This window comes from Acidovorax soli, assembly GCF_014207955.1.
Lineage (GTDB): Bacteria > Pseudomonadota > Gammaproteobacteria > Burkholderiales > Burkholderiaceae_C > Acidovorax > Acidovorax soli_A.
On record NZ_JACHLK010000004.1, the window covers coordinates 1 to 111,480 of the forward strand.

Here is a 111,480-nt window from a genome sequence, read left to right on the forward strand (position 1 = left end):
CCTTCCCATCCCGAACAGGACAGTGAAACGACTTTGCGCCGATGATAGTGCGGGTTCCCGTGTGAAAGTAGGTCATCGTCAGGCTCTTACAGCCCCAACCGCCCCCAGTACCATTTGGTATTGGGGGCGTTTGCTTTGGGCGCACGGAAAATGCAACGGCCAGAAAAAATCCCATGGCGCATGTCGAAATGGCAGGCCATGATCCGTCGTGTTGACAGAGCCACGTTGAGCTCTGACCACCACACGAGGAGATCCCGATGCGATTCATGGTACTGATCAAGGCCGATGCGAACAGCGAAGCCGGCGTGATGCCCAGTGAGCAATTGCTGGCCGAGATGGGCCGTTTCAACGAGGAGCTGGTGAATGCGGGCGTGATGCAGGCGGGCGAGGGCCTGCACCCCAGTTCCAAAGGCGCCCGCGTGCGCTTTTCGGGCAAGGAACGCCAGGTGATCGATGGCCCCTTTGCCGAGACCAAGGAGCTGATCGCCGGCTTCTGGATCTGGAAATGCGCGTCGCTCGATGAGGCCATCGCCTGGCTCAAGCGCTGCCCGAACCCCATGCTTGGCGAGTCCGAGGTCGAGATCCGCCAGGTGTTTGAAGCCGAGGACTTTGGCGCCGAGCTGACCCCGGAACTGCGAGCCCAGGAGGACCAGCTGCGCACCCGCGTCGAAGAGCAGCTGCGCCAGCAGGACGCCTGAAACGGCACCGCCTCAGCGAGGCGGGCGCCACAGGCCGTCAGCCGTCAGCCGTCAGCCGTCAGCCGTGTGCAGTGGCGGCTGCGGGAGGCCCGAAGCGGTAGACACCCTCGCCGTCGATGCTGCGCTCGAAGCCGCCATCGAGCCACAGCAGGTGCAGGTGGGCGAGGGCCTCGCCCAGGGCAAAAGTCATCTGGTGCGGGTCCAGTGGGCGTTTGAACATCACGGGCAGCACATCCATGGCCGACAGGGGCCGGGCCGTGCTGGCGGCATCGACGATCTCCTGCAGGCGCTCCTGGTGATGGCTTTGCAGCTGCGCGATGCGCACATGCAGGCCGGTGAAGGGCTTGCCATGCGAAGGCAGGGTCAGCGTATCGGCCGGCAGCGCCAGGTAGCGCTTGATCGAGGTGAGGAACAGGCGCAGCGGGTCGGCCTCAGGCTCGGCCGCATGCACGCTCACATTGGTGGAGATGCGCGGCAGCACCATGTCGCCGCTGACCAGCACCGACAGCTCGGGGCAGTGCAGCGCGATGTGCTCGGGCGCGTGGCCGTAGCCGCTGATGCAATTCCAGGTGCGCCCGCCGATCTCGATGGCATCGCCCTCCATCATGCGCCGGTAGGTGCCAGGCAGCTCCGGCACCATGGAGCGGTAATACGAGCCCCGGCCCTGCACGTGGCCGAGGAACTCTTCATTGCGCGCGCCATGGGCCATGTAGAAATCGGCACTGGCCTCACCGCTGAACCCGTCGCTGTGGAGCGCTGCGCGCGCGGCATAGTAGTCGGTGGCGCTGATCCACAGGCGCGCGTTCCAGCGCGCGCACAGCCAGTGCGCCAGGCCGATGTGGTCGGGGTGCATGTGGGTCACGATCACGCGCAGGATGGGCAGTCCCTCCAGGCTGGAGGCAAACACCTCCTCCCACTGCGCCCTCGTGAGCGGGTTGTCGATGCAGCAGTCCACCACCGTCCAGCCGTCGACCAGCTGGTTGCCCACCGGCTGGCGGTCGCGCAGCAGCCACAGGTTGATGTGGTCCAGCGCAAACGGCAGGCCCATGCGGATCCAGCGCACCCCGGGGGCCACGTCCATGGCCGTGCCGGGTGCGGGCAGCACATCGCCCAGAGGGTAGGTGATTTGGTGTTCGAGGGGATTCATGGAGGGCCCTGCTTGGGTTAGCATTGACGTTAACGTAAACGTCAGATTGATTGCATTGTAGGGACGCTTTGCGCATCGGCTGTCGCCCGTGCGAAACCCACCCCTGCGCACCCCGCCCATGGCCACCTCCTACACCATCAGCGACCTCGCCAAAGAGTTCGATCTCACGACGCGCGCCATGCGCTTCTATGAAGACATGGGCCTGTTGCAGCCCGAACGCACCGGCCCCGCGGGCCGCAACCGCATCTACAGCGCGCGCGACCGCACGCGGCTGCGCCTGACCCTGCGCGCCAAGCGCCTGGGCCTGTCGCTGACCGAGGCCAAGGAGATCATCGACCTCTACGACAGCCCGCGCGATACGGGCGCGCAGTTGCGCAAGTTCCTGGAGGTCCTGGGGGCGCACCGCAAACAGCTGGAGGAGCAACTGGCCGATCTGCAGGCCAACCTGGAAGAGGTGGAAGAGCACGAACAGGAAGCCCGTGCGCTGCTCGACAAGGTGGAATCGCAAAAATGAGCCATAATTGACGTTTACGTAAACGTCAATTCGTCCATCTTTCAGGAGCCTGCCGTGACCAGCCCTGCCTTCGAGGTGAAAAGTCCGCGCTATGTGGAGCGTGTGCAGGACAGCTTTGCCCTGCAGGGTGCCATGCAGACGCTGGGCGCCCGGCTGGCCCGTGTCGAGCCCGGTGCGGTGGACATCGCACTCGACTGGGCCCCGGGCCTCACGCAGCAGCACGGTTTCCTGCATGCCGGCATGGTCGCCACGGCGCTCGATTCCGCCTGCGGCTACGCCGGCTTCACCTTGATGGCCGAAGACGCCGCCGTGCTCACCATCGAATTCAAGATCAACCTGCTGGCCCCCGCCCAGGGCGAGCGCTTTCGCATGGAAGGCCGGGTGCTCAAGCCCGGCCGCACCATCACCGTGGCCGAAGGGCGTGCCTACGCCATCGGCCCGCAAGGCGAAAAGCTGGTGGCCACCATGGGCTGCACGTTGATGGCAGTGACCGGCCGTGAAAACATCCGCAACTGAGACGTTCGTACCCCGAATCCGCACCACTTACTTCCTACCAGGAGACAAACCATGAGCATCCCCGCCAACCTGCCCGGCCTGAACTTCCAGTTGGGCGAAGACATCGACGCCCTGCGTGACGCCGTGCGCGACTTCGCCCAGGCCGAAATCGCGCCGCGCGCCGCCGAGATCGACCGCAGCGACCAGTTCCCCATGGACCTGTGGCGCAAGATGGGCGAGCTGGGCGTGCTGGGCATCACCGTGCCCGAGCAGTACGGCGGCGCTGCCATGGGCTACCTGGCGCACATGGTGGCCATGGAAGAGATCTCGCGCGCCAGCGCCTCGGTGGGCCTGTCCTACGGCGCGCACAGCAACCTGTGCGTGAACCAGATCAACCGCAACGGCAACGAAGCGCAGAAGGCCAAGTACCTGCCCAAGCTGATCAGCGGCGAGCACGTGGGCGCGCTGGCCATGAGCGAGCCCGGTGCCGGCTCGGACGTGATCAGCATGAAGCTCAAGGCCGAGGACAAGGGCGGCTACTACCTGCTCAACGGCAGCAAGATGTGGATCACCAACGGCCCTGACGCCGATACCCTGGTGGTCTATGCCAAGACCGAGCCCGAGATGGGCGCGCGCGGTGTCACGGCCTTTCTGATCGAAAAGGGCATGCCCGGCTTCAGCATCGCGCAAAAGCTCGACAAGCTGGGCATGCGCGGCAGCCACACGGGCGAGTTGGTGTTCAACAACGTCGAAGTGCCCGCCTCGCAGGTGCTGGGCGGCCTGAACCAGGGCGCCAAGGTGCTCATGAGCGGCCTGGACTACGAGCGCGCCGTATTGACCGGAGGACCTCTGGGGATCATGCAATCGGTGATGGACAACGTCATCCCTTACATTCACGACCGCAAGCAGTTCGGCCAGAGCATTGGCGAATTCCAGCTCATCCAGGGCAAGGTGGCCGACATGTACACCGTGCTCCAGGCGGGGCGCTCGTTTGCCTACACCGTGGCCAAGAACCTCGACATGCTGGGAACCGACCATGTGCGCCAGGTCCGCAAGGACTGCGCCAGCGTCATCCTCTGGTGTGCCGAGAAGGCCACCTGGATGGCGGGCGAGGGCGTGCAGATCTTCGGCGGCAACGGCTATATCAACGAGTACCCCCTGGGTCGTCTGTGGCGCGATGCCAAGCTGTACGAGATCGGCGCTGGCACGAGCGAGATCCGCCGCATGCTGATTGGCCGGGAACTGTTTGCCGAGACCTGCTGACCCCCGGCAGGCCGATCCACCTTTTTGAGAGCCGAGACCCCATGAGCACCTCCATCGAAGACCTGTTTGTCCACAACCGCGCCTGGGCGGCCCAGATGGAGCGTGAGCGCCCCGGCTTCTTCACCGGCCTGCTGGCCCAGCAAAAGCCCAAGTACATGTGGATCGGCTGCTCCGACAGCCGCGTGCCCGCCAACCAGATCACCGGCCTGGAACCCGGCGAGGTCTTCGTGCACCGCAACGTGGCCAACGTGGTGGTGCCCACCGACCTGAACTGCCTGTCGACCATCCAGTACGCGGTGGACCAGCTGCGCATCGAGCACCTCATGGTCGTGGGCCACTATGGCTGCGGCGGTGTGCTGGCCGCGCTCGAAGGCATCCGTGTGGGCCTGGCCGACAACTGGATCCGCCACGTGGCGGACGTGCGCGACCGCCACCGCGATCTGATCGCCTCCATCGCACCCGAATGGCGCCACGACGTGCTGTGCGAGCTCAACGCCATTGAGCAGGTGGTCAACATCGCCCAGACCACGGTGATGCTCGACGCCTGGGGCCGCGGCCAGAAGGTCACGCTGCACGGCTGGTGCTACGGCCTCAAGGACGGCCTGATCAACAACCTGCACATGACGGTGGACAGCACCGAGGGCCTGGAGTCGCTGTACAAAGCAGCGATTGCGGGCGTGGCGGAAACCCGGCGGGGCTGAGCCGGCAGGTCCTGCAGGAGCGTCCGCCCATGTTCCCGCAACGGCTCGATGCGCCCCAGGCGTATGACATCGCCAAGGCGATGATGGACGGTTTCAACCGCCACTACCGCCTGTTCCGCACCGAGTCCGCGCGCGCCAAGCACCGTTTCGAGACGGCCGACTGGCATGGCCAGCAGCGCGCCCAGCGCGAGCGCATCGAGTTCTACGACCTGCGCGTCAAGGAATGCGTGCGCCGGCTCGAAAAGGAGTACGACGCGGGCCGCCAGCCCATGGACGTGTGGCACCAGGTCAAGCTCCACTACATCGGCCTGCTGGTCAACCACCACCAGCCCGAGCTGGCCGAGACCTTCTTCAACTCGGTGACCTGCAAGATCCTGCACCGCACGCATTTCCACAACGACTTCATCTTCGTGCGGCCCGCGGTCAGCACCGAGTACATCGAGAACGAAGAGCCCGCCGCCCGGCCCACCTACCGCGCCTACTACCCGGCACGCGAGAGCCTGCAGGGCACGCTCACGCGCATCATCGACAACTTCCAGCTGCAGGGCGAGTTCGCCGACCTGCAGCGCGACACCGGCCATGTGCTGCGCGCCATGCAGGGCCGGCTCGACAAGGTGCGCCTGCGCGCCAACTTCCAGATCCAGGTGCTGGCCAGCCTGTTCTTCCGCAACAAGGGCGCCTACGTGGTGGGCAAGATCATCAACGGCTTCAACGAAGTGCCGTTCGCCCTGCCCATCCTGCACGACGCCGAGGGCAAGCTCTGCATCGATGCGGCGCTGTTCGGCGAGGACGACCTGCAGATGCTGTTCAGCTTTGCGCGCGCCTACTTCATGGTGGACATGGAGATCCCGAGCGCCTACGTGCAGTTCCTGCGCAGCCTCATGCCGCGCAAGCCGCGCGCCGAGATCTACAACGCCCTGGGCCTGGCCAAGCAGGGCAAGACGCTGTTCTACCGCGACTTCCTGTACCACCTCAAGCATTCGAGCGACCGCTTCCGCATCGCGCCCGGCATCAAGGGCATGGTCATGCTGGTGTTCGACCTGCCGTCCTTCCCCTTCGTGTTCAAGCTCATCAAGGACTACTTCCCGCACCAGAAGGAGACCACGCGCGAGCAGATCAAGGCCAAGTACCTCTTGGTCAAGCAGCATGACCGTGTGGGGCGCATGGCCGACACGCTGGAATACAGCGAGGTGGCCTTTCCGCGCGAGCGCTTCGATGACGAGCTGATCGCCGAGATCCAGAAGTTTGCGCCCAGCCAACTGGAGATCAGCGACCGCGACGGCGATGGCCAGACCGAGGTCATCATCAAGCACCTGTACATCGAGCGGCGCATGATCCCGCTCAACATCTACCTGCAGGAAGCCTTCGACACCGGCCTTGCGGACCCGCGGGCACGCCAGCAGATGGAGCGCAGCGTGATCGAGTACGGCAATGCCATCAAGGACCTGGTGGCCGCCAACATCTTCCCGGGCGACATGCTGTGGAAGAACTTCGGCGTCACGCGCAACGGCAAGGTCGTGTTCTACGACTACGACGAGATCGAATACCTGACCGACTGCCACTTCCGCCGCGTGCCCGCGCCGCGCAATGAAGAGGAAGAAATGAGCGGCGAAGTCTGGTACCCCGTGGGCCCACGCGACGTGTTCCCCGAGACCTTCGGCCCCTTCCTGCTGGGCAACGACGCCGTGCGCGCCGTGTTCATGCAGCACCACGCCGACCTGCTGGACGCCGCCTTCTGGCAATCGCACAAGGAGCGCATCCAGGCCGGCCATGTGTACGACGTGTTCCCTTACGACACCGACCGGCGTTTCCTCGACCGGCCGCGTGACTGATTTTTTGATTTGCCCCCATCCAACCCACTGCAGGAGACATTGCCATGAGCAACCACCCCCAAGACCCCATCGTCATCGTCGGCGCCGCACGCACCCCCATGGGCTCGCTGCAGGGCGACTTTTCCAGCCTGGCCGCCCATGACCTGGGGGGCGCCGCCATCAAGGCCGCGCTGGAACGCGCCGGCGTGTCGCCCGATGCCGTGGGCGAGGTGCTCTTCGGCAACTGCCTGATGGCCGGCCAGGGCCAGGCGCCTGCACGCCAGGCGGCCTTCAAGGGCGGCCTGCCCAAGGGCGCAGGCGCGGTCACGCTGTCCAAGATGTGCGGCTCGGGCATGAAGGCCGCGATGATGGCGCACGACATGCTGCTTGCCGGCACGCACGACGTGATGGTGGCCGGTGGCATGGAGAGCATGACCAACGCCCCCTACCTGCTGCAGAAGGGCCGCGGCGGCTACCGCCTGGGCCATGACCGCATCTTCGACCACATGATGCTCGACGGCCTGGAAGACGCCTACGAGCCCGGCCGCTCCATGGGCACCTTCGGCGAGGACTGCGCGGCCAAGTACCAGTTCACGCGCGAGCAGCAGGATGCCTTTGCCACGGCCAGCGTGCAGCGCGCCAAGGCGGCCACCGAGTCGGGCGCCTTTGCGGCCGAGATCGTGCCCGTCACCGTCAAGTCCCGAACAGGCGAGGCCGTGGTCTCGGTGGACGAAGGCCCGGGCAAGGTCAAGCTCGAGAAGATCGCCACCCTGAAGCCTGCCTTCAAGAAAGACGGCACCATCACCGCCGCATCGAGCTCCAGCATCAACGACGGCGCCGCCGCGCTGGTGATGATGCGTGAATCCACCGCCAAGAAGCTCGGCGCCAAGCCCCTGGCCCGCGTGGTGAGCCATGCCACGCACGCGCAGGAGCCCGAGTGGTTCGCCACCGCCCCGCTGGGCGCCACGCAAAAGGCCCTGGCCAAGGCCGGCTGGGAGGTGGGCGACGTGCAGCTGTGGGAGATCAACGAGGCCTTCGCCGTGGTGCCCATGGCGCTCATGAAGGAACTGAACCTGCCGCACGACAAGGTCAACGTGAATGGTGGCGCCTGCGCCCTGGGCCACCCCATCGGTGCCAGCGGTGCGCGCATCCTGGTCACGCTGATCCATGCGCTGCAGGCCCGCGGACTGACCAAGGGCCTGGCCACGCTGTGCATCGGTGGCGGCGAAGCGACAGCCATGGCGGTTGAACTGGTCTGAAAAAATACCGGCACCCCCTGAGTCGCTTCGCGCCTCGGTGTGTCCGCCAAAGGCGGCCACTCTTCGAGCACGTCCAAGCCTGCGCAGGCAGGCTTGGAGCCGCGGCCCTCAGCCCCTCTCTCGACTCGCTGCGCGAGTCGAGAGAGGGGGACGCCCCCGGTGCGGCGGGGCGGCCCTTGCACGAGGGCGCTGGCTCTCGCTGTGCGTGCTCTGTGGACTGCTGGAAATAAACAGCCTCAGAAAGATTGATACTTCACAACCGTTCAACCATTCGCTATGAGCGCCGCCATGGAATCTGACGTCCCCACCCCCATCGACCCTGCCACCATCGCCGCGTTCTGGCAGGCGTTCTCGGACGCGGAAGCCTCCCTGCATGCCTTGCCGCTGCGCGAGCGGGTGGAGCAGGGCAATGAGCTGCTCGAGCAGCACCTGAGCGGGCTGGCGCTGGAGCTCTCGGGTGGCGCGGAGGACGAGGTGGTGGACCTGATCGTCACTGCACACGGCAGCAGCGACCGCTTTCCGCTGCTCATGCAGGTGGTGGCCGCGGCGCCCCGGCTGCGCCACCACCGCGTGCGCGCGTTCCGCGAGCGCACGCGCCAGCCGGACTTTCCCATCGGCATGGACGGCTTCGAGCTGTCCACCGCCGAGGTGCTGATCGCGCTGGGCCAGGACGACGGGCAGGCGGCGCTGGAGATCCGCTTCGGCCGCGAGATCCCGCAGGACTTCCAGGACCACGCGCGCAACATGGCCTTCATCATGATCGACCATGTGCTCGGGGAGTACGACTTTGCCGTCAAGGTCGGTGCCGTGGATTTCGTCGAAGAGTCCCTGGACCCCGATGCCGAATGGACACCGCTGTCGCTGCTGCCGCCCGTGTTCGACCGCTACTGGGTCGAGGCCCTGGGCCGCACCGGCGAGTTTCCCACTGGCGAGCACGAATGGGACGGCATGACCCTGGTCTTCGGTGGTGCCGATGGCGATGGGGCCGAGCCCAGGGACGAAGCCATCGTGATGATCAACCGCAGTGCCAACCCGGTCGCCATGCGGGCCGATCTGGCCTACGCGCTCACCCTGGATCTGGCGGTGGCGGATGGCGACGAACTGGAGGCCGTGCGCGATCTGCAGGACCAAGCCGCCACCCTGCTGGAGCTGCCGCAACTGGGCATTCTGGCCTACACCATGACCCGGGCCGGGCGCCGCAAGGCGGTGTACTACGTGGGCGACGAGCAGATGGCCAAGCAGGCCCTGGCGCCGCTGCTGCTGCGCGACGAGGCCGCATCCCTGGAGCTGTCCGTCACCTTCGACCCCGCCTGGTCCGGCTATTTCGAATTCGCCGTGCATTGACGGCTTGTTTTGCTTTTACTTGAACGGAATCCGGCATGGCCACCATCCTCATCATCGGCGCGTCGCGCGGTATCGGCCTGGAGCTGGCGCGCCAGTACACGGAGGCAGGCGAGCGCGTGATCGCCACCGCGCGCGACGACGCAGGGCGCGAACGCCTGCAGGCGCTGGGCGCCCAGGTGCTCACCGTCGATGTGGCCAACCCCGCCAGCGTGAGCGGCCTGGCCTGGTTGCTCGATGGTGAAAAAATCGATCTGGCACTGTACGTGGCCGGTGTGATCCGCCGGCCCAACGCGCTCACGCCCCCCACGCAGCAGGACTTCGACGCGGTGATGCACACCAATGTGCTGGGCGCCATGCAGGCCCTGCCCCAGGTGGCGCCGATGGTGGCCGACGCGCAGGGTGTGTTCGCCTTCGTGTCTTCGTCCATGTCGCAGATCGGCAGTGTGGACGACAGCGAGTCCTGGCTGTACCGCACCAGCAAGGCCGCCCTCAACATGGCGGTGGCCGCGGCCCAGCACGACTACCCCGGCGCCATCCTCCTGACCATCGACCCCGGCTGGGTGCAGACCGAGATGGGCGGTGGCGAGGCGCCCCTCACGGTGCAGGACAGCGTGCAGGGCATGCGCAGCACCCTGGCGGGCGTGACTGCAGCCGACAAGGGGCGCCTGCTGCACCAGGACGGCCGGCGCGCCGCGCACTGGTAAGACCCCCTTCTTCATTGATTCCAAAGACGAGATTCCGGAGACGACACCCATGCTGCTGACCCAAGACCAGGAAATGATCCGCGACGCCGTGCGCGATTTCGCGCAGGCCGAGCTGTGGCCCCATGCGGCGCGCTGGGACAAGGAGCACCATTTCCCCAAAGAGGCGCACCAGGGCCTGGCCGCGCTCGGCGCCTACGGCATCTGCGTGCCCGAAGAGTTCGGCGGCGCCAACCTCGACTACCTCACGCTGGCCCTGGTGCTTGAAGAGATCGCCGCCGGCGATGGCGGCACCAGCACCGCCATCAGCGTGACCAACTGCCCGGTCAACGCCATCCTCATGCGCTACGGCAACGCGCAGCAAAAGAAGGACTGGCTCACGCCCCTGGCACAGGGCCGCATGCTGGGCGCTTTCTGCCTGACCGAGCCGCATGTGGGCTCGGACGCATCGGCCTTGCGCACCACAGCCGTGCGCGAGGGCGACGGCTACGTGATCAACGGCGTCAAGCAGTTCATCACCAGCGGCAAGAACGGCCATGTGGCCATCGTCATTGCCGTCACCGACAAGGGCGCGGGCAAGAAGGGCATGAGCGCCTTCCTCGTGCCCACCGACAACCCGGGCTACGTGGTGGCGCGGCTCGAAGACAAACTGGGCCAGCACAGCAGCGACACGGCGCAGATCAACTTCGACAATTGCCGCATCCCGGCCGAGAACCTGATCGGCGCCGAGGGCGAGGGCTACAAGATCGCGCTCGGTGCGCTCGAAGGCGGGCGCATCGGCATCGCCGCGCAGAGCGTGGGCATGGCGCGCAGCGCCTTCGAGGCGGCGCTGGCCTACTCCAAGGAGCGCGAGAGCTTCGGTACCGCCATTTTCAACCACCAGGCCGTGGGTTTCCGCCTGGCCGATTGCGCCACCCAGATCGAGGCCGCGCGCCAGCTCATCTGGCACGCCGCCGCGTTGCGCGACGCCGGGCGCCCCTGCCTGAAAGAGGCAGCCATGGCCAAGCTGTTCGCCAGCGAGATGGCCGAGCGCGTGTGCAGCGCTGCCATCCAGACCCTGGGCGGCTACGGCGTGGTGAACGACTTCCCGGTGGAGCGCATCTACCGCGACGTGCGTGTGTGCCAGATCTATGAAGGCACGAGCGATGTGCAGAAGATCATCATCCAGCGTGCGCTGGCCTGAGCCGGGCGCTCAGGCGCCCGGCTGCCGCAGCCACTGCGCGAGCAAGGCGTGCAGCGTGTCGGCGTCGACCGGCTTGCGCAGCACCAGGTAGCCCTGGGCGTCGGCCTCCAGCAGCTCGGGGGCGTCGAACTCGCCGCTGACCATGGCACCATGCGCGTCGGGGCAGCGCTCCAGCAGGGCCAGCAGCACCTCGAAGCCGCTTTCGCCCGAGCGCAGGCGCTGGTCGCAGAGCATGGCCTGGGGCGTGAAGCCGGCATCGATGTGGGCGAAGGCCTCGCGCGCGTCCGAGGCCAGCCGCACCTCCACGCCCCAGGTGCCGAGCAGGGCCGCCCAGGCGCCACGCACATGCGGGTCATCGTCGAGCACCAGGCAGCGCCCGGCCAGCAGGGCGTGGCGCCCTGTGGCACCCTGGGGGGCCAGAGGGGAGTCTGGCGGCGGCGCGTCGGTGGCGGGCAGCTCGATCCAGAAGCATGAGCCCTTGCCGAGCCGCGAGCGCAGGCCCTGCCGGGCCCCCATCAGCGCGACGCAGCGCGCCACCACGGCCAGCCCCAGGCCGTGGCCGCTGCGGTGCAGCTGCCATGCATGCTGGGGTCGGTAGAAGGCCTGGTAGATCTGGCCCTGCTCTTCCAGCGCCACCCCGACGCCGGTGTCCCATACCTCGATGCGCCAGTGGCCGCCGCGGCGCCGCGCACCCACCAGCACGCCGCCATGCGGCGTGTAGCGCAGCGCGTTGTGCACCAGGTTGGCGAGCGATTGGCGTGCCAGTGCCGGGTCGGCCAGCACGCTGGCCTGGGCCGGCGGGCGGCGCAGGCGCAAGGCCAGCCCGCGCGCGCCGGCCTCGGCCGCGAACTGGGTGTGAAGGTCATCGAACAGGTTGTGCAGCAGCAGCGGCACGGGCCGCAGCTCCACCGCGCCCGACTCGATGCGCGACAGGTCCAGCAGGGCATCGAACAGGTGGCTCACCGAGCGCATGCTCAGCCGCCACTGCGTGAGCAGGTCTTGCAGCCGCGGGATGTCTTTGCCGTGCAGGGCGATGGCCTCGGCCAGCAGGCCCATGGCGTGCACGGGCTGGCGCAGGTCGTGCGCGGCGGTGCTCAAGAATCGGTTCTTCTCGGCCAGGGCCGTTTCGGCCGCGCTGCTGGCCTGGCGGTAGCGCTCGGCCAGGTCCCGGCTGTGCTCTTCGAGCGCCACCTGGCGCACGAAGAAGCGGTGCGATTGGATGGCGCTGCGGTAGATCACCGCCATCATCACCAGGGCGATGGGCAGGGTGAAGTACCAGTGGCTTGCGAAGGTCCAGGGCATCAGCACCAGGCTGCCCGCCATGCCGAAGAAGAAGGCGCGGTAGATCTGCCAGGAGGCCGACATCTGGGCGGCGAGGACGGCCACCGTGCCTATCAGGCCTGCATACACCAGCAGCATGAAGTCGTAGCTGGCACTGCCCATGGGCAGTGCCACGGCAGAGGCCAGCGCCAGGCCATGGGCCAGTGCCAGCCGCTGCACCCTGGGCTGCCAGCTGGCGAGCAGATCGGCGGGGGGGCGTTCGAGCTGCTCGCGCCGGTAGCGGCGCAGCAGGTGCCATGCGTACCACAGGGCCGGCAGGTACAGTGCGCCCCCCACGAAAAAGCCCCACGGGTTGCCGCCGAGCCAGGCCAGCAGCCCGCCGAACAGAAAGCCCATGGCCGGCATGGCTGCCATGCTCAGGCGCAGGCGTGCAAAGGCGGCACTCAGCAGCCGCAGGCGGCCTTCATCGCTGGGCTGGGAAGCGTCTGGCGGGCGTTCTTTCATGTCCACGTGCGATGGCTCCATCAGTGGCCGGGCCGGGGGTGGAGCCACTGGGCCAGCACGGCATGCAGGCGGACCACATCGAGCGGCTTGGGCAGCACCAGGTAGCCTTCGCTTTCGGCCTCCTGCAGCTCGGGCGAGTGCAGTTCGCCGCTGACCATGGCGCCATGGGCATCGGGGCAGTGCGCCATCAGCGCGCGCAGGATGTCGAAGCCGCTCTCGCCCGAGCGCAGGCGCTGGTCACACAGGATAGCCTGCGGCGTGAAGCCCCGGTCCACCAACTCCCAGGCTTCGCCGGCGCAGCTGGCGAAGCGGGCCGTGACGCCCCAGGCCTGCAGCAGGGCTGCCCACGCGGCCGCCACCTGCGGGTCATCGTCGATGACCAGGCAGTGGCCTGCCAGCGGGGCCAGGCCGAGGCGGTCACGGCCTTCTTCCGCCGTGCTCCATGCCGCGCTGTCCAGGCGGGCGGCAACGGGCGCTTGGGCAATGGGGCGGGCTTCGGGCAGGTGCAGCCAGAAGCGCGAGCCCCGGCCCAGGCGCGATGCGAGCCCGTAGTCGGCGCCCATCAGCTTGGCACAGCGCGCCACCACGGCCAGGCCCAGGCCGTGGCCGTTGTTGTCGATGCCCCAGGCGTGCTGCGGGCGGTAGAAGGGCGAGTAGATGCGCAGCTGGTCCTCCAGGGCCACGCCCACGCCGGTGTCCCAGACCTCGATCTGCCAGCCCGCGCGGCGCCGGCGCGCGGTAAGCAGCACCCCGCCCTGCAGGGTGTAGCGCAGTGCGTTGTGCACCAGGTTCACGACCGCCTGGCGCAGCAGGTCCGCATCGGCCAGCACGCCGGCCTCGGGGCCCGGCAGGCGCACCCGCAGCTGCAGGCCGCGCGTGCGCGCCTCTTCGCGGAACAGCGTGAGCACGTCGCCGAATAGGCCATCCAGGGCCACCGGAGTGGCGTGCACGGCCACATGGCCGCCTTCGATGCGCGAGAGGTCGAGCAGCGCGTTGAACATCTGGTTGACCGAGTGCACGCTGCGCTGCAGGTCGGCCAGCGGCGCATCCAGGCCGTGGTCGCGGTTGCGCCGCGCGATGGCCGCGGCCAGCAGGCCCATGGCATGCACGGGCTGGCGCAGGTCGTGCGCAGCGGTGCGCAGAAAGCGGTTCTTTTCTTCCAGGGCCGCCTGGGCCTCGTCACGTGCCGCCAGGTAGCGTGCGGCCATCTGGGCGCCGCGCTCCTCCAGCCGGATCTGCTGCACGAAGAAGCGGTGCGTCCTTTGGGCGTGGCGGTAGATGGCCAGGCTGAGCAGCAGCGCCAGCGGCAGAATGGCATGCCAGTGCTCTGGAAACACCCAGACCAACAGGGGCAACGAGGCATTCCAGCCCGCCATGTACAAGCGCATGAACACGCCGAGCACGGGCGTCTGCAGGGTGGCGTTGCCGACCACGATGGCGGCATTGGTCACCAGCAGCAGCAGGGCGAAGTCGTAGCCCGCATGGCCGGCCACGATGGCCAGGGGCGCGCTGATGCCCAGCCCGTGCAGCAATGCGCATGTTTCGAGCCGCGGTTGCCACTTGCGCACCAGCGCCTGTGCATCCAGGCGCTCGCGGTCGCGCAGGTGGATGCGGCGCTGCACAGACATCGCCAGGGCAAACAGGGCGTAGAAGCCGCACCACAGCCACATCCCGCGCGCGTCGTTCTCCCGCGCGTAGAACAGCGTGAGCGCCAGCGACACCAGCGGCAGCACGAAGATGCTGGTGAGCAGAAAGCCGAAGGTCATCTCCAGCAGGCGCGCCTGCCCCTCGCTGCTGATGGGGGCGTCGTCGGACCAATCGGCCGGTGGCACGGCCGCGGGCGAGGCCATCAGCCCGCAGGCCCTGTGGCCAGCACCAGCCTGCGCCCGCGCAGCTGGGTGATGGCCTCGATGCGGTTGCGCGCGCCCAGGCGCTGCAGGATGGCGGTGACATGCTCCTTGACCGTGCTTTCCGACAGGGCCAGGTCCAGCGCAATGCGCTTGTTGGGCTGGCCCATCAGCACCAGGGCGAGGATTTCGCCCTGGCGGGTGGACAGGCCCAGCTCGGCCGGCGTCACCGGCAGCTCACGGCTGCGCAGCCCGCCGGCCTGCAGGCGGCTGGGCGGCACGAACCAGGTCAGCCCGCCCAGCAGCGCATGCACGGCCTGGGCAAAGGTGCCAGGGCTCTCCTGCTTGTGCAGGAAACCGTGCGCGCCCCCCGCACGGGCGCGCTCGCCCAGCAAGGGGTCGTCGTCGCCGCTCATCACCACGATGGGCGTCTCGGGGCAGCGTGCCCGCAGTTGCGCGATGAGGCCCAGCGCCGCCCCTTCGGCCAGCCAGAAATCGATCAGGGCCAGCGCGGGGGCGCCGTGCAGCACCACCTGCTGCAGGCAGTCGGCGGCGTCGGTGGCCAGCCGCACTTCCAGGTCGGGGCGCAGCGAGCGCAGGAACTCCGCCACGCCGCGCGCAACCAGGGGGTGGTCATCGAGGATGAGGGCGTAGGGGAGCGTGGCGGGCATTCGGGTGGCGTGTCGCGGCAGGCGCAGGCAAATTCTGCCAAGTGTGGCGCAAGCAGGCTGCCGCGCAAACCCTACCGCAGTAGGGGTTCCACAGGGGAAGGGCTGCGATGTGCGCGCACGGCGGCCTGCAACATCCGGATACCTTGTGAGCCGGGTCGCGGCATGCGGGTGGTGATCTGCATCACCAGCCCCCGCGGGCTGCCAGCCGGACACTGGTGGCACACCAACCAGGTGGACACCAGAGGACGCAGTTCCGCGTTCGGAGTGCCCACCACTTCGAGAGGAGTTTCCATGCCCATGACCCGAACCCCGGGCGCAATGCGCCCTGAATGGCCTGCCGCGCGCACGCTCGTCCCTGCTGCCAAGGCCTTGCTGGCTGGGGCTGCCCTGGGCGTGCTCTGCGCCTGTGGCGGAGGCGGGGGCAGCGACAGCCCTGCGACGGGCGGCGAACCCGGCACGCCCACCACGCCGACCACGCCCCCGACCGAGGTGCGCTGGACGGTCGGCGGAACGGTATCCGGCCTGGCCGCAGGCCAGACGCTGGTGCTGCAGAACCAGGGTACGGACGACTTCACGCTCGGTGCCAACGGCGCGTTTGTGATGGCCGCCAGCTGGCCGGCGGGCAGTCGCTACGACGTGGCCGTCAAGACCCAGCCGACCGGGCAGCTGTGCACGGTGGCGCGGGGCACGGGCAGCTTGACCGCCGCGGTGACCGATGTCGCCATCGCTTGCGAAACCCTGCCCGTCGCCATGTACACGCTGGGGGGCACGGTGAGTGGCTTGGCCTCGGGCTCCACGCTGGTGCTGCGCACCAGTGCGGGAGAGCAACTCCCCATCTCCGCCGACGGCCGCTTCACCTTCACGACCCCTTTGCCCGGCGGGGCCGACTACACGGTGACCGTGCAGAATGGGCCGGCTGTTCAGCAGTGCGCCGTGCGCAATGGTGTGGGCACCATGCCGCACACCCTTGTGGACACGCTGAGCGTGCGCTGCACCGTGCCTGGCGCCTTGCCGCAGGGGCTGTGGGCGCAGGAGACCTGCCAGCCGCCCGGCGCGCTGGGGCCCTCCAGCCGCGTGGTCCTGCAGTTCGGTGAGGCCACCGCAGGTTCCCTCAGCTACAACAGCGGCTGGGTCTACTACCCCAGCGAGGCATGCCCGGGCGAGGGCCGGTACAACGCCGGGCCCAAGGTCGGTGTCCGAACCTTCAAGGTCGAGCGGACCGAGGGTTCGGCGCAATTCGCGGCGCACTGGGGCGCCTCGGACCTGCTGCTGCCCGTCTCGGAACGCAAGGACGTGTGGGTGCGCAAGGAGGCACGCTTGTGCATCCTGGAGGGGGCCACGCAGGCGACCTATCCCACGCTGGCCAGCCTGGAGCCGGCGGTCACCGCTGCGATCGCTGGCGGCAAGTGCTACACGCCCTACTGAAGAACAACGGGCGATTCAACCGGCGCTGTCGCGCCTGCGCAGCACCACGGTGATCTGGCCGTTGGTCTCGATGGTGGCGCGCTCCACCTCGTGCAGGTGCAGGCAGCCGCCGGCGCGCAGCGCGGCCTCCAGGTCGTCTGTGGACAGCAGCTCCTTGCGCATCAGGTCGGCGCGCACCTGGCCGTGCTCTACCAGCACGCGCGGGGTGCCGTCGATCAGGCGCTCCAGCCAGGGGGTGCGGAAGGTCAGGTGGGCCAGCACCACGTGGCAGGCGATCAGCGTGGTGGCCGAGATCAGGCCGCCGACGAGCGAGTTGTCACCCGCATTCATCGAGTTCTGCACCGCGTTTGACAGGATCAGCAGCAGCACCAGGTCAAAGGGCGCGTACTGCCCCGTCTGGCGTTTGCCCGTGAGGCGCAGGAACACCAGCAGGAAGACATAGACCACCACCCCGCGCAGCACGAATTCCCACCACGGCACGCTCATTTCCCACATGGTTCAACTCCTTGGACAGGGATGTCCATGCGCGCCAGTCTACGGTGCGCGCGCGTCGGCGAAAATCAGGCCCTGCGCTTCCTTGTGTTTGACCAGAGAAAGACCTACCACGCCATGCTGCGTCGCGAATTCCACCACCATGCCAGCGCAGGCGCGCTGGGTGCCCTGCTGCTGGCCGTTGCCCACCGGGCGCATGCCCTGTCGCTGGCCGACCTGTCGGCCGCCGACACCTCGGGCGGGCTCAAGGCCGCCCTGTCCCAGGGCGTGCAGGCTGCCGTCGCATCGCTCGGCCGGCCCGACGGCTTTCTGGGCAACCCCCGGGTGCGCATCGGCCTGCCGGGGCAGCTCGACGAGGCCGCCAAGCTATTGAAGTCGCTGGGCCAGGGCCGGCGCATCGATGAGCTCGTCACCTCCATCAACCGCGCGGCCGAGGCCGCCGTGCCGCTGGGCAAAGACCTGCTGGTGCAGGCCGTGCAGGGCATGACGGTGACCGACGCCCGCAATATCCTGACCGGCGGCGACACCTCGGTGACGGCCTTCTTCGCCGACAAGACGCGGGCCCCGCTGGGCGAACGCTTCTTGCCCGTGGTACACCAGGCCACCGAGAAGGTCGGCGTCACGCAGAAGTACAACGCGTTTGCCGGCAAGGCGGCCAGCTTTGGCCTGCTCAAGGCCGAGGACGCCAACCTGGCGCAGTACGTCACTGCTCGCACGCTCGACGGCCTGTACCTCATGATCGGCGAGGAAGAGCGTGCCATCCGCCAGAACCCGGCTGCTGCAGGAAGTGCATTGGCCAAAAAAGTCTTCGGCGCAATCCGCTGAAGAGGATTTCCCCGTGGCCTCTTCCGACACCACTGCCTGCCCCTGCGGCCAGCTCAACGCGCGCCAGAAACCCCTGGCCTATGTCGACTGCTGCGGCCGCTACGTGGAGCATTTCGACACCACGCCCGCGCCCGATGCGCAGCACCTCATGCGCTCGCGCTACAGCGCCTTTGTGCGCGAGCGGGCCGACTACCTGCAGGCCACGTGGCATCCGCGCACGCGGCCTGCCGATCTCGACTTCGACCCCGCCACCCGCTGGCTGGGCCTTTCGGTGCGCAGCCACCGGAGCACGGGCGCGGACACGGCCGAGGTCGAGTTCGTCGCGCGCTACCGCGTGGGTGGCAAGGCCGTGCGCCTGCACGAGACCAGCCGCTTCGTGCGCGAGGACGGCCGCTGGTTCTATGTCGACGGCGACCAGCAGTGAGCTGCATTTCCCCATTCCCTTTTGCGAAGCTTGACCCATGACCTTTGACGCCATTTTGTTCGACTGCGACGGCGTGCTCGTCGACAGCGAGCACATCACCAACGGCGTGCTGCGCACCATGCTCAACGAGGCGGGCTGGGCCATCACGCACGACGAATGCATGGCCTACTTCATCGGCCGCACGGTGCGCAGCGCCACGGCCCGCATCGAGGCCGAGACCGGCAAGCCCCTGACCGACGAGTGGATGGCCAGCTTCTACGCCCGGCGCAATGCCGAGCTGGACCAGCGCCTGGTCGCCATCGAGCACATCCACCCCGCCATCGAGCGCGTGCACGCCCACCATGGCGGGCGCATCGCCTGTGCCTCGGGGGCCGACCGCTTCAAGGTGGAGATGCAATTGGTCAAGGTGGGGCTCATGCCCTACTTCGAGGGCCGCATCTTCAGCGGCCACGAGATGCCCCACACCAAGCCCGCGCCCGATGTGTACCTGGCTGCGGCCGCCGCGCTGCAGGCCGACCCCACGCGCTGCGCGGTGGTGGAGGACACGACCATCGGGGTGACCGCCGGCGCGGCCGCTGGCGCCACGGTGTTCGCCTATGACCCCCTGGGGGTGGGCGAGCAGGCCCTGCGCGCGGCCGGCGCCTCGCAGGTGTTCCGCAGCATGTCCGAGCTGCCGGCCCTGCTGGGCTGCTGAAGCCGGCGCCATGACCCGCCGCGTCGATGCCTACAGCCTGCGCCTGTTCGCCGCGGTGGCGCAGGAGGGCTCCATCGTGCGCGCTGCCACGCGCGAGCACATCGCGCCCTCGGCCCTGAGCCGCCGCCTGGCCGACCTGGAGCATGCCTTCGGCACGCCGCTGCTGGTGCGTTCGCCGCGCGGCGTCCAGCTGACCGAGGCGGGCCACCTGGTGTTCGAGCGCGGGTTGCAGATCGACCAGGGGCTGCAGCAACTGGCGCGCGAGGTGCAGTCGCTCGACGGCCGGGTGGCCGGCACGGTGCGCGTGGCGGCCAATACCTCGGCCGTGGTGGGCTTTCTGCCCGAGCGGCTCAAGGCCCTGCTGGCCGCGCACCCGGCGCTGCATGTCTCGCTGCAGGAGCTGGACACGCCCGACGTGGTGCGCAGCTGCCTGGACGACAGGGCCGATGTGGGCGTGGGGGTGCGCATGGACGTGCCCGCCGGCATGGAGCGCTGGCACTTCGCCAGTGACCCGCTGCTGGTGGTGCTGCCGCGCGGCCATGCGCTCGCCAGGCGCAGTGGGCTCGGTTTCGACCAGGTGCTGCAGTGGCCGCTGATCGGCGTGCGCGCGGGCGGCTCGCTCGACCGCTTCGTGCATGCCCAGGCCCTGGCTGCCGGGCGCAGCCTGCAGATGGCCGTCTCGGTGGGCAGCTTCGACGCCGTGTGCCGCATGGTCGAGGCGGGCCTCGGGATCGCCATCGTGCCGCAGAGCGCGGCGGCCGCCTATGCGGGCAGCCGGCACTTTGTGCGCCGCCCGCTGCAGGAGGACTGGGCCGCGCGCGAGTTGTGCCTGTATGCGCTGCGCAAGACCCCGCGTCTGCGTTCGGTGCAGGCCGTCATCGACGCCTGGTCCGAGCCTGCGGGATAACCCGGATCGCTAGTTTTGCGAGACCCCCTGTGCTGTATGGGCGCTTGGCCTGCGCGGGGCAGCGGCCGATCATACAGGCATGCAAGCCGATGCCAGCACAGTCCGCTTCGACGGACGGATCCTCTTTCTCAGCCAGAGCGCCGATCGGGTGCGCAGGCAGCTTGGTGGCGAGGCGCTCACACCGGCACAGGCCGGCGCGCTGCGCGACGATGTCTCCACCGATGAGATCACGCCGCTGCCCATCCTGACCCATTTCGACGCACAACTGGGCCGCTACCCTTACACCGGCTTTCGGGTGGACGACTGCCTGCCCATCGCGGTCGATGCGGTGCGCCAGGGCGGCTTCGAGGTCACGGTGGCCGGCAAGCGCTACGGCAAGGGCTCCTCGCGCGAGCACAGCCCTGCGGCGGAGAAGTTCGCCGGCGTGCGCCTGGTGGTGGCAGAGAGTTTCGAGCGCATCTACCGCCAGAATGCCGACAACATCGGCCTGTTCACGTCCACCGATTTCGGCTTGGTCGAGCGCATCCAGCGCGGCGAGGCCATTGCCATCGAGGAACTGGTGGCGGGCCGCGATGCGCTGGCTGCGGCCATTCTGCGCAGCGGCGGGCTGCTGCGCTTTGGCCAGCGCTTCATGCGGGATGTGGCGCCAGCGGCCGAGGTGGGGCAGGGCGCCGGCACGCCGCGCACCCTGTTCGAGAAGATCGTCGCGCGCCATGCCCTGGCCACGGAGCTGACCGCAGCCCATGCGGCGCCGGGCGAAGGGGCCTTTGTGCGCGCTGACTGGCGCTTCATCCACGAGTACTACACCGGCATGGCGGCGCACATGCTCGATGCCGAGTTCGGTGCCGGGTTGGCGCTGCAGGGGCCCGAGTCCATCGTGGTGTTCGAGGACCACACCTCCTACGTGCACGAGAGCGCCACCCATGTGCGTGCCGGCCTGGTGCCCAACGTGCTCGCCATGTGTGCGGCGCAGCGCGCCTTCGCCAAGCGCTTCGGCCTGCGCATGCACCGCACGCTGACCGAGGAGGAGGCCCTGCTCGACGATGGCCGCAACGTCGCCGGCATCTCGCACGCCATGGTGGCCGAGCACTATGCGCTGCCCGGCCAGGTGGTGGTGGGCACCGACTCGCACACCCCGCACAGCGGCGCGCTGGGCTGCGTGGCCTTTGGTGTGGGCACGACGGACATGGCCAATGCCTTTGTGACCGGGGCGGTGCGGCTTACGGTGCCCGAGTCGCTGCGCATCGTGCTCGACGGTGCAGTGCCCGCGGGCGTGACCGCCAAGGACATCGTGCTGCACCTGCTGGCGCTGCCCGCCATCCGCGCGGGCGCAGGCCTGGGCAAGGTGTTCGAATTTGGCGGCCCGGCCGTGGCCGGCCTGTCCACCGACGAGCGTGCCACCCTGACCAACATGACGGCCGAGCTCGGCGGCTTCACCGGTATCGTGGCGCCAGATGCCGAGACCGTGCGCTTTCTGCGCGAGCGGCGCGGTGTGGACTTCCGCATCGAGCCCTGGATGCACAGCGACCCCGGTGCGCGGTATGCGCAAACCCTCACCGTGGTCTGCGCGGCCCTCACGCCCATGCTGGCGCGCCCGGGCGATCCGGGCAATGGCCTGCCGCTGGCCGAACTGGACGGGCCCGTGAAGGTACAAATTGCCTACGGGGGCTCGTGCACCGCGGGCAAGCGCGAGGATTTCGACCTCTACCACGGCGTGCTGCAGTGGGCCGTGCAGCGCGGCCTGCGTGTGGCGCCACACGTGCAGCTGTTCCTGCAGTTCGGCACCTCGGCCGTGCGCGACTACTGCGTGGCCCGCGGTTACATGCCGGTGTTCGAGCAGGTGGGCGCGCGCATGCTGCAGCCCTCGTGCGGGGCCTGCGGCAACTGCGGGCCGGGCTCGTCCACCTCGGCGGACCAAGTCACGGTGAGCGCCATCAACCGCAACTTTCCAGGCCGGGGCGGCCCGGGCCAGGTCTGGCTGGCCAGCCCCCCCACGGTGGTGGCCAGCGCGATCGCAGGGGAGCTGCTGTCCTTTGCCGACCTGAAAGCACGGCATCCCTGAGAAAACATAACGACAGGAGACAAACGATGCATTCCTTGAACTTGGCATCCCGGGGCCGGCGGGCCTTGCTGCTGGCTACCTTGGCCGCGGGTAGCCTGGCCCACGCACAGGGCGACAAGCCCGTGCGCGTGATCGTGCCGCTGACCACGGGCTCGACCGTGGACACGCTGGCCCGCGCACTCTCGCCGCCGCTGGCGCGTGCGCTGGGCCAGCCGGTGGTGGTGGAGAACATCGCGGGCGCGGGCGGTGTTTCGGGCACGGCGCAGCTGGTGCGCGCGCCCAAGGACGGGCAGACCCTGGCGCTGGTCTCGTCCAACCACGTGATCAACCCGGCCATCTACAAGAGCATGCCTTTCGACACGCTCAAGGACATCACGCCCATCACCGTGGTCGGCACGGTGCCGCTGGTGCTGGTGGCCACCAATGCGCTGCCGGTCAAGACCCTCAAGGAGCTGGTGGCCTATGCCAAGGCGAATCCCGCCAAGGTGGACTATGGCTCGGCCGGCAACGGCAGCGTGCTGCACCTGGCGGCCGAGCTGCTCAAGAGCGAAGGTGGCATCTTTCTCACGCACATCCCTTACAAGGGCACGGGGCCGCTGACCACGGACCTGATCGGCGGGCAGATCCACCTGGCCTTTCTGTCCGTCACGGCGGCGGCGCCGCATGTAAAGGCTGGGCGCCTGAAGGCGCTGGGCGTTTCCACCACGCAGCGCTCGCAGGTGCTGCCCGAGGTGCCCACCCTGGCCGAGGCGGGGCTGCCGGGCTACAGCTTCGATGCCTGGATCGCCCTGATCGGCCCGGCCGGCCTGCCCAAGCCCCTGGTGCAGAAGTTCTACCAGGACGTGAAGGCCACGCTGGCGCAAAAGGAAGTGCAGGACATCATGGCGGCACAAGGCATCGCCCCCGTGGGTTCCACCCCCGAGAGCGCCGAGCCCTTCTTCAAGGCCGAGCTGGCCAAGCATGCCGAGCTGGTGCGCCAGTCGGGTGCGGTGAAGGACTGATGCCCTGCATCGCGTTTCTGCCCGGTGAGGGCATCGGCCCCGAGGTGCTGGCCCAGGCGCGCGCGGTGCTCGAAGACCTGCGCGGGCCGGGCTTCGGCTTCGACGCAGTGGAGGTACCCGTAGGTGCGGTGGCCTGCGACGCCCATGGCCATCCCTTGCCACAGGCCACACTGGCGGCGGCCTGCGCGGCCGATGCCGTGCTCTTTGGCGCCGTGGGCGATCCGCGCCACGACCACCTGCCGCGCGCGCTGCGGCCCGAGCAGGCCATCCTGGGCCTGCGCCGGGGCCTGGGGCTGTATGCCAGCCTGCGCCATATCCGCATCGACGCGGCCACGGCCGTGCTGTCGCCGCTCAAGGCGTCGGTGGTGCAGGGCGTGGACCTGCTCGTCGTGCGCGAGCTCGATGGCGATGTGTACACCGCCACGCCCAAGGGGCAGCGCATCGCTGCAGAGGAGCCGTTTGCTGGCGACGCCGAGGGCTTCGACAGCATGCGCTACGCCGCGGGCGAGGTGCAGCGCGTGGCGCATGTGGCTTTCCGCGCGGCGCGCGCCCGGCGCGGCCAGCTGGCCAGTGTGGACAAGGCCAATGTGCTCGAAACCTCGCGCCTGTGGCGCCAGGTAGTGTCCGAAGTGGGGCGTGACCACTACCCCGACGTGCAACTGCGCCACTGGTACGCCGACAACGCGGCCATGGCCCTGGTGGCCAGCCCGCGCGATTTCGACGTGGTGCTGGCGGGCAACCTGTTCGGCGACATCCTCAGCGATGTGGCTTCGGTGCTCACGGGCTCCATCGGCCTGCCCGCAGCCGCGCTGCTGGGCGATGGCGAGCCGGGCCGCACGCGCGGCCTGTTCGAGGCCGGCCACGGCACGGCGCTCGACATCGCGGGCCAGGACCGCGCCAACCCCGTGGGCTGCATCCGTGCGGCAGCCTTGCTGCTGCGCCACGCCCTGGCACGGCCCGACCTGGCCGACCGGGTGGAGGCCGCAGTGCTGGCGGCCCTGGCCCAAGGCTGGCGTACGGCCGACATCGCCATCCCGGACACGCCGGCGCACCTGCGCGTGGGTACGCAGGCCATGGGGGACGCCATACGGCAGGCCTTGGCCCCGGCAGGAAACTGAGGCGTGTGCCACGCAGGAGGCTTCTCTTAAACTTCCGCGCAGGGAGGAAGAAGCTGTGACAACACTGCAGTTCGTCGTGCGTTGGGTGGGACTGGCCTTGGCGGTCGCGCTGGCCGGGTGTTCGTCCGTGCGGCCGTGGACCAACGAGCCCATGCCGCTTTCTGAGCAGGCGGTCACGCAGCGGCCTTCGCAGCGCGACCCGAGCATCCTGGTGGCGGTCACGCTTTCGGGCGGCGGGGCGCGGGCCGCCGCGTTCGGCTTCGGCGTGCTCACCGAGATGCAGAACACGGTGTTCGAATGGAACGGCCAGCGCACCACCTTGCTCGATGCCACCGACGTGGTCAGCGGGGTGTCGGGCGGCAGCATCGTGGCGGCCTACTATGCGGCGCATGGCATCGAGGGGCTGCCGCGCTTCGAGCATGAATTCCTTCGGCAGAACTTCCAGAACAGCCTGATCACCCAGGCCCTGCGCCCGGGCAACCTGGTGGACCTGACCTCGCCCTGGTTCGGCCGCACCCACCTGCTGGCGCGCCGGCTCGACGAGCTGTATGCCGGCAAGACCTTCGGCGATGTGGAAAAGCGCCCGCGCCACCCGCAGCTGTTCATCACCGCGACCGACATGTCGCTGGGCACGGGATTCGAGTTCACCTGGGAGCAGTTCGCGCTGATCTGCTCGGACCTGCGCTCGGTGCCGCTGTCCTTCGCGGTGGCGGCTTCGTCGGCCGTGCCCCTGCTGCTCAGCCCCATGACGCTCAAGAACCATGCGGACCAGTGCGCCACCCGTCCCGCCGCCACCCACCTGGCGCGCGCCACCGCCAGCGACTACCGCTCGCGCCTGTACCGTGTCAACGAGCAAAGCTACCTCGATGCCCGGCGCAAGCCCTATATCCACCTGGTCGATGGCGGATTGTCTGACAATCTGGGCCTGCAGCGCCTGCTGGACCGGGCGCTGGCCGGCGGCGGGCTGCGTGAGAGCTTCAGCGAGGTGGGCATCCCGCCGGGCAGCATCCGCAAGCTCGTGCTGATCACGGTGAATGCCGAGCGCGACCCCTCGTTCAACATCGACACCAGCGACAAGGTGCCCGACATGCTGCAGGTGGTCGATGCCCTGCTGTTCGGCACCGGCGCACGCGCCACGCGCGAGACGCAGGAGTACCTGCGCGACATCACCGCACAGTGGCGCAAGACCCTGGCGGAGCACCCGCACAGCGGTGGCGACGTGTTCGCGCCCAACGCCGAGATCCATGTGGTGCCGGTGAACCTGCGCGATTCGCCCGACGACGTGGCGCGACCGCGCCTGTTGCAGATCCCCACGGCCTTCTCCATCGAGCAGCACGAGGTCACGGACCTGATCGAGGCCGGCGGCAGTGTGCTGCGGCACTCGCCCGAGTTCCGTGCGCTGGTGCAATCGCTGCCGGTGTACCAGGCGCCGCAATAAACCGGTTCAGGGTCGGGTGTCTGGAGCGGGCGTGGTCGGTACGTCCTGCTCTTCGGCCGCCTCGATCTGCGCGGCCATGGCGCGCTGGTAGCCCGGGCGCTGCTGCAGGCGGTGCCAGTACAGCAGCGTGCGCTCGCCGAACTCGGGCGACAGGCCCAGGTGTTCGGCCAGCAGCAGGGCATAGCCCACGGAGACATCGGCCGCGGTGAAGCGCTCCGCACACAGGTACTCGCTGCGCGCCAGCGCCGATTCCACGGCGCGCAGGCGGGCCAGGAACCAGCGGCGGTAGTCCTCCACCACCTGGGGCTGCTGGCGCTCCCGGGGCTCGAAGCGGCCATAGCGCAGCACCAGGGTCTGCGGAAAGGTCAGCGTGGCCTCGCCCAGGTGCAGCCAATTCAGGTAGGCGCCGTAGGCCGGGTCCACGGGGCGCACGTCCAGCCCGGCGTCGGGGTGGGCGGCCGCCAGGTACTGGCAGATGGCAGCCGATTCGGTCATGCGCACATCGCCCTGCACGAGCAGGGGCACGGTGCCCAGCGGGTTCAGTTCGAGGAAGCTGCGCGCTTTCAGCCGGGGCGGAAAGGGCAGCATGTGCAGCGAGTACGGCAGCTGCAGTTCTTCCAGCATCCACAGGGGGCGGAACGAGCGCGCGCTGACGCAGTGGTACAGGTGGATCATCGGCATCGGGTTCAGTGTAGTCCCCGGCCGCGGCGGCCCGGGTTCACCACGCTGCCAGTGCGGTTGCAGATTACGCCGCCGTGCGGGCCAGGCGCCGGTATTCGGCAGGCGAGTGCCCCGTCCAGCCCTTGAAGGCGCGGATGAAGCTCTTTTCATTGACGAAGCCTGCGGCCTCGGCCACCTGCTTGATGGGGCGGTCGCTGCGGTGCAGCAGCTCCATGGCGCGGCCCTGGCGCACATCGTCCTTGAGGCCCTGCAAGGTGGCGCCTTCTTCTTTGAGCTGGCGGTGCAGGGTGCGCGGCGACACATGCAGCAGGTGGGCCAGCGACTCGGCACTGTGCGCGGCCAGCGCCTGGCCGGGGTGGCCCTGCACCGGGGCGCCCAGCAGCTGGCGCACGCGGGCCACCAGCAAGCGGTCGCGCCGGTACTGGAGCACGGTGAGCGGCAGCGCGTGCTGCAGCATCTGGCGCAGTGCAGCCTCGTCGCGCCGCAGGGGCAGGGCGAGGTAGCGTGCGTCGAAATGGATGGCCGTCTGCGGCGCGTGGAAGCGCACGGGCCCGCCCGGGAACAGCACGCCATAGGCCTCGGCATGCCGCGGCGGTGCAAAGGCGAATTCGGCTGCCAGCAGCGGCACGCGCGAATCCACCATCCAGCAGCCCAGGCCCAGGGCGTTGCGCAGCACCGAGACCAGGCAGAATTCGCGCAGCGAGCCCAGGTCGCGGTTCTCCACGATGGCCAGCGTGGCCGTGCTGTCGGCCTGGGTGAGGTGCAGCGTGATGTCGTCGGCCAGCAGGCCATGGTGGCGGCACCAGCGCTTGAGCGCCACGCCCAGGTCGGGCGAGCTGATGGAAGCGCGCGCCAGCATGCCGTAGCTGCCCCAGGGCAGGCGCCGGCCGAACCAGCCCAGGGCCTCGTCGTCGAGCTCGCGCATGGCGGCGCCCGAGACCTCCTCCATCTGCCAGGCGGTGATGCGGGCGCTCTCGTCGAACAGCAGGCCGGGCGCAATCTGTGCCTGGGCCAGCGCCCAGGCGGGGCTCATGCCGCGGCGCCTGTAAGCGAGTGCAATCGCCTGCACGAAGGCAATGGGGGTGGCGGCTGGCGCGGTCTTGGGGGCGGGCAGGCCCTCGGAGGGCACAGAGGCGGGGGATTTCACGGGTGCCAGTGTGCCCGAGGTGTGGCACGATTTGCAACCTTTGTGTCAAGCGGGGGCCGTGGCAGGCTCCTATGCTTGCATATCGCTCGCCATGCATTCCCTGTGCGGGAGCGCGACACGCAAGGAGACAAGAACATGGGTGCAGCCCTGCCTTCCACCGCCCCGCTGAGCACCAGCCTGGCCCTTGGCGCGACCGACGTGCCCTTGATCGAGCAGACCCTGGGCGATTTCTTCGATGCCATGGTGGCGCGCCAGCCCGAGCGCGAGGCCCTGGTCAGCGTGCACCAGGGGCGCCGCTACACCTACCGTAGCCTGCAGGCCGAGTCTCGGCGCCTGGCCAGTGCGCTGCTGGGACTGGGCCTGGTGCCCGGCGACCGCGTGGGCATCTGGTCGCACAACAATGCCGAATGGGTGCTGATGCAACTGGCCACGGCGCAGGTGGGCCTGGTGCTGGTCAACATCAACCCGGCCTACCGCACCTCCGAGGTGGAGTACGCGCTCAACAAGGTCGGCTGCCGGCTGCTGGTGAGCATGGCGCGCTTCAAGACCAGCGACTACCTGGGCATGCTGCGCGAGCTGGCGCCCGAATGGCAGCGCCAGCAGCCTGGCCGCCTGGGCGCGCTCAAGCTGCCGCACCTGCAGACCGTGGTGTGGATCGACGAGCCCGGCCAGGGCGCCGACGAGCCGGGCCTGCTGCGTTTTTCGGAATTGCTGGCACGTGGCGATGCGGCCGATGCGCGCGTGGCCGAGGTGGCGGCGGGCCTGAAGGCCACCGACCCCATCAACATCCAGTTCACGAGCGGCACCACGGGCTTTCCCAAGGGGGCCACGCTCACGCACCGCAACATCCTGAACAACGGCTTCTTCATCGGCGAGTGCATGCGCCTCACGCCCGAGGACCGGCTGTGCATCCCCGTGCCGCTGTACCACTGCTTCGGCATGGTGCTGGGCAACCTGGCCTGCTTCACGCACGGCGCCACCATCGTCTACCCCAACGACGGCTTTGACCCGCTCACCGTGCTGCAGACCGTGCAGGACGAGCGCTGCACCGGCCTGCATGGCGTGCCCACCATGTTCATCGCCGAGCTGGACCACCCGCGCTTTGCCGAGTTCGACCTGTCCACGCTGCGCACCGGCATCATGGCCGGCTCGCCCTGCCCGACCGAGGTGATGAAGCGCGTGGTGGAGCAGATGCACCTGTCCGAGATCACCATCGCCTACGGCATGACCGAGACCAGCCCCGTGAGCTGCCAGAGCAGCACCGGCACGCCGTTGGCCAAGCGCGTCTCCACCGTGGGCCAGGTGCAGCCGCACCTCGCGGTGAAGATCGTGAACCCCGAAACCGGCGAGACCGTGCCCGTGGGCGAGCGCGGCGAGTTCTGCACGCGCGGCTATTCGGTGATGCATGGCTACTGGGGCGACGAAGCCAAGACCCGCGAGGCCATCGACGCCGAGGGCTGGATGCACACCGGCGACCTGGCCACCATGGACGCCGAGGGCTACGTCAACATCGTGGGCCGCATCAAGGACATGGTGATCCGCGGCGGCGAGAACATCTACCCGCGCGAGATCGAGGAATTCCTCTACCGCCACCCGCAGGTGCAGGACGTGCAAGTGGTCGGTGTGCCCGACGCCAAATACGGCGAGGAGCTGTGCGCCTGGATCGTGGTCAAGCCCGGCCAGGAGCTGACCGAGGAGGCCGTGCGCGCCTTCTGCAAGGGCCAGATCGCCCACTACAAGGTGCCGCGCTACATCCGCTTCGTCACGGGCTTCCCGATGACGGTGACTGGCAAGATCCAGAAGTTCAGGATCCGCGACGAGATGAAGGACCAACTGGGCCTGGCCGAAGAAAAGACTGCTTGAAAGAGATCCGCTGCATGACCATCCTAGACACCCAACTGAACCCCCGCTCGGCCGACTTCCTGGCCAATGCGGCCGCCATGCGCACCCTGGTCGATGACCTGCGCAGCCACCTGGACAAGGTGGCCCAGGGCGGTGGTGAGGCCGCGCGCGCCAAGCACACGGCGCGCGGCAAGCTGCTGCCGCGCGAGCGCGTGCAGATGCTGCTGGACCCGGGCACGCCCTTTCTGGAGCTGGCGCCCCTGGCCGCGCTCAACATGTACAACAACGATGCGCCCAGCGCCGGCCTGATCGCCGGCATCGGCCGCGTGAGCGGCGTGGACTGCATGGTCGTGTGCAACGACGCCACGGTGAAGGGCGGCACCTACTACCCGCTCACGGTGAAGAAGCACCTGCGCGCGCAGGAAGTCGCGCAGCAGAACCACCTGACCTGCATCTACCTGGTGGACTCGGGCGGCGCCAACCTGCCCAACCAGGACGAGGTCTTCCCCGACCGCGAGCACTTCGGCCGCATCTTCTTCAACCAGGCCAACATGAGTGCCCTGGGCATCTCGCAGATCGCCGTGGTCATGGGCAGTTGCACGGCCGGCGGCGCCTACGTGCCGGCCATGAGCGACGAGTCCATCATCGTCAAGAACCAGGGCACCATCTTCCTGGGTGGCCCGCCGCTGGTGAAGGCCGCCACGGGCGAGGTGGTCACGGCCGAGGACCTGGGCGGTGGCGATGTGCACACCCGCCTGTCGGGCGTGGCCGACCACCTGGCGCAGAACGACCTGCATGCACTGCAGCTGGCACGCAATGCCGTGCGCAACCTCAACAAGGCCAAAGCGGCATCGCCGGCTGACAGCGCACCGCTGCCGCCGAAGTTCGCCAGTGACGAACTCTACGGCGTGATCCCCGTGGACACGCGCAAGCCCTTCGATGTGCGCGAGATCATCGCGCGCATCGTCGACGGCAGCGAGTTCGACGAGTTCAAGGCGCGCTACGGCACCACGCTGGTCACGGGCTTTGCGCGCATCGAGGGCATGGCCGTGGGCATCATCGCCAACAACGGCATTTTGTTCAGCGAGTCGGCCCTGAAGGGCGCGCACTTCATCGAGCTGTGCTGCCAGCGCAAGATCCCGCTGGTCTTCCTGCAGAACATCACCGGCTTCATGGTGGGCCGCAAGTACGAGAACGAGGGCATTGCGCGCAACGGCGCCAAGATGGTCACGGCCGTTGCCACGGCCAGCGTGCCCAAGTTCACCATCATCATCGGCGGCAGCTTTGGTGCCGGCAACTACGGCATGTGCGGCCGCGCCTACAGCCCGCGCTTTCTGTGGATGTGGCCCAACGCGCGCATCAGCGTCATGGGCGGCGAGCAGGCGGCCGGCGTGCTCGCCACCGTCAAGCGCGACGGCATCGAGGCCAAGGGCGGCCAGTGGAGCGCCGACGAAGAGGAGGCCTTCAAGGCCCCCATCCGCCGCCAGTACGAAGACCAGGGCCACCCCTACTACGCCACCGCACGCCTGTGGGACGACGGTGTGATCGACCCGGCCGACACGCGCCGCGTGCTGGCCCTGGGCCTGTCCGCCACGCGCAATGCGCCCATCGAAGACACCAAGTTCGGCCTCTTCCGCATGTAAGGACCGATTGCCATGGGAACGAACAACCTCACCGTCACCCGTGACGGCGTCGTGGCGCGCATCACGCTCACGCAGCCCGAGATCCGCAACGCCTTCAGCGATGAAGTCATCGCCGACATCACGGCCGCCTTCACCGAGGTGGGGGCGCGCGCCGAGGTGCGCGCCGTGGTGCTGGCGGCCGAGGGCCCGGCCTTCTGTGCCGGGGCCAACCTCAACTGGATGCGCCGCATGGCCGATTACACGCGCGACGAGAACGTGGCCGATGCCGGCAAGCTCGCCGAGATGCTGCGCGTGATCTACGAGTGCCCCAAACCCACCATTGCCCGTGTGCAGGGCGACGTGTACGCGGGCGGCGTGGGCCTGGTGGCCGCCTGCGACATGGCGGTGGCGGTGGACACGGCGGGCTTTTGCCTGAGCGAGGTGAAGCTGGGCCTGATTCCCGCGACCATCAGCCCCTATGTGATCCGCGCCATGGGCGCGCGCGCGGCGCACCGCTATTTCCTCACCGCCGAGCGCTTCTCGGCCGCCGAGGCGCTGCGCATCGGCTTCGTGCACGAGGTGGTGGCGGCCGACCCGGCCTTCGAGGCGCTCGATGCCAAGGTGGCCGAACTGCTCAAGGCGCTGACCAGCGCCAGCCCCGCGGCCGTGCGCGCCTGCAAGAAGCTGGTGATCGACGTGGCCGAGCGCGAGATCAACGCCGGCCTGATCGATGCCACGGTGCAGGGCATCGCCGACATCCGTGCCAGCGAGGAAGGCCGCGAAGGCGTGCAGTCCTTCCTGCAAAAGCGCAAGCCGGCCTGGCTGGCGGGCTGACCCCCACTACCCACAGGACTCCCCATGGACGCACTCTGGCTCAGCATCGTTCAGTGGCTGCACACCATCGGCCTGCATGTCGATGCCGGCACGGCGCGCGACGTGGCCGGTGGCGTGGCGCGCGCCACCCAGCAGCTCGACATGCCCGGTTTGCTGGCCCTGGCGGCCGCCCTGGGCTGGGCCAGCGGCGTGCGCCTGTATGCCGTGGTGTTCATGGTCGGCGCCATGGGCTGGGCCGGCTGGATGGCGCTGCCCCCAGGCCTGGCCGTGCTGCAAAGCCCCATGGTGCTGGCGGTCAGCGGCTGCATGCTGATGGTGGAGTTCTTCGCCGACAAGGTGCCCTGGTTCGACAGCCTGTGGGATGCCGTGCACGCCTTCATCCGCGTGCCTGCGGGCGCGCTGCTGGCTGCCGGCGTGTTCGGCGCCGACAGCGCCACCATGGGCGTGGTCGGTGGCCTCCTGGGCGGCTCGCTCGCCGCCACCTCGCTGGCCACCAAGATGACGGCGCGCGCCGCGGCCAACACCTCGCCCGAGCCGTTCTCCAACTGGGGCCTGTCCTTCCTGGAGGACGGCCTGGTGGTGGGCATGGTCTGGCTGGCCACCCAGTACCCGGTGGCCTTCGGCATCACCCTGGCGGTGGTGCTGCTGGTCTCGGTGCTGCTGCTGGTGGTGCTCTTCAAATTTCTGCGCGCCGTGCTGCGGCGCTTGTCCTCTCTTTTCTCTGGCCCTGCGAAGGCGGTTTGACTCCTATGTTTACAAAAATCCTGATTGCCAACCGCGGCGAGATCGCTTGCCGTGTCGCTGCCACTGCACGCCGCATGGGGGTGAAAACCGTGGCCGTTTACTCGGACGCCGATGCGGGCGCCAAGCATGTGGCGGTGTGCGACGAGGCCGTGCACATCGGCGGCAGCGCGCCCAAGGAAAGCTACCTGCAGTGGCAGCGCATCATCGACGCGGCCAAGGCCACCGGTGCGCAGGCCGTGCACCCGGGCTATGGCTTTCTGAGCGAGAACGAAGAGTTCGCCCAGGCTTGCGCCGATGCGGGGCTGGTCTTCATCGGCCCGCCACCCTCGGCCATCCAGGCCATGGGGCTCAAGGCCGAGTCCAAGCAGCTCATGGAAAAGGCCGGCGTGCCCCTGGTGCCCGGCTACCACGGTGCCGACCAGGACCCGGCCCTGCTGCAGCGCGAGGCCGACCGCATCGGCTACCCGGTGCTCATCAAGGCCAGCGCGGGCGGCGGTGGCAAGGGCATGCGCGCCGTGGAGTCGGCGGCCGAGTTCGCCGATGCCCTGGCCTCGTGCCAGCGCGAGGCCATCAACAGCTTTGGCGACGATGCGGTGCTGATCGAAAAGTACGTGCAGCGCCCGCGCCACATCGAGATCCAGGTGTTTGGCGACACGCAAGGCAACTATGTCTACCTGTTCGAGCGCGACTGCTCGGTGCAGCGCCGCCACCAGAAGGTGCTGGAGGAAGCGCCGGCCCCCGGCATGACCGAGGCCATGCGCCAGCAGATGGGCAACGCCGCCGTGGCCGCCGCGCGCGCCGTGAACTACGTGGGCGCGGGCACGGTGGAATTCATCGTTGAGCAGCGGGCCGACGGCAGCATGAACTTCTTCTTCATGGAGATGAACACCCGCCTGCAGGTGGAACACCCCGTGACCGAGGCCATCACCGGCCAAGACCTGGTGGAGTGGCAGCTGCGCGTGGCCTCGGGCGAACCCCTGCCGCTGGCACAGGACCAGTTGCGCATCAGCGGCCATGCGATTGAGGCGCGCATCTGCGCCGAGAACCCCGACAACAACTTCCTGCCCGCCACCGGCGCGCTGCATGTCTACGGCCTGCCGGCCCACGTGGCCTTTGAGCGTGGCACCGTGCGAGTGGACTCGGGCGTGCGCCAGGGCGACGCCATCAGCCCGTTCTACGACTCCATGGTGGCCAAGCTCATCGTGCACGGCGACACGCGCGAGCAGGCACTGGCCCGCCTGGACGAGGCCCTGGCCCAGACCCATATCGTGGGTCTGTCCACGAATGTGCAGTTCTTGCGCCGCGTTGCGCGCACCGATTCGTTCGCCAAAGCCCAGCTCGACACCGCACTGATCCCGCGCGAGCAGGCCGTGCTGTTCAAGCGCGAGGACGTGGGCCTGCCGCTGGCGGCGGCCAGTGCCGTGGCGCAGACCCTGCTGCGCGAGCGCGCAGAAGAAGGCGTCGATCCGTTCAGCCGCCGCGATGGCTTCCATTCGCATGGCCTGGTGCAGCGCCGCTTCGAGTTCGAGTTTGGCGGCGAGCATGCCAAGGCCTGGCTGACCTATGAGCGCGGCGGCAGCCTCACGCTGGCGGTGGGCGAGGGCGATGCCCAGGTAGCCGGCCCCCTGGTGTTCACCGCCGTGGGCGATGCCATCGACCTGCAGTTCGCCGGCCAGCGCACGCGCGCCTCTGTCTACGCCCAGGGCGAGATGGACCATGTGTTCACGCCCGCAGGCGCCACGCAGATCGTGGCCATCGACCTGCTGGCCCACTCCGGCGAGGCAGCGTCCGAAGGCGGGCGCCTCACGGCCCCCATGCCGGGCAAGGTCGTGTCGTTCGCCGTCAAGGCCGGTGACAAGGTCGCCAAGGGCCAGGCCCTGGCCGTGATGGAGGCCATGAAGATGGAGCACACCATTGCCGCCCCGGTGGACGGCGTGGTGCAGGAGCTGCTGTACGCGCCGGGCGACCAGGTGACCGAGGGCGCCGAACTGCTCAAGCTCGCCGCCGCCGCGTGACAGCGCAGGGCCGGCAGTCGCGGTAACCTTGCAGCATGAACATCACCTTTTGCTGTACCGATACCAAGGCCGAGCCCTGGCTCCAGGGCCTGCAGGCGGCCCTGCCCGATGCCACCATTTCCGTCTGGCAACCGGGCGCGCCCCAGGCCGACTACGCCGTCGTCTGGGCCCCGCCCCAGCAGTTCGTGGACGAACAAGCAGCGCTCCAGGCGCTGTTCAACATCGGCGCGGGCGTGGATGCATTGCTCAAGCTGCGCCTGCCTGCGGGCATGCGCGTGGTGCGTCTGGACGATGCCGGCATGGCCGTGCAGATGGCCGAGTACGTGTGCCACGCCGTGATCCGCCACTTCCGTGAGTTTGACGCCTACGAGGCCGACATGCAGGCTGGCCGCTGGGGCTACCGCAAGCCGCGCCTGCGCAGCGAGTTCCGGGTCGGTGTGATGGGGCTCGGCGTGCTGGGCGAACGCGTGGCGCGCGCGCTCACGCAGTTCGACTTCCCGGTCAATGGCTGGAGCCGCTCGCCCAAGGCCATCGAGGGCGTGCGCGGGTACAGTGGTACCGACGGGTTCCACGACTTCCTGGCTGCCAGCCGCGTGCTGGTGAACCTGCTGCCACTCACGCCCGATACCCAGGACATCATGAACCGCGAGACCCTCTCGCGCCTGCAGCCGGGTGCCTATGTGGTCAACGTGGCGCGCGGAGCACACCTGGTGGAAGAAGACCTGCTGGCCCTCATCGACAGCGGCCATGTGGCCGGCGCCACGCTCGACGTGTTCCGCCAGGAGCCCTTGCCCGCCGGCCATCCCTTCTGGAACCACCCGCGCATCGTGGCCACGCCGCACACCTCCGCGCGCACGTTGCGCGAGGAGAGCATTGCGCAGATTGCGCGCAAGATGCTTGCGCTGCAGCGCGGCGAGCCGGTCGCCGGCGTGGTGGACCCCGGGCGTGGATATTGAAATGAAACACCCCCTGAGTTGCTTCGCGCCTTCCCCCTCTCTCATATTGCTTCGCAATCTGGGAGGGGGACGCCCCCGGTGCGGCGGGGCGGCCCTTGCACGGGGGCACTGGCCTTGGTCGTGCCAGTTGCATGCGATGCGGGTGGCGCGCAGCGCTATGGGCAACTGAAATGGCCTCTACTTTCTCGCTTCGCCATTTCCTCGGCCTGCTGGGCTGGGTCTTGCTCGTCCCTGGGGCCCTGACAGCCCTGGGCGCAGCCTGGCTGCTGGCCTCCAGCCTGAACCTGGTGGGCGACATGCGTTCGGCCCCGGGGCGTGTCGTGGCCTTGGTGCCGGGCACGTCGGGCACGATGGGCCGCACGGCCCATGGCAGCCAGAGCATGGTGGAGTTCACCACCCATGAAGGCCAGACCCTGCGCGTCACCGATCCCGTGCTGCGGCGCCTGCAGGCCCAGCATTCTGTCGGTGAATCCGTCACGGTCCGCTATCCGTCCCGGGACCCCTCGCAGGCCGAGATCGGCAGCTCCCGCTGGATCAAAGGCCTGATCGGTGTCGGCCTGTTGCTGGCCGGACTGGTCGGCATGGCCGTGGGCGGACTGCTGCTGCGCTTTCGGCCCAGGCCGGCGATGGCCGCCCCCGGGGCCTGAACACCTCTTCCCATTGGAGACATCCCCATGAGCATCCCTTCCCGAGTCAAACTCGTCGACGTGGGCCCGCGCGACGGACTGCAGAACGAGAAATCCCCCGTGCCCGCCGAAATCAAGATCGGCCTGGTGCACCGCCTGCAGGACGCGGGGTTGAAGAACATAGAGGTCACGAGCTATGTCTCGCCCAAGTGGGTGCCGCAGATGGCCGACAACCACGAGGTCATGTCCGGCATTGCGCGCCAGGCGGGCATCGTCTACTCGGTGCTCACGCCCAACCTCAAGGGCTACGAGGCGGCGGTGCTCGACAAGCCCGATGAGATCGTGGTGTTCGGCTCGGCCAGCGAGGCCTTCAGCCAGAAGAACATCAACTGCTCCATTGCCGAGAGCATCGAGCGCTTCGCACCCGTGGTGGAGGCCGCGCGCGCGGCCGGCATCCATGTGCGCGGCGCCATGAGCTGCACCGTGGGCTGCCCTTATGAGGGCGAGATCGCACCCGAGCGCGTGGCCTACCTGGCCGGGCTGATGAAGGGCATCGGCGTGCAGCACGTGGGCGTGGCCGACACCATCGGCGTGGGCACGCCGCGCAAGGTGCAGCGCGCCATGGAGGCCACGCTGCAGCACTACGGCATCGACGATGTCTCGGGCCACTTCCACGACACCTACGGCCAGGCCCTGGCCAACACCCTGGCCACGCTGGAGATGGGCGTGTGGCAGTACGACACATCGGTCGCGGGCCTGGGCGGCTGCCCCTATGCCAAGGGCGCCACGGGCAATGTGGCCACCGAGGACGTGGTCTACATGCTGCAGGGCATGGGCATCGACACCGGCATCGACCTCGACAAGCTCATCGATGCGGGCGCCTACATCAGCGATTTCCTGGTGCGCAAGCCCAACTCGCGCGCGGCCAATGCGCTGATCACCAAGCGCGCGGGCTGACCCCCCGGGGCGAAAGCCCGACAATGGCGCACCTGGGGCTGCAAGGTGCGGCCCCACCATGACCAGTGCGGGATTTTGGATATGTGCGGAGCGGAACTGAAGAACTTGCCGGAAGGCGTGCAACGGGTGGCAGCGGCGCTGCAGGCGCAGGGCCATCCCCACATGCCGCAGATGCTCGACGATGCGGCGCGCACGGCGCAGCAGGCGGCCGATGCGCTGGGCATTCTCGTCGGCCAGGTGGCCAAGAGCATCATCTTCCGGCGCAAGAGCGACGATGTGGCCGTGTTGGTCGTGACCTCGGGCGACCGGCGTGTGGACGAGAAGAAGGTCGAGGCCCATGTGGGCAAGGTCGGCCGCGCCGATGCCGAGTTCGTCAAGGCGCGCACCGGCTTTTCCATCGGCGGCGTGTCGCCGCTGGCGCATGCCACGCCGCCCGTCACCCTGATCGACCGCGACCTGCTGCGCTTCGATGTGGTGTGGGCTGCGGCCGGGCATCCGCACAGCGTGTTCCCGCTGCACCCGAACGACCTCACGCGCCTGACAGGCGCGCCCGTGGTGGACGTGGTGCAGGAGCCTGCTCCACCGGCTGCCGCATGAACCCTGTCGAGTTGCTGGCCGAACGCGCCCGCCAGATTGGTGCGGCCGGGCACTTCGATGCCGGCAGCGCGGATCCCGTGCCCTCGCCCTGCATCTCGGTGTGCCGCATGTCCCCCGACCGCAGCCACTGCGAAGGCTGCTTTCGCACGCTCGATGACATCCGCATCTGGAGCACTGCCGACAGCACCGTGCGCCGCGCCATCTGGGCGCAGCTGCTGGACCGTGCAGGCATCGTCGTCCACCCCGAGGCATCGCCATGAAACGCATCACCTTCTACCTGGACTTCATCTCACCCTATGCCTGGCTGGCCTTCGAGCGCCTGCCCGAGGTGCTCGAAGGGCTGAGCTACAGCGTGGCCTACAAGCCCGTGCTGCTGGGTGCCCTGCTGGCCCAGCATGCCAACCCGGGCCCGGCCGGCATCGCCCCCAAGCGCGACTGGACCTACCGCCATGTGACCTGGCTCGGCCATGCCCACGGCATTGCCCTGCAGATGCCGGCGCGTCACCCGTTCAACCCGCTGCCGCTGCTGCGCCAGGCGCTGGCCTGCAGCGACGATGGCCACATCAACCGCTACGTGGCCGGCACCGTGCTGCGCCATGTGTGGCAGGGCGGGCAGGACGCTCTGGACCCCGCACGCATGGCCGATCTGGCCGCCGCCCTGGCGGAGCAATTGCGGCCCGGCCAGGACATCGCCAGCGAGGGCCCCAAGGCCCTGCTGCGCGCCAACACCGAGGCCGCGCAGGCGGCGGGCGTGTTCGGTGTGCCGGCCTTCGAGGTGGACGGCAAGCTGTTCTGGGGGCTCGACGGCCTGCCCATGCTGCGCGCTTACCTTGATGGTGATGCGTGGTTCGACGGGCCCGGCTGGGACGGGGTGAGCGCTGTGCCGTCGGGCCTGGCAGCCAAGGGCTGACATCCCCTTTTTGCGCGGGTCTGTGCGCCAAAAATCTGCCGCTTTCGCCTGGGCGCCGGAGGGGGCTTCCTGACGGCGCACCCACCGACCTGTTGGGGTAAACACCAGCAGGTGCGCGTGCCTTCTCGCATCCTGAAAGCGGCCCCAAGGGTTTCACCCTAAGTTGTCAGAGCGCGGTCAGTTTGGTGCAAGGCCGTGTTGGTTTCGCGTCAGAGCGTGGTCAGTGCCATCTCCAAGAATGTGGGCAGCCGTACCAGAGGTGCGGTCTGAATACATCACACAGGAGACAAACCATGGCAACCCATCCCGCACCGCGGCCGATGACCGCCGAAGAGAAGAAGGTGATCTTCGCTTCGTCGCTCGGTACCGTTTTCGAGTGGTACGACTTTTACCTCTACGGCTCGCTGGCAGCCATCATCGCCAAGCAGTTCTTCAGCGGTCTGGATGCGGGCGCGGCCTTCATCTTCGCGCTGCTGGCGTTTGCGGCGGGCTTCCTGGTGCGGCCCTTCGGTGCCATCGTGTTCGGCCGCCTGGGCGACATGATCGGGCGCAAGTACACCTTCCTGGTCACCATTTTGATCATGGGCCTGGCGACCTTCATCGTCGGCCTGCTGCCCAGCTACGCCACCATCGGCGTGGCGGCGCCCATCATCCTGATCGCGCTGCGCATGCTGCAGGGCCTGGCGCTGGGCGGTGAGTACGGCGGTGCCGCCACCTACGTGGCCGAGCATGCCCCGCACGGCAAGCGCGGTGCCTACACCTCCTGGATCCAGACCACGGCCACGCTGGGCCTGTTCCTGAGCCTGCTGGTGATCCTGGGCGTGCGCCTGAGCCTGGGCGAAGCCGTGTTCCAGGACTGGGGCTGGCGCATTCCGTTCCTGGTGTCCATCCTGCTGCTGGGCATCTCGGTCTGGATCCGCCTGTCGCTGTCGGAATCGCCTGCCTTCCAGAAGATGAAGGCCGAGGGCAAGACCTCCAAGGCCCCCCTGTCCGAGTCCTTCGGCCAGTGGAAGAACCTGAAGATCGTGATCCTGGCGCTGGTGGGCCTGACCGCCGGCCAGGCCGTGGTCTGGTACTCGGGCCAGTTCTACGCGCTGTTCTTCCTGACGCAGCAGCTCAAGGTGGACAACACCACCGCCAACCTGCTGATCGCCGCCTCCCTGCTGATCGGTACGCCCTTCTTCGTGGTGTTCGGTGCGCTCTCCGACAAGATCGGCCGCAAGCCCATCATCATGGCCGGCTGCCTGCTGGCCGTGGTGACCTACTTCCCCGTCTTCAAGGCACTGACCGAAGCCGCCAACCCCGACCTGGCCAAGGCCCAGGCCACGGCCGGCGTGGTGGTGACTGCCGACCCTGCCTCGTGCTCCTTCCAGGGCAACCCGGTGGCACGTGAGATCGACTTCCGCAGCTCCTGCGATATCGCCAAGCGTTACCTGGTGCAGAACTCGGTGAGCTACGACAACGTGGCCGGCCCTGCAGGCTCCAAGGCCGTGGTCAAGATCGGCAGCAAGACGATCGAGGCCCCCACCGGCAATGTGGTGAACCTGAAGTTCGACGAAGCATCGGCCAAGTCCATCGCTGCCTTCAAGAAGGAAGTGACAGAAGAGCTGAAGCTCGCTGGCTACCCTGCCAAGGCCGACCCCGCCAAGACCAACAAGGTGCTCGTGGTGGTGCTGCTGGTCTGGCTGGTGCTGCTGGTGACCATGGTCTATGGCCCCATCGCCGCCATGCTGGTGGAAATGTTCCCGACCCGCATCCGCTACACCTCGATGAGCCTGCCCTACCACATCGGCAACGGCTGGTTCGGTGGCTTGCTGCCCACCACGGCCTTCGCCATCGTGGCCCAGACCGGCAACATGTACAACGGCCTGTGGTACCCCATCATCATCGCGGGCATGACCCTGGTGATCGGCACGCTGTTCATCCGCGAGACCAAGGACGTGGACATCTACGCCAACGACTGACGGCGTCAGACGGCTGCGACCAGTGCCTGCCCCCGCAGGCACTGTGTTCCAGAAAAAGGCCTCGCAGCTGCCATGCGGAGCTGCGAGGCCTTTTTGTTGAACAAGCAGACCCCCTATCCCCATCCAATATTCAGGAGACTTGAGCCATGTGGAAGATCGTTGTCGGATTCGTACTGTTTGCGGCCCTGTCGCTGTTTGTCATCATGAAGGCCGGTGACAAGGTGGACATGGGTGGCGAACAGCATGGCGGCGACTCCCTGCACGTGCCCGCCGCCCCTGCATCCGGAGCCAGCGCAGCGCATTGAAAAAAGCACCCCCTGAGTCGCTTCGCGCCTTCCCCCTCTCTCGACTCGCTGTGCGAGTCGGGAGGGGGACGCTCCCGGCGCAAGCGCTGGATACGCCGCCTTCGCGGCGGGGCGGCCCTTGCGCGGGAGCACTGGCCTTGGCCGCGCCAGTCCTTCGGGCTGTGGGCCTCAATTGCGGCACCATGCCAACGGCAGCTACCGCTTGAAACGCCCGTCGGTACCGATGATGGAGAGGTCGGAGAAATCCAGGCCCGAGTGGTCGGTGGCGCTGAAGGAGAGCGTCAAACCCCCCATGTCCCAGTTGCGTATGCCTTCGAGGCCTGCGTGCAGCTTGGCACGGTCGGGCTTGGGGCCGGCGCGCTTGAGGCCTTCGACCAGCACCTTGGCGCTCACGAAGCCCTCGACCATGGCGGGGGTCAGTTCGCTCACGCCACCGGCCTTGGCCAGGTCCATGGCTTCCTTGATCAGTGGGTAGTTCAGCGAACGCTCGGAGGGGAAGACCTGCGTCACCACCACGCCGCGCGCGCTCTCGCCCAGGGCCTTCACAAAGCCGCCCGAGGCGTTGTTCGACAGGGTCACGATCTGCCCGGTGACGCCCGCGGTGCGCAGCGCCTTGATGCCGTCCACCACGGCCGCGCCGGTGCCGATGAAGATCACCGCCTGCGGCTGCTTTTGCGCCACGCGCGGGGCGATGGCGGAGTAGTCGGGCTTGGCGCGGTCGAATTTCTCGATGAACAGGGCATCGATGCGGTTGGCCTTGAAGCCCGCCTGGGCCCCTGCCAGCCCGTCGGCGCCGAAGGTGTCGTCCACGTGCACCACGCCGATCTGCTTGATGCCCAGGGTGTTGAGGTGGGTGATGGCCTTTTCCACCTCGCGCTGGTAGGTGGCGCGCACATTGAACACGTACTTGAGCACGGGCTGGTGCAGCACCATGGCGCCGGTGGAGGGGCCGATGAGTGGCACACCGTGCTGCTCCAGCACCGGCACGATGCCCTGGGTGTGCGGCGTGCCCCGGGTCATGAAGAGGCCGATCACGCCCTTCTGCTCGATCAGCGTGCGCGTGTTCTCCAGCGTGAGCTTGGGGTCGAACTTGTCGTCGAGCGTGATGACCTCGACCTTCTGCCCGGCCACGCCGCCGCGTGCATTCACATGGTCGAGGTAGAGCGAGGCGCCCTTCATCGACTCCTGCACCGTGGCGGCCGCCGAGCCGGTCACGCCGACCGTCTGGCCGATGAGGATCTGGGCCCGGGCCGGGCCTGCCAGGGCCAGCAGGGCCAGCAGGGCGCAGGCCGTGGGGGTGGGGAAGGCGGCAAGGTACTTCATACAGACCCCGGTGGTAGGTGGCTGGCGACAGTGTAGGCCGAAGGTGTGACAAAAGGTAGCCGGGGCTTTGCCTGGGCCATGCCTGACAACCGCCGCTTCGCCTCAGCGGCGGAACTTGCCGTCGGTGCCGATGATGGACAGGTCGGCGAAATCCAGGCCGGTGTGGTCGTCGGGGCCGTAGCTCAGCTCCAGGCCGCCGAGGTCGAACTTCTTGATGCCTTCGAGGGCGACCTGGATCTTCTCGCGCGTGGGTTTGGGGCCGGCGCGCTTGAGGCCTTCGACCAGCACCTTGGCGGCGGCAAAGCCTTCGAGCATGGCGGGGCTGATCTCGGCCACGCCCTTGGCCTTGGCCAGCGCCTGGGCCTCCTTGACCATGCCATAGGTCACGGCCCGCTCATTGGGGTAGACCTGGGTGACGATCACGCCACGCGCGTTGGCGCCCAGGCTCTTGATGAAGCCACCGGAAGCGTTGTTCGACAGGGTCACGATCTGCGCGGCCGAGCCCGCGCCGCGGATCGCGTTGCCCGCGTCCACCACGGCCGAACCCGAGGCGATCATCAGCACGGCCTGCACCTGGGCCTTGGCCACCTTGGCGGCGATGGGGGCGAAGTCGGGCTTGGCGCGGTCGAACTTTTCCTGCAGGGTCGCGGTCAGCTTGCTGGCAGCCAGGCCCTTCAGGGCACCGGCCAGGCCATCGGCACCGAAGCTGTCGTCGGCGTAAACCAGGGCGATGCGGGTGATGCCCATCGATGCCAGGTGGGTCATGGCCTTTTCGGCTTCGCGCTGGTAGGTGGCGCGCACGTTGAAGATGTTCTTGCGCACGGGCTGGTGCAGCACCATGGCACCGGTGGACGGGCCCACCAGCGCCACGCCGTGCTTGTCCAGCAGGGGGATCATGGCCTCGGTGTGGGGCGTGCCGCGCGTGAGGAACATGGCCAGCACGTTCTTTTCCTCGATCAGCTTGCGCGCGTTCTCGGCGGCCAGCTTGGGGTCGAACTTGTCGTCCATCGAGACGATCTCGATCTTCTGGCCGTTGACGCCGCCCTTGGCGTTGACGGCATCGATGAACAGCATGGCGCCGTCGGCCGTTTCCTTGACCCCCGCTGCCACCGTGCCCGAATAGCCCGCCGTCTGGCCGATCAGGATCTGTGCCTGGCCCGTGCCGCACAGCGCGGCAGCCAGGACGGCCGTGGCCCCCCATTGTGTCCATGTGGTGTTCATGGTCGTCTCCTTGGAATTGTGTGGTTACTCTAAGAGATGTCCGCGCCTGGCGGATTGGCATAACCCGACACACTGACAGGACTTGTCAGCAGATGTCAGGCCTGGGGGTATTGCAAGGGGGCCGGACGGGAGCGATGGCCCTGCCTAGAATGTTCCGCCTCACCTTGAAAGACCGCATCCATGACGCAGGGACTGATCCGTATCCGCGGCGCACGCCAGCACAACCTCAAGAACCTGGATCTGGACATCCGCACCGGGGAGCTCACGGTGGTCACGGGCCCCAGCGGCTCGGGCAAGTCCAGCCTGGTGTTCGACACGCTGTACGCCGAAGGCCAGCGCCGCTATGTAGAGACCTTCAGTGCCTATGCGCGCCAGTTCCTGGACCGCATGGACAAGCCGGCTGTGGACAAGGTGGAAGGCGTGCCGCCGGCCATCGCCATCGACCAGACCAACCCGGTGCGCAGCTCGCGCTCCACGGTGGGCACGATGACCGAGCTCAACGACCACCTCAAATTGCTGTTCGCGCGCGCCGGCCAGCTGTTCGACCGCGAGACCGCCCAGCCGGTGCGCCACGATTCGCCCGAGACCATCTACGCCGAACTGCAGCGCCGCTGCGCCGAAGGGGGCGACCCGCGCATCGTGCTCACCTTCCCCGTGGAGCTGCCCGCCAACACCTCGGCCGAGCAGGTCGAGCAGTGGCTGTCGGCCAGCGGCTTCACCAAGGTGCAGGCCGAGCGCGAGGTGGCCACGCCCACCGGCCCGCGCAAACTGCTGGACGTGGTGGCCGACCGCTTCCGCCTGGGCAATGCCGAGAAGGCGCGCGTGATCGAGGCCATCGAAGTGGCCTTGAAGCGCGGCACGGGCCGGCTCAATGTCTACCGCATGGCCGATGCCCCTGAGGCCGAGCCCGAACTGTGGCGCTTTTCCACCGGCCTGCACTGCCCCGACAGCGACCTGCGCTACAGCGAGCCCATCCCCTCGATGTTCTCGTTCAACTCCGCCGTGGGCGCCTGCGAGACCTGCCGCGGCTTCGGCCGCGTGATCGGGGTGGACTACGGCCTGGTCATCCCCAACGACAAACTCACCCTGCGTGCCGGTGCCATCAAGACCATCCAGACCCCGGCCTGGAAGGAGGCGCAGGACGACCTCATGCGCCACGCCGAGACCGCCGGCATCCCGCGCGACACGCCCTGGAACAAGCTCACCGAGGAGCAGAAGAAGTGGGTCATCGGCGGCGCGCCCGGCTACAAGGAAGGGCAGTGGAGCAAGCAGTGGTACGGCATCAAGCGCTTCTTCGAGTACCTGGAGAGCAAGGCCTACAAGATGCACATCCGCGTGCTGCTGTCCAAGTACCGCAGCTACACGCCATGCCCCACCTGCGCCGGTGCGCGCCTCAAGACCGAGAGCCTGCAGTGGCGCATCGGCAGCAAGGACGCGGCGGACGCCGTGCTTGAACCCGGCCAACGCTTCCTGCCCGAGGGCGTGCAGTGGAGCCGTGCCCAGCTCGAAGCCCTGCCCGGCCTGTGCCTGCACGACCTGATGCTGCTGCCCATCGACCGGCTGCGCCGCTTCTTCGACCGCATGGACTTCGCGGCCGAGGGTGCGCAGGGCAATGAAGGCGAGGCCCAGGCCCTGAAGCTGCTGTTCGAGGAGATCACCACGCGCCTGAAATACCTGTGCGATGTGGGCATCGGCTACCTCACGCTGGACCGGCAAAGCCGCACCCTGAGCGGCGGCGAGGTGCAGCGCATCAACCTGACCACGGCGCTGGGCACCTCGCTGGTCAACACCTTGTTCGTGCTCGACGAGCCCAGCATCGGCCTGCACCCGCGCGACATGCACCGCATCACCGAGGCCATGCTGCGCCTGCGCGATGCCGGCAACACCCTGGTGGTGGTGGAGCACGACCCGGCCGTGATGCTGGCGGCCGACCGCATGATCGACATGGGCCCTGGCCCGGGCCGCCTGGGCGGGCAGATCGCCTTCGACGGCACCACGGCCGACCTGCGCCAGGCCGACACACTCACCGGTGCCTACCTGAGCGGGCGCAAGCACGTGGGCTTCGGCTTCAAGCGCATGGTGACCGAGGCCACGCCGCGCCTGGTCCTTGAAGGCGCGCGCGAGCACAACCTGCGCGACGTGTCGGTGGAGTTCCCGCTGCAGCGCCTGGTCACGGTGACCGGTGTCAGCGGTTCGGGCAAATCGAGCCTGGTGCAGGACGTGCTGGCCCCGGCGCTGCTGCGCCACTTCGGCAAGGCCACGGATTCGCCGGGCGCGCACGACCGCATGCTGGGCGCGGACCACCTGTCGGACGTGGTTTTCGTGGACCAGTCGCCCATCGGAAAGACGGCGCGTTCCAACCCCGTGAGCTACGTGGGTGCGTGGGACAGCATCCGTGAACTCTTCGCCGTGGCACCGCTGGCCAAGCAGCGCAGCTACACGGCGGCCAAGTTCAGCTTCAATAGCGGCGACGGGCGCTGCCCGACCTGCGGCGGATCGGGCTTCGAGCATGTGGAGATGCAGTTCCTGTCCGACGTGTACCTGCGCTGCCCCGATTGCGATGGCAAGCGCTACCGCCCCGAGATCCTGGAGATCAGCATCGAGCGCGGCGGCCGCACGCTCAACGTGGCCGACGTGCTGGCCCTCACCGTGGCCGAGGCGGCCGACCTGTTCGCCAGCGACCGCGACGTGATCCGCGCGCTGCAGCCCATCGTGGACGTGGGGCTCGAATACGTGGCCCTGGGCCAGCCCGTGCCCACGCTCTCGGGTGGCGAGGCGCAGCGCCTCAAGCTCGCGGGCTTCTTGGCCGAGGCCGCGCGCACGGCCGCCAAGTCGCGCCAGGCCGTGGCGCGCAAGGGCACGCTGTTCCTGTTCGACGAGCCGACCACGGGCCTGCACTTCGACGACATCGCCAAGCTCATGCGCGCGCTGCGCAAGCTCATCGATGCGGGGCACTCGCTGATCGTGATCGAGCACAACCTGGACGTGATCCGCGCCAGCGACTGGCTCATCGACCTGGGCCCCGAGGGCGGCGACGGCGGCGGCCTGGTGGTGGCCGAAGGCACGCCCGAGGACGTGCGCCAGCACGCCAGCTCGCACACCGGCCAGGCCCTGCGCGACTACGAGCTGGCCCTGGGCGAGGGTGGCCATTCGGTGCACGAGAAGGCGGCCACGCTGCGCCGCCAGCAGCGCCTGGCGCATGCCGACCAGGCCGACGTGGCCAAGAACGCCATCGAGATCGTCAACGCCAAGGAGCACAACCTCAAGAACCTGAGCGTGGACATCCCGCGCGGCAGTTTCAACGTGGTGACCGGCGTCAGTGGCTCGGGCAAGTCCACGCTGGCCTTCGACATTTTGTTCAACGAAGGGCAGCGCCGCTACCTCGAATCGCTCAACGCCTATGCGCGCAGCATCGTGCAGCCCGCGGGCCGGCCCGAGGTGGATGCCGTCTACGGCATCCCGCCCACCGTGGCCATCGAGCAGCGCCTGTCGCGCGGCGGGCGCAAGTCCACCGTGGGCACGACCACCGAGGTCTGGCATTTCCTGCGCCTCTTGTACGTCAAGCTCGGCACCCAGCACTGCGTGAACGAGGGCGCTGCCGTGCAGCCGCAGACACCCGAGAGCATTGCCGCGCAGCTCTTGCGCAACTTCCGCGGCCAGCACATCGGCCTGCTCGCGCCGCTGGTGATGAACCGCAAGGGCGTGTACACCGAACTGGCCGACTGGGCACGCCCGCGCGGCTTCACCCACCTGCGGGTGGACGGCAACTTCCTGCCCACCACGGGCTTCCCGCGTATCGACCGCTTCAAGGAGCACACCATCGAGCTGCCCGTGGCCAGCATCGACGTGTCGGCCGAGGGCGAGGCGCTGCTGCGCGAATCGCTGGCCCAGGCGCTGACCCACGGTAAGGGCGTGGTGCACGTGCTCAGCAGCCTGGAAGGCCTGCGTGAGGCCATGCTGGCCGGCAAGCCCACCTCGGCCATCGGCACGCTGCAGGCCTTTTCGACCAAGCGTGCCTGCCCGGTGTGCGCCACCTCGTACGCCGAGCTCGACCCGCGCCTGTTCAGCTACAACAGCAAGCACGGCTGGTGCCCCGATTGCGTGGGCACGGGCGTCAAGCTCACCAAGGACCAGCGCAAGGTGTTCGACGATTCGGTGCAGGACGACAATGAAAAGGGCCGCGAGCAGACCTTTGCCGAGCCCGAGGTCGAGGACCTGGCCGACACCGCCTGCCCCAGCTGCCAGGGCACGCGCCTGAACCCCGTGGCGCGCGCCGTGCGCTTTGCGGGCGTGGCCATCACCGACATTGCGGCCCTGTCCGTCACCGACGTACGCCGCTGGGTCGAGACCTTGCAGGACGAGGGCGGCATGACGGCGCGCGAGGCCGATATCGCGCGCGACCTGGTGCCCGAAATCAAGAGCCGGCTCGAATTCCTGGAGGAAGTGGGCCTGGGCTACCTCACACTGGACCGCGGCGCGCCCACGCTCTCGGGCGGCGAGGCGCAGCGCATCCGCCTGGCGGCGCAGCTGGGCAGCAACCTGCAAGGCGTGTGCTACGTGCTCGACGAGCCCACCATCGGCCTGCATGCGCGCGACAACCAGATCTTGCTCAACGCCCTGCACAAGCTCGGCGACAAGGGCAACACCCTGGTGGTGGTGGAGCACGACGAGGACACCATCCGCCGTGCCGACCACATCATCGACATCGGCCCGAGCGCCGGCAAGCGCGGCGGCCGCCTGGTAGCGCAGGGCAGCGTGGCCGACCTCACGGCCACGGAGGATTCGCAGACCGGCCGCTACCTGCTGCACGCCATGAAGCACCCGCTGCAGCTGCGCCGCAGCATGCAGCCGGGCGAGCTGAGCGCCGAGGACCTGGCGTTGGCCGAGCCCGCAGAGGCCCCCGCAGGGCGTCAGAGCGCCGCCGCGAAAAAGCGTGCAGCGGCGGCGGCCGCACTCGGTGCCGAAGCGCTGGCCGAAGCCAAGGCCCGCGCCGCGATGCGCTGGCTCACGGTGTACGGCGCGCACCTGCACAACCTGCAGGACGTGACGGCCACCGTGCCGCTGCACCGCCTGGTGGCGGTGACGGGCGTGAGCGGCTCGGGCAAGTCCACGCTGGCCCGCGATGTGCTGCTGCACAACGTGCAGGCCTGGGTGCAGCAGCGCTCTACCAAGGCCGGGCGCGATGCCATGGACGCGGGCAAGGCCCCGCCGCTCGTGGGCTGCACAGGCCTGGCGGGCTTCGAGTCCATCGACCGCGTGCTCGAAGTGGACCAGACGCCCATCGGCAAGACGCCGCGCTCCTGCCCCGCCACCTACATCGGCTTCTGGGACACCATCCGCAAGCTTTTTTCCGAGACGCTGGAGGCCAAGGCGCGCGGCTATGCGGCCGGGCGCTTCAGCTTCAACACCGGCGAGGGCCGCTGCCCGAGCTGCGAAGGGCAGGGCATCCGCACCATCGCCATGAGCTTTTTGCCCGACGTGAAGGTGCCCTGCGAGGCCTGCCACGGCGCGCGTTTCAACCCCGAGACGCTGGCCGTGACCTGGCGCGGCAAGAGCATCGGCGACGTTCTGCAGATGGAGGTGGACGAGGCCGTGGACTTCTTCGCCTCCATGCCCTCCATCGCACACCCGCTGCAGCTGCTTAAGGACGTGGGCCTGGGCTACCTCACGCTGGGCCAGCCCTCGCCCACGCTCTCGGGCGGCGAGGCGCAGCGCATCAAGCTCGTGACCGAGCTCACCAAGGTGCGCGACGAGGTGGGCCGCCGCGGCCAGAAGGCGCCGCACACGCTCTATGTGCTCGACGAGCCCACCGTGGGCCTGCACATGGCCGATGTGGACAAGCTCATCCGCGTGCTGCACCGCCTGGTCGATGGCGGCCACAGCGTGGTGGTGATCGAGCACGACCTGGACGTGATCGCCGAGGCCGACTGGATCATCGACCTGGGGCCCGAAGGGGGCAAGGCCGGGGGGCGGATCGTGGCCGCCGCCACACCGGAGGAGGTGGTGAAGCAGGGCACGCACACGGGGGTGGCGCTGGCGCCAGTGCTGGCGCGCTGACGCGGTACGGGACAGGAATCTCCGCTCTGTACGGCAGGCAGGGCGGGGACAGGGGGCTGGCAGGGCGACCCACGTGGGGGTTGGGAAACGTCCTACGGCAGGCGCGGAACTCGGCGCACGTGGCGAGGAAGGGCAAAAACCTACTCTTCGTTTCATGGGTTACGGCGCAAAGGCGCCAAGCCCAAAAGCCCGTAACCCCCTTCAACTACCCGCACACTGCCATGACCTCCCATCCCAAATCCCTCATCGCGCTGGCCCTCGTATCCGTACTGCTCACCGCCTGTGGCGGTGGTGGCGGCGGTGGAGGCAGCGGCAGCTTCAGCAGCACCAGCAGCAGTGAGCTTGCTGCCGTCGTGCCGGATCCCGATCCCAGCACCGAGCCTGGTGTGCTGACCGTGACCGATGCCACCGTGCCCAGCCTCAATGGCGTCTATGGCAACGGCCAGCTCACGCTGTCCGAGGTGTACTACCAGGAAGCCATGGGCGGCAAACCTGCCACCTGCGCCTACAAATTCATGGGCGCCGACAAGGTGGGCGCCACCGCCACCGCTGCCACGACCACCGATACGGTAGTGGACGTGACCAGCACGCCTGTCGCCATCGTCGGCACGTCCACCACGCAGGCCGCTGTAGTGGGCAATATCACCGCACCCGTTTCGCTCACCGGCGCAGCACCCGTGGCAGCGGCCCAGGGCGTTGCGACCGCCTTCGGCAAGATCAGCTACCGCCCCTCGGCCACGGGCCTGTATGTCGTCTTCCTGACCTTCAACGGCAAGGAATACGCGAGCCTGGACTCGGTCGACACCCTGGTGGACCGCAGTGGCAACCTGGTGCGCTTCACCAGCAAGACCATGGGGGCCACCGATGGATCGACCGATACCCTGAAGCTGACGGCCATCATTCCGATGCACGCCACGCGCAACGCCAATTGCTGATCTTTGGTGCGCAGGCGGCCCCTGTGCGCCGGGGGCCCGATTTCCCCCTCGGCCGGTCTCCAGTCTCCGACCGGTTTTTGGCCCGCTTTCCCATGGAAAGCGGGCTTTTTTGCGGCAGTGCGTGCGCCTGCCCTGTAGGCGTGGGTCCTACGAGGGGCAGGGCTGTTGGCGCACGCCGCCTGCGGGAACCCGCTCCTACGATGCGTTGACCTTCACACGACAAAGCTGCCTGCCATGAACTCCCTCTTCAAGACCTGTTCTGCCCTTGCCGCTGCCAGCGCATTGCTGGTGGCCTGCGGTGGAGGCAACAACGACGATCCCACGCCCAGCAACGAGCCGGGCATCCTCACGGTGGTGGATGCCACCCTGCCTGGACTCAACGGCGTGTACGGCAATGGCGCACTCAATCTGACCGAGGTCGACAAGAAAAACCCCATCGGCTCGGTGCCCGAGCTGTGCACCTTCCGCTTCGATGGCGCCAACAAGGTCGGTTCGACCGAAACCGCCTTTGGCGATGTGCGCTACCGGCCCGACGCAACCGGCCTGCACCAGATCTTCGTGACCTTTGCCGGCAAGGAATACAGCAACGGCGATACCGTGGACACGGTGGTCGCACGCGACAGCAACCAGGTGCGCCTCTCCAGCAAGACACTCTCGGCCACCGATGGCTCCGGCAACACCCTCAAGGTCAGCGGCATCATTCCCATGCGCCCCAACCGTCCGCTGGGTTGCTGAAGCCAAGCACCCTCCCCAGACCTGCTGTTTCCCCCCTCGGCCGGCGAGTCCGCTCCCACCGGTCATTGGCCCCGCCCATCCTGGAGATGGACGGGGTCTCTTTTTTTCTGTGGCACCGTCACAATGGAGTGGCCAGTTCCCTGCCGTCCCATGTCGCCTTCTTCGTCCCCGTCTGCCCAGGTGGTGTGGCTGCACCCCGAGGCGCCTCCCAAGCCCGCCGAAGGCGCGCCCTGCAATGGCTGCGGCCTGTGCTGCCTGGCCGAGCCCTGCCCGGTGGGGGTGCTGGTGTCGCGCCGGCGCACCGGTGCCTGCGCGGCCTTGCGCTGGAGCGATGGCGAAGGCCGCTACCTGTGCGGCATGGTGTCCGATCCGGGGGGCGTGACCGGACTGCGCAACCCCTGGCTGGTGCGCGCCATCGGTGCCTGGGCCCGGCGCTCGATTGCGGCGGGGGTGGGCTGCGATGCGCGGCTGGACGCCGAGATGCCGCCGCGCTGAAGGTCCATCGCGGCGGCTGTCCAACATCACCCCCGGCGCGCCAGGTGGATGCCCGCCAGCATGCAGCGCACGGAACCACCCGCCAGCTCGATGGTGGGCACGTCGAGCGGCAGCAGCGTGGCGCTGCGTTCGATCACGGCCTTCTGCTCCGCGCTGAGGCTGGCCGCCGCGCGGGCCGACAGGGCCAGTACCCGGCCTTGCGCTCCCGTGAGCTCCAGTGCGTTGCCCGCGAACGCGCCGATCTGCTGTGCACTCAGTTCGATCACGGCGCGGCCGGATTCCGCCAGGCGCTCGCGCACCGCCTGGCGCCGTGCGGGGTCGCGGATCAGGTGAAAGCCGCCCAGCGCGAAATCGGTGCCCACGCACAGCATCACATTGGTGTGGTAGCAGGGCAGGCCCTGGGCATCGGCCGTGGCAAAGGCCATGGGCTCGTAGTTGAAGTGGGTGCAAAAACGCTCCAGCGCCACCGGGTCGGCGCGGTTCGACTGCGCCGTGTAGGCCACGCGCGCGATGTGGTCGAGCACCATGGCGCCCGTGCCTTCGAGGAACATGCCGTCCGGCTCCAGACCTGAGTAGTCGATCACGTCCTGCACGCGGTACTCGGCCTTGAGCATCTCGATCACATCGGTGCGTCGCTCGCGCCGGCGGCTCTCGGCAAACATCGGATAGATCGCCACATGGCCGCCCGCATGGGTCGAGAACCAGTTGTTGGGGAACACGGCGTCGGGCGTGTCACGCTCGCCCAGGTCCTCGAACAGGTGCACACGCACCCCCGCGGCCTGCAGCCGGGCCGCGGCGGCCGTCACTTCGGCATGGGCGAGCCGGGCGATGGCCTCGGGCGCCTGGGCTGTTTGTGACTGGAAGGCGTTGTCGGCTGCCGTGTCGGGGTTGGGGTGGAAGCGGTGCGGGCGCACCATGGCGACGGCGGCAGGGGCTTGGGCAGAAGGCTGGGGCATGGAGTGGGCAGAGATGAAGAGGGTCAGAGTCCCTGGAATTCTCGAAAAGGGCCGCGCTACAGAAAAGCCATCTACCTGATCAAAATGCGTGGAAAATTGGCGATCTGATTGATGAGTGAATCACTATGGGCAATATCGACGACACCGACCGCCAGATCATCGGCATCCTGCGCAGCGATGCGCGCACCCCCGTGGCCGTGCTGGCGCAGAAGCTGCGCGTCTCGCGCGGCACGGTGCAGAACCGCCTGCGCAAGATGGAAGAGAGCGGTGTCATCACCGGCTACACCCTGCGCCTGCGCCCCGACTCCGAGCCCCAGCGCATACGCGCCTGGATGAGCATTGCCGTGGAGGGCAATGCCGCGCCCGAGGTCATCCGCGCGCTGCGCGGCGAGCCGGCCGTGGACACCCTGCACAGCACCAACGGCCGCTGGGACATCGTGGCCGAGGTGCGCGCCGAAAGCCTGGAGGCCTTCGACCGGGCGCTGGGCCGCATCCGCCTCACGCCGGGCATCGCCAACACCGAAACCAGCATCCTCTTGTCCACCTACAAGGCCTGAGGGGCAGGTGCTGTGGCAGGCGCCTGCGTGACACTTGCTAGGGAGTTTCCTGCATGCCTAACAGAGGGGACTGCAGTCCAATGCAGGGATCTATGTCTTCCAAGGATTCCACCATGCAACGCCGCCGTCAGATCATCCAGTGGGGTGCCGCCGCCGCGGTGGCTCCGGCCACCCTGCTGGCCCAGGCGCAGAGCTTTCCGGCCAAGCCCATCAAGCTCGTGATTGCCTTCCCTGCGGGCGGCCCCACCGACATCACCATGCGCTCGCTGGCCGACAACGCCGGCAAGATCCTCGGCCAGCCCGTGATCGTGGAGAACAAGCCCGGGGCCGGCGGCACGCTGCCTGCGCAGCAGCTGCAGGGCTCTCCGGCCGATGGCTATACCATTGCGCAGATTCCGCTCGGCGTGTTCCGCCTGCCCTACACCACCAAGATCAGCTGGGACCCGGTCAAGGACATCGCCTACGTGCTCAACGTCACCGGCTATGCCTTCGGCCTTGTGGTGCCGGCCGATTCGCCGCTCAAGACCTGGACGCACTTCGTGGCCTGGGCCAAGGCCAACCCGGGCAAGCTCAGCTATGGCTCCACGGGCACCATGACCAGCCCGCACCTGACCATGGAGCTCATTGCCCAGCAGCTGGGGCTGGAGCTGCTGCACGTGCCTTACAAGGGCAGTGCCGACCTGATGCAGTCCATCCTGGGCGGGCAGATCATGGCGGCGGCCGACTCCACGGGTTTTGCGCCGCAGGTCGAGGCCGGCAAGCTGCGCGTGCTCAATACCTGGGGCGCCGAGCGCCTGGCCAAGTTCCCCGACGCGCCCACGCTCAAGGAGCTGGGGCTCAACCTGGTGCAGAACTCGCCCTTCGGCATCGGCGCGCCCAAGGGCACGCCCGATGCGGTGGTCAAGCGCCTGCACGATGCCTTCAAGAAGGCCATGGAGCAGGAGAGCTACAAGACCGCCCTGGCACGCTACGACATGGTGCCCATGTACATGGGCACCGCGGCCTACCAGAAGTTCGCGCAGGACACCTTTGCGCGCGAGAAGGCACTGGTCGAAAAGCTGGGCCTGGCAAAGCCATCCTAGGCCCGAGCCATCGCCCTGCTGGCTGTCCAACGAAACGGTGCGTTTCACCACCCGCGACGCATGAAATTGGCGCGGCCGAAGCCAGTGCTCCCGTGCAAGGGCCGCCCCGCCGCACCGGGAGCGTCCCCCTCCCGACTCGCGTAGCGAGGCGAGAGAGGGGCTGAGGGCCGCGGCTCCGAGCCTGCCTGCGCAGGCTCGGACGTGCGCGAAGAGCTACCGCCTCTGGCGGTAGCACCGAGGCGCGCAGCGACTCAGGGGGTGATACCCCTTACAGCCAACCCGCCTTGCGGAAGCGGTAGTAGAGGTAGCCGCAGGCGCTGGCGATGACCGCCAGGGCTGCGGCGTATCCGTAGCGCCATTTCAGCTCCGGCATGTGCTCGAAGTTCATGCCCCAGATGCCCGCGAAGGCCGTGCACACCGCGAACAGGCTGGCCCAGGCGGCCAGGCGTTTGACGACCTCGCCGTCCTCGATGGTCACCATGGACAGGTTCACGTGGATGGCCGTGCCGATGGAATCGCGGATGGATTCGATGGAGGCGTTGATGCGCCCCAGGTGGTCCACCACGTCGCGGAAATACTCCTGCGAAGGGGTGCACAGCTGCGGCACGCGCCCGCCGTGCAGCTTGCCCGCGCCTTCGAGCAGGGGCGCCACCCCGTGCTTGAGCAGCGTCAGGCGCTGCTTGAGCGCATACAGCCGCTGCACGCTGCCGCGCGCCGTGCCGTCCTGGGCCGAGAAGATCTGCTGCTCGATGGTCTCGAGCTCGACCTCCAGTGCCTCGATGACCGGGAAATAGCGGTCCACCACCGCATCCATGAGCGCATACAGCACGAAGCCCGGCCCCGTGGCCAGCAGCTCGGGCTCGCGTTCGCAGCGCTGGCGCACATCGCTGAAACCCTGCTCGCTGCGGTTGCGCACCGAAACCACGTAGTTGCGGCCCACGAAGACATTGAGCTCGCCGATGCGCGCGGGTGTGGCGTTCAGCCCTTCGGTCTCCAAGAGGTGCAGCACCACGAAAAGCGAGTCGCCATACTCCTCCACCTTGGGCCGCTGGTGCCCGTGCTGGGCATCCTCGATGGCCAGTGGGTGCAGGTGGAAGGCCTGCTGCAGCGCGGCCAGCTCCTGCACGGTGGCATCGTGCAGGGCCACCCAGACAAAGCAGTTGGGCAGGTGGATGTGGTCGCCGATCTCGCTGACGGGGATGTCGGCGAGCTTGGTTCCGTTTTCGTAGACAACGCAGTTGACCAGCATGTTGGCTCCGGGCGCAGGGATGGCAATGATCTTGCCATTGCACCACCTGTTGGCGCAGGAGCAAGGGCGCCTGGGCGGCATTTCTGGCGAAAGCTTTACGGCAGGTGCCGAAGTTTTTACGCGGCCTTTATGGGCGCCTGCCTACGCTCGATCCCCTGTCCATCTGCGTTTGATTGCACCCCATGAAATTTCCCCGTGCCCTTTTCTCCATCGTCTTGCTGGCCACCGCTCCCCTGCTGGCCAATGCCCAGCTGACGGGCAACGTCAGCCTGACCACCAACTACAAGTTCCGTGGCCAGGACCAGGATGCGTCCAAGGCCCGGGCCGTCAAGCCTGCCATCCAGGGCGGCTTTGACTACGCCTTCGGCGAATCGGGCTTCTACGTCGGCAACTGGAACTCCAGCGTCGACTGGCTGCCCCGCAACTCCATCGAGTCCGACATCTACGGCGGCTACAAGTTCAAGGCCGGCTCGGTCGACCTGGACGTGGGCCTCCTGACCTACATCTACCCCGGCAACAGCAACGGCAACACCACCGAAGTCTATGGCGCCGCCACCTTCGGCCCCGTGACCGCCAAGTACTCGCACACCCTGTCCAAGGACTACTTCGCGTACGCCGGTCCCGGCTTCAAGGGCCGCAACACCGGCTACCTGAACCTGGCCTTCGCACAGGAAGTGGCGCCCAAGATCACCGTCAAGGCATCGGTGGGCTACACGCGCTTCGGTGGCGACATCGTGGCCCCCAACTACATCGACTACAGCGTGGGCGGTGCCTACGATTTCGGTTCGGGCCTGTCGCTGGGCGCTGCCGTGGTGGGCGCCAACAAGAAGGACTACTTCGGCCCCGTCAACCAATCGCGCGTGATCGTCACGCTGACCAAAACCTTGTAGACCCTCAGCGCCGCACCAGGCGTGCTGGCAGGTGGTTGAGCCGCAGCGCCATGTTGGCGCGCCCTTCGCCGAAGTGCACCAGCCAGGCATGGGTGATGCGGCTGTTGGCCTGGCTGGCGCTCCAGAACCAGGTGGGCGGTGTGTCGGGAAAGGCCTGGCTGTCGATGGCCGGGTCGCGGCGCGCCTCGTCCACCAGCGTGTGCAGCTCGCCCACGGTGGGCAGGCGCCAGCCGGCCTGCTGCGCGGCATGCGTGGCCGCCTCGATCTGGGTAAAGGCGCGGGGCTCGCCCGTGCAGCCCACACCGGTCCATGCCATGCCCTCGGCGCAGCGGCGCCAGGTCAGGCCGGTGCTGCGGTCGTGCACCTCCTGCCCACCGGCGCGCACGGAAAACCGGCTGGGCGTTTGCTGGGCCGACCCCAGGTACCCGCCCAATGCGCACAGGCCCAGGGCCAGCCAGGCGATGGCAAAGCGCTTGCGCCGGGCCATGTGCGCCGGGCCTGGTGCCGTCAGGCGGTGGCCGCCACGCCCGCCAGGATGCGCTGCGCCACCTGGGCGAAGCCGGCACCGCGTTCGCCTTCGGTCACATAGCGTGGCAGGTGCGCCAGCTGCGGCACGAAGCGCGCGATGTTGGCCACGCCCACGCTGTGCGCGAAGTGCTGGAACATGAGCTGGTCGTTGGTGGAGTCGCCCACATAGACCCATTGGCCGATCTCGGCGTCGAGGTCGCGCCCGAACAGCGTGCGCACGATCCAGCGCGCGCCTTCGAGCTTGTTGTGCGTGCCGAACCAGCCGTTGATGTGGATGCTGCTCACCGTGGCGTTCATGCCGGCCGCGCGCATGCGCTGCACGGCCGCGTCGATGGCCTCTTGCGGCAACTGCGTGAACTCGCTGTGGTCGATGGCGATGTCGGTCTCGCGCCCGGGCGAGTCGGTGGCCCGGTGTGCGCCGGGCACTTCGCGCTCCACCTGGGCCAGCACCTGCTGCATGCGCGCGTAGTTGGCCGTGCGCGTGGGCTCGTCCTGCTGGTAGCTCTTGGCCAGAGCGGCGCCCGCCGGGCCGTCCACGCGGCGCAGTGCCACGGCGCCGTTCTCGGCCACGATGGCGTCCACGGGCCAGCTCAGGGCAAAGGGCTCGCTCCAGCCCACGGGTCGGCCGGTGATGGGAATGACGTGCAGGCCGGCGGCACGCAGTGCGCCCAGTGCCTGCAGCGCATCGGGCGTGATCGCGCCGTCGGTGGTCAGGGTGTCGTCGATGTCGGTGAAGACACCGAGCAGCGGCAGGTGGGCCGCTGGGGCCCATGCACTCAGGGGTTGCATCGGTACGCTCAGCTCGCGCTGCCCAGGCTCAGCCCCGCATGTTCGCGCAGCGGGTGGAAGTGGATCTTGGGAAAGCGCTCCTGCGCCAGGCGCACGTCGTAGGGCGAGGTGCACAGGTAGGCCAGGGTGTCGGCCGCATCGTGCGCCAGGCGCAGCGGGTAGGCGTCGGTGAAGGCGCGCAGGTCGGCCGCGTTGTCCGCGGTGATCCAGCGGGCACCCGTGTACTGGCAGCCTTCCAGGCGTACGTCGGCGTCGTACTCGGCCTTGAGGCGGTGCTGCACCACTTCGAACTGCAGCTGGCCCACGGCGCCCAGCAGCATGTTGCCGCCGGCATCGGGCTTGAAGACCTGGATCGCGCCCTCCTCGCCCAGCTGGGCCAGTCCCTGCTGCAGCTGCTTGGTGCGCAGCGGGTTCTTGAGCACCACGGTCATGAACATTTCGGGCGCGAAGAACGGCAGGCCAGTGAACTGCAGGTTGGCACCGTCGGTGATGGTGTCGCCGAGCTGCACACCGCCGTGCGTGGTGAAACCGATGATGTCGCCCGCGTAGGCTTCTTCGACCGCCTCGCGGCGCTGCGACATGAAGGTCACGACCGAGGTGGGGCGCAGCTCCTTGGCGCTGCGCTGCACCTTGAGCTTCATGCCCGGCGTGTACTTGCCCGAGGCCACACGCACGAAGGCGATGCGGTCGCGGTGGTTGGCGTCCATGTTGGCCTGCACCTTGAACACCACGCCGGCAAAGCCTTCGTCCTCGGGTTGGATGGTCTTGACCACGGGCTGCTTGTTGACCTGCAGCGTGCTCACGCGCGGGCCAGGGGGCGGGGCCATGTCGACCAGGGCGTCGAGCACTTCCATCACCCCGAAGTTGTTCACCCCGGAGCCGAAGAACACGGGCGTCAGCTTGCCGGCCAGGAAGGCCTCGTGGTTCCACTCGGGCGAGGCGCCCACGGCCAGTTCCATGCTTTCGAGTGCCGCGTCGAACTCGGCGCCGAAGCGCGCGCGCAGCGTGGCCTCATCCGACAGGGGGATGGACTCGAAATCCTGCGGGCGGCGTTCGCTGCCGGACTCGAACACCGTCATGGTCTTGGTGCGCAGGTTGATGATGCCGCCGAAGGCCTTGCCCTGGCCCACGGGCCAGGTCATGGGGCAGCAGGGCATGCCCAGCTCGCGCTCCACCTCGTCCATGATGTCCAGCGGGTCGCGCACCTCGCGGTCCATCTTGTTCACGAAGGTGATGATGGGCGTGTCGCGCTGGCGGCAGACCTCGATCAGGCGGCGCGTCTGCGCTTCCACGCCGTTGGCGGCATCGATCACCATCAGCGCCGAGTCGACGGCGGTGAGCACGCGGTAGGTGTCTTCCGAGAAGTCCTTGTGGCCAGGCGTGTCGAGCAGGTTGATCACATGCTCGCGGTACAGCATCTGCATGACCGACGAGGCCACCGAGATGCCGCGCTGCTTTTCGATCTCCATCCAGTCCGAGGTGGCATGGCGGCTGGCCTTGCGGCCCTTGACCGCGCCGGCGATCTGGATCGCGCCCGAGAACAGCAGCAGCTTTTCGGTCAGCGTCGTCTTGCCCGCGTCGGGGTGGGAAATGATGGCAAAGGTGCGGCGGCGCCGTGTTTCGGGGGCGTAGGACACAGGGGATTCCAAGAGAGGGCAGGGGTGGGCAGCTCGCTGCGGCAGGGGCCTGCGGCAGTCGGCGCGGCAGGCGCTCACGCGCCCGAAACCGCCGATTTTACCGGGCTCGCGCCCAGACCCCTCGGTGGCCGTATCCGAGTTTCTCCACCGCGCTTCGCGCGACCCGTGACGGATGAGACTGGCGCGGCCTAAGCCAGTGCTCCCGTGCAAGGGCCGCCCCGCCGCACCGGGAGCGTCCCCCTCTCCCGACTTGCGCAGCGAGTCGAGAGAGGGGGAAGGCGCGAAGCGACTCAGGGGGAGCTTCAGGACGTCTGGGCATGGCGTGCATACATCTTCTGCATGCCGCCCAGCCAGCGCTCGTAGTCCTGGCCCTTGTTGCGGAAGTACTGCGCCACCTCGGGATGCGGCAGCACCAGGAAGCGGCCGTCCTGCATGGCGGCCAGCACGTCGCCCGCCACCTGCTCGGGCGGCAGGATGCCGTCGTGCGAGGCCGAGCCGCCATCGCCCGTGACCATGGCGGTCTGCACCGACTGCGGGCACAGGCAGGCCACACCCACGCCCTTGCGGCCGTAGGCGATGCGCAGCCACTCGGCAAAGGCCACGGCCGCGTGCTTGGTGACGGCGTAGGGGGCCGACTCGACGATGGTCAGCAGCCCGGCGGCCGAGGCCGTGACGAGGAAGAAGCCCTCGCCGCGCTCCACCATCTCGGGCACCACGGCACGCGCGGCCCAGACATGGGCCATGCCGTGGATGTTCCACATCGCGTCCCACAGCGGGTCTTCGAGCTCGATGCCGCCCGGGCGGCCCAGGATGCCCGCGTTGGAGAGGTAGGCGTCCACGCGGCCGTAGCGTTCGCGCGTGGTGGCCACCAGGGCCTTGATGTCGGCCTCGCGCGAGACGTCGCAGCGCACGGCCTGGCCACCGATCTCTTCGGCCACGGCCTGGGCAGCCTCCAGCTGCAGGTCGGCCACGACCACAGCGCGCGCGCCCTCTGCGGCAAAGCGCCGCGCCATGCTGCGGCCGATGCCGCTGGCGCCGCCGGTGACGATGATGACCTTGTCCTTCGGGTCCATGGGAAATGCTCCTTCTGCTGTGAGGGCGCCAGTGTGGAGCGGCGCGCCGGGCGAAGCAGCCGCGCAGGTGACAAGCTCAGCGTGGCGCCTGCCGGAGGGCGGCGCAGCACAGCTGTTCCACGCCATCGGCCCATTGCCGCATGGCGGCCGGGTCGAACTGGAGCAGCAGCACATAGCGCCGCCCGCCCCAGGCCGACAGGTGCAGTGCCTGCGCGATCTCCGGCCCCGGTGGGTGGGGCAGGTCGGTGCAGGCGGCCAGCACCCGGCCCCAGGCGGCAGCCAGTTCCTCATGGGCGCGGCGGTGGTCGCGGGGCTCTGCCATCTGCGTCTCCAGTGCCAGCATCTCGGGGTGGAACCAGGGCAGCTCGGGCGCGTCCACGCCGCAGACCAGCCGCACCAGGTGGTGGATGCGCTGCTCCCAGGGCAGACCGGCGGGCTGCACCGCCTCACGGTCGATGGCAGCGAGCAGGGCCTCGATGCAGTGGCGCACATAGCCCGAGAGCAGGGCTGTCTTGTTGGGGAAGTAGTCGTAGAGCGTGCCCACCGCAATGCCGGTCTCCAGGGCCACATTGCGTGTGGTGAGCTTGTCCCAGCCATCGCGCTGCCAAATCCGAACAAAGGCGTCGTAGATGGCCTGCACGGTGAAGCGGGCACGCGCCTGGCGCGGCCGCTTCAAGGGCCTGGCGGTTGCGGCGGGGCTGGCGGGCGGGGCCTTCACCGGTTTCCGAACCCGCAGCCAGGCAGGGCGCCATACAGTGATCGCAGCGCACATTCACCACCGTACCGGAGACACCCCATGAGCATGCTGACCCGCCTGTTGACAGACAAGAACGCATTGAATCACACCCGCACCGAGCAGTTGCCCCTGGCGCCGCTGCAGCCCGGCGAGGCCATTGTGCGTGTGGACCGCGTAGCCGTGACGACCAACAACATCACCTACGCAGCCTTTGGCGACGCCATGCGCTACTGGGATTTCTTTCCCACCGGCGAGGTGGGCTGGGGCCATATGCCGGTGTGGGGCTTTGCCGAGGTCGTGGCCTCCGACGTGGAGGGCGTGGCCGTGGGCGAACGCTTCTACGGCTACTGGCCGATTGCCAGCCACCTGCGCATGCAGCCCGTGCGCGTGACGGCGCGGGGCTTCTACGATGGCGCGGAGCACCGCCAGGGCCTGACCTCGGCCTACAACCAGTACACGCGCACCAGCGCCGACCCGGCCTACCGTGCCGAAGACGAGAACTGGCAGATGCTGGTGCGGCCGCTGTTCATCACTTCGTTCATGCTCGCGGACTTCCTGGTGGACAACGGCTTCTTCGGCGCCCGGCGCCTGGTGTTCTCCAGTGCGTCGAGCAAGACGGCCTTCGGTACGGCGTTCTGCCTGGCGCAGGAGGGCGGTATCGAGCGCGTGGCTCTGACCTCCGAACGCAACCGCGCCTTCGTGCAGGGGCTGGGGTGTTACGGGCGCACGGTAGCCTACGGCGAACTGGAGGCGCTGGAGACGGCTGTGCCCACGCTGTATGTGGATTTTTCGGGCGACGAGGACCTGCGTGCACGCGTGCACCACCACCTGGGTGCTGCGCTGGTCTACGACTGCTATGCCGGCTCGGCGCAGAACACGCAGTTCCTGCGCGATGCCGCCCTGCCCGGGCCGGCCCCGGCGTTCTACTTCGCGCCCGTGCAGATCAAGAAGCGCAATGCCGACTGGGGCCCGGAGGTGGTGAACCAGAAGTTCAACGCCGCGCAACGCGCCTTCATCGAGCGCATCAGCGACCCGCGCCAGCCCTGGATGCGGGTGCAGGAGCACCAGGGGTTCGCCGCGGCGCAGACCTTGGTGGACGACCTGCACGCGGGCCGCATCGACCCGCAGGCGGGCCATGTGGTGCTTCTGTAGCCTTATAATGCGCGCATCCGAGGAGCGTTGCAGCGTCCCCAGCACTGGCGGGGCGTGAGGCTCGGAGTCATCTAGCAACGACGCTCATCCACTTCTCGTGTGGTGAGTGAGCCTACCGTCTCATCCCCCGCGCTGAAGTGGTCTTTCAATCATGCTTTGGAGCACACCACCATGAACGCACGCGTCAACGCCCCGGTCAACACCGACTGCATCATTGCCGACATCGGCCTGGCCGAATGGGGCCGCAAGGAAATCCGCATCGCCGAAACCGAGATGCCCGGCCTGATGGCCATCCGCGAGGAATTCGCCGCCGGCCAGCCCCTGAAGGGCGCCCGCATCACCGGCTCGCTGCACATGACCATCCAGACGGCCGTGCTGATCGAGACCCTCAAGGCCCTGGGCGCCGATGTGCGCTGGGCTTCGTGCAACATCTTCTCCACGCAGGACCACGCCGCCGCCGCCATTGCCGCTGGCGGCACGCCGGTGTTCGCCGTCAAGGGCGAGTCGCTGGAAGAGTACTGGGACTACACGCACCGCATCTTCGAATTCGGCGCCAAGGGCGCTGCGGGCGAAGGCCCCAACATGATCCTGGACGACGGCGGCGATGCCACGCTGCTCATGCACCTGGGCCAGCGCGCCGAGAAGGACCTGTCCGTGGTGGCCAACCCCGGCAGCGAGGAAGAGCGCATTCTGTTCGCGGCCATCAAGGCCAAGATCGCGCAGGACCCCACTTGGTACACGCGCAAGTCGGCCGAGATCATCGGCGTGACCGAGGAAACCACCACCGGCGTGCACCGCCTCAACGAGATGTCGGCCAAGGGCACGCTGCTGTTCCGCGCCATCAACGTGAACGACTCGGTGACCAAGAGCAAGTTCGACAACCTCTACGGCTGCCGCGAGTCGCTGGTGGACGGCATCAAGCGCGCCACCGACGTGATGATCGCCGGCAAGATCGCCGTGGTCGCCGGCTACGGTGACGTGGGCAAGGGCTGTGCCCAGGCGCTGGCCGCCCTGCGCGCCCAGGTCTGGGTGACCGAGATCGACCCCATCAACGCCCTGCAGGCCGCGATGGAAGGCTACAAGGTCGTGACCATGGAGTACGCCGCCGACAAGGCCGACATCTTCGTCACCACGACCGGCAACAAGGACGTGATCCGCCACGAGCACATGGTGGCCATGAAGAACGAATCCATCGTCTGCAACATCGGCCACTTCGACAACGAGATCGACGTCGCCTCGATCGAGAAGTACCAGTGGGAGGAAGTCAAGCCCCAGGTGGACCACGTGATCTTCCCCGATGGCAAGCGCATCACGCTGCTGGCCAAGGGCCGCCTGGTGAACCTGGGCTGCGCCACGGGCCACCCGAGCTTCGTGATGTCCAGCTCCTTCGCCAACCAGACCATTGCGCAGATCGAGCTGTTCACCAAGCAGGACGCCTACCAGGCCGGCAAGGTCTACGTGCTGCCCAAGGTGCTGGACGAGAAGGTCGCGCGCCTGCACCTCAAGAAGGTCGGCGCCCAGCTCACCGAGCTGACGGACACGCAGGCCGCCTACATCGGCGTGAACAAGTCGGGCCCCTACAAGCCCGATACCTACCGTTACTGACCGGTAGCCGGCGCCCGTGCCCCTGGTGGCACGGGACAGGCGCGCCCTGGCGGGCGCGCCTTCCATGGCCTTCAGACGAGAGAGTGAGTGACTGACGCATGCGCGCAGATGTATTTTTGGTGGAGTTTGGCCACGCGGCCACGCGCTCGCAGGCCCAGCGACTGATCGCGGCCGGGGTCGAGTGGCGCCTGTCGCCGCTGTCGCCCTGGCAGAAGGTCGCCAAGAACGGCGACGACATCCCCTCGGTGGCCGAGTTGCGGCTGCTCGACGGCGCCGAGGCGAAGTACCTCTCGCGCGGCGGCCTCAAGCTCGAGGGAGCGCTGGCGGCCACGCAGCTGTCCCCGAAGGGGCTGCGCTGCCTGGACGTGGGCCAGAGCACCGGCGGTTTCACCGACTGCCTGCTGCAGCACGGGGCGGCCCAGGTGATCGGTGTGGACGTGGGCCACGGCCAACTGCACGAGCGGCTGCGCAACGACCTGCGTGTGGTCGGCGTGGAAGGGCTCAACGCCCGCGCCATGACCGCCGAATCGCTGCAGGAAGGCTGCGAGGAGGCCTTGTCCGAGCATGTGGAAACCGAGATCGAAGACAACGACACCCAGCCCGTGGCGCCCTATGCCTGGATGCGCAACGGCGGCGAAGTGGGCGACGAGTACGACGACAGCGACGATGCCAAGGAGCAGGACGTGGAGGCCTTCAAGGCCGAGCGTGTTGCCAAGGCACGCGCGCGGGCCGAGGGCACCGTGCCCACGGAGCGCCGCCGCCGTGCCGGGCGGGAGGATGTGGACATCACGCCGGCTTTCGACCTGGTCACCGGGGATTTGTCCTTCATCTCGCTCACGCTGGTGCTGCCTGCGCTGGTGCCGCTGATGAAACCTGGCAGCGCCCTGCTGATGCTGGTCAAGCCGCAGTTCGAGTTGCAGCCCGGCCAGGTGGGCAAGGGCGGCATCGTGCGCGACGAGTCCCTGTACGCGGTGGTCGAGCAGCGCATCCGCGACTGCTGTGCCGAACTGGGCCTTTCCGTGCAGTCCTGGCTGGACAGCCCCATCAGCGGTGGCGACGGCAACCGCGAGTTCTTTGTTTTTGCGAGGAGGGCCGCATGAATGCAGCCAAGGCGCAGGCCACCGGCTTTCCGGTGAGCCTCGAATTCTTTCCGCCCAAGACACCTGCGGGCGCCGACAAGCTGCGCGCCGAGCGCCAGCAGCTGTATGCGCTGAACCCCGAGTTCTGCTCCGTCACCTATGGTGCGGGCGGCTCCACGCAGGAGGGCACCTTCAGCACGGTGCGCGAGATCCTGGCCGAGGGTGTGCCTGCGGCCTCGCATTTCTCGTGCATCGGCGCGACGCGCGAATCGGTGCGCGCCCAACTGGCCGAACTCAAGGCCATGGGCGTCAAGCGCCTGGTGGCGCTGCGCGGCGACCTGCCCAGCGGCTATGGCGCGGGTGGCGAGTTCCAGTACGCCAGCGACCTGGTGGCCTTCATCCGTGCCGAGACCGGGCGCGACTTCCACATCGAGGTGGCGGCCTACCCCGAGGTGCATCCCCAGGCCCGCTCGCCCGAAGCCGACCTCCGGGCCTACCTGGCCAAGGTGCAGGCCGGGGCCGACGTGGCCATCACCCAGTATTTCTACAACGCGGACTCGTATTTCCGCTTTGTCGACGATGCGCAGGCCCTGGGCGCCAGCATTCCGGTGGTGCCCGGCATCATGCCCATCACCAGCTCCACCCAGCTCATGCGCTTCTCGGACGCCTGCGGCGCCGAGATCCCGCGCTGGATCCGTTTGCGCCTGCAGGCCTTTGGCGACGATACGGCGAGCATCAAGGCCTTTGGCCTCGATGTGGTGACGGATTTGTGCGACCGGCTGCGCAGTGCTGGTGTGCCGGCGCTGCACTTCTACACCATGAACCAGAGCGCGGCCACCCTGGAAATTTGCCGCCGCCTGGTGCTGTGAGCGGTGACCAACGGTAATATTCACACCCTTTGTTTCATTTTTTCTGGTGCGCCATGAAGGTTGTATTTGCCGTGATGCTGGCCCTGCTCGGGGCCCTGAGTGTGTCGAGCGTGGGGGCGCAGACGCGCTACCACTGCCGCGATGCCAACGGGAACAACTACTCCATGTCCCGTCCCTGCCTGGAGGGCAGCACCACCCGGACGATTGAAGCCGGACCCGCGCAACCGTCCTACTCCTACAGCCAGCCTTCCCGTTCCACGACGGTGCGAACGGCCCCGAGCGAGCCGGACCATTACAGCTACATGAGCGGGCGCTGCCGTGCGCTGGACGAGAACATCCGCAATGCCTATTCGCGCAAGATTGCGCCGGATGTGGTGCAGGGCATGCGCAACGAATACCGCCGCGATTGCGCCCAGGAGGAGCAGGACGCTTCCGATCGCTTCTACCAGGAGCGGCGCGCAGGAGACAGGCAGCGCCGAGAGGAAGAGAAGTCGGCCCAGCTCGCGGCCCAGTCTGCCAGCGAAATGGATGCCCGCAAGGCCCAGCAATGCGCCGAGTCGCAGCGCATCCTGAACAGCAAGAAGGCCCGCACCGACCTCACCGAAGGGGAGCGGGCCGACCTCAAGCGCTTTGAAGAGGCGTTTCTTGCGCGCTGCAAGCGCTGACTTCTTGCGAGGGACCGCCTGCGCGCTGGCCGCCTGCCTGCTGTGGTGGCCTGCGGCATGGGCCGAGGACGTGGGTTTGCGCCTGGATGGCGCGACGGGGAGCGAGCTTAGGGTGCCGCCGGACTCCGCCGAGACGCTGCCACTGCGCGCTGGGCCTGCGATGGGACCAGGACTTTCCCGTCCCAGCCTGCTGGCGGATCAGGCTGGCATGGAGGAAGAGGAAGACGACGACGCCGTTGCCGATGCGTACGAAGGCCCCCTGGAGACGGGCCTGGCTTCCTGGTATGGCCAGCGCTTTCACCGGCGGCGCACGGCCAGCGGAGAGCTGTTCGACATGAATGCCATGACAGCGGCGCACCGCACGCTGGCCTTTGGCACCCGCATCTGCGTGCGCGACCGCGAGACTGGCAAGGGCGTTGTGGTGCGGGTCAATGACCGGGGCCCGCATGTGGCCAACCGCATCGTGGACCTGAGCCGTGGCGCGGCCCTGGCCCTGGGGGTGCAGGGAGGGCTCAAGCCGGTGGATGTGTTCCCCGTCGGCGGCGATGCTGTAACCTGCCCTCCCGTTCCTCTGGACACTCTCCCGCAGCGCTTTGCACTGCCTGAGGCCCGTGAGGCGCAGGCACCCGCGGCCAGTGGTCGCCGCACAGGGACCCCGCGCCTGCTGCGCTCCCCTTGAGCGGCGCTTTCGGCCTCCTGGCTATCCGCCGGATTCCAGCGTGTGCGTGGCGTTGCGGTCCTGCGCCAGCAGCTCGGCCATCTGGGGCAGGGCGTCCTTGAGTGCCGCCTTGAGCGTGAAGGGCGGGTTGATCAGGAACATGCCGCTGGCCGGCAGGCCGGGCCGCTTGGCTTCGCCGCTGGCGGTCTCGCCCATCTTGCTGGACTTGACGGTCAGCGTGGCATGCAGCCAGCTCTTGCCCGCCTTGGTGGCCAGGGTCTTCAGGCGGCGCGGCAGGTCATGGGCTTCCGGGCGCGGGATGATCGGGTACCAGAAGGCATAGGTGCCGGTGGCAAAACGCTTGAGCGAATCCGCCGCCATGTCGAGCACCTTGCCATAGTCGTTCTTCATCTCGTAGCTGGGGTCGCACAGCACCAGGGCGCGGCGGGCCGGTGGGGGCAGGAACTTCTTGAGGCCCTCGAATCCGTCTTCGTGCAGCACCGCCACCTGGCGCCCCGCTTCGAGCTGGGCCACATTGCCGGCCAGCGCGCGCAGGTCGGTGGGGTGCAGCTCGAACAGTTTGAGCTTGTCGTGGTCGCGCAGCAGGCGCTGCATGATGAAGGGCGACCCGGGGTAGACGCGTGTGGCTGCGCCTTGGTTGAAGGCACGCACCATGTCCACATAGGCCTGCAGGGCGGGCTGGAGCGCCGGTGTGCCGGGGGCGACCAGCCGGGCGATGCCGTCGGCTGCTTCGGCGCTGGTGCTGGCGTAGTCGCCATCCAGCCGGTACAGGCCGGCGCCTGCATGGGTGTCCAGCACGGTCAGGGCCGCGTCTTTCTCGGTGAGGTACTGCAGGGTGGCAATCAGCACCGTGTGCTTGAGCACGTCGGCGTGGTTGCCTGCATGGAAGGCGTGGCGGTAACTGAACATGCCCCAATGGTAACGAGTGTCTGCGCCCGGGCCGCGATTTCGGGGCGCATCAGACCGCACAACACCCGTCAATCAGGGCTTTCAGCCGCCACAGGTGGCACGGACAATGCAGGACAGGGCAGAATTGCGTGCTGGGAGGTTGCTGCGTGACGTTTTTGGCAGATATGTGGCTTTTTGTTTCAATGCCATCGGCTGTCATGCCTCATGATCGCTGGTGCCGCGGGGCGGCCCCTCGCAGCAGCCTCCTGGCCGCCGTTCCGGCGACCTCCCCGCCCAGCCTGTTCGCACAATGACCGAAACCTCTGTTCCTGCTCCTGCCAGCGCCGTCAGCCATGTCGATGCGCTGCCGCCTGGAACGCGGCTGGCCGAGTTCGAGATCCTGGCGCTGCTGGGTGTGGGTGGCTTCGGCATGGTCTACAAGGCCTTCGACCACTCGCTGCACCGGGCGGTGGCGATCAAGGAGTACATGCCTTCGGCACTGGCCGGGCGCGCCCAGGGCCAGTCGCTGTGGGTGCGCTCCTCGTCCGACCAGCAGACCTTCCACGCCGGCCTTGAATCCTTCGTGGGCGAGGCGCGCCTGCTGGCACAGTTCGACCACCCCTCCCTGGTCAAGGTGTTCCGCTTCTGGGAGGCCAATAACACCGCCTACATGGTCATGCCGCTGTATTCGGGCATGACCTTCAAGCAGGCGCGCGCGCAGATGCGCACGCCGCCCACCGAGGAATGGCTGCGCAAGCTGCTGTGGTCGGTGTTGGGCGCCCTGCGCGTGCTGCACGAGGGCAAGACCCTGCACCGCGACATCTCGCCCGACAACATCTTCCTGCAGGACAGCGGCCCGCCGGTGCTGCTGGACCTGGGCGCGGCGCGCCATGCGATCAACGACAAGGACCACAAGCACACGGCCGTGCTCAAGGTGAACTACGCCCCCATCGAGCAGTACTCCGAAGGGGACGATGACCTGCGCCAGGGCCCCTGGAGCGACCTGTACTCGCTGGCGGCCGTGGTGCACGGCTGCCTGTGCAATGACACGCCCCTGCCGGCCACGCTGCGCTCCATCAAGGACCGCATGGTGCCGTTCTCGCGGGTGGCCAAGACCGTCAGGAAGCAGTTGGGGGTCGAGTATTCGCCCGCCTTCGTGGCCGCGATCTCGCAGGCGCTCTCGCTCAAGCCGGAGGACCGGCCCCAGAGCATTGACGCCTTCCTGCAGCTGATGGAGATGACCACGCCGCCCGAGGGCGTGGAGCATTTCGACTTCCGCGCCGACCTGGGCGACATCTGGGTGGAGCCGGCCGATCAGCCCGGGCCCGGCCTGCTGACCCCGACCGTGGACGTGACGGCGGCGCCCGCCATCGTGGCCCAGATCGAGGCCCAGGCGAACAAGGCGCTCGAGGAGAACGCCGAAGCAGCACCGGCCGAGGAATACCCCGATACAGTGCAGCGGGGCGCGGCCGACACCGTTTTCATGGATCCTGTCGATACCCAGGTCCTGGAGGTCCCCGTGCCCGGCGCAGAGCGCAAGGCGGCGCGCCATGGACGTGGCGAGTCCGGTGGTGCAGCGGGCCGGGTGCGCGCAGCCCTCACCGAGTCCGAGCGTGCCAGCGCGGCCCTGGCGGCACGCGCCGGCCGCAGCCCGAACCGGATGCCGGTCTGGCTGGTGCTGGGCGCCGCTGGCTTGGCCGTGGCCGCCGCCGGGGTCTGGTGGTCGCAGGATCGCGGCCAGAAGGCCGCGCCGGTCGACGATATCATCACCGAGATGGCCGAGCCGGCGCCTGCGGCCTCCGAGGCTGTGGCCGTGCTCGTGCCTGCATCGGAGCCCGCCGCCATGGCGGCGAGTGCGCCGCTCGCGCCGGCGGTGGCTGACCCCGCCTCGGCAGCCGCGCTCCCCAAGCCTGCGCCCAAGCCCAAGCGGGCGGTGGCGTCCGAGCCCGCGCCCGCGCCCGTCGTGGTCCACGAGGAGCCGCCACCGCCGCCCCCGCCACCACCACCGGTGGAGCGCCCCCGCCCCGCGCCGGTGCGCGTGCCATCGCCCCAGGAAGCGTGCGCCGACGCCAGCTTCCTGGCACGCCCGATGTGCATCCACAACGAATGCCAGAAGCCGTCCCAGGCGGGATCCGCTATTTGCGTGGAGAACAAGCGCCGCTACGAGGCTGAGGAGGCTCGCCGCCGCCAGTCGCCCTGAGCGGTGGTGGCGGTACCTGGGGCTGCGCGGCCGGTGCCGGTGGCGTGGTTTTGGCGCCTTCGCTTGCGCTCCTGGCCTGGTAATTCGTATAATCGAGGGCTTCGCAGCGCTTTTGTGGTCCCGCGGCGAGGAATTTCATGCCACCTAAGAGGCTTCCTACAGAGAAGCACCGACCGTGGAAAAGGACCCGCCAAACCCTCTTTTCGAGAGAAAACTCATGACTACCACTTTCAGCGCCAAGCCCGCTGAGGTCGTGCACGAGTGGTTTGTGATTGACGCGACCGACAAGGTCCTCGGACGAGTAGCCAGCGAAGTTGCTCTCCGTTTGCGCGGCAAACACAAGGCCATTTACACGCCTCACGTCGATACCGGTGACTTCATCGTCATCATCAACGCAGCCAAGCTCAAGGTCACCGGCACCAAGTCCCTGGACAAGGTGTACTACCGCCACTCGGGTTACCCCGGCGGCATCACGGCCACGAACTTCCGCGATCTGCAAGCCAAGCACCCCGGCCGCGCGCTGGAGAAGGCCGTCAAGGGCATGCTGCCCAAGGGTCCTCTGGGCTACGCAATGATCAAGAAACTCAAGGTGTATGGCGGTGCAGAGCATCCCCACACCGCCCAGCAGCCCAAGGCGCTGGAAATCTAAGGAGCCTTGAGATGATTGGTGAATGGAACAATGGCACCGGCCGTCGCAAGTCCAGCGTCGCCCGCGTGTTTCTGAAGAAGGGCACTGGCAAGATCACGGTGAACGGCAAGGACATCCAGTCCTACTTCGGCCGCGAAACCTCGATCATGATCGCCAAGCAACCCCTGGTGCTGACCAACCATGTCGAAACCTTCGACGTGCAGGTCAACGTGCACGGTGGTGGTGAGTCCGGCCAGGCCGGCGCAACCCGCCACGGCATCACCCGCGCCCTGATCGACTACGACGCGACGCTCAAGCCCGCACTGAGCCAAGCCGGCTTCGTGACGCGCGATGCCCGCGAAGTGGAGCGCAAGAAGGTCGGTCTGCACTCCGCACGCCGCGCCAAGCAGTTCTCCAAGCGTTAAGCCTGGGCTGCCTTGCAAAAAAACCGCCTTCGGGCGGTTTTTTCGTTTAAGGTGCGCTCTTCGTTTTTCCTCCTCCTTCCATGCGTTTGCGCCTTCTTCGCCGCCGGCTGACCATCAGCGCCCCCCGCGTGGCCATCCGCAGTGCCATGCCCTGGCCTGTGCGCTGGCTGCTGCTGGCCGTGGTCTTTGGGCTGTGCGCCGCCGTGGCGCTGTGGGCCTTCGAGTTCGGCAAATCCATCGCAGGGCTCGATTCCGGCGCCCGGGACGAGCTGGTGCGCCTGCGCAGTGAAGTGGCGCGGCTGGTCGAGGAGACGCAGCGCCAGCATGCGGTCTCGCAGACGGCTGAGAGCATCCTCACTGCCGACCGGGCCACCTTGCAGACCCTGATGGCCCAGGTGCGGCAGCTGGAGGCCGAGAACCGCACGCTGCGCGAGGACCTGGGGTTCTTCGAGCGGCTCATTCCCGCCGGCTCCACCGAAGGCGTGGCCATCCGCGGCCTGCACGCCGAGACCGTGGGGGGCATGCAACTGCGCTGGCAGGTGCTGGTGATCCAGGCGGCCCGCAATGCGCCCGAGTTCAATGGCCGGCTCGAACTGGTGCTCGCGGGCACGCAGGATGGAAAGCCCTGGACCCAGACCTTCCCCCAGGGTGCGGCGCTGCAGCTGCGCCAATACCGGCGACTGGAGGGCTTGTTGACCTTGCCCGCCGATGCCGTGGTAAAAACCGTGACCGCGCGGGTGCTGGATGGCAGCAACCTGCGCACCTCTCAGACCATGGCCCTGGCGGCTGAATAGCCGCCGCCCCACCGCCAGCCACCGGGCATGCGGGTGGCAAGCCAGGGTTCTGCCTTTCATTTTGCTGTGGATGGACGACCGCCTGCCGGCCCCCTGGCGCGTGCGGGCGGCCATCCCTGACCCAGGAGTTTTGCCCATGTTTTCCCGCAAGAAGCAGCCCCCGATCAAGAGCCTGGTGGCCCATGGCACCCGCATCGACGGCAATGTGCTGTTCGGCGAGGGCATGCGCATCGACGGCGAGGTGGTGGGCGACATCCGCTCGGGCACCGAGCAGCCCAGCATCCTGGTGATCTCGGAGACCGCGCAGGTCGAAGGGGCCGTGCATGCCGACCACGTGATCGTCAATGGCACGGTGACCGGACCGGTCCATGCGGCCGAGCTGCTGGAACTGCAGCCCAAGGCCCGCATCACGGGCAATGTGCACTACAAGGCGCTGGAAATGCACCAGGGCGCGATGATCACGGGCCAGATGTGCCCCCTGGCCGTGGTGGCCGACGAAAAGCCCCCACTGCAGTTGTCGTCAAAGACGGCAGCGCCTGAATCTCCGACTGCTTTGCAGTAGTATTGGCGCAAACCCTGATAACGGAGTCCCACCCATGAGCGCAGTTGCCGAGAACATCCAGACCGAAATGCCCGCCCCCATCCTGTTCACCGACAGTGCTGCGGCGAAGGTGGCGGACCTGATCGCGGAAGAAGGCAACCCGGACCTCAAGCTGCGCGTTTTTGTGCAGGGTGGCGGCTGCTCGGGCTTCCAGTACGGCTTCACGTTCGACGAGATCACGAACGACGACGACACCACCATGACCAAGAATGGCGTTTCGCTGCTGATCGACGCCATGAGCTACCAGTACTTGGTGGGTGCCGAGATCGACTACAAGGAAGACCTGCAGGGCGCCCAGTTCGTGATCAAGAACCCCAACGCCACGACCACCTGCGGCTGCGGTTCGAGCTTCTCTGCCTGAGGACGCCGAGCCGTGCGCACCACGGTCCCGGTCCATCCAGCAAGCCGCCTTCGGGCGGCTTTTCATTTGGGGCTTCCGCTTCTCCGCACCTGATCTGCACGGTACCGCATGCAGCAAGAACCCTCGCGCAAAGTCCTCCTCTGGCTGGTGGCCGTCGGCTTCTTCATGCAGACGCTGGACGCCACCATCGTCAACACCGCGCTGCCCGCCATGGCCAAGAGCCTGGGCGAGAGCCCGCTGCAGATGCAGTCGGTGGTCGTGGCCTACTCGCTGGCCATGGCCATGCTGATCCCGGCCTCGGGCTGGCTGGCCGACCGCTTCGGCTCGCGCCGGGTCTTCTTTTCGGCGATCGTGCTGTTCGTGATCGGTTCGGTGTGCTGCGCCATGGCGCAGAACCTGGCACAGCTGGTGGCGGCGCGCGTGGTGCAGGGCCTGGGCGGGGCGCTGCTGCTGCCGGTAGGGCGGCTGGTGGTGCTGCGCACCTTTCCGCGCGAGCAGTTCCTGCAGGCCATGAGCTTTGTGGCCATTCCCGGCCTCATCGGCCCGCTGATCGGCCCCACACTGGGCGGCTGGCTGGTGGAGGCCGTGTCCTGGCACTGGATCTTTCTGATCAATGTGCCCGTGGGGCTGGTGGGCTGCATCGCCACGCTGCGCTACATGCCCGGCGAGCCTGTCACTTTCGTCACCCGCTTCGACCTGGCGGGCTACCTGATGCTGGCCTTCGGCATGGTGTCCCTGTCGCTGGCGCTCGACGGGCTGGCCAGCATGGGCCTGCGCCAGGCCAGCGTGCTGGTGCTCATGGTCTTTGGTCTGGCCAGCCTGGTGGCTTACTGGCTGCACGCGGCGCGCCGCGCCGACCCGCTGTTCTCCCCGCGCCTGTTCTCGGTGGACACCCTGCGCATCGGCCTGCTGGGCAACCTGTTCTCGCGCCTGGGCAGCTCCTGCATGCCCTTTTTGATCCCGCTCTTGATGCAGGTCACCATGGGCTACTCGCCCCTGCAGGCCGGCATGATGATGCTGCCGGTGGCCCTTGCCGGCATGTCGATGAAGCGCTTCACCACACCGCTGATCACGCGCTTCGGCTACCGCCAGGTGCTGGTGGGCAACACGCTGATGGTGGGCCTGGTGATGGCCAGCTTCGGCCTGGCCGACCCGGCCCAGCCGCTGTGGCTGCGTGTGCTGCAGCTGGCGGTGTTCGGGGCCGTCAATTCGCTGCAGTTCACGGCCATGAACACCGTCACGCTCAAGGACCTGGACCATGCCATGGCCAGCAGCGGCAACAGCCTGCTGTCCATGGTGCAGATGCTGGCCATGGGCATGGGGGTGGCTGCGGCCGGCGCGGTGCTGGCAGCGTTCACCGCCTTCTTCCAGCCGGCGGGTACTGCGCAGACGCTCTCGGCGTTCCAGTCCACCTTTGTCTGCATGGGGCTCATCACCGTGGCCTCGGCCGCCATCTTCTGGCAGCTCTCGCCCGAGGACCGCGCCAGCAGCCAGGCGGCCACCACGGCCGACGCTGCAGACCACGGATGAAGGGTCAGGCCGGGTAGAGGGCGCCCAGGATGCGTTCGCCTGCAGCGCCGGTCACGCTGGCCAGGTTGCCCGGCAGGCCCTCGATGGCCTGGCGTGCCAGCCAGGCGAAGGCGGCGGCCTCCACCTGCAGGGCGGGCAGGCCCAGGGTATCGGTGGCAACGACCTGGAGACCGGGGCAGGCCGCTTGCAGGCGTGCCATCAGGTGGGTGTTGAGGGCGCCGCCGCCACACACCGCCAGGGTCTGGGCGCCTGCACCATGGCGCCTGGCATCGTCGGCGCAGGCCAGCGCTGTGAACTCCGTGAGCGTGGCCTGTATGTCCTGGGGCGCGCATACGGCAAAGGCCTTCAGCCGGCTGCTGAGCCAGGCGGGGTTGAACAGGTCGCGCCCCGTGCTCTTGGGCGGTGGCTTGTGCAGGAAGGGCTCCTGCCGCAGCAAGGCCAGCAGTTCGGGCAGCACCTGCCCGTTGGCGGCCCAGGCGCCGGCGGCGTCATAGGGCTGGCCGGTGTGCAGCTGGCACCAATGGTCCATCAGCGCATTGCCGGGCCCGCAGTCGAAGCCGCGCACCTGGCCATCGGCGCCGAGCACGCTCAGGTTGGAGATGCCGCCGATATTGAGCACCAGCATGGTTTCGCCCGCGCGGCCGAACACGCCGCGGTGGAAGGCCGGCACCAGCGGTGCACCCTGGCCACCCGCCGCCACGTCGCGGTTGCGAAAGTCCGCCACCACGGCGATGCCTGTGCGCTCGGCCAGCAGGGCAGGGTTGTTCAGCTGCAGGGTGTAGCCCGTGCCATCGAATTCCTGTGGCCGGTGGCGCACCGTCTGGCCGTGGGCGCCGATGGCGCGGATGGCCTGGGGCGCCAGGCCACTGCGTTCCAGCAGGCTGTGCACCACGCTGGCATAGGCGCGGGCCAAGCCGCTGCCGGCCAGGGCAGCGCGGTGCAGCTCGTCGCTGCCCGGGGTGTTGAGGGCCAGGAGTTCCGCGCGCAGTTCCGGGGTGAAGGGCGCGCTGGCATGGTGGCTCACCACCATGCGGCCACCGGAGAAATCCGCCAGCACCCCGTCGATCCCGTCGAGCGAGGTGCCGGACATCAGGCCGATGTACAGCTCCGAAGTCAACGCGGCAGGTGTGGCCGTGGAGCGCTCGATCAACATGGTGCTGTGGGGTGTACGCAATCCATGAAACTGGCACGCACAAGGCCGGGGCCGCCGCGCAAGGGCCGCCCCGCCGCGCTGGCGGCGTCCCCCTGGGGGCTGAGTGCCGCGGCTCTAAGCCTGCCTGCGCAGGCTTGGACGGCAACGAAGGGCGATTGCCTCTGGCGATTGCACCGAGGCGCGAAGCGACTCAGGGGGGGCACTTTACTCCGCGCTGGCTTGTTCGATGGAGGCAGCGGCCGAGAGCTGAATGCGCATGGCCGATGCCAGGCGGTCGAAGGCGGGGCGGCCGGCCTTGGACACGGGGGCTGCGGCTTCGCTGGCGGCCACGATGGTCTGGGGATCCTGGTGCACGCCGTTCACGCGGAACTCGAAGTGCAGGTGCGGTCCGGTGGCCCAGCCCGTGGAGCCCACGGCGCCGATGGTCTGGCCCTGCTCGACCGACTGGCCCTGGCGCACGTCGATGCGGCTCAGGTGGGCGTAGACGGTGACATGCTGGTTGCGGTGCTTCACGAAGACCACGTTGCCGAAGCCGTTCTGCACACCCGCGAATTCCACCACGCCGTCACCCACGGTGCGCGCGGGCGTGCCCGTGGGGGCCGCGAAGTCGGTGCCCAGGTGGGCGCGCCAGGTCTTCAGGATGGGGTGCATGCGCATCTTGAAGCCGCTGGTCACGCGCGAGAACTCCACCGGGGAGGTCAGGTAGGCGCGGCGCATGCTCTCGCCGTCCAGCGTGTAGTAGGCGCCTTTGGTGGCGTTGGCTTCCTGGAACCAGATGGCCTGGTGGGTCTTGTTGTTGTTGACGAACTCGGCGCTCAGCACGCGGCCGCTGCTCAGCGGTTCGCCGTCGGCTTCCAGGGTTTCGTAGACCACCGAGAAGCGGTCGCCCTTGCGCAGCGAGCGGCGGAAATCGATGTTGCCCGAGAACAGCTCGGCCATTTGCACGGCCACGGCATCGGGGATGTTGGAGGCGTCGGTCGCGGCGAACAGCGAGCTGTTGATCACGCCGCCAGCCAGGCGGCTGCTGGTCGTGAGCTTGGCCGTTTCCACGCGCGAGCTGAATTTCTCGCCCGTGCGCTCCACGATCAGGCGGCGGAAGTTGCCGCTGTCGTCCGGCACCCAGCGGGCCGTCAGGCGCACCAGGCGGTGGTCGTCGGTGGTCTCGGCCGAGACGAAGCGGCCGGTGCGGCCCAGCATGTTCTGGCGCACGGTGTTGTCACCGCGCAGGAAGGCGGCAGCGGCCGGGTCGGCCACGCCCATGCGCTGCAACAGGGATTCGGGGGTGTCGCTGCTGCGCACCTGTTCGGAGCGGAACAGCGAGAAGCCGGGCGCGTCGAGCTGGCCCAGCACCAGGTTCTCGGCCAGCGATTCCACCGGGTAGTTGACCATGCGCACCGGCATGTCGGCCGGATCGGGCGCAAACGAGGCCACGGCAAATGCGCCGCCGCCGCCCGTGAGCAGCAGTGCTGCAATGGCGGCGGTGATGCGTTTGGGGTGTTGTTGGATGCTCTGGGACAGTCGGTCTAGCAAAGCCGCGCTGGCGGTGGTCAAGCCGTGAATCAAAGGTCTATCCCCAGTATGAGAGTGGTCTCCTGGCACTTCCCCGGTGTGAATGCGGGGCAAGGCCAAGCGCACAGACTGTCTGTTTGCAGCGATTCGACAGGGCACGAGGCGGGTCGAAACAGCGGGCCCATTAGAATCCGCCTTCGCAATGTGGGCTGGAGTATAGCGGTGCACGCTGTATAGACATCCCAAAAAACCCTTATGAATCAATCTGCTGTTACAACGATGCCGGTTTCCGATGGTGTAGGACGGGCGCTTGAAATCTCGCTGCGCGGCGTGCAGGAACTGCTGCCCCAGGACGAATGGGTCAAAAAGCTCGCGCGCTCCGAAGCCACGGGCAAGCCCCTGCGCATCAAGCTGGGCCTGGACCCCACGGCACCCGACATCCACATCGGCCACACGGTGGTGCTCAACAAGATGCGGCAGTTGCAAGATCTGGGCCACCAGGTGATCTTCCTGATCGGGGATTTCACCAGCCTGATCGGCGACCCCTCGGGCCGCAACAGCACGCGCCCGCCGCTCACGGCCGAGCAGATCAAGGCCAACGCCGAGACTTACTACCGCCAGGCCAGCATGGTGCTGGACCCGGCGAAGACCGAGATCCGCTACAACAGCGAGTGGAGCGAGCCCCTGGGCGCCAGCGGCATGATCCAGCTGGCCGCCAAGTACACGGTGGCGCGCATGATGGAGCGCGACGATTTCCACAAGCGCTTCACCACCGGCCAGTCCATTGCGGTGCACGAGTTCCTGTACCCGCTGATGCAGGGCTACGATTCGGTCGCCCTGCAGAGCGACCTGGAGCTCGGTGGCACAGACCAGAAGTTCAACCTGCTCATGGGCCGCCACCTGCAGCAGGAGTATGGCCAGGAGCCGCAGTGTGTGCTCACCATGCCGCTGCTGGTGGGCCTGGACGGCGTGGACAAGATGTCCAAGTCCAAGAACAACTACATCGGCATCACCGAAGAGCCCAACACCATGTTCGCCAAGGTGCTGTCGATCTCGGACACGCTGATGTGGGACTGGTACACCCTGCTGTCCTTTTTGTCCCTGGAGCAGATCGCGGTCCTCAAGGCCGAGGTGGCCGGCGGGCGCAATCCCAAGGACGCCAAGGTCATGCTGGCCAAGGAGATCACCACGCGCTTCCACAGCGCGGCAGCCGCCGAAGCGGCCGAGCAGGATTTCCACAACCGCAGCAAGGGCGGCGTACCCGATGAGATTCCCGAAGTCAGCCTCTCCGGCGCGCCGATGGGCATTGGCGCCCTGCTCAAGGGCGCCAACCTGGCCCCGTCCAGCAGCGAAGCCGGCCGCCTGATCGATGGCGGCGGTGTGCGCGTAGACGGTACCGTCATCAGCGACAAGGGCCTCAAGCTCGACGCCGGCACCTATGTGGTGCAGGTGGGCAAGCGCAAGTTCGCCCGCATCACGCTGGGCTGAGCGTCCCCCGCGTTTCCCGCCCACGCCCTGCCGGTGCACGCCGGCAGGGCGTTTTTCATCATGGTGCGCTGGCCACTGCGCGCAGCGTGGCCAGCATGGCCTCGGTGTGCGGATCGGTGTCGGCCGCGCGGTAGGCCAGGTACAGGGTGGAAGCCGCATCCCGTTCGGTGATGGGCTTGTAGGCCACGCCTTCCAGGGCCATGCAGCGCGTGTCCTGCGGCACGATGGCGATGCCCAGGCCGGCAGCGACCAGGCCGACCATGAAGGCCGGCTCGCGCGCCTCGCGCACCACGCGCGGGCGAAAACCGGCCTGCGCGCACAGCTGCATCACGGGCCAGTACAGGCCGATGCCGGCATCGCGCGGGTAGGTGATCAGGGCCTCGTCCGCCAGGTCGGCCATGGCGACGGCCTCCTGGCGGGCCAGCGCATGCCCTTCAGGGACGGCCGCGACCAGTGGGGCGCGGTACCACTGCTCCAGGTGCACGCCCTCGGGCGGGCGCATGTCGGGTTTGCGCAGGATGCCCACGTCCAGCACCCGCTCGTACAGCGCGCCCAGTTGCGCCACGGAAGCCATCTCCTGCAGGTCGATCTCCACATGGGCGTGGTCCCGGCCGAAGCCGCGCAGCGCGCGCGGCAGGCGCTCGGTGAACATGGCCGAGGCCGTGACCCCGAGCGCAATGCGCCCGAAGATGCCGGCCGAGGCGCTGCGCGCCGCCTCCGTGGCGGCCTGGGCGGCCGCCAGGATGGCGCGGGCGCGCACCAAAAACTCCTTGCCCGCCTGGGTCAGGAACACGCGCCGCGTGTCGCGCACGAAGAGTTCGGCGCCGATCTCCTCTTCGAGCGCGCGGATCTGCGTGCTCAGCGGCGGCTGGGCCATGTGCAGCCGCAGGGCCGCACGCGTGAAATTGAGCTCTTCGGCCACGGCCACGAAGTAGCGCAGGTGGCGCATTTCCATGCGAGGACTCCGATCGTTGAAGGGTATTTATATTTTTTAGATACCTATTTTTATCCAAAAACAGTATTTCCGGATATTGATGGGGATCCCTAGCATCCGTCCTGTCGCCGCCCAAAGCCGTGCGGCCAAGTAAAAACAGGAGACAAGCTTGAACCCCCATCCGCCATTCGCCCGGCCCGTCCGCGCGTTCCTCGCCCCCTCTGCACGTGCCGCCTGGGTGCTGGCCGCTGGCCTGGCCGCCGGTACTTTCGGCACGGCCCATGCCCAAAGCGGCGTGACCATCTTCGGCACGCTCGATCTCAACATCACCCATGCCAAGGCCGGCAACACCTCGGCCACCACCATGTCCTCGGGCGGCAACCTCATCCCCAGCCGTCTGGGCTTTCGCGGCACCGAGGACCTGGGCGGTGGCCTGGCCGCAAGCTTCTGGCTGGAGGCGCAGCTGCTGCCCGATTCGGGCGCGCTCGAAGGCTCGGCCCTGTTCCACCGCCGCTCCACCGTGAGCCTGTCCGGCACCAGCTGGGGCGAGGTGCGCCTGGGCCGTGACTATGCGCCCACGTTCTGGAACGTCTCGCAGTTCGCCCCCTTCGGCACCGTCGGGGTCGGCGGCTCGGCCAACATCATCGAGGGCTGGCCCTTCGGCACGGGTGGCGCCCGCACCTTCGTGCGCTCGGCGAATTCGCTCGGTTACCTGCTGCCACGCAACCTGGGCGGCGTCTACGGTCAGGCCATGGTCGCCGCGGCCGAGGGGGCCGATGGCGCGCGCTATACCGGTGCCCGGCTGGGCTACGCCGCCGGCCCGGTGGACGTGGCGGCCGCCTACGGCGAGACTCCAGCCAAGGGGCAAACCAGCAAGGTGGCCAACATCGGTGGTTCGTACAACTTCGGCGTGGCCAAACTCATGGGCTATTGGCTGGACCAGCGCGCTGCAGGCACCAAGCATTCCAACTGGCTGCTCGGTGCCACGGTGCCGGTCGGCGAGGTGGGCACGGTGCGTGTCTCGGTGGCCGAGGCCAAGGCGCGGGGCACCGGGGTGGGTGGTGACGGCGCACGCCAGATTGCCGTGGGCTATGTGCACGCGCTGAGCAAGCGCACGGCCCTCTACGGTGCGTACTCGCGCATCACCAACCGGGGCCAGGCGGCGTTTGCGACCAGCGAGTCCCCTGAAGGGGCGCCGGGTGCGAACGCTTCGGGTCTGCAGTTCGGCATTTCGCACAACTTCTGAGCCAGGAGCACGCCATGCACAAGCGCAACACCCTTCTTCGTCTTCTGGCCGCTGCCGCCACCCTGGCCTGCGCGGGTCAGGTCCATGCCCAGGCCACCCCGGGCTGGCCCAACGGGCCGGTGCGGCTCATCACCCCCACCCCGGTGGGCGTGGGCGCCGACGCCTTCGCACGGCTCTATGCCGACCGGCTGGCCAAGCTGCTCTCGGCCCCTGTGGTGGTCGAGAACCGCCCCGGCGCATCGAGCACGCTGGCCACCGATGCCGTGGCCAAGTCCCCGGCCAATGGCCAGGTCTTTCTGTTCTCCACCAGCCTGCCCATCACCACGGTGCCGCACCTGATGGCCAAGCTGCCCTACAACCCCGAAAAGGACCTGGTGCCCGTGGCGGCCCTGTTCCGCGGCGGCTCCTTCATCGTGGCAAGCCCGGCGTTCAGCGGCAAGTCGCTCAAGGACCTGGTGTCCATCGCCAAGGCCAAGCCGGGCAGCATCAACTACGCCACCTACGGGCCCGCGAGCACGGCCAACCTGGGCATGGAGCTGCTGCAGGATGCGGCGGGCATCGAGATGGTGCAGATCGCCTACAAGCAAAGCGCCATGCCCGACCTGATGGGCGGCCAGCTCGACGTGGGCTGGGAGCCGGCTTCCTCGGCGCTGCCCAATGTGCGCTCCGGCAAGCTGCGTGCGCTGGCCTACACGGGCGACAAGCGCAGCCCCACGCTGCCCGATGTGCCCGCGCTGTCCGAGATCTACCCCGGCCTGGAGCTGTTCACCACCATCGCGGTCTGGGCGCCTGCGGGCACCCCGGCGCCGGTGCTGGAGCGCATGCGCAAGGCCTTCGAGGCCGCTTCCAAGGACCCGCAGGTCGTGAGTGCCCTGCACGAGACCGGCAACGAGGTGCTCAGCATCACGCCGGCCCAGATGCAGGCCAACCTGGCGCGCGAGTCGCAGTCCATGGAGCGCCTGATCAAGGCCAAGAAGATCGCCATCAACTGACCCAGCAAAGCCGCCTGCCCATGTCCGTCCCACTTTCGTCCCCCTTGTCGCCCGCTGCCGGGGCTCCCTGGCTGATCGACCGGCTCACCCACGGCCAGCCGGTGGCCGCCTTCGGGGTGCGCGGTGCCCGCACGCCCGAGATCGCGCGCCTGGCCCAAGCCAGCGGCCATGAGGTGATCTGGGTGGACCTGGAGCACAGCACCATGCCCATCGACGTGGCCGGGCAGATCTGCGCCTGCGCGCTGGACATCGGCCTCATGCCGCTGGTGCGTGTGCCCGAGCGCGAGTACGGCGTGATCGGGCGCCTGCTCGATGCGGGTGCGATGGGCATCATCGCGCCGCGTGTGGAAACCGCCGCGCAGGCGGCCGACATCGTGGCCGCCTGCCGTTTTCCGGCGCAGGGCCACCGTTCGGCCATAGGCACCTTGCCCCTGGTGCAATACCGCCGCATGGCGCCCGAGGCCCTGTACCGCGCGGCCGACCAGGCCACGCTGGTCAAGGTGCTGGTGGAAAGCCCGCTGGGCATCCGCAACATGGCCGAGATCGCGGCCGTGCCCGGGGTGGACCTGCTGGCCATCGGCACCAACGATCTGAGTGCGGAGCTGGGCGTGCCCGGCGACTTCCGCCACCCCACGGTGCGCGCCGCGCACGAGGCTGCCCTGGCCGCCTGCCAGGCGGCGGGCAAGCCCCTGGCCATCGGCGGCATTGGCGACGCGGCCTACAGCGCCGAGCTGGTGCGCCTGGGCGCAGCGCCGCTGCTCATGACCGCCATCGACACCGACCTTCTTCTTACCGCCGCGCAGGCCCGCGTGGCGCAAGCCCTTGCAACCCTGTCCTGAAATCCCATGGCCTCCGAGATCCTTGTCCCCACCCCCACGCGCAGCGCAGACACCCTGTCGCGCCCCGCCTTTCCCATGCCGGCAGGCGCCTGCGACAGCCATGTGCATGTCTTCGGCCCGGTGGACCGCTACCCCCATGTGGCCCAGCCGCACTACACCCTGCCCGATGGCCCGCCGCCGCTGCTTGACCGCATGACGCGCGGCCTGGGCCTGGACCGCTTCGCCATCGTGCAGCCCAGCTTCTATGGCACCGACAACCGCTGCATGCTCGATGCGCTCGACGAGCTGGGCGACCGGGCGCGTGGCGTGGCCATGGTGGACGATGGCGTGGAGGACGAGGTGCTCGACGCCATGCACCGGCGCGGCGTGCGCGCCCTGCGGCTGGACCTGTTCCTGCGCGCGCAGTGGCCCATCGCGCGCATCGTCGACTACATCCAGCGCAGTGCCGAGCGCATTCGCCCCTGGGGCTGGCACCTGCAGTTCTACACGCCCGGGTATGTGGTGCGCGACCTGGTGCCGGCCATGCCGGACATCGCCTCGGACTTCGTGATCGACCACATGGGCTACATGCTGGAGAGCGACGGCCTCACGCGGGCCGACTTCGACCGCCTGATCGCCGCCGTGGCTAGCGGGCGCGGCTGGATGAAGCTCTCGGGCCCCTACCGCATCGCCAAGGACGGCAACTACGCGCGCCTGCTGCCCTATGCCCAGGCCATCGCCGATGCGCTGCCGGACCGCACCATCTGGGGCAGCGACTGGCCCCACATCCCCAACGGGCAGATGGACACTGGCGCACTGCTCAACCTGTTGGGCGAATGGGTGCCCGATGCAGACCGCCGCAAGCGCATCCTCTCTGACAACCCTGCGCGCCTTTACGATTTCCAGCCATGACGACGATGAACCTGCGCGAAATCCAGCGCCTGCCCACCAGCGCCGCGCGCGCCGTCGAGCCCTTCGCCATCGATGGCGTGCACTACCTGGCCATTGCCCAGCTGTCCGTGGACATCCCGGGCACGGAGCCCGGCATGGGCGCGGGCAACAGCGATGTCGAGACCCTCATCTACCGCTGGGATGGCACGGCCTTTGCCGAATTCCAGCGCCTGCCGGTACCCGGCGGCGAGGATGCCGAGTTCTTCACGCTGGACGGCCGCCACTTCCTCGCCACGGCCAGCCTGCGCAGCGGCCATGGCCCCTACAACATGTCGCCGGCCTCGGTGGTCTGGGAGTTCGTGGGGGGGCGCTTCGAACCCTTCCAGCGGATCGTCGGCACGGCCGCCAAGCAATGGCATTTCTTTCGCGTGCAGGAGCGCGCCTTTCTGGCGCTGGCCCAGGGGGCCGCGGGGCACAGTGCGCCGGTGGACGGGGCGGCCCAGTCGTGCATCTTCGAATGGAATGGTGAGCGCTTCGTGCCCTTCCAGTCCATCGAGTCCGCCTGGGGCTACAACTGGCTTGCGTTCGAAGTGCAGGGCCGCACGCTGCTGGCCTATGCCGACCATGTGGCGCCCTCGCGCCTGCTGGTGTGGAGCGGCACGGCCTTCGAGACGCTGCAGGTGCTCGATGGCGCCAGCGGCCGGGCCTTTTGCCATTTCAAGGCCTCGGGCGCCGACTGGCTGGTGTTCGCCAACCTGCTGGGCGAGACCTGGCTGCTGCGCTGGGACGGTGCCCAGTTCGCCGCCCACCAGCGCCTGAGTGGCCCGGGCGGGCGCGAGTTCGCCTGGCTGCCCGACGGCGAAGGCGATGGCGGCCACCTGGTGCAGGTCAACTTCATCCACGGCTCGCGCGAGGCGCCCATTCCCGAGCTGCAGTCGGTCATCTACCGCTGGCAGGGGGACGGGCTGGAAGCGGTCCACATGTTCGGCACCTCGGGCGGCACCGACGCGGCGGCCTTCACCGTGGGCGGTGTACCGTACCTGGCCGTTGCCAACAGCCTGAGCAGCGCGCTGCATTTCCGCACCGACAGCTGCATCTATCAGATTGTGAATGACACCCCCTGAGTCGCTTCGCGCCTTCCCCCTCTCTCGACTCGCTGCGCGAGTCGGGAGGGGGACGCCCCCAGCGCGGCGGGGCGGCCCTTGCGCGGGGGCACTGGCCTCGAGCGTGCCCGTTTCAACGGCTACGGGTGGCGCAAGGCGCCATCGATAGCCGAGCCTTCCTTGTGCACGCCATATTGCCAGTTCAAACTACATCCACGAAACACCATGTACCAACCCCAAGCCGATTTCGCGGGCCTGTTCCACGCCTTCACGGGCGGGCCGGGGGCCATCGGGCCCGAGCTCACGGCACTGATGCTGGCGCAGCAGGCCGGCAACCCGCTGCTGGTGTCCACGGCATCGGACATCGCACTGTTCCCGGGCCAGAGCGCCGCGCCGCGCATGGAGAGCTTTCGCAAGTCCACGCGCGGCTTCATCGAGCTCACGGCGATCTCGCACCTGCCGCTGGCGATCGCTTATGTGGCACGCCGGCGCGAACTGGCGCCTGGCGATGCGGCCTGGCGCGCGCAACTGCAGGGCCTGCTGCCGCACATCGCCAAGGTGCGTGCAGCCAATGTCGCCGAGATGTGGCGCCAGCATGTGAACCTGCCGGCCTTTGCCGGCCAGGAGGCGAAGATCGCGGCCCTGGTGGCCTACACGCTCGACACCACCGAGGCCTACATCCAGCGCGCGCTGGCCGATGCCGCGCTGCTGGACTTCGATGCATTGGCAGCGCAGTACTTCGACCCGCCGGTGGAACAGTTACCGGTGTCCATGAACGCCATCATGTTCGCCACCTTCGGCCTGGCCTATGTGGACATCGCCTACCGCATCGGGGCCTGGCTGCGCGGCAGCGGCATCGACTGGGCGCGTGCCATGGTGCTGGTCAGCGGCCAGTCGGGCCGGCCCACGGCCGGGGTGACCTGGTCGTCCAACAGCATGTGCAACCTGGTCTGGCGCGTGAGCGATGGGCAGATGCCGGCGGACCGCCTGTACGTCGCGCCGCACGCGCCCGGCTTTTCGGTCGACCAGTTCCAGGACCGGGCCGCACTGGCCGAGCTGGAGCAGACCTACCGACGCCTGTGGATGCACACGCGCACCAGCGTGGAAGTCTCGCGCCAGATGTTCGCCCGGCACCCGGCCTATGTGTTCTCACCCGACACCGCGCGCGACATGCCGCCCATCCACGGCCTCGACGACCAGGCCGCTTGCGTGGCGCGCCTGCGCCGCATCATGGAAGACCCGCAGCAACTGCTGGTGAACTGCGTGGCCGACTACGTGGTGGACGAATTGCAGCGCAATGGCCACCGGCCTGGCGAGGTGCCGATACCGGGCTTCACCAACGTCGACTACGAGAAGCTGTAGCGATTTCCGGTGTGCCTTGCCCAGTCGGCCGCCCTGCCTGGTGAAGGCGGCCTGCGGGGCAGGGCGCGCCGGAGACTCAGTCAAAGTCGTCGACGGTGTCCGGGTCGGGCACATCGCCCACGGCCTCGCGCGTGGCCTTGGCCTGGACTTCCAGCCAGGCGCAGAAGGCCTTGATCTCGGGGCGGTGGGCGCTGCGCGGGCCCACCAGCAGCCAGTAGGCCAGCGGCGAGTCCAGCCGGTGGTTGGGCAGCAGTTCCACCAGGTCGCCTGCGGCCAGCGCGTCGGCGATCAGCGGCATGCGCGCCAGCGCCAGGCCCTGGCCGCTCAGGGCCGCCTGCACGATCTGGTGGGCGTAGTTGAAATACAGCCAGCGCTGGGGCTGCAGCTTGGGCTGGCCCTGGTTCTCGAACCAGCGCTGCCAGCTCAGGTATTCCAGGTGCGTGCTGCGGTGCGCGTCACCGGCCTCGATCAGCGTGAACTGGGCCACGTCGGCCGGCGTGCGCACCGGCGGGCTGCTCTTGATGAGCCAGGGGCTGGCCACGATGGCCAGCTGTTCGCCGCACAGGCGCACCGCTCCGGGCGGCATGTTGGCGGGCAGGCTGTAGCGCAGCGCCAGGTCCACGTCGGAGGTTTCCAGGTCCACCGGCACATCGGTGGCGTCGATGCGGATGTCGATACCCGGGTTGTCGCGCTGGAACTCCTCCATGCGCGGAATTAGCCACATCGAGGCAAAACTGGCCCAGGTGGTGATGGCCACGCTGCGCCGCCCGGCCGTCTGGCGCACCAGGCGCACCGAGGCATCCATTCGCTCCAGCGCCGGTGCCACCGAGCGCTGCAGCTGGGCGCCGGCGCTGGTCAGCTCCACGGCCCGGGTGTGGCGCAGGAACAGGGCCACGCCCACCTCGTCCTCCAGGGCCTGGATCTGGCGGCTCACGGCCGACTGGGTCAGGGCCAGCTCATCGGCTGCGGCACGGAAATTCAGGTGCCGCGCCACGGCCAGAAAGGCGCGCCAATGGCCGACGGCCACGGGGCGGGTGCGTGACAAGGGGGCGGGGGTGGGGTCGGTGTTCTGCATGCGCTGGTTCTGAAAAATTATTCATGCGTTGGTGGCATCAATGGCGTGCTGCGTTTTCATTGGACCACAGGCCTCTACAGGCGGATCATCCAGGCTCTACAACGTTTTTTCAAGCAGCAAGGAGCACACCATGTCGTCCCGTACCGTTCTGGAATCGCAACAATCTGCCATCGCCGCCGCGGCCGGCCGCGTGTTGGCCGGAAGCTGGAAGCTGGACGCGGGCCGTGCCATCACATTGAACCCGCGTGAGCGCAGTGTGCTGGAAATCTCGCAGGGCCGGGTGTGGCTGTCCGTGGGCGCACGGCCCGGCCAGCCCGACCAGGCCACCGAGGACATCGTGCTGGCCCAAGGGCAGGCCCTGGTCATTGAAGCGGGCCAGCAGGTGGTGATGGAGTCCTGGTACCTGCGTGGCGGGGCGCCCAGTGCGGTGGCCTTCTGCTGGGATGCGGTGCCAGCCGCCGCCGCGGTGTCCGATCCGGCGCTGGACTGGGAGCGCGGCGTGGCACAGCCCCTGCGCGACCTGGTCTGTGCACTCGGCCAGGGCGGTCGCGCCGTGGCTGCGGCCGTGGCAGCCACCCTGGGCGCCAGTGGCCGGCTGGCCGCTGGCCTGCTGCGGTTTGCTCTGCATCGGATAGCACCCCAGCGAGTGCGCATGCACGCTTGAGCAGGATTTGGCCGTCACCGGTATCCGGCCGTTTTTGGGATTGATGCCGAACTTGAATCAATCAGGCCCTCGCAATTCATTGGACGCTTTTCAAGCACAAGCGCACCATAGAGGCCTATAGGGTTTACCAGGAGAAAGCCATGACCGCATCGAATGTTCTGCAATTGCAAGCTTCCAGCGTCTTCGGCCGCATTGCGGCCAAGGACACCATCAACACGCTCAAGCCCGGCCAGGCCGTCAGCCTGACACCGCGCAAGGCCATGGCACTGCGTGTGGCCGAAGGCCAGGCCTGGGTGACCCTGGACGACGGCCCGCACGGCGCCAGCCGCGATTCGGCCGGCGATGTCTTCCTGCAGGCCGGCCAGACCCTGTGGGTGGCCGCAGGCCAGCACGCGGTGGTCGAGACGCTGGGCAACCAGCGCCTGCAGTACCGCTGGGCGGCACAGCCGTCCCGTTCTGCTCCCGCATGGTGGCAGCGCGCCTCGCTGGGCATGACGGCCGTGCCCATGGTGGATGAAGCCGCCTGCTGCGCCTGACGGACCCATAGCCGCATTGCCAGCAACGGCCGCCCGGTGCACCCGGGCGGCCGTTGTTGTTTGTGCAGGTTAGCGGTGCAGCTCCGCCCGCAGGGCCTCGAAAGCCGCCATGGCGGCTTCGCCATCGAGCAGGCCGAGCCGTGCCAGCACCTCGGTGTCTTCCACCGCCGTGAAGGCCAGGCTGAACTGCCGGAAGCGCCGCGCCGGCAGCGGGCCGTGGTGCAGCACCTCGACGCCGGTGTGGCGCGGATCGTTGCGGATGCGCTCGGTGAGCTTGAGCACCTCCTTCTGCGTGCCTTCCAGCTGCTGGCAAAAGCGCATGCCGTCGAAGATCAGCAGGCCGGTGATCCCGCGGCTGGCGTTGTGCACATGGGCGTGGCCGGCGATTTCGGCGACCACGGCCACGGGCTGCCCCTCGGCGAGGGTGCTGACGTACAAGGCTTCATACAGGGCGCTGGAGGGGATGAGTGGTGACATGGGTGCGGCGCAATGTAGGACTGCGCACGGCGCCCCGCAATGTCAAAAGACATAGCACGATCGGTTGTTGCCAAAAGGCCGAACGGACCATCGGACCGCAGCCGGCAGCCCCCAAAAAATGCGCGACCCGGCGGTGGAACCGGTGGCCGCATCCCTAGAATGGCGCCACCATGAACGCCACCTTGCCGCCCAATGCGTGCCCGCCCCACTGCCGGGAATGCCGGCTGCGCAGGACGCGGGCGTTCACCCCGGTGGAGCCCGGCGTGCTGGATTTCATCGAGGGTTTTCGCGCCTCGACCCTGGCGGTGCCGGCCGGTGGCGCCCTGGTGCACGAGAACCAGGCCAACTCCCGCATGTTCACCCTGTATTCGGGTTGGGCCTTCCGCTACAAGACCCTGAGCGACGGGCGCCGCCAGATCCTGAACTTCCTGCTCCCCGGCGACCTGGTGGGCCTGCAGCAGGAGTTCGGCGACCTCTCGGCGCATGGCGTCGAAGCGGTGACCGACTGCGCCCTGTGCGTCTTCCAGAACGACAGCCTGTGGTCGGTGTTCCGCGAACACCCGCGCCTGGGCTACGACATCACCTGGCTGGCCGCCCACGAGGAAGGCCATGTGGACGACAACCTGCTGACCGCCGGGCGGCGCAATGCCACCGAGCGCCTGGCCATGCTGCTCATGCATCTGTACCGCCGGCTGGAGCGGGTGGACCTGGTGGAGGCCGATGGCTCCGTGGCGTTCCCGATCAACCAGCAGCACATGGCCGACGCGCTGGGCCTGTCGCTGGTGCACACCAACAAGAGCCTGCGGCGCCTGGCACAGCTGGGCCTGCACGAGCTGGCCAACGGCCGCCTGCGCCTGCTCAATCCCCATGCGCTCGAGCGCATCGCCGAGTACTACGACCGGCCGCCACGCCTGCTGCCCTTGCTGTAGCCGGCGCAGCCGATAATCGGCGCACCCGTCCTCGCGAGTTCCCTGGCGCGGGGCGCCCTTTTTCCCATTTCCAGATGACGCAACTCGACATCCTCATCATGGCGGCCGGCAAGGGCACGCGCATGAAAAGCCGCCTTCCCAAAGTGCTGCAGCGCCTGGGCGGACGCCCGCTGCTGCACCACGTGCTCGACCAGGCGGCACACCTGCAGGCACGCAGTGCCACCGTGATCACCGGCCATGGCGCGGCCGAGGTGGAGGCTGCCACCCGCAATGCCGGTGCGGCCGGGGTCGAACTGGCCTTTGTGCGCCAGGAGCCGCAGCTGGGCACGGGCCATGCCGTGCAGCAGGCCGTGCCCCACCTGCGCGCGGACGGCACGGTGGTGGTGCTCTCGGGCGATGTGCCGCTGACCCAGGCCGACACCCTGCGCGCCCTGGTGGCGGCCGGCGGCGGCGAAAAGCTCGCGCTGCTCACCGTCACGCTGCCCGACCCCACGGGCTATGGCCGCATCGTGCGCAATGATTCCGGTGCCGTGCAGGGCATCGTCGAGCACAAGGACGCCAGCGAGGAAGAGCGCGCCATCACCGAGGTCTACAGCGGCATCATGGCCGTGCCTGCGCGCCTGCTGGCGCCGTGGCTGGCGCGCCTGACCAACGACAACGCCCAGGGCGAGTACTACCTGACCGACATCGTCGCCATGGCCGTGGCCGATGGTGTGCCCGTGGTGGCCCACCGCATCACCGATGCATTGCAGGTGGCCGGCGTGAACAGCCCGCTGCAGCTGGCCGAACTCGAGCGCGCCCACCAGCAGCGCCAGGCCCGGGCCTTGCTGGAGCAGGGCGTGCGCCTGGCCGACCCGGCGCGCTTCGACCTGCGCGAGGATGTGCGCACGGGCGCGCGTGGCGAGCTGGTCTGCGGGCAGGACGTGGAGATCGACGTCAACTGCGTTTTCACCGGCCGCGTGGAACTGGGCGAGGGCGTGCAGATCGGCGCCCACTGCTGCATTGCCAACGCGCGCATCGCGGCGGGTGCTGTGGTCCATCCCTACACCCACATCGACGGCGAGAAGCTCGGTGCCAGCGTGGGCGAGGGCGCACTGATCGGCCCGTTTGCGCGCCTGCGCCCGGGCGCGCAGCTGGGCCGCGAGGTGCACATCGGCAACTTCGTCGAGGTGAAGAACTCCACGCTAGCCGATGGCGCCAAGGCCAACCACCTGGCCTACCTGGGCGATGCCACGGTGGGCGAACGCGTGAACTACGGCGCGGGCGCCATCACCGCCAACTACGACGGTGCGAACAAGCACCGCACGATCATCGAGGCCGACGTGCACATCGGCAGCAACTGCGTGCTGGTGGCGCCGGTCACCATCGGCGCCGGTGCCACGGTGGGTGGCGGCTCGACCATCTCCAAGGATGTGCCGGCGGGTTCCCTGGGCGTGGCGCGTGGCAAGCAGGTCGCGATTGCCAACTGGTCGCGGCCGGTAAAGCAGCCCAAGGCCTGAGATGGGCAGGAGGTCCGCGGCATGAGCGACGACGACACCCCGCAGACGGTGGAGGCCTTGCGCGCCGAGCTGGCGCGCAGCCGCCAGCAGGTGGCCGACATGGCCGCCGCGCAGGAAGAGTTTCTGCGCGCCGTCTCGCACGATCTGCGCGCTCCTCTGCGCCACGTGACCTCGTACGGCACGCTGGTGCGCGAGGTGCTGGGCGATCTGCCGGCCGAGGTGGTGCAGTCGCCCGCGCTGCAGGAGGCGCTGGGCTTTCTGGCCACCATGGACCAGTCGGCCCGGCGCATGGGCCTCATGATCGACGGCCTGCTGGCCATCACACGCGCCACGCGCGCGCCGCTGCGCTGTGAAACCGTGGCATTGGCCGATGCCGTGGCCCAGGCGCGCGCGGACCTGGCCGCCGCCGAGGCCGGGCGCGCGGTGCAGTGGCACCTGGCGCCCGATCTGCCGGTGCTTGATGCCGATGCCGGCCTGCTGCGCGAGCTGCTGGTGCAGGTGCTGGGCAATGCGCTCAAGTTCACGCGCGGCCAGGCCGTGGCGCAGATCCACATCGGTGCCGAACCCGTCGGCGATGGCCGCGTGGCCGTGACCGTGCGCGACAACGGCACGGGCTTCGACCCTGCGCGGGCCGGTGCGCTGTTCGGCGTGTTCCAGCGCCTGCACCGCGAGACGGAATTCGAGGGCGTGGGCACAGGCCTGGCCCTGTGCCGGGTGATCGCGCAGCGCCATGGCGCGCAGATCGCGGCTGCCGGTACGCCGGGTGAGGGCTGCACGGTCCGCCTGGAATGGCCGCAGCCCTGACCGTCCGAGGCATGCCGAACCAGGGCCCTGGTGCCCGCCAACCCCTTCATACGCCGCAAGTCCAGGGCTGGTGCCCCGGTGCCTGGCAGCCCATGGCCTCGGGCGACGGGCTGGTGGTGCGCGTGCGCCCGCCGCAAGGGCGGCTGAGCCTGCACCAGGCCTGGCGGCTGGCCCGGCTGGCCGCCACGCACGGCGCAGGCATCCTGGAACTGTCCAGCCGTGCCAACGTGCAACTGCGTGGCGTGGACCCCGCACGCCATGCGGGCGTGCTGCGGGCCTTGGCGGGCTGCGGCCTGCTGGATGCCGATGCGCAGCGTGAACGCCGCCGCAATGTGGTGGTTGACCCGCTGCACCGGCCCGGCGATGGGGTGCAGGCCGCCGCCGCAGCGCTGTGGCAGGGGCTGGCCGGGGCGCAGGATCTGGATGCGTTGCCCGCCAAGTTCGGCTGGGCCATCGACGGCGGCCACGCCCCCTGGCTCGGCGAGGTGTCGGCGGACATCCGCATCGAGAACGTGCAGGGCGTCCATCCCCCGCGCTGGCAGGTGCGGCCGGCAGGCCTGCCCTGGGCCCTTGAGGCGGCGAACCCCGATCAGGCTGCTGCGGCCGGCCTGGCCCTGGCGCGCTGGTTCGCAACCCGCTGCAGCGCGCTGCGCGCAGACGGGCTGCGACCGGGGCGCCTGGCGCAGCAGACCGGCGAGATGGCGCGCCTGCGCAAGGCCGCCACGCCCGCGGCGCCCTGGCCTGCGGGCCTGCCCGCCGGCGTCGGCTGGGTCCCTGTGGCCACCCACTTACCGGCAGGGCGCCCGGTGCCCGGCCTGTTGCCTGGCATCGGCACGCTGGTGGGCGCCCCTCTGGGCCGGTTGCGGGCACAGGCCCTGGCACAGCTGGTGCAAGCCTTGCTGCGTGGCGCGGCACCGGGCCCCCTGCCTGGCTTGCGGGTCACACCCTGGCGCATGCTGCTGGTCGAATCGGACGTGCCGCCCGGCGCATGGCAGGCCGCCGACTGGGTGAGCGACCCGGGCGACGCGCGGCTGCGCGTCTCGGCCTGCACGGGGGCACCCGGCTGTCCCCAGGCCCAGGCACCCACGCTGGCATTGGCCATGGCGCTGGCGCCGCAGGTGCCGGAAGGGGCCCATCTGCACGTGGCGGGCTGCGCCAAGGGCTGCGCGCGCCAGGCGCCCGCCAGCGTCACCTTGCGCGCGGAAGCCGCCCCGAACGGGCCGGTCTTTGCCGTCATCCGGCAAGGGCGCGCTGCAGACGCAGCGATCGGCCATGTGGACCTGTCCGCACTGCAGGACAATCCCGGCCTGTTGTTTGAAAAAAATTGATGCTGCACCGCTACGAAACCGATGGCGCCGAGATCTACCGGCAGTCGTTCGCCACCATCCGCCGCGAGGCGGCCCTTGCCCGCTTCAACCCCGCCGAAGAGCGCGTGGTGGTGCGCATGATCCACGCGGCCGGCATGGTCGAGCTCGCGCCCCATGTGGCCTTCTCGCCCGGCATGGCGGAGGCGGCCGAAGCAGCGCTGCGCGGCGGCGCCCCGGTGCTGTGCGACGTGCGCATGGTCAGCGAGGGCATCACGCGCCACCGCCTGCCCGCCCACAACCGCGTGCTCTGCACGCTGCAGGACGAGCGCGTTGCGGCGCTGGCCCACGAGATGGGCACCACCCGCAGCGCCGCCGCGGTGGAGATGTGGCGGCCAGACCTGGCGGGGGCCGTCGTGGCCATCGGCAATGCGCCCACGGCGCTGTTCCACTTGCTCAATCTGCTGCGCCAGCCCGATTGCCCGCGCCCTGCAGCCATCATCGGCTGCCCGGTGGGCTTTGTCGGCGCGATGGAGTCCAAGGAGGCGCTGATGCAGGACCTGCCCGTGCCCGCAATGGTCGTGCGCGGCCGCCTGGGCGGTTCGGCCATGACCGTGGCCGCCATCAACGCCCTGGCCAGCCATGCCGAGTGAGGGCATGGCAGTGGCGCAGGCGGCGCCCGGCATCGTCTGCGTAGGCCTGGGCCCCGGCGACCCGGAGCTGATGTCGGTGAAGGCGCACCGGCTGGTGCGCCATGCGCGCCATGTGGCCTTCTTCCGCAAGAAGGGACGCCCGGGCAAGGCACGCCAGGTGGTGGACGGCCTGCTCGCGCCCGCCGCCACCGAATACCCCATGGAGTACCCCGTGACCACCGAGCTGCCGGTGGACAGCCCGGAGTACGTGGCCCAGCTCGCGGCGTTCTACGACGACTGGTGCGCCCAGCTGGAAACCCTGGCGCGCAGCGAGCAGGTGGTGGTGCTCTGCGAGGGCGACCCCTTTCTCTACGGCTCCTTCATGCACCTGTACACCCGGCTGCGCGAGCGCGCCGCCGTGCGCCTGGAGGTGGTGCCCGGCATTCCGGGCATGGTGGGCTGCTGGCACGCCACGGGCGAGCCCATCACCTGGGGCGACGACGTGCTCAGCGTGATGACGGGCACCCTGCCCGAGGACGAGCTGGTGCGGCGCATGCAGACCGCCGACGCGCTGGTGGTGATGAAGGTCGGGCGCAACCTGCCGCGCATCCGCCGGGCCCTGCAGCGCACGGGCCGGCTCGATGCCGCCTGGCTGGTGCAGAACGGCACCACGGCCAGCGAGCAGGTGGCGAAGTTGACCGCGGTGAGCGACGAGGCCTGCCCCTATTTCGCCATCGTGCTGGTGCATGGCCAGGGCCGCCGGCCGGAGGTCGCCTGGTGAGCGCCGCACATGGCGCGGGCCGCCTGGCCATCGCAGGCCTGGGCCCGGGTGCGCTGGCGCAGGTCACACCCGAGGTCGCCACTGCGCTGCAGGCCGCGACCGATGTGGTGGGTTACCTGCCCTATGTGGAGCGGGCCCGGGCCTTGCTGCAGGAGCGCGGTGGGGCGGCTGCCGTGGCCTGGCATGCCTCGGACAACCGGGTCGAACTGGCGCGGGCGCGCCAGGCCCTGGCGCTGGCCGCACAGGGGCGGCAGGTGGTGGTCGTCTCCTCGGGCGACCCAGGGGTGTTTGCCATGGCGTCCGCGGTGTTCGAGGCCATCGAGCAGGCGCCGACCGAACAGGCCGCCGCCTGGCAGGCGCTGGATGTGCAGGTGCTGCCCGGCATCACCGCCATGCTGGCCGCCGCGGCGCGGGCCGGTGCGCCGCTGGGCCACGATTTCTGCTGCATCAACCTCTCGGACAACCTCAAGCCCTGGCCGGTGATAGCGCGGCGCGTGCAGCTGGCGGCCGAGGCCGACTTCGCCATGGCCTTCTATAACCCGAGTTCACGCAGCCGGCCCGAGGGCTTTGTGCGCCTGCTGGCCTTGCTGCGCGCGCACTGCGAGCCCGGCCGCCTGCTGGTGTTTGCGCGCGCCGTGTCCACGCCCGACGAGGCGCTGCGGGTGTGCACGCTGGCCGAGGCCATGCCCGAGATGGCCGACATGCGCACCGTGGTGCTGGTGGGCAACAGCAGCACGCGGCAGGTGGGGCGATGGGTCTACACCCCGCGCTTCTACGGGCTGGAGGGCGCCACGCCGGCCTCAGCAGGCAGCGAGCCATGAGCAATCCACTGCAGTACGGCACCCACGTCCTCGGTGCGCGGGCGCGGCGGCAGCGGCGGGCGTTGCACCATCACCACCGGCAGGCCCAGCGCGCGTGCCGCCAGCAGCTTGCCGCGCGTGGCCTCGCCGCCGGCGTTCTTGGCCACCAGCCAGGTGATGCCATGGGCCTGCAGCAGCGCCTGGTCGTGCGCGGCGCTGAAGGGGCCGCGGCCCAGCACCACCGTGCTGTCGGCCAGCGGCAGGCTGCCCGGCGCGGGCGCATCCACCAGGCGCAGCAGGTAGTGGTGTTGGCCATGGTTTGCAAAGGCATCCAGCTGTTTGCGCCCGATGGCGAGGAACACCCGGGCCGGCGCCTCGGGCAGGGCCTGGGCTGCCGCCGCCATGTCCGGCACGTCCACCCAGTGGTCGCCCGCCTGGGCCTGCCAGGGGGCGCGCTCCAGCGCCAGCAACGGCGTCCCGGTGGCCTCGCAGGCGGCACAGGCGTTGCGGCTCATCTGTGCGGCAAAGGGATGGGTGGCATCCACCAGGTGGGTGATGCCCTGGCTGCGGATGAACTGCGCGAGCCCTGCGGCACCGCCAAAGCCGCCGCAGCGCGTGGGCAGGGGCTGCGCCATGGGGGCCTGCGTGGCACCGGCGTAGGAAAAAATGGCGGGTATCTGAGCCTGGTGCAGGGCCTGCGCCAACTGGCTGGCGCCGCTGGTGCCGCCCAGCAGGAGAACATGTGTCATGGCTGATCCGTGGTTGACATTGGTGGGCCTGAACGAAGATGGGTTGGACGGGCTGGTGCCCGCCGCGCGCCAGGCCCTGGACCAGGCCCAGGTGATTGTCGGTGGCCCGCGCCATCTGGCGCTGGCGCAGGCCGGCGAGCGCGGCCGCCCCTGGCCCGTGCCGTTCGACGTCGCCCCCGTGCTGGCCCTGCGCGGGCAGCGCGTGGTGGTGCTGGCCTCGGGCGACCCGTTCTGGTTCGGCGCGGGCGGCAGCTTGGCAGCACACCTGGCACCGCACGAGTGGCGCTGCCATGCGCAGCCTTCGACATTCTCGCTGGTCGCCGCCCGCCTGGGCTGGCGGCTGGAGGCCACCGATTGCCTGGGTCTGCACGCGAGCCCCATCGAGCAACTGTTGCCGCGCCTGGTGCCGGGCGGGCAGTGCATCGTGCTGCTGCGCGATGGCATGGCCGTGGCCGAGCTGGCCGCCTGGCTGGTGCAGGAAGGTTGGGGTGCGAGCGCGCTGTGGGTGATGGAGTCCGTGGGTGGTCCGCGCGAGCGCTGCCGCACCCTGCGCGCGGCCGAGGCCGGCGCTGTGCTGGCGGCCGACCCGGCCCGGGCACCGGTCGCGGTTGCGCTGCAGGCCATGGGTGGCCCGGCCTTGCCCCAGGTGCCCGGGCGCGACGATGCCTGGTATGCCCACGACGGCCAGATCACCAAGGCCCCGGCGCGGGCGCTCACGCTGGCGGCCCTGGCGCCGCGGCGTGGCGAACGGCTGTGGGACATCGGCGGGGGCTCGGGCTCCGTGGCCGTGGAATGGTGCCTGGCCGGCGGCCTGGCCACCAGCGTGGAGCAGCATGCGGCGCGGGCCGACAACATCCGCCGCAATGCCCTGCGCTTTGGCCTGCAGCCCGCGCTGCAGGTGGTGCAGGGCCTGGCGCCCGAGGCGCTGCAGGGACTGGCGCCACCCCAGGCCGTGTTTGTCGGGGGCGGGTTCGATGCGGCTCTGTTCGCCGCCCTGGGTGCCCTGGTGCCTGCCGGCTGCCGGCTGGTGGTCAATGCCGTAACGCTGGAAACCGAAGCCCTGCTGGCGCAACTGCATGCCCAGCATGGCGGCCAGTTGCTGCGGCTGGAGCTGTCCAGCGCCGAGCCGCTGGGGCGCATGCGCAGCTGGAAGGCGGCGCGCCCCCTGGTGCAGTGGAGCTGGCGGTGGTGACGGCCAGCACACCCGGACACGCCTGCCTGGTGCTGGGTGTGGGCCTGAGGGCGCATGCCACTGCTGCCACCCTGCGGGGCCTGTGGCAGCAGGCAAAGGCGCTGCTGCCCGCACCGGCGGATGGTTTTTGCTCCCTGGCCGTGCTGGAAGGCAAGGAGCAGCATCCGGCCTTGGCCGGTTGGCGGGTCCCGGTGCTGGCCCTGCCGTTGGAATCCCTGCGCCACCAGCCGGTGGCCACGCAGTCTGCGCGTCTGATAGCCCGTTATGGCACCGGCAGCGTGGCCGAAGCCGCAGCGCTGGCCGCCGCCGGGCCCCAGGCCCAACTGCTGCTGCCGCGCCGGGTGGCGCAGGACGGCAGTGCCACGCTGGCCGTGGCACGGCGCCGCGTGGCGCCTCTTGATTGTTGTATTGCAGCGGCATGCCGTGCCGCCGCGCTGTCCCAAGGAGCAACGGCACCATGACCGTGCATTTCATCGGCGCCGGTCCCGGCGCGGCCGACCTCATCACCGTGCGCGGGCGCGACCTCATGGGCCGCTGCCCGGTCTGCCTGTACGCCGGCTCGCTGATCCCGCGTGAGCTGCTCGCGCACTGCCCGCCCGGCGCGCACATCGTCAATACCGCGGCCATGGACCTCGACGCCATCATGGCCGAGATATCCGCCGCCCACGCGCGCGGCCAGGACGTGGCGCGCCTGCATTCGGGCGACCTGTCGGTCTGGTCTGCCATGGGCGAGCAACTGCGGCGCCTGCGCGCGGCGGGCATCGACTACACCGTGACGCCTGGCGTGCCTTCGTTCGCTGCCGCTGCGGCCACCTTGGGTGCGGAGCTCACGCTGCCCGGCCTGTGCCAGTCGGTGGTGCTCACGCGCACCTCGGGCCGCGCCACCGCCATGCCCGAGGGCGAGAACCTGGCCGCCTTTGCCGCCACGGGTGCAGTGCTGGCCATCCACCTGTCCATCCACGTGGCCGAGAAGGTGCAGGCCGAGCTGCTGCCGCACTATGGCGCCGACTGCCCGGCGGCCATCGTCTGGCGCGCCAGCTGGCCCGACGAGACCGTCGTACGCACGACCGTGGGCGCGCTGGCGCAGGCGGTGGCCAGCAGCATGGAACGCACGGCGCTGATCCTGGTCGGGCGCAGCCTGCAGGCCGAGGCGTTTGCCGAAAGCCGGCTCTATGCGGCCGACTACGACCGCCGCTACCGCCCCCTGGGCACGGCGCCGCGCTTTCCGGCGCCCGAGGGCGTGGCGCTGGACACCGCCCGCGACCAGCCGCTGGACCGGGCCTCCCGCCCATGAACGCCGGCCGCAGCCTGCCGCCGGTGGCCCTGGCTCTGATCGGCATCGGCACGGGCAACCCCGACCACCTCACGCGCCAGGCGGTCGCGGCCATGAACGCGGCCGACCTGATCCTGCTGCCGCACAAGGGCGAAGACAAGGCCGAGCTGGCCGCCCTGCGCCAGGCGCTGTGCGATGCGGTGCTGGTGGCCCCCGCGCCGCGCATCGCCGGCTTCGACATGCCCGTGCGCCGCAGCGCGGGCGACGACTACCTGGTGCAGGTCGACGAATGGCATGCCGCCATCGCCCGCTGCTGGCAGGACGCCATCGCGGGGGCCACCGACAGCCCGGCGCCCGAGGCCGTCCTGCGCGTGGCCCTGCTGGTCTGGGGCGACCCGGCCCTGTACGACAGCACGCTGCGCATCGCGGCGCGCATGCAGCCCGCGCCGGTGCGGGTGGAGGTGGTGGCCGGCATCACCTCGGTGCAGGCGCTGGCGGCCGCGCACGCGGTGCCCTTGAACGACATCGGCCAGCCCTTCGTGGTGACCACCGGCCGCCAGCTGCGCGAACAAGGCTGGCCTGCCGGCGTGGACACGGCCGTGGTGATGCTCGACGGGCAATGCAGCTTCGAGGCGCTGGCCCCCGAGGGCCTGCACATCTGGTGGGGGGCCTACCTGGGCATGCCCCAGCAGTTGCTGGACAGCGGGCCCCTGGCCGAGGCCGGCCCGCGCATCGCGCACACGCGTGCCGCTGCGCGCGCGCAGCATGGCTGGATCATGGACATCTACCTGCTGCGGCGTGCCGCCCAGCCGGTGTCAGCGGTCTGAGGTGGAGAGTGCCGCGGCCGGCGCCGCGCCCGCAGGGGCGGCGCTGTCGGTGACGCGGTTGCGCCCGGCATTCTTGGCCACATAGAGCGCGGCGTCGGCCGCGTCCATCCAGGCGCGCAATGTCCCATGGCCCGGGTGTGCAGCCGCCACGCCGATGCTGGTGGTCATGCGCAGGGCCGGCATGTCGCGCAGGCGGATGGCCTCGGTCTGCGCGCGGATGCGCTCGGCCACGGCGACCGCCTCTTCCACGGCCATGCCCGTCAGCAGGATGGCGAACTCGTCGCCGCCGTAGCGGCCTGCGCAGTCCGTGGCGCGCACATTGCCGCGCACCACATGGGCCACGGCGCGGATCACCTCGTCGCCCACGCTGTGGCCATGCTGGTCGTTGATCTGCTTGAAGCTGTCGATGTCCATCATCAGCATGCAGGCCGGTTCGCTGCGGGTGTGGTGGCGGCGCAGCGCGGCCTCGGCCTCTTCCTGCCAGTGGCCGCGGCCGTACAGGCCGGTCAGCGTGTCCACGCGGCGCAGTTCGTCGAGCAGCAGGTTCTGCTGCGAAACCTTGCGGATCAGCCGGTAGCTCACCACGCTGACCGAGATGGTGTGCAGCGCCATCACCGGCAGGCAGGCCACGATGGTGGGCAGGGGGCTCTCGGGCGACCAGTGCACCCCGGTGAACAAGGTGGCCACCGCGCCACCCGCGAGCATGGCGGGAATGGACTTGGCCCACAGCCCGCGGATGCCGGTGGTGATCTTGTCCACCATGGTCAGCGTGCACAGCAGCACGCTGGGCAGCAGGCTGAAGTGCATGAGCGGCACCATCGCTGCGGCCAGGGCCGAGTCGGCCAGCAGGTTGCGGATCTCGGCCCGGTAGGGGTCGGCGCTGCGCCGCGCCAGCCGGTAGGCCACATGGGGCCAGACAAAGCAGGGCAGCACCATGCCGATCCACGCCCCCACCGCGGCCTGGCGCTGCCACAGCACGACCGCCACCACCACCCCACCCAGGCCCATGCCGAGCACGCGCAGCGGGTACACGCGCCGGGGCATCTGTTGTTCGTAGGTGGCCATGGAGAAAAAGGTGCGCGCAGACGAAGGGGCAGCGGAGACAGGCGCGGCGAGCTTACCTTTACCCGGCGGTAGAGGCCAGCGGGAAATGGCATGCCCCGCCGCCCTGTCGGGGCGATGGCGGGGATCAGGGACCCTGCAAGGGAATGGCCGTGCCGAACTTGGCGCGCTTGGTGCTGAAGAAGGCCTTGACGTTGCGCACATTGGCGTCGCCCGTGAACAGCTGCTGCGAGAGCGCCAGGTAGCCCGGCATGTCGCGCGTGTGCACCACCAGGATGAAGTCGGGGCCGGGCGAGACGCGCCAGCACTGCTGCACGGCGGAGTGCGCCACCGCGCGCGCCTCGAAGGCGTCGAGCGCCCCGGCGTCCTGCCGGTCCAGCGTGACTTCCACGATGCAGGCCAGGCCGTGGCCCTGCACCGCGGCCACGCGGTCCGGCTGCAGCAGGGCCACCTGCCGTTCGATCAAGCCGGTGTCGTGCAGTCGCCGCACCCGGCGCAGGCAGGTGGGCGGAGACACATGCACCTGTTCGGCCAGGGCCTGGTTGCTCTGCCCCGCGTCGTTCTGCAACAGGTCCAGGAGCTGCAGATCGATGTGGTCCAGTGTGATTGGTTCCAAAATTTCCATGTGGATGAAATTTTATTTCAATCATTGAATTTGGAGAAATTTGAATTCATTTTCTGACGAATTTCAATCGCAAATTCCATGGGTGACTGCCTACCATTGCGCCACTTACCCAACAACAGGAGCAGCAATCCATGTGCGGCATCGTCGGCGCGGTCTCCATGCGCAACATCGTTCCCATCCTCGTGCAGGGCCTGCAGCGCCTGGAATACCGGGGCTATGACTCCTGCGGCGTGGCCGTGCATGCATCGAGCCTGGATGCAACACGCCCGGCCGGCCTGCAGCGCGCGCGCAGCACGGCCCGTGTGGCCGAGCTGCTCGAGCAGGTGCAGACCGACCGCGTGGACGGTGCCACCGGCATCGCCCACACGCGCTGGGCCACGCACGGCGCCCCCGAGGTGCACAACGCCCACCCCCACTTCAGCCACGGCACGGGCGATGCCAGCGGCACACCGGGCCGCGTGGCCCTGGTGCACAACGGCATCATCGAGAACCATGAGGAACTGCGCGCCGCCCTGCAGGCCCGTGGCTACGTGTTCACCAGCCAGACCGACACCGAAGTCATTGCCCACCTGGTCGACAGCCACTACAGCGGCGACCTGTTCGAGGCCGTGCAGGCCGCCGTGGCCCAGCTGCATGGCGCCTATGCGATTGCCGTGATGCACCGGGACGAGCCGCACCGCGTGGTCGGTGCGCGCGCCGGTTCGCCGCTGATCCTGGGCGTGGGGACGGGCGGTGGCGAGCATTTCCTGGCCAGCGATGCCATGGCCCTGGCCGGTGTGACCGACCAGATCGTCTACCTCGAAGAGGGTGACCTGGTGGACCTGCAACTGGGCCGCTACTGGATCGTGGGCAAGGGCCGCGAGGCGCTCACGCCCGCGCAGCGCCCCGTGCGCACGGTGCAGGCGCACAGCGGCGCGGCCGAGCTCGGCCCCTACCGCCACTACATGCAAAAGGAGATCTTCGAGCAGCCGCGCGCCATCAGCGACACGCTGGAAGGCGTGGAAGGCATCGTGCCCGAACTGTTCGACGGCGCCGATGGCACGGCTGCCTGGCGCGTGTTCAAGGAGATCGACAGCGTGCTCATCCTGGCTTGCGGTACCAGCTACTACAGCGGCTGTGCCGCCAAGTACTGGCTCGAAGAGATCGCCGGCATCCCCACCCAGGTCGAAGTGGCGAGCGAATACCGCTACCGCACCAGTGTGCCCAATCCGCGCAGCCTGGTGGTCACCATCACCCAGTCGGGCGAGACGGCCGATACCCTGGCCGCCCTGCGCCACGCGCAAAGCCTGGGCATGCAGCACACGCTGACCATCTGCAACGTGGCCACCAGCGCCATGGTGCGCGAATGCAAGCTGGCCTACATCACGCGCGCCGGGGTGGAGATCGGCGTGGCCAGCACCAAGGCCTTCACCACGCAGCTGGCCGGGCTGTTTTTGCTCACGCTGGCGCTGGCCCAGTCCAAGGGCCGCCTCACGCCCGAGCAGGAGGCCGCGCACCTCAAGGCCATGCGCCACCTGCCGGTGGCCCTGCAGGCTGTGCTCGCGCTCGAACCCCAGGTCATCAGCTGGGCCGAGGACTTCGCGCGCATGGAGAACGCCCTGTTCCTGGGCCGCGGCCTGCACTACCCGATTGCCCTGGAAGGCGCGCTCAAGCTCAAGGAGATCAGCTACATCCACGCCGAGGCCTACCCGGCCGGCGAGCTCAAGCACGGCCCCCTGGCCCTGGTCACCAGTGCCATGCCCGTGGTCACCGTGGCGCCCAACGACGCCCTTCTGGAAAAGCTCAAGAGCAACATGCAGGAGGTGCGCGCCCGCGCCGGTGTGCTCTATGTGCTGGCCGATGCCGACACGCGCATCGAAAGCAGCGAGGGCATCCACGTGATCCGCATGCCCGAGCACTACGGCCCGCTGAGCCCGCTCTTGCACGTGGTGCCGCTGCAGCTCCTGGCCTACCACACGGCCTGCGCGCGCGGCACCGATGTGGACAAGCCGCGCAACCTGGCCAAAAGTGTGACGGTGGAGTGAGCGCCGCGGATCGAGGCTTGGGCGACGGGTGGTGCGACTGCAATGGCCCCATCTGGGGTCAACCTGGCTCGCGGGACAGTCTTTCATGCGGCTATTCGCAACGGGAATGACCGAGGCCCGGCCTCTGTGCGATATTCACGGGACCTGTACGAGAACCAGCACCCCGCAGCACTAGGCGCCATAGGCCATGGAACGCGCAGACCAACTCCTGACCGACCTGCAAGATTGCGAAGCAGCCAGTCTTGTGGGGGCGCACGACGCCGGGGTCGAGATTGCGGCGCGTGCCCTGCAAACCGCCAGGGACTGCGGGCTGCTGCCTGAAGCCGCGCTGGCGGCTGCCTGGCTTGCAGAGCACCAGCTGCGCCGGGGCGAGAGCGAAAAGGCGGCAGAGAGCGCCCGCGCCGCCCTGGCGGAGGCCGACGCCCTCGAACTGCACCAGGTTGGCATCAAGCTGCGCAACACCTTGACCCGGGCCTGGTGCCAGCTCGGCCGGGCGGACGAAGCGCTGCCCGAGGCGATGTGGGCGCTGGGCCGTGCACGCAGCCTGGGGGCGCCCGGCCTGGTGTCGCGCAGTCTCTCCAGCCTGGCGGGCGTGGTGGAGCTGTTGGGCGACCATCCGCATGCCGTCACCTTGTTGCACAAGGCCGATGAAGAGGCCCAGCGCGACAGCGACAAGGTGGCGCAATTCTCTGCGGTCGTCAACCTCGCCGGTGCCCTGTGCCGGACCGGGCGCACGCTCGCCCATTTGCCGGGCCCGCTGGCACCCACCGAAGCGCAGGCAGCTGATCTGCGCGAGGCCCTGGCCGTGGTGCAGCGGGCGAAGGCCCTCGCTCAGGGGCATGTGCGTTGGGAAATGGTCTGCGCCGAAATCGAATGCCTGAGCCTGGAGGCCTTGGGGCGGCTGGCAGAGATGCGCGCCGCGGTCGACCGGCACCGGGCCCTGGCCATCCAGGCGAAGGCCCCCGATGCCCGCGCGGAAAGCGAACTGCTCCATGCGGACTGGCTGCTGGCCAGCGGACGTGCGCTCGAAGCCTGCGAAGCGCTGGACCAGCAGGTGGATGCGGCCGCAGCCCAGAGAAACGAGGGATGCCGCCGATGGTGGTGGCGATCGCGGTACCGCGCCTTCAAGGCTGCGGGCGCGGATGCCCAGGCCCTGGCGGCCCTGGAGGCCATGGTGGTCCAGGTGCGCCGGGACCGGGAGCTCAGCCTCAATGCCCAGGCGCGTGTGCTGCTCGGCGAGGTGCGGATGGAAATCGCGCAGCAGGAGCTCGCGCAGTTGCGGCGCGAGGCGCAGGAGTTGCGTGAGCGCGCCGATGTGGCGACGCAGACCTCCCTGCTGGACCCGCTCACCGGGCTGGCCAATCGCCGGGCGCTGGACGCCCGCCTGAGGGCAGTGCTGCCCATGGGGCCTGGCCCGGCGGAGGGCTTTTCGCTGGCCCTCATCGACATCGACCACTTCAAGCAGATCAACGATGGCTGGGGCCACGACGTCGGGGACACCGTGCTGTGCGAGATCGCCCTGCTGCTGACCGGCGGCGTGCGGGGCGGCGACTTCGTGGCGCGCATTGGCGGCGAGGAGTTTGTCGTTCTGCTGTGGGGCCAGGCCCTGGACGATGCCTCCCTGGCCTGCGAGCGGCTCCGGCAGCAGGTGCAGGCCCATGACTGGTCCCGCTTCGTGCCGGGGCGGCAGGTGACTGTCAGCATGGGCCTGGCCTGCGCCCAGCCCCTGGACGATGCGGCCCAGTTGCTGCGGCGGGCCGACCAGTGGATGTACGCGGCCAAGCGCGAAGGGCGCAACCGCCTGCAGGGCGGGTGAGACGGGGCCCCGTTCGGCAAGCGGCCTTCAAGCGCCCACAATGGCCTTGGGCTCCAGAAACGACTCCAGGCCGAACAGGCCGCTCTCGCGGCCCAGGCCCGACTGCTTCATGCCACCAAAGGGCGCCAGCGGGTCTGGCAGGGTCCGGTTGATCAAAACGGCCCCGGCGTCCAAGCGCTCGGCCACGGCCAGCGCCCGGTCCCGGTTGCGCGAGAACACATAGGCCTGCAGGCCATAGGCCGAGTCGTTGGCCAGCGCGATGGCGTCGGCATCGTCGGCATAGGACAGGATGGACAGCACCGGCCCGAAGATCTCCTCGCGCGCGATGTCCATGCCGTTGTGCACATGGGCGAACACCGTGGGGCGCACGAAGTAGCCCTTGGCCAGGCCCTCTGGGCGGCCCTCGCCCCCGGCCACAAGCGTGGCTCCCTGTTCCAGCCCCCGCCGGATGTAGTGCTGGATGCGCTCGTACTGCGCGCGGCTGGCCAGCGGACCGATGGCGGTTTCGGCATCCCGCGGGTCCCCCACGCGCAGCGCCGCCACCTGGCGCTGCACCAGGGCCAGCACCTCGGTGAGCCGGTGCGCCGGCACCAGCAGGCGCGTGCCCGCCACGCAGGCCTGGCCGTTGTTCATGAAGGCGCAGGCCAGGGCCTGTTCGATGGCCTGGGGCAGGTCCGCATCGTCCAGGACAATGGCCGCGCACTTGCCCGTCAGCCCCAGGCCCACCCGCTTTATGGTGCCGGCCGCGGCGCGCACGATGGCCTGGCCCGTCGGGGTCGAGCCTGTGAAGGAAATCCGGGCGACATCGGGGTGGGTGACCAGCTCATCGCCCACGTCCTCGCCCCGGCCCAGCAGGATGTTGAAGACCCCGCCGGGCAGGCCTGCTGCATGCAGGGCCTGCGCGGTGACCTCGGTCTGCCAGGGGCTCAGTTCGCTGGGCTTGATGACCGAGGCGCAGCCGGCCGCGATGGCCGAGGCCAGCTTGCTGCAGACGGTGCCTGCGACGCTGTTCCAGGGCGCGATCAGCGCGGCGACCCCGACCGGCTCCATGCGCACCAGGGAGTCTCCCACGCGCCGCGAGAAGTCGTAGCCCCGCAGCAGCTCGGCTGTCCTGGCAAAGCACTGCGACGCGTACTGGCTGACCCACTGCGCGCGCGCCAGCGGCCCGCCGTACTCCTCGATGGTCACATCGCGGATCTGGTCGGCATGCGCGAGCACCGCCGCCTCCAGCTGCTGGAGCATGTCGATGCGCTCGGCCTTGCTGCTGCGCCCCAGCAGCGCCTGGGCCCGCTTGGCCGCCGCAATGGCCTGCCTGGCGTCGTCGCGGTTGGCCAGGGTGGTGTGGCCCAGGGGCTCTTCGGTCGCCGGGTTGACGCTGTGGAGCACCGTGGTGCCCTGTACCGGCACGAAGCGGCCGTCGATGTACGCGTGGTGGAAGGTGTGCATGGCTTGCCCGTGGTGGTGTTGCAAAGGAATGGGCGAAGTCTAGAAAGCGGTGATTGTTCTGACAATATGCTTAAATCTGGATGAATAAAGCTGAAAATCAGGACAATGCACAAGACCGGGCTCGTCGATCTGCAGGTGCTGCTGGCCGTTGCGCGGCGGCAGAGCTTTCGCGCCGCCGCCCTGGAGCTGGAGATGTCCACCTCGGCGGTCAGCAGTGCGGTGGCGGGCCTGGAGGCGCGCCTGGGGGTGCGGCTGCTGCACCGGACGACGCGCAGCCTGGCACTGACCGATGCCGGGCGGCATTTCATCGGGCAGATTGCGCCCGCGGTCCAGCAGATCGCGGACGCCGAGGCGGCGATCAAGGACCAGCGGCTCACGCCCTCGGGCACGCTGCGCATCAACAGTTCGCTCGGCGCGGCCCTGATGGCCTACGCGCCCCTGCTGGGCGAGTTTTCGCGGCGTCATCCGGGCGTGGTGCTGGACATCGTGACGCAGGGCAAGATGGTCGACATCGTGGCCGAAGGTTTCGATGCCGGCCTGCGCCCGAGCCACCTGGTGCCCCGGGACATGGTGCGCGTGCCGATCACCGATGCGGTGCCGCTCACCATCGTCGGATCACCCGGCTACCTTTCCCACTGGCCGCAGCCGCGCCAGGTGGCGGACCTGCAGCGGCACCGCTGCATCCGCAACCGATTGCCCGACGGTGCCCTGTCCCCATGGCAGCTGCTCGCCCAGGGCCAGCCAGTCGAGATCGATGTGCCGGGGAACCAGGTATTCGATGCCCCGCACCTCATGCGCGAAGCCGCGCTGTGCGGCCTGGGGCTGGCGCAGCTGGCGCACTGGTATGTGGCCGACGACATCGCCCGCGGCACGCTGGTGGCCGTGCTCGATGCGCATGCACCGCGCCTGCCGGGGCTGTGCCTGTACTACGCCGGGCACCGCCATGTGCCGGCCGCGCTGCGGGCCCTGGTGGACCTGGTGCACGAAGTCCGCGCTGGGGGAGCCGCCTGATGCGGTGGCCGTCCTCAGGGTGCGCGGCGGGGAGTTTTGTATGGTTTTGTACGCAGCCTCAGGCCGGCTACATTGGGTCAAGAAAGCCCTGGGACGGAAGGCCGTCCGGTTCAACAATCCGGCCGTCATTTCGACAAACACCTACTCTCTCAAGGACGACACCATGACCGCAGCAACCGTTACCGACGACAAGGTTCTCTACACCGGCCGCACCCACACCACGGGCGGACGCACCGGTGCTTCGCGCAGCGACGATGGCCGGCTGGACATCACGCTCACGCGTTTCGGCACCGTGGGCCCGGGCACCAACCCCGAGCAGCTGTTCGCTGCGGGCTGGTCGGCCTGCTTCATGGGCGCCATGGCGCGCGCCGCCCAGGCCGAGGGCGTGCGCCTGCCCGATGACCTGGCCGTGGACGCCGAGGTCGACCTGGTGCAGGGACCGGGCGGCTTTGCGCTCGCAGCGCGCCTCACGGTCAGCGTGCCCGGCGTCGACCGCGACAAGGCCCTGGCCATCGTCGAAGGCGCGCACCAGCTGTGCCCCTATTCCAAGGCGACCCGCGGCAACATCGCGGTCGAGCTGTCCGTCGCCTGAGCGGCCCGAGCGCGCTCTGCCATGCCCTGCTCCACACCCTGAGGAAACCCGTGCCTTCATTCCTTCGGCGGCTCTGGCCGTCCACCCTGCTGGCACGGACCACGCTGCTCGTGGTGCTGGGCATGGCGCTCGCGCAGCTGCTGACCTATGTGGCCATCCGCTACGAGCGCGGCCAGACGCTCATGAACCTGATGGTCAGCGGCGTCGAGCGCGACATCGCCAGCTCGGTGGCCATCCTGGACCGCCTGCCCGCCAGCGAGCGGGCGGACTGGCTGCAGCGCCTGGAGCGGCCCAACTACACCTTTGCCCTGCAGGGCAGCGTGGACACGGCGCCCCCCAGATCGCCCGCCCTGTCGCGCTTTGCCGAGGTCGTGGCCACGGCGCTGCGGCCGTTTCCGGTGCTCGCCGTGGGCCAGCTCGAGAACATGCCGGAGACGGTGCGCATGCAGGTGCGCCTGGGCGATGGGTCCTCGCTCTACGTGCTCGCGCGCCGGGTGCCCATGCCGGTTGCGGACTGGGTCACCTGGCTGCTGCTCGCCCAACTGCTGGTGCTGGCCGCCTGTGCGGGCGTGGGCATGCGCCTGGTCACGCGGCCCTTGAAACGGCTGGCGACGGCGGCCGACCAACTGGGCCCCGACCTGCAGCCCGCGCTCGTGGCAGAGAGTGGCCCGGCCGAGGTGGCCCAGGCCGCACGCGCCTTCAATGCCATGCAGCGGCGCATTGCCGGCTACCTCAATGAGCGCATGCAGATCCTCGCGGCGATCTCGCACGACCTGCAGACCCCCATCACCCGCATGCGCCTGCGCGTCGATCTGCTGGAGGGCATGCCCGAGGCCGAGAAGTTCCGCCACGACCTCGATGCCATGCGCACCCTGGTGCAGGAGGGCCTGGGCTATGCCAAGACGCTGCAGGGCTCCAACGAGACCCCGCGCCGCCTGGACCTGGATGCCCTGGTGCGCAGCACCGTCAACGACTACGCCGACACGGGCAGCCCGGTCACCTTGGTGGGCGAGGCCGGCGTACCGATCACCACGCGCCCGCACGCCCTGCGCCGCATCCTCACCAACCTGATCGACAATGCGCTCAAGTATGGCGGGCAGGCCGAAGTGCGTTTGCGGCTGGGGCCGGAGCACCTGTGCATCGATGTCTGCGACAGCGGACCGGGCATTCCCGAAGAGCAATTGCTGGCGGTGCTGCAGCCCTTCTACCGCGTCGAGGGCTCGCGCAACCGCGAGACCGGTGGCTCGGGCCTGGGCCTGGCCATTGCGCACCAGCTGGCGCTGTCGCTCGCCGGAGAACTCCGCCTGCACAACCGCCCCGAGGGCGGCCTGTGCGCACGCCTCCAACTGCCCGCCCCAACCCCCATCGCATCCCCATGATGAGCAGTACCCCTGTTGCCCCCAGCGACCACATCCTCGTGGTCGACGACGACCGCGAGATCCGCGACCTGGTCAGCGCCTACCTGCAGAAGAACGGCTTTCGCGTCACCACCGTGCCCACCGGGCGGCACATGCGCCAGACCCTGGAGACGGCGGGCCCGTTCGAGCTCATCATCCTGGACCTGATGCTGCCCGGCGAAGACGGCCTGACCCTGTGCCGCGACCTGCGGGCCGGCAAGTTCAAGGCCGTGCCCATCATCATGCTCACCGCCCGCGGCGACGAGGCCGACCGCGTGCTGGGGCTCGAGATGGGGGCCGACGACTACCTGGCCAAACCCTTTGCCGCGCGCGAGCTGCTGGCGCGCATCAAGTCCGTGCTGCGGCGCACGCGCATGCTGCCTCCCAACATGCGTAGCACCGACGAGGCGCGCTACCTGGCCTTCGGCAACTGGCGGCTGGACACCGTGGAGCGCGCGCTGCTCGACCAGGAGGGCACCATGGTGCCCCTGAGCGGGGCCGAGTACCGCTTGCTGCGCGTGCTCGTGGACCATCCGCAGAAGGTGCTGACGCGCGACCAGATCCTCTCCATCACCCAGGGGCGCGAGGCCGAGCTGTTCGAGCGCTCCATCGACCTCATGATCAGCCGCCTGCGCAAGTGCCTGGGCGACGACGCGCGCGAGCCGCGCTACATCAAGACCGTGCGCAGCGAGGGCTATGTCTTTGCCGCCCAGGTCGAGGCGCAGGACGAATAGGGGGGTGGCCATGCGCAGATGGTTGTTTTCATTGCTGTTCCTGTTCGGCGGCCTGGCCTCGGAAATCAGCCAGCCGACAGGCAGGCCCTGTGGCGTGCCCTCCGCCAACGCCGGGCTGCCACCCCGGCGGCGCGGGGCCCTCCCACCGTCCTAGGCTCCTCTTTCTTGCGACCACCACGCCACCGCCACCTTCAGGGTGGCGGTGGCGTTTGGGGGATGCGGCTGTGCGCCTGCGGGCTGCGGCTTTGTATGGCTGTGTATCCGGCGCGCATTGCGCTACACCACCATGCACTTCCAGGGGGGCCATGACACATGCCACATACACGGCCGCGGTGTACTGGAGTCAGCCGCCGACACCGGGTCGGCGCCCTTCAAAAACCCCTGAAAGCACCGAACATGGACGCCCTCCACACCCCCTCCACCACCACCCGCCGCCGCAGCTTCCTGGGCAGCGCCGCCCTCGGCCTGGCCATCGCCCCCCTCGGGGGCCTGCTGGGCTCTGCGGCGCACGCCGCGCCGGCCAGCGGCGGCGCGGCCCGCTTCGGGTCCTACAAGACCGTCGACGCCGGTGACCTGCGCGTCGAGTACGCCGAAGCCGGGCCGGCCAATGGCCCCGTCGCCATCCTGCTGCACGGCTGGCCCTACGACATCCATGCCTTCGTCGATGTGGCACCGCGCCTGGCGGCCGCCGGCTACCGCGTGATCGTGCCCTCCCTGCGCGGCTATGGCGGCACGCGCTTCCTGGCGGCTGACACGCTGCGCAACGGCCAGCAGGGCGCCGTGGCCCAGGACATCATTGCGCTGATGGACGCGCTCGGCATCCGCCAGGCCGTGCTGGGCGCCTTCGACTGGGGCGCACGCACGGCCTGCATCCTGGCCGCCATCTGGCCCGAGCGCGTCGCCGGCCTGGTGTCCGTGAGCGGCTACCTGATCGGCAACCCGAAGGCCAATGCCAAGCCGTTGCCGCCGGCCGCCGAGTTCGCCTGGTGGT

General features: G+C 68.7%; 105 protein-coding genes and 1 riboswitch (1 of these 106 only partly in view). Of the genes, 79 read left to right on the plus strand and 26 right to left on the minus strand.

The annotated features are described in order from the left end of the window. Window positions 1-257 precede the first annotated feature (257 nt). Window positions 258-698 (plus strand): YciI family protein, encoded by a 441-nt coding sequence (locus HNP48_RS11675; protein ID WP_184857111.1) that lies wholly within the window; start codon window positions 258-260, stop codon window positions 696-698. Between the two features lie 58 nt (window positions 699-756). Here HNP48_RS11675 and HNP48_RS11680 read toward each other — a convergent pair whose 3' ends face one another. Then, window positions 757-1,845 (minus strand): MBL fold metallo-hydrolase, encoded by a 1,089-nt coding sequence (locus tag HNP48_RS11680; RefSeq protein WP_184857112.1) that lies wholly within the window; start codon window positions 1,843-1,845, stop codon window positions 757-759. A gap of 118 nt (window positions 1,846-1,963) precedes the next feature. Between HNP48_RS11680 and HNP48_RS11685 the strand changes: the two genes are divergently transcribed. The 9 genes from HNP48_RS11685 (at window position 1,964) to HNP48_RS11725 (ending at window position 11,116) form a co-directional block, all read left to right on the plus strand. Further along, window positions 1,964-2,359, plus strand: coding sequence for a MerR family DNA-binding transcriptional regulator (locus tag HNP48_RS11685; RefSeq protein ID WP_184857113.1), 396 nt, complete (start codon window positions 1,964-1,966; stop codon window positions 2,357-2,359). 54 nt (window positions 2,360-2,413) lie between these two features. Next, window positions 2,414-2,875, plus strand: coding sequence for a PaaI family thioesterase (locus HNP48_RS11690; protein ID WP_184857114.1), 462 nt, complete (start codon window positions 2,414-2,416; stop codon window positions 2,873-2,875). A gap of 51 nt (window positions 2,876-2,926) precedes the next feature. Beyond that, window positions 2,927-4,117, plus strand: a complete 1,191-nt coding sequence (locus tag HNP48_RS11695) for an isovaleryl-CoA dehydrogenase (RefSeq protein ID WP_184857115.1) — start codon at window positions 2,927-2,929, stop codon at window positions 4,115-4,117. Between the two features lie 41 nt (window positions 4,118-4,158). Continuing rightward, window positions 4,159-4,818 carry a carbonate dehydratase gene (gene can / locus HNP48_RS11700; protein ID WP_184857116.1) on the plus strand — a complete coding sequence of 220 codons (660 nt, stop codon included), beginning with the start codon at window positions 4,159-4,161 and terminating at the stop codon, window positions 4,816-4,818. Between the two features lie 29 nt (window positions 4,819-4,847). Next, on the plus strand, window positions 4,848-6,650 hold the full coding sequence (gene aceK / locus HNP48_RS11705; RefSeq protein ID WP_184857117.1) for a bifunctional isocitrate dehydrogenase kinase/phosphatase: 1,803 nt from the start codon (window positions 4,848-4,850) through the stop codon (window positions 6,648-6,650). 44 nt (window positions 6,651-6,694) lie between these two features. Next, a complete protein-coding gene (locus HNP48_RS11710) occupies window positions 6,695-7,888 on the plus strand; it encodes an acetyl-CoA C-acyltransferase (protein WP_184857118.1) in 1,194 nt (397 codons plus the stop codon). A 288-nt stretch (window positions 7,889-8,176) separates the two neighbouring features. Further along, window positions 8,177-9,232, plus strand: a complete 1,056-nt coding sequence (locus tag HNP48_RS11715; RefSeq protein WP_184857119.1) for a DUF695 domain-containing protein — start codon at window positions 8,177-8,179, stop codon at window positions 9,230-9,232. 35 nt (window positions 9,233-9,267) lie between these two features. Then, the gene (locus tag HNP48_RS11720; protein ID WP_184857120.1) at window positions 9,268-9,936 is read left to right on the plus strand and encodes an SDR family oxidoreductase; all 669 of its coding nucleotides are present in this window, start codon (window positions 9,268-9,270) and stop codon (window positions 9,934-9,936) included. Window positions 9,937-9,985: 49 nt separating this feature from the next. Next, complete coding sequence (locus HNP48_RS11725; RefSeq protein ID WP_184857121.1) at window positions 9,986-11,116, plus strand: acyl-CoA dehydrogenase family protein; 1,131 nt, start codon at window positions 9,986-9,988, stop codon at window positions 11,114-11,116. Between the two features lie 9 nt (window positions 11,117-11,125). On the opposite strand, the gene HNP48_RS11730 is transcribed toward HNP48_RS11725, so the two are convergent. From HNP48_RS11730 to HNP48_RS11740, 3 genes are read right to left on the minus strand one after another with little or no spacing between them, the layout of a single operon-like run. Then, window positions 11,126-12,901 (minus strand): hybrid sensor histidine kinase/response regulator, encoded by a 1,776-nt coding sequence (locus HNP48_RS11730; RefSeq protein WP_260420225.1) that lies wholly within the window; start codon window positions 12,899-12,901, stop codon window positions 11,126-11,128. Between the two features lie 20 nt (window positions 12,902-12,921). Continuing rightward, window positions 12,922-14,751 (minus strand): hybrid sensor histidine kinase/response regulator, encoded by a 1,830-nt coding sequence (locus HNP48_RS11735; RefSeq protein WP_184857123.1) that lies wholly within the window; start codon window positions 14,749-14,751, stop codon window positions 12,922-12,924. Beyond that, window positions 14,751-15,419, minus strand: coding sequence for a response regulator transcription factor (locus tag HNP48_RS11740; protein WP_184857124.1), 669 nt, complete (start codon window positions 15,417-15,419; stop codon window positions 14,751-14,753). Before HNP48_RS11740 ends, HNP48_RS11735 begins: the two co-directional genes overlap by 1 nt. Window positions 15,420-15,710: 291 nt before the next feature. Here HNP48_RS11740 and HNP48_RS11745 point away from each other — a divergent pair, with 291 nt between their 5' ends. After that, complete coding sequence (locus tag HNP48_RS11745) at window positions 15,711-16,844, plus strand: hypothetical protein (RefSeq protein ID WP_184857125.1); 1,134 nt, start codon at window positions 15,711-15,713, stop codon at window positions 16,842-16,844. A 15-nt stretch (window positions 16,845-16,859) separates the two neighbouring features. On the opposite strand, the gene HNP48_RS11750 is transcribed toward HNP48_RS11745, so the two are convergent. Next, on the minus strand, window positions 16,860-17,339 hold the full coding sequence (locus tag HNP48_RS11750; protein WP_184857126.1) for a DUF421 domain-containing protein: 480 nt from the start codon (window positions 17,337-17,339) through the stop codon (window positions 16,860-16,862). Between the two features lie 114 nt (window positions 17,340-17,453). Between HNP48_RS11750 and HNP48_RS11755 the strand changes: the two genes are divergently transcribed. The 8 genes from HNP48_RS11755 to HNP48_RS11790 all read left to right on the plus strand — a co-directional run bounded on the left by HNP48_RS11755 (window position 17,454) and on the right by HNP48_RS11790 (window position 25,805). After that, complete coding sequence (locus tag HNP48_RS11755) at window positions 17,454-18,161, plus strand: DUF4197 domain-containing protein (protein ID WP_184857127.1); 708 nt, start codon at window positions 17,454-17,456, stop codon at window positions 18,159-18,161. Between the two features lie 13 nt (window positions 18,162-18,174). Then, the gene (locus HNP48_RS11760; protein WP_184857128.1) at window positions 18,175-18,585 is read left to right on the plus strand and encodes a YchJ family metal-binding protein; all 411 of its coding nucleotides are present in this window, start codon (window positions 18,175-18,177) and stop codon (window positions 18,583-18,585) included. Window positions 18,586-18,622: 37 nt separating this feature from the next. Next, on the plus strand, window positions 18,623-19,279 hold the full coding sequence (locus HNP48_RS11765) for an HAD family phosphatase (protein ID WP_184857129.1): 657 nt from the start codon (window positions 18,623-18,625) through the stop codon (window positions 19,277-19,279). Between the two features lie 10 nt (window positions 19,280-19,289). After that, window positions 19,290-20,186: a LysR family transcriptional regulator gene (locus HNP48_RS11770; RefSeq protein WP_184857130.1), complete on the plus strand. Its 897-nt coding sequence runs from the start codon at window positions 19,290-19,292 to the stop codon at window positions 20,184-20,186. Between the two features lie 79 nt (window positions 20,187-20,265). Further along, complete coding sequence (locus tag HNP48_RS11775; protein ID WP_184857131.1) at window positions 20,266-22,248, plus strand: aconitase family protein; 1,983 nt, start codon at window positions 20,266-20,268, stop codon at window positions 22,246-22,248. A 26-nt stretch (window positions 22,249-22,274) separates the two neighbouring features. Continuing rightward, entirely contained in the window at window positions 22,275-23,249 is a 975-nt protein-coding gene (locus HNP48_RS11780; RefSeq protein WP_184857132.1) for a tripartite tricarboxylate transporter substrate binding protein, read from the plus strand. Then, window positions 23,249-24,367, plus strand: a complete 1,119-nt coding sequence (gene leuB, locus HNP48_RS11785; protein ID WP_409362552.1) for a 3-isopropylmalate dehydrogenase — start codon at window positions 23,249-23,251, stop codon at window positions 24,365-24,367. The genes HNP48_RS11780 and leuB overlap by 1 nt, the downstream gene beginning before the upstream one ends. Window positions 24,368-24,422: 55 nt before the next feature. Then, window positions 24,423-25,805, plus strand: a complete 1,383-nt coding sequence (locus tag HNP48_RS11790) for a patatin-like phospholipase family protein (RefSeq protein WP_184857133.1) — start codon at window positions 24,423-24,425, stop codon at window positions 25,803-25,805. A gap of 6 nt (window positions 25,806-25,811) precedes the next feature. Here the strand turns inward: HNP48_RS11790 and HNP48_RS11795 are convergent, their stop codons facing one another. After that, window positions 25,812-26,480, minus strand: a complete 669-nt coding sequence (locus HNP48_RS11795; RefSeq protein WP_184857864.1) for a glutathione S-transferase family protein — start codon at window positions 26,478-26,480, stop codon at window positions 25,812-25,814. 70 nt (window positions 26,481-26,550) lie between these two features. Continuing rightward, window positions 26,551-27,633, minus strand: a complete 1,083-nt coding sequence (locus HNP48_RS11800) for an AraC family transcriptional regulator (RefSeq protein WP_184857134.1) — start codon at window positions 27,631-27,633, stop codon at window positions 26,551-26,553. Between the two features lie 135 nt (window positions 27,634-27,768). On the opposite strand from HNP48_RS11800, the gene HNP48_RS11805 reads away from it, so the two are divergent. The 13 genes from HNP48_RS11805 (at window position 27,769) to HNP48_RS11865 (ending at window position 41,005) form a co-directional block, all read left to right on the plus strand. Further along, entirely contained in the window at window positions 27,769-29,496 is a 1,728-nt protein-coding gene (locus HNP48_RS11805) for an AMP-binding protein (RefSeq protein ID WP_184857135.1), read from the plus strand. Between the two features lie 14 nt (window positions 29,497-29,510). Further along, complete coding sequence (locus HNP48_RS11810) at window positions 29,511-31,118, plus strand: carboxyl transferase domain-containing protein (protein ID WP_184857136.1); 1,608 nt, start codon at window positions 29,511-29,513, stop codon at window positions 31,116-31,118. 12 nt (window positions 31,119-31,130) lie between these two features. Then, window positions 31,131-31,931 carry an enoyl-CoA hydratase/isomerase family protein gene (locus tag HNP48_RS11815; RefSeq protein WP_184857137.1) on the plus strand — a complete coding sequence of 267 codons (801 nt, stop codon included), beginning with the start codon at window positions 31,131-31,133 and terminating at the stop codon, window positions 31,929-31,931. A 24-nt stretch (window positions 31,932-31,955) separates the two neighbouring features. Next, window positions 31,956-32,675, plus strand: a complete 720-nt coding sequence (locus HNP48_RS11820) for a DUF4126 domain-containing protein (RefSeq protein WP_184857138.1) — start codon at window positions 31,956-31,958, stop codon at window positions 32,673-32,675. A gap of 5 nt (window positions 32,676-32,680) precedes the next feature. Beyond that, on the plus strand, window positions 32,681-34,690 hold the full coding sequence (locus tag HNP48_RS11825; RefSeq protein WP_184857139.1) for an acetyl/propionyl/methylcrotonyl-CoA carboxylase subunit alpha: 2,010 nt from the start codon (window positions 32,681-32,683) through the stop codon (window positions 34,688-34,690). A gap of 35 nt (window positions 34,691-34,725) precedes the next feature. Continuing rightward, entirely contained in the window at window positions 34,726-35,646 is a 921-nt protein-coding gene (locus HNP48_RS11830; RefSeq protein ID WP_184857140.1) for a glyoxylate/hydroxypyruvate reductase A, read from the plus strand. A 170-nt stretch (window positions 35,647-35,816) separates the two neighbouring features. Further along, a complete protein-coding gene (locus HNP48_RS11835; protein ID WP_184857141.1) occupies window positions 35,817-36,293 on the plus strand; it encodes a DUF3592 domain-containing protein in 477 nt (158 codons plus the stop codon). Between the two features lie 27 nt (window positions 36,294-36,320). Further along, window positions 36,321-37,229 carry a hydroxymethylglutaryl-CoA lyase gene (locus HNP48_RS11840; protein ID WP_184857142.1) on the plus strand — a complete coding sequence of 303 codons (909 nt, stop codon included), beginning with the start codon at window positions 36,321-36,323 and terminating at the stop codon, window positions 37,227-37,229. Between the two features lie 81 nt (window positions 37,230-37,310). Continuing rightward, window positions 37,311-37,826, plus strand: coding sequence for a YbaK/EbsC family protein (locus HNP48_RS11845; protein ID WP_184857143.1), 516 nt, complete (start codon window positions 37,311-37,313; stop codon window positions 37,824-37,826). After that, window positions 37,823-38,086, plus strand: coding sequence for a DUF1289 domain-containing protein (locus HNP48_RS11850; RefSeq protein WP_184857144.1), 264 nt, complete (start codon window positions 37,823-37,825; stop codon window positions 38,084-38,086). Before HNP48_RS11845 ends, HNP48_RS11850 begins: the two co-directional genes overlap by 4 nt. Beyond that, a complete protein-coding gene (locus tag HNP48_RS11855) occupies window positions 38,083-38,736 on the plus strand; it encodes a 2-hydroxychromene-2-carboxylate isomerase (RefSeq protein ID WP_184857145.1) in 654 nt (217 codons plus the stop codon). The genes HNP48_RS11850 and HNP48_RS11855 overlap by 4 nt, the downstream gene beginning before the upstream one ends. A gap of 293 nt (window positions 38,737-39,029) precedes the next feature. Beyond that, complete coding sequence (locus HNP48_RS11860) at window positions 39,030-40,700, plus strand: MFS transporter (protein WP_184857146.1); 1,671 nt, start codon at window positions 39,030-39,032, stop codon at window positions 40,698-40,700. Window positions 40,701-40,846: 146 nt separating this feature from the next. Then, on the plus strand, window positions 40,847-41,005 hold the full coding sequence (locus tag HNP48_RS11865) for a hypothetical protein (RefSeq protein ID WP_007858372.1): 159 nt from the start codon (window positions 40,847-40,849) through the stop codon (window positions 41,003-41,005). A gap of 195 nt (window positions 41,006-41,200) precedes the next feature. Here the strand turns inward: HNP48_RS11865 and HNP48_RS11870 are convergent, their stop codons facing one another. Further along, window positions 41,201-42,328, minus strand: a complete 1,128-nt coding sequence (locus HNP48_RS11870; RefSeq protein ID WP_184857147.1) for an ABC transporter substrate-binding protein — start codon at window positions 42,326-42,328, stop codon at window positions 41,201-41,203. 102 nt (window positions 42,329-42,430) lie between these two features. Then, window positions 42,431-43,549: an ABC transporter substrate-binding protein gene (locus HNP48_RS11875; protein ID WP_184857148.1), complete on the minus strand. Its 1,119-nt coding sequence runs from the start codon at window positions 43,547-43,549 to the stop codon at window positions 42,431-42,433. Window positions 43,550-43,729: 180 nt separating this feature from the next. On the opposite strand from HNP48_RS11875, the gene uvrA reads away from it, so the two are divergent. From uvrA to HNP48_RS11895, 4 genes are all read left to right on the plus strand, one after another. Next, a complete protein-coding gene (gene uvrA / locus HNP48_RS11880) occupies window positions 43,730-49,606 on the plus strand; it encodes an excinuclease ABC subunit UvrA (RefSeq protein WP_184857149.1) in 5,877 nt (1,958 codons plus the stop codon). Between the two features lie 221 nt (window positions 49,607-49,827). Next, window positions 49,828-50,541 (plus strand): hypothetical protein, encoded by a 714-nt coding sequence (locus tag HNP48_RS11885; RefSeq protein ID WP_184857150.1) that lies wholly within the window; start codon window positions 49,828-49,830, stop codon window positions 50,539-50,541. A 234-nt stretch (window positions 50,542-50,775) separates the two neighbouring features. Beyond that, complete coding sequence (locus HNP48_RS11890; RefSeq protein WP_184857151.1) at window positions 50,776-51,276, plus strand: hypothetical protein; 501 nt, start codon at window positions 50,776-50,778, stop codon at window positions 51,274-51,276. A 150-nt stretch (window positions 51,277-51,426) separates the two neighbouring features. Continuing rightward, complete coding sequence (locus HNP48_RS11895; RefSeq protein ID WP_184857152.1) at window positions 51,427-51,771, plus strand: hypothetical protein; 345 nt, start codon at window positions 51,427-51,429, stop codon at window positions 51,769-51,771. Window positions 51,772-51,797: 26 nt separating this feature from the next. On the opposite strand, the gene ctlX is transcribed toward HNP48_RS11895, so the two are convergent. Then, window positions 51,798-52,727, minus strand: coding sequence for a citrulline utilization hydrolase CtlX (gene ctlX / locus HNP48_RS11900; protein ID WP_184857153.1), 930 nt, complete (start codon window positions 52,725-52,727; stop codon window positions 51,798-51,800). A 125-nt stretch (window positions 52,728-52,852) separates the two neighbouring features. Here ctlX and HNP48_RS11905 point away from each other — a divergent pair, with 125 nt between their 5' ends. Next, window positions 52,853-53,284, plus strand: coding sequence for an Lrp/AsnC family transcriptional regulator (locus HNP48_RS11905; protein WP_184857154.1), 432 nt, complete (start codon window positions 52,853-52,855; stop codon window positions 53,282-53,284). Between the two features lie 113 nt (window positions 53,285-53,397). Beyond that, window positions 53,398-54,366 (plus strand): tripartite tricarboxylate transporter substrate binding protein, encoded by a 969-nt coding sequence (locus HNP48_RS11910; RefSeq protein ID WP_184857155.1) that lies wholly within the window; start codon window positions 53,398-53,400, stop codon window positions 54,364-54,366. Window positions 54,367-54,634: 268 nt separating this feature from the next. Here HNP48_RS11910 and HNP48_RS11915 read toward each other — a convergent pair whose 3' ends face one another. Beyond that, the gene (locus HNP48_RS11915; protein ID WP_184857156.1) at window positions 54,635-55,615 is read right to left on the minus strand and encodes a magnesium and cobalt transport protein CorA; all 981 of its coding nucleotides are present in this window, start codon (window positions 55,613-55,615) and stop codon (window positions 54,635-54,637) included. A gap of 182 nt (window positions 55,616-55,797) precedes the next feature. Here HNP48_RS11915 and HNP48_RS11920 point away from each other — a divergent pair, with 182 nt between their 5' ends. Then, window positions 55,798-56,505 carry a TorF family putative porin gene (locus HNP48_RS11920; protein WP_184857157.1) on the plus strand — a complete coding sequence of 236 codons (708 nt, stop codon included), beginning with the start codon at window positions 55,798-55,800 and terminating at the stop codon, window positions 56,503-56,505. 4 nt (window positions 56,506-56,509) lie between these two features. On the opposite strand, the gene HNP48_RS11925 is transcribed toward HNP48_RS11920, so the two are convergent. The 5 genes from HNP48_RS11925 to HNP48_RS11945 form a co-directional block, all read right to left on the minus strand. After that, complete coding sequence (locus HNP48_RS11925; RefSeq protein WP_184857158.1) at window positions 56,510-56,992, minus strand: DUF1566 domain-containing protein; 483 nt, start codon at window positions 56,990-56,992, stop codon at window positions 56,510-56,512. A gap of 20 nt (window positions 56,993-57,012) precedes the next feature. Beyond that, window positions 57,013-57,822, minus strand: a complete 810-nt coding sequence (locus HNP48_RS11930) for an HAD-IIB family hydrolase (protein ID WP_184857159.1) — start codon at window positions 57,820-57,822, stop codon at window positions 57,013-57,015. Window positions 57,823-57,830: 8 nt separating this feature from the next. Beyond that, window positions 57,831-59,459 carry a peptide chain release factor 3 gene (locus tag HNP48_RS11935; protein WP_184857160.1) on the minus strand — a complete coding sequence of 543 codons (1,629 nt, stop codon included), beginning with the start codon at window positions 59,457-59,459 and terminating at the stop codon, window positions 57,831-57,833. Between the two features lie 302 nt (window positions 59,460-59,761). Then, on the minus strand, window positions 59,762-60,532 hold the full coding sequence (locus HNP48_RS11940; RefSeq protein WP_184857161.1) for an SDR family oxidoreductase: 771 nt from the start codon (window positions 60,530-60,532) through the stop codon (window positions 59,762-59,764). A 76-nt stretch (window positions 60,533-60,608) separates the two neighbouring features. Next, window positions 60,609-61,208, minus strand: coding sequence for a TetR/AcrR family transcriptional regulator (locus HNP48_RS11945; protein ID WP_260420211.1), 600 nt, complete (start codon window positions 61,206-61,208; stop codon window positions 60,609-60,611). Window positions 61,209-61,328: 120 nt separating this feature from the next. On the opposite strand from HNP48_RS11945, the gene HNP48_RS11950 reads away from it, so the two are divergent. The 6 genes from HNP48_RS11950 to HNP48_RS11975 all read left to right on the plus strand — a co-directional run bounded on the left by HNP48_RS11950 (window position 61,329) and on the right by HNP48_RS11975 (window position 67,317). Beyond that, the gene (locus HNP48_RS11950) at window positions 61,329-62,420 is read left to right on the plus strand and encodes a DUF2855 family protein (protein WP_184857163.1); all 1,092 of its coding nucleotides are present in this window, start codon (window positions 61,329-61,331) and stop codon (window positions 62,418-62,420) included. 14 nt (window positions 62,421-62,434) lie between these two features. Next, a riboswitch (S-adenosyl-L-homocysteine riboswitch) is annotated at window positions 62,435-62,513 on the plus strand. 78 nt (window positions 62,514-62,591) lie between these two features. Then, window positions 62,592-64,025 (plus strand): adenosylhomocysteinase, encoded by a 1,434-nt coding sequence (gene ahcY, locus HNP48_RS11955; RefSeq protein ID WP_184857164.1) that lies wholly within the window; start codon window positions 62,592-62,594, stop codon window positions 64,023-64,025. 98 nt (window positions 64,026-64,123) lie between these two features. Further along, window positions 64,124-65,125, plus strand: a complete 1,002-nt coding sequence (locus HNP48_RS11960; protein WP_184857165.1) for a TlyA family RNA methyltransferase — start codon at window positions 64,124-64,126, stop codon at window positions 65,123-65,125. Continuing rightward, a complete protein-coding gene (gene metF, locus HNP48_RS11965; RefSeq protein WP_184857166.1) occupies window positions 65,122-65,973 on the plus strand; it encodes a methylenetetrahydrofolate reductase [NAD(P)H] in 852 nt (283 codons plus the stop codon). The genes HNP48_RS11960 and metF overlap by 4 nt, the downstream gene beginning before the upstream one ends. Window positions 65,974-66,026: 53 nt before the next feature. Further along, window positions 66,027-66,638, plus strand: coding sequence for a hypothetical protein (locus HNP48_RS11970; RefSeq protein ID WP_184857167.1), 612 nt, complete (start codon window positions 66,027-66,029; stop codon window positions 66,636-66,638). Window positions 66,639-66,846: 208 nt separating this feature from the next. Continuing rightward, entirely contained in the window at window positions 66,847-67,317 is a 471-nt protein-coding gene (locus tag HNP48_RS11975) for a septal ring lytic transglycosylase RlpA family protein (protein WP_260420212.1), read from the plus strand. 21 nt (window positions 67,318-67,338) lie between these two features. Here HNP48_RS11975 and HNP48_RS11980 read toward each other — a convergent pair whose 3' ends face one another. Beyond that, on the minus strand, window positions 67,339-68,226 hold the full coding sequence (locus tag HNP48_RS11980) for a 23S rRNA (adenine(2030)-N(6))-methyltransferase RlmJ (protein WP_184857169.1): 888 nt from the start codon (window positions 68,224-68,226) through the stop codon (window positions 67,339-67,341). 289 nt (window positions 68,227-68,515) lie between these two features. Here HNP48_RS11980 and HNP48_RS11985 point away from each other — a divergent pair, with 289 nt between their 5' ends. The 7 genes from HNP48_RS11985 to mdtD all read left to right on the plus strand — a co-directional run bounded on the left by HNP48_RS11985 (window position 68,516) and on the right by mdtD (window position 74,744). Further along, window positions 68,516-70,405 (plus strand): serine/threonine-protein kinase, encoded by a 1,890-nt coding sequence (locus HNP48_RS11985; protein WP_184857170.1) that lies wholly within the window; start codon window positions 68,516-68,518, stop codon window positions 70,403-70,405. Window positions 70,406-70,622: 217 nt separating this feature from the next. Next, window positions 70,623-71,054 (plus strand): 50S ribosomal protein L13, encoded by a 432-nt coding sequence (gene rplM / locus HNP48_RS11990; protein ID WP_026437700.1) that lies wholly within the window; start codon window positions 70,623-70,625, stop codon window positions 71,052-71,054. Between the two features lie 11 nt (window positions 71,055-71,065). Further along, a complete protein-coding gene (gene rpsI, locus HNP48_RS11995; protein WP_184857171.1) occupies window positions 71,066-71,458 on the plus strand; it encodes a 30S ribosomal protein S9 in 393 nt (130 codons plus the stop codon). Between the two features lie 80 nt (window positions 71,459-71,538). Beyond that, on the plus strand, window positions 71,539-72,252 hold the full coding sequence (locus HNP48_RS12000; protein ID WP_184857172.1) for a DUF6776 family protein: 714 nt from the start codon (window positions 71,539-71,541) through the stop codon (window positions 72,250-72,252). A 136-nt stretch (window positions 72,253-72,388) separates the two neighbouring features. Then, window positions 72,389-72,814 (plus strand): polymer-forming cytoskeletal protein, encoded by a 426-nt coding sequence (locus HNP48_RS12005; RefSeq protein WP_184857173.1) that lies wholly within the window; start codon window positions 72,389-72,391, stop codon window positions 72,812-72,814. Between the two features lie 34 nt (window positions 72,815-72,848). Then, window positions 72,849-73,214: an iron-sulfur cluster insertion protein ErpA gene (gene erpA, locus HNP48_RS12010; protein WP_007856958.1), complete on the plus strand. Its 366-nt coding sequence runs from the start codon at window positions 72,849-72,851 to the stop codon at window positions 73,212-73,214. Between the two features lie 108 nt (window positions 73,215-73,322). After that, window positions 73,323-74,744: a multidrug transporter subunit MdtD gene (mdtD, locus tag HNP48_RS12015; RefSeq protein ID WP_184857174.1), complete on the plus strand. Its 1,422-nt coding sequence runs from the start codon at window positions 73,323-73,325 to the stop codon at window positions 74,742-74,744. Between the two features lie 4 nt (window positions 74,745-74,748). Here mdtD and HNP48_RS12020 read toward each other — a convergent pair whose 3' ends face one another. After that, a complete protein-coding gene (locus HNP48_RS12020) occupies window positions 74,749-75,897 on the minus strand; it encodes an anhydro-N-acetylmuramic acid kinase (protein WP_184857175.1) in 1,149 nt (382 codons plus the stop codon). A gap of 204 nt (window positions 75,898-76,101) precedes the next feature. Beyond that, complete coding sequence (locus tag HNP48_RS12025; protein ID WP_184857176.1) at window positions 76,102-77,460, minus strand: M23 family metallopeptidase; 1,359 nt, start codon at window positions 77,458-77,460, stop codon at window positions 76,102-76,104. A gap of 201 nt (window positions 77,461-77,661) precedes the next feature. On the opposite strand from HNP48_RS12025, the gene tyrS reads away from it, so the two are divergent. Beyond that, entirely contained in the window at window positions 77,662-78,894 is a 1,233-nt protein-coding gene (gene tyrS / locus HNP48_RS12030) for a tyrosine--tRNA ligase (protein ID WP_184857177.1), read from the plus strand. Between the two features lie 58 nt (window positions 78,895-78,952). Here tyrS and HNP48_RS12035 read toward each other — a convergent pair whose 3' ends face one another. Next, on the minus strand, window positions 78,953-79,849 hold the full coding sequence (locus tag HNP48_RS12035) for a LysR substrate-binding domain-containing protein (protein ID WP_184857178.1): 897 nt from the start codon (window positions 79,847-79,849) through the stop codon (window positions 78,953-78,955). 148 nt (window positions 79,850-79,997) lie between these two features. On the opposite strand from HNP48_RS12035, the gene HNP48_RS12040 reads away from it, so the two are divergent. The 6 genes from HNP48_RS12040 (at window position 79,998) to HNP48_RS12065 (ending at window position 86,240) form a co-directional block, all read left to right on the plus strand. Further along, window positions 79,998-81,074 carry a porin gene (locus HNP48_RS12040; RefSeq protein ID WP_184857179.1) on the plus strand — a complete coding sequence of 359 codons (1,077 nt, stop codon included), beginning with the start codon at window positions 79,998-80,000 and terminating at the stop codon, window positions 81,072-81,074. 14 nt (window positions 81,075-81,088) lie between these two features. Then, on the plus strand, window positions 81,089-82,066 hold the full coding sequence (locus HNP48_RS12045; protein ID WP_184857180.1) for a tripartite tricarboxylate transporter substrate binding protein: 978 nt from the start codon (window positions 81,089-81,091) through the stop codon (window positions 82,064-82,066). Window positions 82,067-82,086: 20 nt separating this feature from the next. Continuing rightward, window positions 82,087-82,905 (plus strand): HpcH/HpaI aldolase/citrate lyase family protein, encoded by an 819-nt coding sequence (locus HNP48_RS12050; protein ID WP_184857181.1) that lies wholly within the window; start codon window positions 82,087-82,089, stop codon window positions 82,903-82,905. 6 nt (window positions 82,906-82,911) lie between these two features. Beyond that, window positions 82,912-83,796, plus strand: coding sequence for an amidohydrolase (locus HNP48_RS12055; protein WP_184857182.1), 885 nt, complete (start codon window positions 82,912-82,914; stop codon window positions 83,794-83,796). Beyond that, window positions 83,793-84,899, plus strand: a complete 1,107-nt coding sequence (locus tag HNP48_RS12060) for a hypothetical protein (protein WP_184857183.1) — start codon at window positions 83,793-83,795, stop codon at window positions 84,897-84,899. Before HNP48_RS12055 ends, HNP48_RS12060 begins: the two co-directional genes overlap by 4 nt. Window positions 84,900-85,103: 204 nt before the next feature. After that, window positions 85,104-86,240 carry a DUF5624 domain-containing protein gene (locus HNP48_RS12065; RefSeq protein WP_184857184.1) on the plus strand — a complete coding sequence of 379 codons (1,137 nt, stop codon included), beginning with the start codon at window positions 85,104-85,106 and terminating at the stop codon, window positions 86,238-86,240. A 76-nt stretch (window positions 86,241-86,316) separates the two neighbouring features. On the opposite strand, the gene HNP48_RS12070 is transcribed toward HNP48_RS12065, so the two are convergent. Beyond that, a complete protein-coding gene (locus HNP48_RS12070; protein ID WP_184857185.1) occupies window positions 86,317-87,315 on the minus strand; it encodes a LysR substrate-binding domain-containing protein in 999 nt (332 codons plus the stop codon). Window positions 87,316-87,445: 130 nt separating this feature from the next. Between HNP48_RS12070 and HNP48_RS12075 the strand changes: the two genes are divergently transcribed. Both HNP48_RS12075 and HNP48_RS12080 read left to right on the plus strand, forming a co-directional pair. Then, window positions 87,446-87,979: a DUF2917 domain-containing protein gene (locus HNP48_RS12075; protein WP_184857186.1), complete on the plus strand. Its 534-nt coding sequence runs from the start codon at window positions 87,446-87,448 to the stop codon at window positions 87,977-87,979. A 140-nt stretch (window positions 87,980-88,119) separates the two neighbouring features. Further along, window positions 88,120-88,515 (plus strand): DUF2917 domain-containing protein, encoded by a 396-nt coding sequence (locus tag HNP48_RS12080; protein ID WP_184857187.1) that lies wholly within the window; start codon window positions 88,120-88,122, stop codon window positions 88,513-88,515. Window positions 88,516-88,584: 69 nt separating this feature from the next. Here the strand turns inward: HNP48_RS12080 and HNP48_RS12085 are convergent, their stop codons facing one another. Then, the gene (locus HNP48_RS12085; RefSeq protein ID WP_184857188.1) at window positions 88,585-88,992 is read right to left on the minus strand and encodes a BLUF domain-containing protein; all 408 of its coding nucleotides are present in this window, start codon (window positions 88,990-88,992) and stop codon (window positions 88,585-88,587) included. Between the two features lie 170 nt (window positions 88,993-89,162). On the opposite strand from HNP48_RS12085, the gene HNP48_RS12090 reads away from it, so the two are divergent. The 7 genes from HNP48_RS12090 (at window position 89,163) to cobJ (ending at window position 95,762) form a co-directional block, all read left to right on the plus strand. Beyond that, a complete protein-coding gene (locus HNP48_RS12090; RefSeq protein ID WP_184857189.1) occupies window positions 89,163-89,921 on the plus strand; it encodes a Crp/Fnr family transcriptional regulator in 759 nt (252 codons plus the stop codon). A gap of 74 nt (window positions 89,922-89,995) precedes the next feature. After that, window positions 89,996-91,420 (plus strand): bifunctional UDP-N-acetylglucosamine diphosphorylase/glucosamine-1-phosphate N-acetyltransferase GlmU, encoded by a 1,425-nt coding sequence (gene glmU / locus HNP48_RS12095; RefSeq protein WP_184857190.1) that lies wholly within the window; start codon window positions 89,996-89,998, stop codon window positions 91,418-91,420. 21 nt (window positions 91,421-91,441) lie between these two features. Then, the gene (locus HNP48_RS12100) at window positions 91,442-92,224 is read left to right on the plus strand and encodes an ATP-binding protein (protein ID WP_184857191.1); all 783 of its coding nucleotides are present in this window, start codon (window positions 91,442-91,444) and stop codon (window positions 92,222-92,224) included. Window positions 92,225-92,316: 92 nt separating this feature from the next. Beyond that, complete coding sequence (locus HNP48_RS12105) at window positions 92,317-93,552, plus strand: precorrin-3B synthase (RefSeq protein ID WP_260420213.1); 1,236 nt, start codon at window positions 92,317-92,319, stop codon at window positions 93,550-93,552. Then, entirely contained in the window at window positions 93,552-94,181 is a 630-nt protein-coding gene (locus HNP48_RS12110) for a precorrin-8X methylmutase (RefSeq protein ID WP_184857193.1), read from the plus strand. Before HNP48_RS12105 ends, HNP48_RS12110 begins: the two co-directional genes overlap by 1 nt. 4 nt (window positions 94,182-94,185) lie before the next feature. Then, complete coding sequence (gene cobI, locus HNP48_RS12115) at window positions 94,186-94,941, plus strand: precorrin-2 C(20)-methyltransferase (RefSeq protein ID WP_184857866.1); 756 nt, start codon at window positions 94,186-94,188, stop codon at window positions 94,939-94,941. Then, on the plus strand, window positions 94,938-95,762 hold the full coding sequence (gene cobJ, locus HNP48_RS12120) for a precorrin-3B C(17)-methyltransferase (RefSeq protein ID WP_184857194.1): 825 nt from the start codon (window positions 94,938-94,940) through the stop codon (window positions 95,760-95,762). Before cobI ends, cobJ begins: the two co-directional genes overlap by 4 nt. On the opposite strand, the gene HNP48_RS12125 is transcribed toward cobJ, so the two are convergent. After that, window positions 95,714-96,490 (minus strand): cobalt-precorrin-6A reductase, encoded by a 777-nt coding sequence (locus HNP48_RS12125; protein WP_184857195.1) that lies wholly within the window; start codon window positions 96,488-96,490, stop codon window positions 95,714-95,716. The genes cobJ and HNP48_RS12125 overlap by 49 nt on opposite strands. On the opposite strand from HNP48_RS12125, the gene cbiE reads away from it, so the two are divergent. From cbiE to cobF, 4 genes are read left to right on the plus strand one after another with little or no spacing between them, the layout of a single operon-like run. After that, window positions 96,489-97,682 (plus strand): precorrin-6y C5,15-methyltransferase (decarboxylating) subunit CbiE, encoded by a 1,194-nt coding sequence (cbiE, locus tag HNP48_RS12130; RefSeq protein ID WP_184857196.1) that lies wholly within the window; start codon window positions 96,489-96,491, stop codon window positions 97,680-97,682. The two genes, HNP48_RS12125 and cbiE, sit on opposite strands and share 2 nt — an antisense overlap. Beyond that, window positions 97,679-98,143 carry a cobalamin biosynthesis protein gene (locus HNP48_RS12135; protein WP_311773823.1) on the plus strand — a complete coding sequence of 155 codons (465 nt, stop codon included), beginning with the start codon at window positions 97,679-97,681 and terminating at the stop codon, window positions 98,141-98,143. Before cbiE ends, HNP48_RS12135 begins: the two co-directional genes overlap by 4 nt. Then, on the plus strand, window positions 98,140-98,976 hold the full coding sequence (cobM, locus tag HNP48_RS12140; protein ID WP_184857198.1) for a precorrin-4 C(11)-methyltransferase: 837 nt from the start codon (window positions 98,140-98,142) through the stop codon (window positions 98,974-98,976). The genes HNP48_RS12135 and cobM overlap by 4 nt, the downstream gene beginning before the upstream one ends. Further along, window positions 98,973-99,782, plus strand: coding sequence for a precorrin-6A synthase (deacetylating) (gene cobF / locus HNP48_RS12145; protein ID WP_184857199.1), 810 nt, complete (start codon window positions 98,973-98,975; stop codon window positions 99,780-99,782). The genes cobM and cobF overlap by 4 nt, the downstream gene beginning before the upstream one ends. On the opposite strand, the gene HNP48_RS12150 is transcribed toward cobF, so the two are convergent. Both HNP48_RS12150 and HNP48_RS12155 read right to left on the minus strand, forming a co-directional pair. Beyond that, window positions 99,771-100,847 (minus strand): GGDEF domain-containing protein, encoded by a 1,077-nt coding sequence (locus HNP48_RS12150; protein WP_184857200.1) that lies wholly within the window; start codon window positions 100,845-100,847, stop codon window positions 99,771-99,773. The two genes, cobF and HNP48_RS12150, sit on opposite strands and share 12 nt — an antisense overlap. Before the next feature lie 124 nt (window positions 100,848-100,971). Then, window positions 100,972-101,460: an Lrp/AsnC family transcriptional regulator gene (locus HNP48_RS12155; protein ID WP_184857201.1), complete on the minus strand. Its 489-nt coding sequence runs from the start codon at window positions 101,458-101,460 to the stop codon at window positions 100,972-100,974. A gap of 140 nt (window positions 101,461-101,600) precedes the next feature. Here HNP48_RS12155 and glmS point away from each other — a divergent pair, with 140 nt between their 5' ends. Next, window positions 101,601-103,493 (plus strand): glutamine--fructose-6-phosphate transaminase (isomerizing), encoded by a 1,893-nt coding sequence (gene glmS, locus HNP48_RS12160; protein ID WP_184857202.1) that lies wholly within the window; start codon window positions 101,601-101,603, stop codon window positions 103,491-103,493. A 187-nt stretch (window positions 103,494-103,680) separates the two neighbouring features. After that, window positions 103,681-105,309: a diguanylate cyclase gene (locus tag HNP48_RS12165; RefSeq protein ID WP_184857203.1), complete on the plus strand. Its 1,629-nt coding sequence runs from the start codon at window positions 103,681-103,683 to the stop codon at window positions 105,307-105,309. Window positions 105,310-105,336: 27 nt separating this feature from the next. Here HNP48_RS12165 and HNP48_RS12170 read toward each other — a convergent pair whose 3' ends face one another. Further along, the gene (locus tag HNP48_RS12170) at window positions 105,337-106,755 is read right to left on the minus strand and encodes an aldehyde dehydrogenase family protein (RefSeq protein ID WP_184857204.1); all 1,419 of its coding nucleotides are present in this window, start codon (window positions 106,753-106,755) and stop codon (window positions 105,337-105,339) included. Window positions 106,756-106,860: 105 nt separating this feature from the next. On the opposite strand from HNP48_RS12170, the gene HNP48_RS12175 reads away from it, so the two are divergent. The 5 genes from HNP48_RS12175 to HNP48_RS12195 all read left to right on the plus strand — a co-directional run. Then, window positions 106,861-107,766, plus strand: a complete 906-nt coding sequence (locus tag HNP48_RS12175) for a LysR family transcriptional regulator (RefSeq protein ID WP_184857205.1) — start codon at window positions 106,861-106,863, stop codon at window positions 107,764-107,766. 163 nt (window positions 107,767-107,929) lie between these two features. Continuing rightward, window positions 107,930-108,358, plus strand: coding sequence for an organic hydroperoxide resistance protein (locus HNP48_RS12180; RefSeq protein ID WP_184857206.1), 429 nt, complete (start codon window positions 107,930-107,932; stop codon window positions 108,356-108,358). 50 nt (window positions 108,359-108,408) lie between these two features. Next, the gene (locus HNP48_RS12185) at window positions 108,409-109,737 is read left to right on the plus strand and encodes an ATP-binding protein (RefSeq protein WP_184857207.1); all 1,329 of its coding nucleotides are present in this window, start codon (window positions 108,409-108,411) and stop codon (window positions 109,735-109,737) included. Beyond that, window positions 109,737-110,489, plus strand: coding sequence for a response regulator (locus tag HNP48_RS12190; protein WP_184857868.1), 753 nt, complete (start codon window positions 109,737-109,739; stop codon window positions 110,487-110,489). The genes HNP48_RS12185 and HNP48_RS12190 overlap by 1 nt, the downstream gene beginning before the upstream one ends. 396 nt (window positions 110,490-110,885) lie before the next feature. Continuing rightward, window positions 110,886-111,480, plus strand: the 5' portion of a protein-coding gene (locus HNP48_RS12195; RefSeq protein WP_184857208.1) for an alpha/beta fold hydrolase. The gene runs 443 nt beyond the window's last position; 595 of the gene's 1,038 nt are visible here — the first part of the coding sequence; the start codon lies at window positions 110,886-110,888; its stop codon lies off the right edge, out of view.

What these genes read in the sequence shown, in the direction of transcription:
- HNP48_RS11675 (WP_184857111.1), top strand. Translation starts at nt 258, where the DNA reads ATGCGATTCATGGTACTGATCAAGGCCGATGCGAACAGCGAAGCCGGC.
- HNP48_RS11680 (WP_184857112.1), bottom strand. Translation starts at nt 1,845, where the DNA reads ATGAATCCCCTCGAACACCAAATCACCTACCCTCTGGGCGATGTGCTG.
- HNP48_RS11685 (WP_184857113.1), top strand. Translation starts at nt 1,964, where the DNA reads ATGGCCACCTCCTACACCATCAGCGACCTCGCCAAAGAGTTCGATCTC.
- HNP48_RS11695 (WP_184857115.1), top strand. Translation starts at nt 2,927, where the DNA reads ATGAGCATCCCCGCCAACCTGCCCGGCCTGAACTTCCAGTTGGGCGAA.
- can (WP_184857116.1), top strand. Translation starts at nt 4,159, where the DNA reads ATGAGCACCTCCATCGAAGACCTGTTTGTCCACAACCGCGCCTGGGCG.
- aceK (WP_184857117.1), top strand. Translation starts at nt 4,848, where the DNA reads ATGTTCCCGCAACGGCTCGATGCGCCCCAGGCGTATGACATCGCCAAG.
- HNP48_RS11710 (WP_184857118.1), top strand. Translation starts at nt 6,695, where the DNA reads ATGAGCAACCACCCCCAAGACCCCATCGTCATCGTCGGCGCCGCACGC.
- HNP48_RS11715 (WP_184857119.1), top strand. Translation starts at nt 8,177, where the DNA reads ATGGAATCTGACGTCCCCACCCCCATCGACCCTGCCACCATCGCCGCG.
- HNP48_RS11720 (WP_184857120.1), top strand. Translation starts at nt 9,268, where the DNA reads ATGGCCACCATCCTCATCATCGGCGCGTCGCGCGGTATCGGCCTGGAG.
- HNP48_RS11725 (WP_184857121.1), top strand. Translation starts at nt 9,986, where the DNA reads ATGCTGCTGACCCAAGACCAGGAAATGATCCGCGACGCCGTGCGCGAT.
- HNP48_RS11730 (WP_260420225.1), bottom strand. Translation starts at nt 12,901, where the DNA reads ATGAAAGAACGCCCGCCAGACGCTTCCCAGCCCAGCGATGAAGGCCGC.
- HNP48_RS11735 (WP_184857123.1), bottom strand. Translation starts at nt 14,751, where the DNA reads ATGGCCTCGCCCGCGGCCGTGCCACCGGCCGATTGGTCCGACGACGCC.
- HNP48_RS11740 (WP_184857124.1), bottom strand. Translation starts at nt 15,419, where the DNA reads ATGCCCGCCACGCTCCCCTACGCCCTCATCCTCGATGACCACCCCCTG.
- HNP48_RS11745 (WP_184857125.1), top strand. Translation starts at nt 15,711, where the DNA reads ATGCCCATGACCCGAACCCCGGGCGCAATGCGCCCTGAATGGCCTGCC.
- HNP48_RS11750 (WP_184857126.1), bottom strand. Translation starts at nt 17,339, where the DNA reads ATGTGGGAAATGAGCGTGCCGTGGTGGGAATTCGTGCTGCGCGGGGTG.
- HNP48_RS11755 (WP_184857127.1), top strand. Translation starts at nt 17,454, where the DNA reads ATGCTGCGTCGCGAATTCCACCACCATGCCAGCGCAGGCGCGCTGGGT.
- HNP48_RS11765 (WP_184857129.1), top strand. Translation starts at nt 18,623, where the DNA reads ATGACCTTTGACGCCATTTTGTTCGACTGCGACGGCGTGCTCGTCGAC.
- HNP48_RS11770 (WP_184857130.1), top strand. Translation starts at nt 19,290, where the DNA reads ATGACCCGCCGCGTCGATGCCTACAGCCTGCGCCTGTTCGCCGCGGTG.
- HNP48_RS11775 (WP_184857131.1), top strand. Translation starts at nt 20,266, where the DNA reads ATGCAAGCCGATGCCAGCACAGTCCGCTTCGACGGACGGATCCTCTTT.
- HNP48_RS11780 (WP_184857132.1), top strand. Translation starts at nt 22,275, where the DNA reads ATGCATTCCTTGAACTTGGCATCCCGGGGCCGGCGGGCCTTGCTGCTG.
- leuB (WP_409362552.1), top strand. Translation starts at nt 23,249, where the DNA reads ATGCCCTGCATCGCGTTTCTGCCCGGTGAGGGCATCGGCCCCGAGGTG.
- HNP48_RS11795 (WP_184857864.1), bottom strand. Translation starts at nt 26,480, where the DNA reads ATGATCCACCTGTACCACTGCGTCAGCGCGCGCTCGTTCCGCCCCCTG.
- HNP48_RS11805 (WP_184857135.1), top strand. Translation starts at nt 27,769, where the DNA reads ATGGGTGCAGCCCTGCCTTCCACCGCCCCGCTGAGCACCAGCCTGGCC.
- HNP48_RS11810 (WP_184857136.1), top strand. Translation starts at nt 29,511, where the DNA reads ATGACCATCCTAGACACCCAACTGAACCCCCGCTCGGCCGACTTCCTG.
- HNP48_RS11815 (WP_184857137.1), top strand. Translation starts at nt 31,131, where the DNA reads ATGGGAACGAACAACCTCACCGTCACCCGTGACGGCGTCGTGGCGCGC.
- HNP48_RS11820 (WP_184857138.1), top strand. Translation starts at nt 31,956, where the DNA reads ATGGACGCACTCTGGCTCAGCATCGTTCAGTGGCTGCACACCATCGGC.
- HNP48_RS11825 (WP_184857139.1), top strand. Translation starts at nt 32,681, where the DNA reads ATGTTTACAAAAATCCTGATTGCCAACCGCGGCGAGATCGCTTGCCGT.
- HNP48_RS11830 (WP_184857140.1), top strand. Translation starts at nt 34,726, where the DNA reads ATGAACATCACCTTTTGCTGTACCGATACCAAGGCCGAGCCCTGGCTC.
- HNP48_RS11835 (WP_184857141.1), top strand. Translation starts at nt 35,817, where the DNA reads ATGGCCTCTACTTTCTCGCTTCGCCATTTCCTCGGCCTGCTGGGCTGG.
- HNP48_RS11840 (WP_184857142.1), top strand. Translation starts at nt 36,321, where the DNA reads ATGAGCATCCCTTCCCGAGTCAAACTCGTCGACGTGGGCCCGCGCGAC.
- HNP48_RS11845 (WP_184857143.1), top strand. Translation starts at nt 37,311, where the DNA reads ATGTGCGGAGCGGAACTGAAGAACTTGCCGGAAGGCGTGCAACGGGTG.
- HNP48_RS11850 (WP_184857144.1), top strand. Translation starts at nt 37,823, where the DNA reads ATGAACCCTGTCGAGTTGCTGGCCGAACGCGCCCGCCAGATTGGTGCG.
- HNP48_RS11855 (WP_184857145.1), top strand. Translation starts at nt 38,083, where the DNA reads ATGAAACGCATCACCTTCTACCTGGACTTCATCTCACCCTATGCCTGG.
- HNP48_RS11860 (WP_184857146.1), top strand. Translation starts at nt 39,030, where the DNA reads ATGGCAACCCATCCCGCACCGCGGCCGATGACCGCCGAAGAGAAGAAG.
- HNP48_RS11865 (WP_007858372.1), top strand. Translation starts at nt 40,847, where the DNA reads ATGTGGAAGATCGTTGTCGGATTCGTACTGTTTGCGGCCCTGTCGCTG.
- HNP48_RS11870 (WP_184857147.1), bottom strand. Translation starts at nt 42,328, where the DNA reads ATGAAGTACCTTGCCGCCTTCCCCACCCCCACGGCCTGCGCCCTGCTG.
- HNP48_RS11875 (WP_184857148.1), bottom strand. Translation starts at nt 43,549, where the DNA reads ATGAACACCACATGGACACAATGGGGGGCCACGGCCGTCCTGGCTGCC.
- uvrA (WP_184857149.1), top strand. Translation starts at nt 43,730, where the DNA reads ATGACGCAGGGACTGATCCGTATCCGCGGCGCACGCCAGCACAACCTC.
- HNP48_RS11885 (WP_184857150.1), top strand. Translation starts at nt 49,828, where the DNA reads ATGACCTCCCATCCCAAATCCCTCATCGCGCTGGCCCTCGTATCCGTA.
- HNP48_RS11890 (WP_184857151.1), top strand. Translation starts at nt 50,776, where the DNA reads ATGAACTCCCTCTTCAAGACCTGTTCTGCCCTTGCCGCTGCCAGCGCA.
- HNP48_RS11895 (WP_184857152.1), top strand. Translation starts at nt 51,427, where the DNA reads ATGTCGCCTTCTTCGTCCCCGTCTGCCCAGGTGGTGTGGCTGCACCCC.
- ctlX (WP_184857153.1), bottom strand. Translation starts at nt 52,727, where the DNA reads ATGCCCCAGCCTTCTGCCCAAGCCCCTGCCGCCGTCGCCATGGTGCGC.
- HNP48_RS11905 (WP_184857154.1), top strand. Translation starts at nt 52,853, where the DNA reads ATGGGCAATATCGACGACACCGACCGCCAGATCATCGGCATCCTGCGC.
- HNP48_RS11910 (WP_184857155.1), top strand. Translation starts at nt 53,398, where the DNA reads ATGCAACGCCGCCGTCAGATCATCCAGTGGGGTGCCGCCGCCGCGGTG.
- HNP48_RS11915 (WP_184857156.1), bottom strand. Translation starts at nt 55,615, where the DNA reads ATGCTGGTCAACTGCGTTGTCTACGAAAACGGAACCAAGCTCGCCGAC.
- HNP48_RS11920 (WP_184857157.1), top strand. Translation starts at nt 55,798, where the DNA reads ATGAAATTTCCCCGTGCCCTTTTCTCCATCGTCTTGCTGGCCACCGCT.
- HNP48_RS11925 (WP_184857158.1), bottom strand. Translation starts at nt 56,992, where the DNA reads ATGGCCCGGCGCAAGCGCTTTGCCATCGCCTGGCTGGCCCTGGGCCTG.
- HNP48_RS11930 (WP_184857159.1), bottom strand. Translation starts at nt 57,822, where the DNA reads ATGCAACCCCTGAGTGCATGGGCCCCAGCGGCCCACCTGCCGCTGCTC.
- HNP48_RS11940 (WP_184857161.1), bottom strand. Translation starts at nt 60,532, where the DNA reads ATGGACCCGAAGGACAAGGTCATCATCGTCACCGGCGGCGCCAGCGGC.
- HNP48_RS11950 (WP_184857163.1), top strand. Translation starts at nt 61,329, where the DNA reads ATGAGCATGCTGACCCGCCTGTTGACAGACAAGAACGCATTGAATCAC.
- ahcY (WP_184857164.1), top strand. Translation starts at nt 62,592, where the DNA reads ATGAACGCACGCGTCAACGCCCCGGTCAACACCGACTGCATCATTGCC.
- HNP48_RS11960 (WP_184857165.1), top strand. Translation starts at nt 64,124, where the DNA reads ATGCGCGCAGATGTATTTTTGGTGGAGTTTGGCCACGCGGCCACGCGC.
- metF (WP_184857166.1), top strand. Translation starts at nt 65,122, where the DNA reads ATGAATGCAGCCAAGGCGCAGGCCACCGGCTTTCCGGTGAGCCTCGAA.
- HNP48_RS11970 (WP_184857167.1), top strand. Translation starts at nt 66,027, where the DNA reads ATGAAGGTTGTATTTGCCGTGATGCTGGCCCTGCTCGGGGCCCTGAGT.
- HNP48_RS11975 (WP_260420212.1), top strand. Translation starts at nt 66,847, where the DNA reads ATGGAGGAAGAGGAAGACGACGACGCCGTTGCCGATGCGTACGAAGGC.
- HNP48_RS11980 (WP_184857169.1), bottom strand. Translation starts at nt 68,226, where the DNA reads ATGTTCAGTTACCGCCACGCCTTCCATGCAGGCAACCACGCCGACGTG.
- HNP48_RS11985 (WP_184857170.1), top strand. Translation starts at nt 68,516, where the DNA reads ATGACCGAAACCTCTGTTCCTGCTCCTGCCAGCGCCGTCAGCCATGTC.
- rplM (WP_026437700.1), top strand. Translation starts at nt 70,623, where the DNA reads ATGACTACCACTTTCAGCGCCAAGCCCGCTGAGGTCGTGCACGAGTGG.
- rpsI (WP_184857171.1), top strand. Translation starts at nt 71,066, where the DNA reads ATGATTGGTGAATGGAACAATGGCACCGGCCGTCGCAAGTCCAGCGTC.
- HNP48_RS12000 (WP_184857172.1), top strand. Translation starts at nt 71,539, where the DNA reads ATGCGTTTGCGCCTTCTTCGCCGCCGGCTGACCATCAGCGCCCCCCGC.
- HNP48_RS12005 (WP_184857173.1), top strand. Translation starts at nt 72,389, where the DNA reads ATGTTTTCCCGCAAGAAGCAGCCCCCGATCAAGAGCCTGGTGGCCCAT.
- erpA (WP_007856958.1), top strand. Translation starts at nt 72,849, where the DNA reads ATGAGCGCAGTTGCCGAGAACATCCAGACCGAAATGCCCGCCCCCATC.
- mdtD (WP_184857174.1), top strand. Translation starts at nt 73,323, where the DNA reads ATGCAGCAAGAACCCTCGCGCAAAGTCCTCCTCTGGCTGGTGGCCGTC.
- HNP48_RS12020 (WP_184857175.1), bottom strand. Translation starts at nt 75,897, where the DNA reads ATGTTGATCGAGCGCTCCACGGCCACACCTGCCGCGTTGACTTCGGAG.
- tyrS (WP_184857177.1), top strand. Translation starts at nt 77,662, where the DNA reads ATGAATCAATCTGCTGTTACAACGATGCCGGTTTCCGATGGTGTAGGA.
- HNP48_RS12035 (WP_184857178.1), bottom strand. Translation starts at nt 79,849, where the DNA reads ATGGAAATGCGCCACCTGCGCTACTTCGTGGCCGTGGCCGAAGAGCTC.
- HNP48_RS12045 (WP_184857180.1), top strand. Translation starts at nt 81,089, where the DNA reads ATGCACAAGCGCAACACCCTTCTTCGTCTTCTGGCCGCTGCCGCCACC.
- HNP48_RS12050 (WP_184857181.1), top strand. Translation starts at nt 82,087, where the DNA reads ATGTCCGTCCCACTTTCGTCCCCCTTGTCGCCCGCTGCCGGGGCTCCC.
- HNP48_RS12055 (WP_184857182.1), top strand. Translation starts at nt 82,912, where the DNA reads ATGGCCTCCGAGATCCTTGTCCCCACCCCCACGCGCAGCGCAGACACC.
- HNP48_RS12060 (WP_184857183.1), top strand. Translation starts at nt 83,793, where the DNA reads ATGACGACGATGAACCTGCGCGAAATCCAGCGCCTGCCCACCAGCGCC.
- HNP48_RS12065 (WP_184857184.1), top strand. Translation starts at nt 85,104, where the DNA reads ATGTACCAACCCCAAGCCGATTTCGCGGGCCTGTTCCACGCCTTCACG.
- HNP48_RS12070 (WP_184857185.1), bottom strand. Translation starts at nt 87,315, where the DNA reads ATGCAGAACACCGACCCCACCCCCGCCCCCTTGTCACGCACCCGCCCC.
- HNP48_RS12075 (WP_184857186.1), top strand. Translation starts at nt 87,446, where the DNA reads ATGTCGTCCCGTACCGTTCTGGAATCGCAACAATCTGCCATCGCCGCC.
- HNP48_RS12080 (WP_184857187.1), top strand. Translation starts at nt 88,120, where the DNA reads ATGACCGCATCGAATGTTCTGCAATTGCAAGCTTCCAGCGTCTTCGGC.
- HNP48_RS12085 (WP_184857188.1), bottom strand. Translation starts at nt 88,992, where the DNA reads ATGTCACCACTCATCCCCTCCAGCGCCCTGTATGAAGCCTTGTACGTC.
- HNP48_RS12090 (WP_184857189.1), top strand. Translation starts at nt 89,163, where the DNA reads ATGAACGCCACCTTGCCGCCCAATGCGTGCCCGCCCCACTGCCGGGAA.
- glmU (WP_184857190.1), top strand. Translation starts at nt 89,996, where the DNA reads ATGACGCAACTCGACATCCTCATCATGGCGGCCGGCAAGGGCACGCGC.
- HNP48_RS12100 (WP_184857191.1), top strand. Translation starts at nt 91,442, where the DNA reads ATGAGCGACGACGACACCCCGCAGACGGTGGAGGCCTTGCGCGCCGAG.
- HNP48_RS12105 (WP_260420213.1), top strand. Translation starts at nt 92,317, where the DNA reads ATGGCCTCGGGCGACGGGCTGGTGGTGCGCGTGCGCCCGCCGCAAGGG.
- HNP48_RS12110 (WP_184857193.1), top strand. Translation starts at nt 93,552, where the DNA reads ATGCTGCACCGCTACGAAACCGATGGCGCCGAGATCTACCGGCAGTCG.
- cobI (WP_184857866.1), top strand. Translation starts at nt 94,186, where the DNA reads ATGGCAGTGGCGCAGGCGGCGCCCGGCATCGTCTGCGTAGGCCTGGGC.
- cbiE (WP_184857196.1), top strand. Translation starts at nt 96,489, where the DNA reads ATGGCTGATCCGTGGTTGACATTGGTGGGCCTGAACGAAGATGGGTTG.
- HNP48_RS12125 (WP_184857195.1), bottom strand. Translation starts at nt 96,490, where the DNA reads ATGACACATGTTCTCCTGCTGGGCGGCACCAGCGGCGCCAGCCAGTTG.
- cobM (WP_184857198.1), top strand. Translation starts at nt 98,140, where the DNA reads ATGACCGTGCATTTCATCGGCGCCGGTCCCGGCGCGGCCGACCTCATC.
- cobF (WP_184857199.1), top strand. Translation starts at nt 98,973, where the DNA reads ATGAACGCCGGCCGCAGCCTGCCGCCGGTGGCCCTGGCTCTGATCGGC.
- HNP48_RS12150 (WP_184857200.1), bottom strand. Translation starts at nt 100,847, where the DNA reads ATGGCCACCTACGAACAACAGATGCCCCGGCGCGTGTACCCGCTGCGC.
- glmS (WP_184857202.1), top strand. Translation starts at nt 101,601, where the DNA reads ATGTGCGGCATCGTCGGCGCGGTCTCCATGCGCAACATCGTTCCCATC.
- HNP48_RS12165 (WP_184857203.1), top strand. Translation starts at nt 103,681, where the DNA reads ATGGAACGCGCAGACCAACTCCTGACCGACCTGCAAGATTGCGAAGCA.
- HNP48_RS12170 (WP_184857204.1), bottom strand. Translation starts at nt 106,755, where the DNA reads ATGCACACCTTCCACCACGCGTACATCGACGGCCGCTTCGTGCCGGTA.
- HNP48_RS12175 (WP_184857205.1), top strand. Translation starts at nt 106,861, where the DNA reads ATGCACAAGACCGGGCTCGTCGATCTGCAGGTGCTGCTGGCCGTTGCG.
- HNP48_RS12180 (WP_184857206.1), top strand. Translation starts at nt 107,930, where the DNA reads ATGACCGCAGCAACCGTTACCGACGACAAGGTTCTCTACACCGGCCGC.
- HNP48_RS12190 (WP_184857868.1), top strand. Translation starts at nt 109,737, where the DNA reads ATGAGCAGTACCCCTGTTGCCCCCAGCGACCACATCCTCGTGGTCGAC.